Raw genomic sequence first — 115,343 nt, forward strand, 5'->3', positions numbered from 1 at the left:
TAGCTAAAGATTCCATCCTGTTTTGAATAATGTTTTTGGCTCTTGATCGCTACATCATACATAAATTCAGCAACGCCCAATAACTCTGCTGCAAGACATAATATTAATTATATTTACATTGAAATTAGGAAAAAATTGTGAGCCAACAAACAGGAATTATCAGAAACTCGATGTCAGGCAGCTTGCTGCTGGCTAAACAGTTAGGTTTTGAACCAAAAACTGTGATTGATGTCGGTGCAGCATTGGGAACTTTTAATCTTTACGAAACTTTCCCCGATGCGCGACATTTGCTAATTGAGCCCATCGCCGAAAATGAACCTTATCTCGCAAAAATTTGCCGCAAGCTCAAAAGTGCAGAATACATTATTGCAGCCGCGAGCAAAGAATCGGGAGTTTTCACCCTCAACGTCAGTCCCGGTATGGTGCATTCTTCACTTTCTGAAAATCGCGTTCCTGAGAGCAGCTATCCTTATTTGAGAAAAATACCAGCAATTACCCTGGATGGGATATGCAGGGAAAGAAATTTGCCAGGTCCGTATTTAATTAAAGTTGATGTAGACGGAAAGGAATTAGATGTTTTAGCAGGAGCAACTGAGATTTTGCAGCAGACTGAATATGTAATTGTAGAAGTTACTTTGTTCGGTCAGATGTATGATGTAATGAGTTTTATGAAGTCCCAAGGATTCGCAGCTTACGATATTGTTGATTTGTCATATCGCCCGATTGATAAGGCTTTGTGGCAAGTTGACATGGCTTTTGTGAAGGAATCCGGTCACTTCAGAAGAGAGAAATGTTTCGCGACAGGAGAGCAGGATCTCGAAGCACTTAACTCGCATCTCAAAGCTTATAGGGAAAGTTTCATCCAACACATTGAGACTCATTACAGCGACCCAGTAGAGCCGGAACCACAGGTCACTCAAGCTGTTTTGGGCGAAGATTATGTCATTATTTAACTCAAGTTTATTCCATCTGATAAGTAGGTAAGCAGGAGTAAACAGAGCTATTTAACAGTATGTAAACCGCTATGAATTAGACAAATATATCGTCTTTTGATACTTGATAATCGTTTAATAATTGTGTTTTACATCGCCTCCACACTTACTAAATTCTGGTCGCACTTCGCACTTAATTTAATTAATACTCAACCTCTTAAAAATTGGTTTTCTAAATGCTGATATTGCTGTCTATAAGCTTGCAATATGCTGTAAATTGGCTTTCATTAGATATCAAAAAGTGGGAATGCCCTCATGTCTGCCTCACCAGGATAGAAACATCAATGCAGCTAAAAACATTAGAGATAAAGGTTTACGAATTTGAGACGTAGGGCATACCTCCGTAGCTTCTGGAGCTAGAGTAAGACTAAGTAAAGGCACTGCTTTTACTTGGCATCAAGCTGTGAAGGAAGAATTCCCTGTCAAGCTACGCTGTGACGGGGGAGCGTCAACTACCACAATTAATCCCAAGGCGCTTTTGTTGTGAATCGTTGAGTTGCTGGCGGTCGAAGCTGTCAGCCCTCAACCTATGGACGCTTTCAATGGTAGTTCTTGATTGCAAGGTATTGCTGCCAAAATATAGTAGATGTCATATTCTTTGAAGCACTTTTATATTCTCTACTTACGGATGACTATTCACTACTACTTTCAGCAGCAAACTTAAACCATCGAGTCAAAAGGTTAATACCAGCTAATCTGTCTTATATATCATTTTAATTATTATATTTTTTAGTAAAGTTTAAACTGTTTAATTCCCCGACTTAGAGGTGATAGTTTTTAAGAAAATTTTAGTTTTTTATCTAGGATTACAAAGTTTTGGCAACCCTTTATACCTGATGAGAATTAAATTTTAATAAAGACTCAATTATTACTTTTATAAAATGCTGATCAGATATTTTTAAGTCGTGGATAAAGGGATTGATATCGCATCCAAGCCTCTTCTAGGGTTGGATCAACTGATTGCGGACTTGCAGCAAGCGTTGGTGTGGCTACCATTTTGATGGTGTCATTAGCATCTGCGTATACACCAATTCCGATACCCGCCAGTAGAGCAGCACCACGCGCGGAAGCAGCAGCAACTGTAGTTGCATAGAGGGGTATTCTCAATACATCAGTCAGTAATTGTTGCCAAGGCATTTCTGCCGTTCCACCGCCTGCTAAACGCAGTTCTGTCGCTTTAAAACCTGTTGCCTCAAGTGCCTCAAAACCTTGTCGCAAGGCAAAAGCAACTCCCTCTAAAGCTGCCCGCATCAGGTGCGCCTGTGTGTGATGAAGTCCCAGCCCCACCCATGCCCCGCGTACATAAGGGTCAAGGTGTGGAGTTCGCTCACCCGTGAGGTATGGCAAAAATGTCAATCCTTCACATCCTGGGGGAACAGAAAACGCTTTAGTATAAACTTGCTGCCAGCTCAAGCCGAGGATACCTCGCACCCACTCAAGCGCTAACCCCGCATTTTGCATGGCTGCAAGGCTGTACCACTGGTTCGGTACGGCGGCTCGATAGAGATGTGTACGACCATGACGATCGATAATTGGTTGCGATCGAGGTGTAATAATTTGAGCGCCTGTGCCGATCGTTAGTTGAACCAAACCAGGCTCTAGTAGTCCGTTACCAAGTGCCGCCGCTGCGGTATCCGCAGCACCAGCGATAATCGGTAAGCCAACAGGTAAGCCGAGATGCTCTGAAGCAATAGTTGTTAGGTAGCCGGAGATCGCACTTGAGGGGATAATTTTTGGTAACCAATCACCACGTAGATTCAGCGCCCCGATTGCTTCCCCAGCCCAGTTGTCCGACACAACATCGTAAAGCAAAGTACCGCTAGCATCAGATGGTTCGGTTGCAACTTCTCCAGTCATCCGTAACCGCAGCCAATCTTTTGGCTGAAGTGCCCAACGCGCTTCGGTGTAGACAGTAGCCTCGTGTTCTCGTAGCCACAACAAAGTTGGACCCGCCATTCCAGCCGTAATCGGGTTGCCCAATCGCTCTAGAATAGTGGCATCGAGCGAATGATAAGCGCTAAGCGCGGCACTAGAGCGAGTATCTGCCCAGAGGATAGCAGGACGCAGGGGCTGACCAGACTGCGAAGCTAGGACAACACCGTGCATTTGTCCTGAAAGTGCGATCGCCTGTACCCGATCAGCGCGATCTCCCACTGCCTTCCTAACAGCCGAGGCAACAGCTAACCACCAATCCCCTGGTTCCGACTCAGCCCATCCAGGTTGGGGTGCATGAACAGGATAAGAGCTTGATGCTTCACCTATAGTGGTTCCGTCTCTCGCTAGGAGCAATGCCTTAGCAGAGCCTGTTCCTAAATCTATACCAAGCAGCATTAGGCTAATCCTCAAATCATTCAGTGTCTTAGCAAACGGGCGATCGCTTTTACCAATTCCTCATGTTCAAAAGGCTTCGAGATATGCACCTGAAATCCGGCAGCTAGGGCTTGCTGCTGATTGATTTCTCCAGCATAGGCAGTAAGTGCGATCGCAGGAACCGTGCCTCCCTGTTGGGGCGACCACTTTCTAATTTGTCGAATCAGGGCATAACCATCCATCTCTGGCATTCCAATGTCACATAAGAGCAGATCGGGGACAGATTGATTCAGGAGGGTCAACGCCTGTACCCCCGAAGCGGCTGTCGTAACTTGTGCGCCAGATTGCATCAGGGTGAATGCTGCCAACTCCCGCATATCGGCATCGTCGTCCACAACCAAGACCCGAACACCTGCTAAGTCGTCTGCCGCACTTTCTGCGTGCCTGTCATCAGAAGAGGGTTCCGGCTCTACGATGTTTAACGGTAGCCGGATGGTAAATGTAGCCCCTAAGTTCTGTCCTAAGCTGTCTGCTTGAACGGTTCCTCCATGCAGTTCGGTAAAATGACGGACGATCGCTAGTCCCAATCCCAATCCGCCGAATTGTCGGGTTGTTGTACCATCTTCTTGACGGAAGTAGTCAAACACATGGGGTAAAAAGTCTCGTCTGATGCCTTTTCCAGTATCTTTGACTTGAATCTGAGCATACATACCAACCTGTTCTAGTTGCACCTCGACTCGTCCTCCGGTTGGGGTGAACTTCACAGCATTGGAGAGCAGGTTCCAGACTACTTGTTGGAGGCGATTGGTATCGCCTGAAACCGTTCCTGAAATAGGATTAAATGTGGTCTGGATTTGAATGTGTTTGGCTTCGGCTGCCAGTCGTACCGTTTCCCGTGCAGCCTCAATCATTGCCGCTAGATTCACAGGAGCGACGTTAAACGTCATTTTTCCTTGCAGAATGCGCGAGACATCCAATAAGTCCTCAATTAATTGAGCTTGCAGCTTGGCATTGCGTTCGATCGTTTCCAGGGCTTGCTGGGTTTTTGTGGTATCTAGTCGCCCAGTTCGCAGCAATTTTGTCCAGCCCAGAATTGGATTGAGAGGCGATCGCAACTCGTGGGACAATACCGCTAAGAATTCGTCTTTAATCCGGTTAGCGGCTTCTGCTTTTGTGCGATCGCGTTGAGCTACCCGGTACAACTGAGCATTGTCGATCGCCAAAGAAGCACGACGAGCCAATTCCTCTGCCAGTTGCAAATCTGCTGAGGTATACCGTCGTCCAGATTCGGCTGAGATAAAGGAAATGACCCCTAGAATTCGTGCCTGAGTTCGTAATGGCACCGTCATTACCGATTGGAATCCAACCTGCCGCAGAATTTCTAAATGCTCTGAGTCACGCGCTGCGTGTACTAACAGTTCATCCGGAATCTCCGGCACAAAATCCGGTTGTCCAGTTCGCAATGTGTATGCAGCACCGCGAGGGTCATCCGGGTTCAGAGGATACTTGTCTCTAATCTGATATGCCCATGAAAGCTTGGCAGGGTCGATGTGAGCAACCGCAATCTGCTCGATCGCACCATCCTCTTCTATGATGTGAACCGTACACCAGTCGGCTAATTCCGGTACTGTAAGCTGCGCGACTCGCTCTAGAGTCGTTTGATAATCGAGTGAGGATGCAAGCACTGCACTCGCCTCAGAGAGAAAGCCTTGGGCACGTTCTAAATGCACCCGTTCCGTCACATCTACCACATAAACTAGAACGCCTTCTACCTGGCTAGTTGAGTTAACCGTTGGGAGATAGTAAACATTGTAGTAACCGGGACGGCGATCGCTGCGTGCGGGAACATTCACCGCAAAGTTCGGTGAGATGAAAGGATTCCCTGTTGTGTAAATCCGATCGAAGACTTCGACTAATTTGGGATCGAACTGACTAAAAAGTTCTCGAATTGAAGAGCCTAAGTGCTGCTCGCGGGTTAATCCATTAATTTCTGCTAATGCTTCGTTGATGGCAATAAATCGCTGCTTTTCATCTAACAGAGCAAGTCCAATGGGTGATGTTTCAAAGATGGTTTCCAGTTGGCGCTGTGCGGCTTCTGCTTCGGAGCGTGCAAGGCGCTCGCGTTCTAACAGTTGTTCCCGTTCTTGTTCTGCTTGCTTGCGCTCCGTCACATCCAGCACCAGCGATAATACCGAAATCATCCGTCCCGACTCGTCCCTGAGACTGGAGTTATACCACTCGCAATGCACAATGTTGCGATCTTCGGTGTAATTGCGATTGTATGAAAAAATATGGGGTTCTTCGCCATAGACCAGCCGTTGGCAGACTTGAGCAACTGCTTCCATGTCTTCCTCAAAGACAAAAGGTATCTCTGTTAAATATCTGCCCAGCATTTCTTCGGCTTTCCAGCCCAAAATGCGCTCTGCACCAGCAGACCACCGAATGAGTCGAAAGTCTCGATCCCATTCAACCACTGCCATTGGAGAGTTTTCAACATGGAAGTTGAGCTTTTGTAGGGCTTGACGCAACGCCTCTTCTGCTTGCTTGCGTTGTGTGATATCGATGACGACGCCGATCGAGTGCTTGGGATTTCCCTGAACATCATAAGTAAACTTTCCTCTCGCTTCCACCCAGTGAACCGAGCCATCTGACCAACAGAGGCGATATTCATGGTGATACTCTTTCTTTTCAGCTATGGCTTGCTGAAATTTCGCCTCAGCTTGTGCTAGGTCATCGGGATGAACCCGACTTGCCCAAACCTTATAGCCCGGTTCGCACTCATTCGGTTTTAGCCCTAGTATCGTGAAGTGAGCTTCTGACCAAAGCAAGGCATTGGTCTGTATGTCCCAGTCCCAGGTTCCCATGCGTCCAACCTTCAGAGCGAGTTGCAGGTGAGCTTCACTTTCTCGCAATTCCGCTTCTGCCCGCGATCGCTCCACGGCTAGCCAGGTTTTTTCGGCAATGCGTTCCATCAGCACCACATCTTCCTCGGTCCAGTGGCGAACAGAGACATGGTGCAACACCAACAATGCAACAAATCGCCCTTCTTTCACCAATGGAACACATAGGAGAGATTGGGTTTGGATTGCGTCAAAGGTCGCAGCCCCCGATCCGGCAGTCCTAGGATCGCGAGCGACATCATCTACGACAATAGTTTTGCCCTGCTTTAATTCAGCAATAAGTTCAGGGCCAAACGAATCCATGTGATGTCTACCCACCACGCTGATGACACCATTGCAATAGTCGCGATCGACGATGACATATTCCTGAGTAGAATCAATTTCGCCGTAGGTACAGCGAGTGACATTGAGGTGCTCTCCTGCGGAGCTAACCACCCGCCACATAATTTCCTTCGAGTCTTGAATGACACGAATCGCGTCATTCAGTTCAATCAAAAACTGCTGCTGCCGTTCTTTTTCCTGTAGCTCTGCCAGCAGTGACTCAATCTGTCGCCGAGCCTGAACTTCGGCTGTCACGTCAATGTTATAAATCAACACACCCTGAATGGTTCCTTCAGCATCCCGCCAAGGCGCAAAGATGTAGTTGAAGAATCCCTCTTGCAACACACCATCACTGTTTCGATCCCAGTAAGCAGGCGACTCATTTCCAATGAACGGTTCTCCCGTCCGGTAAACGCGATCGAGCGCTTCAAAGTAAATTTGTCCCTCTAGCTCGGGGAAAACGTCCCGCATTGATTTCCCGATAATGTCTGAAGTGTGCCCAGCCACTTGCAGATAGCTTGGATTGGCAAATTCATACACGAGATCGGAACCTTTAACAATGCCAATCATGGCGGGGAACTGCATCAGGATGTCATACAACCGCTTGCGTTCGCTTTCTGCTTCGAGTCGGGCAGTTTGTTCTCGTTTTAAAAGGCGATCGCGCTCCGCTTCCATTTGTTTGCGCTCTGTGATATCAACCGAAACGCCAATCATGCGAACTCCCCGTCCGGTTTCATCCAGATAAACTTGTCCCTGACTATTGATCCAGCGCACAACGCCGTCCGGACAAATTACCCGATACTCCTGCATGTAGGAATGTTCTCCAGCACTTGCCCGTTGGGTCGCTTGGATCACCCGTTGTCGATCATCTGGATGAATGAGCGCAAAAAAGTCTTCTCCTGTGCCTTCGTGAAGACCCCAAACCTCTAGAGCATTACCAGAACACACCACCTCATTGGTCTGCAAATCCATATCCCAGACAAATATCTGAGCTGCCGTCAGTGCCAATTGCAGGCGTTCTTCGCTCTCTCGTAATGCCTGTTCAACCTGTTTGTAATCCGTCACATCACGAGCAATACTCAGCACTGATACAACAGAATCATCACTGGCAAATTCGGGGACAATACGTGCCTGATACCATCGAATACTATTTAGAGTCGGAAACTTAAATTCAATCGTCTGTTCCTGCCCTGTTGCAAAGACTTGCCGTAAACCATCATGCCATAAACGATTGAGGTCTTCTGGCATTCCTAGCTCAACATTGGTCTTGCCAACAAATTCCCCTGATGGAATACCTGTTACCAATTCTACAGAAGGGCTGACATAAATATGGCGAAATTCTGCATCAAAACGGGTAATAATGTCTGGGGCATTTTCAGCCACCATCTTGAACTGTTGCTCTCGCTGCCGCAGTTCTGATTCCAAGCGTTTGCGCTCTGTCACATCCCGAAAATAAACTGCGACACCTTCGGCAGATGGGTAGGCATTTGCCTCTATCCAAGACTCGACAGATTCCCCAAATTCTTCCCAGGAAACAGGGACTTGTTCCGTCACTGCCCGATGTAGTTCTCGATAGGGAATTGCACCGACTAGCTCAGGAAAAACATCATTCCAAACGTGCTTTCCCAATAGCTCTTGTGGCGTTTTGTGCAGGATTTTAGCCGCCGCCCGATTCACATAGGTGTAGCGCCAATCGCGATCGAAGGCGACAAAAGCATCCGTAATGCTTTCAAGAATCGTTGCCACCTTGCGCTCAGTTTCTTGGGCAGGGAACAACTGTTGGCATTCAAGAGTGCGGGCAAAGTTTTCAATGACTTCAGAGCGAGAAATTCCTCGCCTGTGAGCCTCTTTATCTAGCGATCGCCATGCTGTATTAGTCAGAGATACGCTCACTCGTTGTTTCGTCTCCGATTTCCAATTGCTAACAAACTTGCCTCTGGCGTCGCGCTTCATGAATATCCATCCGTATGCATACACGGTCTTCTCTATTCAACCTGAGTTACTTCCTCTGGAGAATCCGCCTTAAGATAGATGCTTTGGCAAGAGAGAAGATCGGAAAGAATGACCTCAATAAATATTGCGCTGTATGGGCTGCTGAATTGGTCTTTGCACTCGTAGACATAGAGCTGGGCTAGGCGGGAGAATCCCACGGGTTTAACGTAGTGCAGCCGTGGCAGTGTCAAATAAGTTTCCTCACGGAGGCGGATGGTGCCTAGGACAATCGGGCTAGCGTTGCTTTAGCACCGAACTCATGAAAACTAGGAAACAGGTCAGCAACAGTCTCGACGAAGCGTGGTGAGTGTACTAAATCTCCAAAAATTTCCGGTAGCTTGAGTAATAGTCTGGGATCTAATTCGCTCAAACTGGCCCGTTGAGTGAGGATGTCTGCTAATGGGTCATCAAGGGGAAGAGGTTGCCATTGTCGATCGTGACTATTGATGTATCTACCCCAAGCAGCAATCGTCTAACTTAAGTAATCGATCGCACCTTCAAGTTGTAATTTATCGCGGAGCGAGCCCAAAACAAACTTAGGAATTTTACCCGATCCATTCAGTCTAAAGCGCGGAAGCCGATCGCGAATTTTCGGACGGGAAAACCGTTCAATTAAATTTTTTTATAATCGTCTAAAAATCTGCACTATTCCTACAGCAAAGATTATTCCTACTCGCAGGCAAATTGTAATTAAGCGGGATGTAAACTTTTTCACTGAAAAACTCTTTTTTTTCTGTGACGAGTGTAATGCAGAATTATTGCTGTTGTTTGTTTGGGAATCTATATAAAGATAGGATTCGTGTCAATTTATTACGTTTAAATTCACCTAAATCAACCTCAACAAAAAAGTTTTGGGCGCTGCGGCGCCAACAGGAGATCGAGCGCAATCAGGAACTCAAGAAAGGTAGATTTACTACTTCCCCTGATACCGCTCCGACTTGCACTTTCAGTCCTTCGCCGCCGGCTTTTGTGCGGATGTAAGCAAGACCAAAAAAGCCGGATTCAGTTTCCGTAAAACTGGTGAGTTTGCCGACTTTTTCCTCTCCGATTGTGACTGTTGTTCCTGGTTCAACCGCACCGCTCAACTGCACGCCCCAAAGCTGCTGTTTGACTCCTTTGTAGGTATTCAACCGGGCAATTGTTTCTTGACCGATGTAGCAGCCTTTGTCATAGGTAATAGTGTGTAAAAGGCGGGCTTCTAAGGGGTTGTAATCATCTGTGAGTTCAAAATCGGGTGCGGGGCGTCCTTGTTCGATTCGCAGTTGTTCCCAAACTCGATCGCCCATCGGTACGGCCCCAGCTTGGACTAATTCCTTCCACAAGCTTGCTGCATCGCTTGCTGGCGCAATTAACGTGTATCCGGGAGTTGCTAAACCGCTACCAACCGCAACTCTGACTTCCATACCTGCAAAATTTATCAATTTGTGAGTAGCGTAAGGTTGATTTTCTAGTTCGGTAACTCCGATTTTTTCTAGCATTTGAGTGCTTTCGGGCCCGATGAAACTGAAAGCAACAGTTGTATCAGTTAAATCTGTTAACTCAACGCGATCCATTGGGAAAATATACCGATCGAGCAATTCCAGCAGTTGGCGGCGGCGGTTGGCTGAGACTAACAGCAGTACGGCATCTTCTGTCGCGTAAGCGGTGGCGAGGTCGATCGTCCGGGCGGTGGATGTGACGAAAACGGTATCGCAACCTTGACCGGGTTTGAGTATATTGAAGTTATTGGTACTTTGATTGTGCAAGAACCGCAGTCGATCGCTATCTGCGATTTGAATGCGTCCCCAGTGAGTGCGATCGTACAAAGCCGCACCTTGTTTAGTTGCTGCGATCGCTTCTGCGTCGTTACCAAAACTCACTGGCACAATTTCTTTGGTTGTTAACTCTGCAAAAGTAGCACCAGCCGCTGCTTGAATGTCGTGCAATTCTTGAATCAGCATAAAATTTTGTTGAGTGTTGACTGTTGACTATTGACTAATGACCGTTGACTGTTAACTGTTAACTACTGCTTCCCTGTCAACTGACAACTGACAACTGACTATTTGCCCAAATTGGCAAATATTTCTTGTATTAATTGACTGGCTTTGGCATCAAGACGATTCCAATCTACATCGCCAGTGTCATCGTCAATCAAGCTAGTGTCAATTACGACTTCCTGGCTTTGCAGTTGAGAGTGGGCGGGCTGGTAGTTGACAAAGCAGACTCGATAGCAAAGTTCCCAAATATCGACGCATCTTTGCTCGCCTTGAAGCTCTAAAATTAGTTGATAGCCCGGAATTGGAATCTGGACTTCTTGATAAGTGCCCGTCCAGACAGACTCCTCTAATTGTTTGCGGATGTTGTCGAGCACTCGGATCATGGCTGGCTGCATGAGCAGTTCAGCTTGCTGCCACGCGATCGGGCTGGTTATTTTAGGCTTCATATACACGGTTCTAAAAAAGAAAATCAATAAATTAATTTTCTAGCATTGGGTGCCAACTTTTGAGACATCCGCCACAGAATGTTAAATTTAGTCGTCACCAAATTCAAAAGTCAGCCGTCAACAGCAAAAGTTAAAGCCGTTCTCGGCTTGACGGCTAAAAACGGCTGAAACTGTTGATATTGAGTTATCGGATGGGTAATGTAGGATTTGAACCTACGGCATCCTGCGTGTAAAGCAGGCGCTCTACCACTGAGCTAATCACCCAATTGCACTCACCGGGATTTATCATATCACAGTAACTCAGAAAGATCAAGTAAAAAAAATCCTAAACTTTAAATGCCCTCTGGCCGCACCCACGATCAAATAACCATGTGGAGTTTGCCCTTGGTGGCAGCCCTCACCTTTGGCCAGACTCAGAGCAGCAACCTGACTTTGCTCGTTTCCGGCAGCTTCTTATTCGGCGGGCTGATGTTTGGCCCCGACTTGGATATCTACTCTTGCCAGTATCAGCGCTGGGGATGGTTCAAACCGATTTGGCTCCCGTACCAAAAAAGCCTGCGCCACCGCTCTTTTTTGTCCCACGGCCCTCTGATCGGCACTGCTTTGCGAATCTTGTACCTCGCTATCTGGATTGCGGTTCTCGGAATGTTGGGATTGGCAATTGCCGAAAAAGTCGGGAATTTAGGCGGGAATTGGCAGGATGTGGTTTTGAGCTACGGGCGATCGATCTGGGAACACCACATCGAAATTTTAGCCGTTTACATCGGTCTAGAATTGGGCGCTATGAGCCACTATCTGAGCGATTGGGGCGGCTCGGCTTACAAAAGATTCAAAAAGAAAGGATTGAGCGGGTTGCGCCATCCTAAGACAATTAAGAGGCCCAAAATCAAAGCTCCCACTCGCACATCTAGCAAATCCATAGCAGAAGGAAGGAGGAAGAAGGAAGAAGGAAGAAGGAAGAAGTAAGAAGGAAGAAGGAAGAAGTAAGAAGGAAGAAGTAATAAAATTAATGGTTGGAACCCTTAACAACGTTATAACCGTCTTGGCGGTTGATATAAAAGGTAAATTATTATGTCTAATTCTGAAAGTCGATCGCTCACAGCACTCAAAGAGCTTATAGAAGTTGTGGCTAAATTGCGATCGCCAGACGGCGGATGTCCTTGGGATTTAGCCCAAACTCCCCAAACTCTAGTTCCTCACATCATAGAAGAAGCTTATGAAACCGCCGACGCGATTCGCAAAGGAGATAAAGATGCGATCGTCGAAGAATTGGGTGACTTACTGTTACAGGTAATTCTGCAAGCTCAAATTGCCAGCGAATCCAATCAATTTACTTTCGCAGAAATCGCTGCGGGCATTACAGAAAAACTAATTCGGCGGCATCCCCACGTCTTCGGCGATGTCGAACTCAACAGCGTGGATGAAGTCAACGAAAACTGGGAAAAAATCAAAGCAGCAGAAAAAGGCACAACTTCGGAAAAGCCGCCAACTTTAGCCTCGAAAATGAGCCGTTATGCCAGCACTTTACCGCCGATAACCGCCGGGATGAAAATCTCTCAAAAAGCTGCGGAAGTGAGTTTTGATTGGGACAGTGTAGACGGCGTTTGGGAGAAATTTCACGAAGAAATGGCCGAGTTTGAACACGCTCTCAAACACGAGGATAAGGCAGCGCAGCAGTCGGAATTAGGAGATATTATGTTTGTGTTGATTCAATTAGCTCGCTGGTACGATTTAGATCCGTCGGCTGCTTTGCAAGGAACAAACGATCGCTTTGTGCAGCGGTTTGCAAAGGTAGAGGCTGCGTGCGATCGACCTTTATCAGATTATGCTCCAGAAGAGTTAGAATCTCTGTGGCAGCAAGCTAAAGCTTTAATTGCTAAACAAAAGGGCGATCGGTAATCAATCACCGCAGATCAACACAGATAAAATGACATCAGCGTTCATCAGCTAATATCTGCGGTTCAAAACTCCCCATCTCAAGAATTTAGTTGCATCAGTTCAGATGTCAGCAACCAACTACTCGTAAAGCTTCGCGTCATTGTACGGCGGATGTTCGCAAGCGATATAAAGCGCATTTGTCGGTTCCAGGGCTTCCCCAGTCACCGGATCGATCGGCTTGAGCACAAAGCATAACAGAGAGAGCGATCGCCAATCCAAATTATCGAGCTTCCCACGTTCGTAACGGTTGACTGTTGCCGCACTGATACCCACATCTTTAGGTACGGGTTGATTTGTAGCTGTGAACAGCGCCTCTTCATATCCCTTGGTTTTAAACTCTGTTTCGCTGACAGACCAGCCTGTTGTCTGTCTTGCTGCTTTTAAAATCTTCCCCAAACGCATCCGCCCCGTTTCCGTGAAGCGAACGGGACGCAATTCCTGCTCTTTGTCTACCACAGCTTTGTTAGAGAGTCCTGACATTTTTCCCACTTACGTTAACTCTCAAACTAGCACAGCATCAATGATTGAGGGTTCACGAGCAACATCTGAGCTTAAGAAGTTTAAATTAATCTTTATTGCACAAGTGCAATGAGAGTCTGATATAGTAATATGTAATTGACTCTAAACAGAACTTGTCTCTCAAGCCCTGAGTATACAGCCATGACAGCACTGTTTCGCCGCATCCAACCCTCAAAAAAGCTCCGCATCACCGTCAGGTCGATCGCCCAACTGCTCAAAATCAGCCAAAACCTGATTAAACGAGTCGAATCCTGGGCTTTCGTGGTTTTCGTCCACCATCGGGATAGAGGCGGCCTGTTTGTCAGCTACCGCAGGCTGGAAGAATGGCAAAATGCGATCGCCCATAATATCCAAACCTGCCCCACCCTTGGAGAACTCTCGCAGCTCAAAACATCCATTCTGTACGACAGCAGGAAATTCAAAAAACAATCTCTCCCAAAAACACTTGACTTTTTAATTCAAATGTGCATTGAAAGACAATACGAACTCAACATTTGGGAAAGCTTAAACAGCATTGCTTCCTAGCAGAAATTAGGCAGATTTCCTTTCCCAAAACAGAAGCGAAACATTTGCGAGCAATTGCGAGATAAAATCACCCCAAAAATCACCCGCGAATGCTCCGCCACATTCATCAAAGCAATCACCAAAGCAATTAAGACATTGCCTGAGCGATATAATCAAAATAAGGAGCTGCTTCCTTAGCATCCTCCTGATTCAGCAAAGCCAAAGAAGCTTCCTTCAAACAGCGGATAGCTTCGACCATGCCAGGAACAGGAACGCCGAGAGAATTATACATTTCCCGAACGCCAATCAAACCGATGCTTTCGATCGGCTCCTTGTCACCCGCCAAGATACCGTAGGTAATCAGGCGCAAGTACCAGCCGTAGTCGCGCAGACACAAAGCCCGTTCGCGCTGGCCGTAAGCATTGCCCCCAGGAGAGATAAAGTCAGGGCGTTTTTTCCAGAGTTTTTTGCTAGCTTCTTCAACAATTTTTTTCTCACTGTCAGACAGCGCAGTAGCAATACGCACCCGCTGTTCTCCGGTTTTAAAAAAATCTTTGATGCTTTGAAGTTCGCCGGTACTGGGATAGCGAAGTTCGTCGTCGGCTTGGAGAATTAATTGGCTAACTACGCTCATTGTTATTCAAATTTGAGGATAACATTAATAAACATTCCCATCTGTTGGCGACGGGATTCTTGGTTCGCAGACTCGCCTTGCTCCTAACATTTATCAATCCTAGAAGTAGAGGGTAAATCTCCCCAAGCGTTATGCTTGATATTCAAGCCAGTTTCCTTGTGTTCCAGGGTACTGCGGGAAAAACTCAAAAACTGCGAGTGAGAGTTTGGATGTCGGCAGACACTTTGACTGTTTAACGAGTTTTTGCTACATCGCCCCAACAGCCGATCGCACCGACGGGATCGAGGCAACTCGCGACAAGCTTGACTCCCCGGTTGAAGCTTGGCTTTAGCAGCAAGACGTTCAGCAGCAGGAAGACCGCCTGCAATTGAGCTTGAGTGCGATGGCTTACGCCCCGCTTCGCTACGACTTATCTCAGGAAAGAGAGAGCGATATTGCATTACCATATTAAATCCTACCATGACTACTTGTGACCAAATCTAAATTCCCCACCCCAAACTCGACGAAATTGGCAAACCCTTGCCAGCAAGGTCAACTGATTGAGATAGAGATTACCGACTTGACAGACACCGGCGATGGAGTTGGTCGTTTTGGTGAGTTAGTAGTGTTTGTGCCCGATACAGTGACGGGCGATCGAGTCCTTGTCCGTCTCGTGCAAGTCAAATCCACCTATGCTACAGGCAAGCTGGACACACTTCTGGAAGCCTCCGAACACCGTATTCGAGCTAACTGCATTGTCGCCGACAAGTGCGGCGGCTGTCAGTGGCAGCACGTAGATTATCCATATCAGCTTGCAGCCAAGCAAAATCAAATCATTCAAGCCTTAGAAAGGATTGGCGGATTTAGCAATCTGCAAGTTGATGAAATTTTAACGGGAAAAATCGAGGGATTTCCTCAATTTTTGGGATACCGCAACAAAGCGACTTATCCTGTGGCAATATCTGCAACAAATCAAGTCCAAGCAGGTTACTATCAAAAAAGCACCCACAAATTAGTCAATCTCAATCAGTGTCCGGTGCAAGATCCGCGCCTCAATCCTCTGTTAAAAGAAGTCAAAGAAGACATCCACTGGCGGGATTGGCAAGTCTACGACGAAAAGAAACATACAGGAGAAGTGCGTCACTTGTCCTTGCGGATCGGACGGCGCACGGGCGAGATGCTGCTAACTTTAATAGTTCGCACTGGAGAGTTGCCGGGCCTCGAAGAGCAAGCATCAGAGTGGCTGAATCGCTATCCTCAACTGGCAGGGGTTTGTTTGAATATAAATCCCGCTCAAACTAATGTGATTTTTGGTTCTGAAACTCGCTGCATTGCTGGTCGTTCTTATCTGCGAGAAAGCTTTGCTGGTTTGAAATTTCAGCTAAGAGCAGATACTTTTTTTCAGGTAAATACAGAGGCGGCTGAAGCGTTGTTAGAGGTGATGGTAGGGGAATTGAATTTGCAGGGAAATGAGATTTTGGTTGACGCTTTCTGCGGAATTGGTACTTTTACTTTACCCCTGGCAAAACAAGTAAAAATAGCCATAGGTTTAGAAGTGCAACCGGCGGCAATCGAACAAGCCCAATTAAATGCTGAGTTAAATGACGTGAGAAATGTCGAGTTTCAGGCGGGAACTGTAGAGAGTTTGCTGCCTTCCTTGGGATTGACACCGGATATTGTGTTGCTAGATCCGCCGAGGAAAGGGTGCGATCGCGCGGTTTTGGAAGCTATCAAGGAAATCAAACCAAATCGCATTGTTTATGTTAGCTGCAAGCCTGCTACTTTGGCTCGCGACCTGAAGATTTTATGCGAAAATGGGGATTATAAGTTGGCGCGAGTGCAGCCGGCGGATTTCTTTCCTCAGACTTCTCATGTTGAGTGTGTGGCTTTTTTGGTGCGGTGAATGAAAGGGCGATCGGGCTACTAGACTTATTGCATAAATCTTTGATTGATAGGGAAACCGCAGATGCAATGCAGATAATTTAAAGATTATTTGCGAATGTATGCACTTTAAGCCGAGTGAGTAAGTGAGTACAAATAGATATAAGCTGGGGGCGTGAGTTCGGTAACTGAAGCAGCGTTTGCTATCTGAGAATACGGGTTTCAAACTCTCGAAGTCGATCGCATTGTAGCGGTTTCTAAATCTGAAAATATTGCTTCCCGGTGGGCGATGGCAAAAGTGGGAATGCAGTACAAACAGAAGGTGGGTTGCTGGGGTGCAAACTCGATCCAGTCCGGCCTGAATCGGGGGGAGTCCAGAAGTATAGAATAGAGGTTGCAGAACCGGCACACCGCCCGATCGCTCGTCCCCAGCAATTTGTTACCCTAAAAATAGAATCTTCCCTCCCTCAACTCCCTCCCATGAACAACGCTTCTCCCCTAATTCAAACGATAACTCCAGAACGCTGGGCCGGGTTTAGTATGGACTTTATAGGGGCGGGTTACACGGGTGTGTTGGTCAAAAACGGCCGCGCCGTGCGTACCCTGAAATCCGGGCGACATTTCAGCTTCGCCCTTCCCCTGCTGGAACAGTCTCAAATTGTCCTCGTAGACACCAAACTCCGCAATTTGGAGGTGCAGTCGCACGGAGATTTTTTGTCTAAGGATCGATTTTTAATTGATGCCACTCTGACCGTTATTTATCAAGTTATAGATCCGAAACGGGTAGCTTTGGAATTGTCCGATCCTATAGGTGCTTTAGCAAGTGCAGTTAAGGATTGTATGGGATTAGCGATCGGGCAAATACCCCTACAACAGCTTATCAGTCAAGGACGGCTGTTGCTGCGCCAAAATTTGCTCGATCGCGTCCAAGATTTTTATACCCTAGGTTTTAACTTAGAAGACGTGCGAATTGGCGATGTCAGCTTTCCCGAAACAAACGGAGTTATTCGCCAAGTTGAGGGAATGAGTGCCCGACAAGAAGCAGAAAATGCGGCTGCCCTGCAAATGAGAATTGCCGAAGCAGGCCGTCCGATTGTTCCTCAATCTCCCGTACAGCAGTTAAACTTAATTTCAGGTAATTCTCCTGCGAGTCTTCCAGCTTCAGACACAGCAGCAGGGTTCGATGGAGATTTACAACAACTGACACAACAACTTGCTCAAAACAGCCTCCCTCCTGGGAGAAATCCTCCCCAACTTGCACCAACGGTACTCGCAAGCAGCGAGCGCAAAACAACCGCATATTTAATCTACAAACTTTCTGGAGAAGCGATCGCCCTAACAGCCAATCCCTTTACAATTGGACGCGAACCAACCAACACTTTAGTATTACAAGATCCGCAAAGTTCGCGCTACCACGCTCAAATCCGCCGCGCCACTGACGAACTTGGCAAACAGCGGTATCAGCTTGTCGATAGCGGCAGTTCCAACGGCACTTTTGTGGGTGGGCAGAGGCTGGCGGCTAACGAGCCTTTTTGGCTACCAAATGGCTGCGAAATTGCGATCGGCGACCAAAAATGGATCTTTCAAAATTCGTGAGTGAGAGATATGAATATTATTTAAAACAGCAGATAAACACATATTAATTCTATCGGCTTTCCTCTGTCAGGTTTCTGTAGGGGCGTTGTCAAGAGTCCCCGCCCTTTCAACACAGCTTGACAACTTCTCCCTCCCCCATTCCCTATACTCCCAGGTAGAAGTCTCTTGCCAACCCTAGGGGGGATATCTCCACAAGCATTTTGAGCGACAATTTGTCAAGATTGAAAATATAAGTAGAGGACAACTCCATGAACTTTTCTATACAATCTGTTTACAACTGGTACCGCGACACCCTCCGCAACCCCAAATACCGCTGGTGGATTATTCTGGGAACGCTGGCATATCTGGTAAGCCCGATTGACATTGCCCCAGACTTTCTCCCCGTCATCGGACAAATTGACGATGTGGCAATTGCTGTCTTGCTGATTTCCGAAGTGTCCCAAATGGCGATCGACTACTTTAAATCCCGCCAAACAGAGACAGCCTCAGCATCCGAAGCCACGGGTGCCCATTATTCTGAAGCCCAAGGCAGCACCGTTGACGTAGATGCAGTTTCTGTAAAATAATTGCCAAAAATAATCGAGCGCTACAACCCCTATTTCTTGAAGAAATCGGGGTTTTTGTTTTTTAAATGGCAACTGCTCAGATCGTGCTCGAAAGCTGGTAATTTTAACTATGATCCATCTGTGCTAACAACAAATTTTTATAGATGAAGTTTAGCGAAATAGTACAAAAACTTAACTTAGCCACCAGTCGCACCCTCACAGCGTCGGTTGCTACCGACCCAGAAATTACAGGCGCGGCCCCGGTTGATGAAGCTCCATCGGGCACAATCAGTTATATAGAAGGTGCTAAATTTGCCGTTCATACAGCCACTACAAATGCTTCGGCTTTAATTTTACCCTTAGATGAAAGTCTTCAAGCTCAATGTGACGATCGCAACATTGCTTGGATTGCCGCAGCAGATCCGCGATTGTTATTTGCTGAAACGATCGCCATTTTCTATCAACCGTTTCGCCCAGCATCCGAAATTCATCCCTCAGCCGTCGTTCACCCCTCAGCAGAAATTGGTGAAAATGTCTATATCGGCCCCCACGTCGTTATTCAAGCAAAAGTCAAAATTGGCAGCAACGTTTGCATTCATCCAAATGTCGTAATTTACCCAGATGCAGAAATAGGCGAAGGCACAGTTTTACACGCTAATTGCGTCATTCACGAACGTACTCGCATCGGGGCAAATTGCGTGATTCACAGCGGTGCGGCTATTGGTTCCGAAGGTTTTGGGTTCGTGCCCACAGCCACAGGATGGGTGAAAATGGAGCAGTCTGGCTGCACTGTGTTAGAAGAGGGCGTTGAGGTTGGCTGCAATAGCACGATCGACAGGCCCGCTGTCGGAGAAACCCGCATCGGCCAAAATACAAAAATCGACAATTTAGTACAGGTAGGTCACGGCTGTCAAGTCGGGAAAAATTGTGCGTTTGCCGCTCACGTTGGCATGGCTGGCGGGGTGAAAATTGGCAACAATGTAATTTTGGCAGGTCAAGTGGGAATTGCCAATCAAGCCAAAATCGGAGATGGGGCGATCGCCACTGCTAAAGCCGGAATTCACAGTGACGTGCCCGCAGGTGCGATCGTGACTGGCGTTCCAGCAATTCCCCACAAACTATTTCTCAAAGCCGCAGCCGTATACAACCGCTTGCCGGAAATGTACCAGTCTCTGAGGCAAATTCAGCGGAAGCTCGATCGGTAGTCATTAGTTATTAGTCATTCGTCATTAGTTAACCATTAACAGTCAACAGCCAACAGTCAACAGTATTATAGTTGCAACCCCTTAAATGTGGAATAGCATAAACAACCTGCGACTGCTGTCGCCGTCAATACCAGCAATTGTCAAAATAATCTTGTTTTTCTCGACGTGGGTTGTTTTGTGGCTTCCCGCAGCGATTGTGCTGGCGATCGCCCTCAAATGGCATCCGCCCCAACCCCTGGGAAACAAAAAACTACCTTTACTCGCTTCCCTCTACGTGATTGTCCCCTTCATTTTATGGGCGACAAGTTGGATCGAAAATACATCTTTTGTTAACTGGGGTTGGGGTTGGCAACCCGCAGTTTTGATGTCATTAATGCGGGGATTAGGATTAGGAATAATCAGCTTAGTAATTTTATTCGGTATGCAATTAAGCGCAGGCTGGATCGAGCTACAAATCGGGGAAATATCCAGCGAAACAGGCGAAAAAAAAATTAATCCTTGGGCTTTAATTTTTAACCCTGCTAGTCTGCTGACTCTGTTATTAGGAATGTGGATTAGTGCCACAGAAGAGTTAATCTTTCGCGGCTGCTTGCAAACAATTCTCCAGCAAGATTACTCAGTGCTAATCGCAGCAGCGATCGCCAGTTTCATTTTCGCTATCGCCCACCTAATTTGGGCAGCCAAAGAAACTCTACCGCAACTGCCCGGATTGTGGCTGATGGGAATGGTTTTAACATTAGCCCGCATCGCCGACAATGGCAGTTTAGGATTGGCGATCGGCATTCACGCAGCTTGGATTTGGGGTATAACTATCGTAGATACAGAAGGCGCAATTAAACCTACTTCTAGCGTACCAGAATGGATTACAGGAATTGCCGCCAAGCCGCTAGCAGGTGCAGCCGGAATTCTGCTATTGCTAGCAACAGCAGCCGTACTGTCAATAGTCATTGGTTATCAACCACCAACTTGAACGCGCAACAATCCAGAATTACCCGTTTCTTCTTCATTAAACATATTCCTTACCACCGCGCGCCAATGTTCGCCAGCAGGTGAAGTGTAACCAGTGACTCGCAGCGGAATTCTGAGAGTTTTTTGACCGCAAAAGTCTACTGAAAATCGTTTGACTTCCCCTCCTCCTTCCCAACGAGAAAGTGCAGGCGGCCAACATACTTGCAGTAACAAACCCGGTTGGTAAGATTTCACTTCGGCAATTAGTTCAACAGTATTACCCGGTTGTAGAGAACTATTCGTTTTACTCAATTGAATTTTGACTGGTATATCTGCGGCAAAGGTACTCCAATCTTCGATGATCGTACTTAAATCGCATAGATGTTGGGCAGATATTCTACCCCAATAATTATCTGCTTGAACCGCATCACGCCATTCCCTTTCTGGAGGGTATAAAGCCAATCCTTTTCCCGGCAAATACATCTTTTGTTTTCGCGCCACTCCAGCTATAATTACATCGCGCAACTTCGTCGCATCGCCTCCTGCTGTTAGAGAAGCAACCGCAGCTAGAAGCTTAGCAGCCGTTTGTTGGCAGCAGTGATGTTCGTAATTGGTAGTTGCATGGCACAGCAAGTTAAAAGGCTTTTCTAAACAGGATAAAACTTGCAATTCCAAGACTTGGTGCGATCGCAAATCAAAAGTTTCACCAGCCCGCAATAATTGAAAGCGCTGTGCCACTGCTTGAAACTTACCGAGTTCACCAACAGTGCGAACGCAAACATCATAATCTTGAGTAACTAAATCCTGCACTTAGGCCTGCCACTCACCAGGCTGTACTTTAAAAATTACCTTAGCTTGATTGCCTTGATAAGTATTGAGTGCGATTTGTTCCGCATCCAATAAACTGAATTCAACCGGGACACCGTTACAAAACAACCGCAACCCGAATTTCCCGCTAGCACACTTTACGTATAAAGTTGCGGGACTTTTATCGCCCGGATAAATGAACTTAGGTAGCTTAAATTCAGCTCAAATAGGTAGGTAAACCTCCAAACGCTTTTTGACACTGCACCATTCTTTACCCGACTGAGACAGAGCAAATGCCTCAATATTATAGGAAGTAATAGCATCTGGTAATTTGAAACTAACCTCAGCCTTACCCAATTCATCGGCGCGAACAATACCGCAGTAAGCTACATCAGCAAAGTCAGTCCGTGGCAAAAATTTTTCATTAGCGCGATCGGGCCAATCATGCAAATATACGCAACCATAACTTTCATTAAGAAAACTTGCTTGAATCGCAGCACCGAAAGTCACTACTTCATTTGGGTTAATACTCTGCTGAGGTTCTTTATTCAGCATTTGCCTGACTAATGCTTGAACTGCTGGAATTTGAGTAGAACCGCCAACTAAAACAACTTCATTAATGTGAGATTTGTCAAGTTTGGCCTCGCGCATGGCGTTTTCTAGGGCGTTTTCTACGAGGATGCGGTAGCGATCGATCGAATCCGAGCACACTTCTTCAAACTTGGCCCGCGTCAAAGTCGTGTTCAAGTGTTTTGGCTTGTCTGGAGTCGCGGTAATAAACGGCAAGTAGATTTGGGCTTCGGTAACTCTCGACAGTTCAATCTTGGCTTTTTCTGCTGCTTCTGTCAGACGTTGCAGTGCTTGTTTGTCTTTTCGGAGGTCAATTCCTTCGGATCTTTGGAATTCATTCGCGATGAAATCGACAATTTGATTGTCAAATTCATCACCTCCTACATGAGCCTCCTCGGCAGTGGCTACCACTTCAAACACCCAATCGCCAACTTCTAGAATGGACAAGCCCAACGTGCTACCACCGAGGTCAAACACCAAGATGGTTTCGTTAGACTTTTTGTCCAACCCGTAAGCTAAACACGCCGCTGTAGATTCGTCAATGATTCTCAATACTTCTATTCCAGCAAGTTTGCCAGCCTCTTTAGTAGCTTGACGTTGAGCATCATTGAAATAAGCAGGAACTGTAATTACGGCTTGATTTACTTCTTCATCCAAGTAGTTACTAGCCTCTTGAATCAGTTGTCTGATAATTTGTGCTACTATTTCTTGGGGTTTCAATTGTTTGCCTAAATTCGGACAATTAAGCTCAATATCACCGTTAACATTGGTAACTTGGTAAGGTAGTTGACTGGGTTCGAGGAGGACTTCATCATATTTGCGTCCGAGCCACTTCTTGACAGAATGAAAAGTATTTTCTGGGTTGAGTGCAGCTTGACGTTTAGCTTCCTCACCTACAAGGCAAGCTCCATCTTGAGTATACGCAACCACAGAAGGAATACTAGCGATCGCAGTAATTTGACCGTACTGCTTAATAGCTACCTTTGAACGAGTTGCACCCAAGTCAATGCCGACTACGTTGGTGCTTTTGAAACGACCCCATTCTGGGTGTTGTCTGAGGTTTTGTGTAATATAGCGGGAAGTTGCCCAATTACTTACTTCTTGTAACTTTTCCTGGAGTGAGGCGGCGAGACTTTCTTCAGGACTAGCACCTGTTAAACAGCTATCCCGCACTCGTACGTAAACGGCTGCGGCTTTATCGGCGGTAAGACTCAGTTCTACGGTTGCGCCCGGACTAGCAGTTGCAGGTGCGCTTACAGCTAGCTGTGCTTTTGAAGGAACAAGTAATGTTGACCAACCTTCCCAAGCTTTATCTTCTATCCAAGCGGCAATAGCTATCAAACCTACAGGTGCGGGCACTTCAATATCTATTTCCTGTCCGCAAAAGACATCGCCTAAGTCTTTTTCACAGCAAACATTTCCTTGCAAATCTAATATTAATAACCGCGCTGCTTGTGCTCCAACCATCCACCGCAACTTCGTTTGACGGTTGGCGGGTGTGGGGTCAACAATCATCGCAGGGGTATTTTCCACCTTGCTACTTTCACACCCAGACACGTACCAGCCATCATTCATATCGGGCTCAGGGGTATTTTCCACCCTGCTACTTTCACTGACATACAGTCCCCGCACTAACCTAGTTTGCGGTTGCGGCATCATGCTTACTCGCAGTTGTCGCCCTAAATTTGAAAGGAAAGTTGTACCTCGGTATACCTGTTGGGAACCGGGAATCACAACAGTCGCCACTGCATCGAGGTAACTGATCCGCAATTCTAATCTTTTAGTAGTGAAAAATGGTAAATTGAAATTAGCGTCATAAATGCCAACTGTGACGGGTTCTAGTTGCTGTTCACCGAGTTTGCGTTCTCCAATCCACAATTCAACTTGTATTGGTTGGTTAAGCGGTTGATTAAAACCCTCGACTTGCAGGCGACAATTTAAATTATGTTCCTGCAATTCATGGCTTTTTAGGGTAGCTTGCAAAGGTGAGAGAACATATTCAGCTACACTGAACGACCATTCAAATTTCTTATTTTGATATTCCCAGTCTTCCCTGTGTTTCAAGTAAACTCGATAATTCCCTACAGGAAGCTGAGACAGTTCTACTAAGGTTAGTCCCTCTGCCCCTAACTCGATTTTTTGAGTGCGGTAAACGCTCCTATTTTTTTCGATTGCTAATTCTACAATTTCCTGTGATGTTGCATCCTGACTTTTTTTTATTAACCAGTCGGGGGCTATGATGAGTAAACGTACCGAGTCATGAATTGCTTGATAAATTTCCTTGTCTGGTAGCAATATATGGGATTTTTTAAAATGTGGTATTTGCGGTTTTATCTTAAAACCGGGAAATATCTGACCGTTCGGTACTAAGGGAATTGTGCGCCGTTGCGGTGGACCGTAAAAGTTTTCTAGTGAAATTTGATAATTATCATAATTTTTGGATGGTTGGGAATCGATGAAGGCGAACGCATTTCCGACTAAGATTCGATCGACATAGCAACGAGCCAGTTCTGGGTCGGTAACATGAATATTTAAATTAGACATTGCACTATTTGAGGTGAATAAACTGTGTTTTTATATTGGCTTGGCTTGATCTAAAAACATCAGTGGGAGGTTACTACTTAAGGAGGAGAGTTTTCCCTATAATCCTTATTAAAACGAAATTTAAGTTTTACAATTTTTACGTTATAGTTAAGAATTGCCTTCACACAGTAGGTTAGATGCACGCTGAAATTGTGGATTTGGTATAACCAATTTGTAGCGGTAAGCTACTCTTATTGCACCCTACAAATAGACTATGCCTAAATCCTATTAACGTTAATCTGCGTTAATCTGCGGTTAAAAATCAGACATTAATTCAAGTGTCGATCGATCGTCACAATCGAAACTGGCCGCAACGCATCAAAACGAGTTGAATTCCCCCCAGCCACAGAACGCGACAATTGCACTTGCACGATTCGGTAACTCCAGTGCGGTTCCCGGCGCACCCGATCGCCCATCCAGCTCAAAACAGTAGCAATATCTTCAAAAGCATCCAAAGCCAGGACTATCGAGCCTCCAGGAAGCAGCCGCAGCGCGCAAACGCCCAAAATTTTAGTCAACCCTCCGCCACTGCCGCCGATAAAAATCCGGTGCGGAGGACGCAAGCGGTGCAAAATTTCAGGGGCGGTTCCGTAAATCGAGAACACATTTTGCAGCCCAAAACGGCCGTAGTTGAACTCGATCGCAGAAGTACCAGAAACCGTTTTTTCGATCGCGTACACCTCTGATTGCGGGAATAAACGAGCAATTTCGATCGACACAGAACCGTTACCAGCACCCACATCCCAGACAACTTGTCCCGGTTGCAAAGCCAATTGTCCCAGCACCAACACCCGCACTTCCCGTTCAACCGTCAAACCCGGCTTGTCGCCACAACCGATAAAAGCTGCATCCGGTATTCCCAACAAAGGCAACTTTTCCAGATCCAAAGGTTCTGCCTTCGGCGGGGACTCCCGCAGCATCACAACCACGCTCAGCGGTGCAAAAGACTCTCTCAGCAAATCTTCCAGGGACTTGCGGCTTACCCGTTCCTGGGTCGCCCCCAAATTTTCGCACACCCAAAACTCGTAGCGTGTCGGCAAATCTAGAGCTTTCACCAAACTTGCCAGTACAGCCGGAGTGTGAGCTTCGTCCGCCAGCACCGCAATCTTCTCCACACCGAGCTTCAGCTTCGCCGTCAGCTCCTCAAAATAGCGTCCTTGAGAGCCTACAGAATGAGCATCTTGCCAAGGGATTCTCAAGCGATTAAAAGCCAACTGCACAGAACTGACATGGGGGTGAAAAGTCAATTTTTCTGGCGGCAATTGGGAAATTAACAACTTTCCCCAGCCGTAGAACAGCGGGTCGCCGGCCACTAAAATTACGATCGGTCGATCAGGGGGTTCCACTGTCCCCGCAGAGGATTCTAATTCGGGTTCAGTCGCCCACCAGCGCCGAATTTCCAGAATTGCTTCGGTCAAATCTTCCAACGCCCAGCGCTCTCCGTCGTGCTGGGGAAAATAGCTCAAATGGCGCTCGCTCCCTATTAGCAGAGCGGCCATTTCTACAACCTGCCGCGCCGATTCGCTCAGCCCAGCAGCTCCATCTAAACCTATACCAACAACGTGTACTGTCACTTTTTAAGCAAAAAGTAAAAAACCAGAATTACTGATTTTTCCTGGTTTTTCATAAATTTTTTCCTTGACTTTACTGTCAAACAAAAATAATTAAAGCATTTAATAGGCAATATCCTGACTATTGTCACAGGGGAGAGGGGGAGAGGGGGCGAGAGAGTGGGAGATTGGGAGAGTGGGAGATGGGAAAAAATCTTCCCTCTTCCTTCTTCCTTCTTCCTTCTTCCTTCTTCCCTCTTCCCTCTTCCTTCGTTAAAACTCAAAAACAGGCCAGTCCGGTTGCCGGAGGTAGGTTGTCATGTCGTCAAACTTCCGCAGTTCCACTCGGTGTACGGACAGTTCTTGCGGCGTGTCCAGCCATTGCTCGTTTAACTCTGACAGCAAAGCGCACAAGCGATCGCGGTCAAGGTTCGGCCCAACGTCCCCAAAATAAGCCAGAGTAATGTGTGCCGTAAAATGATATTGCTGTTCAATTCCCAAAGCCATTAAATCGGGATTTTGATAGATCGATCGGCGAAACTCCAGAATTTGCTTGTAAGAGTTTTCGTCCGTCGGTGCTAAACAAACACCCACAGCTCTAGTCATCACCATCAACCCCAGCACTATCCAGCGAATGGGAGGGCCCCCCGCCAAGGGTTTGCAGGCGGCAAAACGATCGGCCATGCGCGAGCGCAGTTGCTCCTCAAATTCGGGATTTTTATCAGAGGCATCTCGAAAAGCGCTGCTCCAAATCAAATCGGCTACGGTTAAATGGAAGCTATCAGGAGGCAGTGCCACGATCGCACCGTCCGCTATTTCATGCAATAGCCGTTGTTGGATCGAGTGCAAATTACTATAAAGTGCAGCATTTTCTGCATCTTCGCCAGCCGGCGGCGTAATCACCGAATAACCCGGAAAAGGTACAGGATCTCTGTGACCAGCTTCGTCCGGCTTAAATTTTGGAGATTCCTGAATGTGTTCCACCTGGGACTTGTAAGAGTCCAGCAGCGTCATTCGCGCCACCCGATTTACGTAAGCTTGATAAGTATCATCCAATCTTGATTTCCTCGCGGTGACATACTCCCACACCAAATTTTATATTATGGCGCGGGCTTCCAACAGCCCAATTCAGGATATGTTGGACAAGCCTCGCGTGCAACTCTGATTTTTTGGGCTAGTGAGCGTTTTTCATGCACATTTACCTGTTTTGGGGGGAAGACGACTTTGCGATGGCGCAGGCTGTGACAAGTTTGCGCCAAACAGTCCTCGACCCCAACTGGGCTAGTTTTAACTATGACAAGATTATTGCCGATCGACCCGACACTGTGGTCGAAGGGCTCGATCGAGCCTTAACGCCTCCCTTCGGTACCGGCAGCCGTTTTGTCTGGCTGGCAAATACGACTGTTACGCAGCAGTGTTCTCCAGAACTGTTAGCGCAATTGGAACGAACACTGCCAGTGATTCCCCCTACCACCGTGCTGCTGCTGACATCCGTCAAAAAACCCGACAGCCGGCTCAAGTCTACCAAGTTACTTGTCCAGTCCGCCCAAGTGCGGGAATTTTCACCGATTCCACCTTGGAATGACAAAGAATTAGTCCAGCGGGTGCGCCAAGTCGCCGGCGAAATGAACGTAAAATTGACCGCCACAGCGATCGAACTTTTGGCCCAATCCATTGGTAGCGATACCCGCCAGCTATACAGCGAACTCGAAAAATTGCTGCTGTTTGCGGGCAACCGCAGCCAACCTCTGAACCCGGAAGAAGTTGCGGCACTGGTGCACTGTCACACCCAAAATACCTTCCAGCTAGCCGATGCGATTCGCGAGGGCAATACCTCCGCGGCTTTAGATTTATTGGCAGGCTTAACTGGCCGCAGCGAGCCTGGTTTGAGGATTGTGGCTGGCTTGACTGGTAAGTTTCGGATTTGGCTCTGGGTAAAGGCAATGATCCAAGCTGGCGATCGCGATGATAAAATTGCTCAAGCTCTAGATCTCGGCAATCCGAAACGAGTATACTATTTTCGGCAAGAAGTCAAGAACGCCAGCTTAGAAAAACTACAAAAAAGTTTGCCTTTGCTGCTAGACTTAGAAGCTTCTTTAAAGAGGGGGCGGGAAGAAAACTCAACCCTGCAAACCAAAGTTATAGAACTTTCTAGCTTGTTTCGCTGATGCGCGACAGGACACAGGATCGGCCCCCTACTGTAAATTTTTATAACAAATTTCGATAGCGGCTATGTGCTTGATGCCGGATCGCGGGCCAAAAGGTCAATAGATACTAGAAATACTCTCAGAATGCCAAATTAGAAGTTAATGTGGTAAATAAATATTGTCCGCCGAACGCCGATCGGTTAATATTATTTGCCGGCTCTCCACCCCCCCAAAAAAAGAGCGCTACCCATGACACAACAGAACCCGCGGGAACTGCTCAAGCAAGGCGATCCAAACGCGATCGCATCTAGCATCAACCGTACACTCAAACCCAAAGGCATCAACGCCGATGTGACGCGGGACAACGGCTGCCTCCACATAATTCTGGAGGCAGACAAAGTACCGGATCAAATGGTATTGGTCGATTTCATCCGCACCGGCATGACGAAGCTGGGACTCGAATCAATTCACACTGTAAAAGTTTACGGGCGTCGAACAGGTGACGGATCGCCTGCGTGGGAAGATGAAATTGATCTGATGCCTGCCGATCCCATGCCTTACCCCTTGGATAGTGGAATGCCTGACGACTCTGTAGGTTTAGATGATGTCGAACCCGAAGGCGGAGACTATTATCAAGAAGGAGAATTCGATCGAGATGACGACGAGGAAGACGAAGACGAAGACGAAGATCAAGCCCCGCCTCCGAAAAAACAATTTCCCAAATGGGTAATACCTGTGGGTATCTTAGTACCGGCGGTGATCGCAGGGCTTTTCTTTACTAAAACTTTCCCCTTCGGCGACTCTAACCCAGAACCCATCGCCCCCGAAGCTGCTTCCCCCTCCCCCCAACCCTCATCTCCCCCTTCTAAAGCCGCTGTATCCTCTCCAGCCGCATCTCCAGGCACCCCACAGGCAGCCTCCCCTGCACCAAAACCCGCTCCCACTGCTGCTGCGCCAGCAAGCCCAGCTCCAGCTTCTCCTGCACCAAAAGCGGCCGCGCCTAAGCCTGACTCTTGGAGAGAAGCCGTTAACACAGCTCAGAAAGCAGCAATTTCGGCCCAGAAGGCTCAGTCTCAAAATGAGTGGATCGCAGTAGCAAGCGAGTGGCAGCAAGCGGTTAAGCTCATGAGAGCCGTACCGTCAACCAGCCCGAACTATCAAAAGGCTCAGCAAAAAGCGGCAGAGTATCAGGCTAATCTGATTGTTGCCAACCGCAGGGCGGCAGCAGCGCCTTAAGAGTTTTGAGTGTTGAGTTTTGAGTTGAATACTCGATGTGCTAAAAGTCAAAAGTCAAAAGCTAAAAGTAAAAAAACTTGTTTTTACTGAAAGCTTTCTTACTTTTGACTTTTTTCAATTTTATTAAAATTTCATTTAAGCTGTCGCGCATTTAAATTGCATATTCTCCGCGGGCGGGACGCCCACCCCAATTATTGTTTGATTGCTTTTTAACAGACAATTTCTGGGGGTTAACAAGGAAGCTGAAACCTTGACACAGAAGGGATGAGAGCTGGGTTCCCCAAAAAAGATGGGTGTACTATAGTGACAAGTCAACCCACAAATCAAAAAAATACTAATGGAATTTAGTCACGAGCATCTAGAAAAAAAATTGGGCCGCCCGCACTTGCTGATGTTGCTGCTTCTGGCTCAACATGATTCAAGCCGAAAAAAAAGTCAAACTAGAAACAATAGCAAGAGTTTTTCCAATCTGGATAACTTGTGAAGGAAGACGCAGAAAGTTAAAAAATTTCTTGGATGTACCTAGCTTAACGATTAGTAGCTTATTGTGACCTATCATCAGTTATTGCCTAGAGAAATCGGTCCCCAAAAAGTCGAAACATAAGTTATACCTAGCGATTGACCGCAGCCAGTGAAAAATCTCAACTTACTAATGGTCCGCGTGATTTTGTCAAGAAGAGCCATTCCCTTAGCCTGGATATTACTGCAGCACATAAGCAATAGTAACCAGGAGGAAAAAGAAAGTGTACTCTCCTCAGTTTTAGCAATATTCAAAGATTATCAAATAGTGGTGCTAGGAGACCGCGAGTTTTGTTCCCTAGATTTAGCCACCTGGCTCCAGACAAGGAATGTCGGATGTTGTTTAAGGTTTAAAAAAGCGACTTTTCTTGAAGCCGAAAATAAAATTTGGCAGCGATTAGATAAGTTACCAACTAAACCGGGAGTCGCCTTATATTGTCAAGGGAAGAGAATCCGTAAAACCCGGCAACTTTTAGGATTTTGTCGTGGCAGCTAAATGGAAAATAAACTACCGCAATCAAAACACCAAATGGCCTTGGTATATCTTGACGAATCAGGGAAGTTTAATCGTCGCCATCCAAGCGTATAAAAGAAGAATGGGGATTGAAGAAATGTTCCGAGACTGTAAAAGTGGGGGCTATAATCTAGAAGGCACTGGATTAAGAGAAAACGATTGAACTAAATGATTTTGGTGATGTCTCTGGCTTATTTAAAGTCAACCCTGCAAGGAGATGAAATCAACAGACATCAGGAAAAAAATATGTCTGTCGTCCCAAAGAAGCCGGAATAATTTACTGAAGATGCAGTACATTTTGTGTGGATTTAAATGGAGAAAAATGCGTTAAAAACTGGGAACAATATCACCAATGGACTGCATAATTAGCCAGTAAATCCCCCCATAAACGCCGCTTTTATCAGAGAGGTATAAGGGCGGAAACCATTATGCGCTTTACCTCGTAGCTCTCTTGTTACCCCTTCAGTGATCGCACACAACCACCACGAACCCTAGGTTTTTTAGTTTGTGACCCCAGGGATGACGATCGTTGGTGAGGAAACTTGACAAGCAGCGGCCACACAACTTTTGTTAAGCTTGCTAGATTGGGGAGTAGTTTAAAAAATTAACCCTATGAATTCACTAACTTTTTTGGAGAACATCAAGCTGACAGCGACAAGACAGGAGACTCCTGCCGAATCGGAATCTCAATAATAAACTCTGTTCCTCTGCCTGGTGCAGAAATACACCCCAAGCTTCCCCGGTGTTTTTCCACTACAATTTGCCAGCTAATCGACAACCCAATCCCTGTGCCCTTACCGGGGGGTTTTGTCGTAAAAAACGGGTTAAATACATGGCGACGAACATCTTCCGATATCCCCGGTCCATTGTCTACAATTCGGACAGCTACACAATTGCTGCTTGTTACTTCTGTACTAATCCGAATCACGCTAGGATTCGCTTTAATTTCTTCTAGCGATCTCTGCGTGTTCCACTCGTCAATAGCATCGATCGCATTTGCAAGTACGTTCATAAATACCTGATTCATTTCTCCCCCATAACACTCCACTTCGGGCAGGTTTGGGCAATAGTCCCGCACCACTTCAATCGAGGGGCGGTCTGACTTAAACTTTAGTCGGCTCTGTAAAATCATCAGCGTGCTGTCCATGCCTTCGTGAAGGTTGACCGATCTCATTTCATATCCTTCTTGCCGTGCGAAGAGGCGTAAAGATAAAACGATTTCGCGGATGCGATCGGCTCCTAAGTACATCGATTTGAACATTTTAGGCAAGTCGTCTTTGAGATAATCTAGCTCGCTTGCTGCGATTTCTGCTTGTATATCTGGAGCCGGATTGGGATAGTGCTTTTGGTAGAGGTCAATGATAGTGACCAAAGCTTTTGAATATTCCAGAGCATAGGAAAGATTTCCATAAATAAAATTAATTGGATTATTGATTTCATGGGCTACACCAGCTACGAGTTGGCCTAGCCCCGACATTTTTTCGCTTTGAATGAGCTGGCTTTGCACCTGCTTGAGTTCGTGCAGGGAATTTTCGAGCTGTAGGGCTTTGTGCCGCTCTCGCGCTTCCGATGCTTGCAAAGCTGCTTGTGCAAGCTTGCGTTCAGCAGCCTCCTGCTTGAGGCGTTCGTTCGTTTGGGAAAGTTCAGCGGTGCGCTGTTCTACTCGCGTCTCTAGTTCTTGTGTCAAAACTTGTAGGTCGGCTTGCGCTCGCTCGCGCTCGACAATTTGCGCCTGAAGCTTTTTAGTTAGATTTCGCAGATTCAGGTGTGTGATAGCCCGAGCTAAAACTTCTTCCTGTTGAAGGGGCTTAGTGATATAATCAACTCCCCCCACATTAAAGCCTTTGACTTTGCTTTCTATATCGTCCAGCGCGGTCATAAAAATGACTGGGATATTTTTAGTTAAGTCATTTGCTTTTAGATGTTGACAGGTTTTAAATCCGTCCATCTCTGGCATCAGAACATCCAACAAAATTAAATCCGGCTGAGAATATTGCACTTTTTTGATAGCGCTAGACCCGCTGCGAGCTACCCAAACAGTGAAGCCAGATGCGCTCAAAAAATCCAATACTGAACCCAGATTAGTGGGCGTATCATCCACAATTAAAATGGTTCCTCTGTCTAAAGATTCGCTAGTCATTTTTAGTCCTCATCTAAACTGTTGAACAAATTCTACTAATTTGTCTTCTTCAAAGTTTTTGGTTAATTCAAGCAACTGATTGACAAAAGGTGCATAACGCATATCTATTGCCTTCAGCTTGCTGGCTCGCTTCTCAATACTGAGGAGTTCACCTTTCATGGCTAAATCGAACAGGACTGCAACTTCTTCCGAAGGGGGAGCAATCAGTTGTTGGTCTTGGATTTGGGAAGAGGCATCGGTGAAGATACCTTCTGAACTGAAAGTTGTTCGCTCCTCATAAACCCATTCTAAACCTAAATGGTTGCCCAAGCATTCTAATAACTTTTCTGCCCGAATAGGTTTGAGGAGAAAAGCGTTGCAACCAGCCTGGAAAATGCTGTGGGGATCGCCGGATAAAATGCTAGCAGAAGTTGCGATCGCGATTACATCCTTCAAGAGAGGAATTTTTCTGATCTGCCTCACCGCTTCAAAGCCGTCCATCACTGGCATTACTAAGTCAATTATAATACAGTCCGGTTGAAATAACAGCGCTTTATTCACGCAGTCTTGACCGTCCGTTGCCTCCATTAATTCAAACCCAATGGGAGCTAAAAGATTAACTAGAACCGAGCGATTTTCCCAGCGATCGTCAACGACTAAAATTTTCCGCCGATCGCCTGAGAAACCCCTGATAATTTTTTCAGGTTCTTTTTGATACCCTTCCCAGGTTTCGGTAATAGGCAACTCTAACTCAAACCAGAAAATACTGCCTTTACCTAAAGAGCTTTGTACTTTCAGTTCGCCGCCCATCATCTCCACTAATTGGCGACTAATTGCCAGCCCTAATCCTGTTCCCTCTATCTGGCGAACTGAACCGCTGGCTTGCTCGAAGGGCAAAAATATTTTTGAAAGTTCGTCCGGCCCGATGCCAATGCCTGTATCTTCTACTTGGAAAATAAATTTCGCTGTTAGGGATTGGGAATTGGCGATTGGTGATGACAAAGATTGCTGAGTCTCCAGTCTGTCTACTTTGAAAGTAACGCCTCCTTTTTCGGTGAATTTTACGGCATTGCCGAGTAAGTTGATGAGAATTTGCCGCAACCTTTTTTCATCGGCTTGGACGCAAGTGGGAAGTTGAGTTAGCGGTTCGTAAATCAAAGAGATTCCCTTCTGTTGGGCGCGAATCTGGCAGATTTCAGTAATGCCTTGGAGAAAGTCTGACAGGTGAAACTCGGTGAGGTAGAGTTCCATTTTTCCGGCTTCGACTTTGGAGAGGTCTAGAACGTCATTGATCAGAGTTAGGAGGTGTTCGCCACACTGATGAATGATGTTAATACCAGAAATTTGCTGACTGGTTAAATCTATGTCTCGTTTGAGGATTTGGGTATAACCTAAAATGCCGTTGAGCGGTGTGCGAAGTTCGTGGCTCATGTTGGCGAGAAATTGGCTCTTGGCGCGGTTTGCGGCTTCTGCTGCTTGCTCGGCTCGCTGTCGCTCTTGAACTTCTACTTCGAGGCGCGTATTTTTGGCTTTTAATTCCTCGGTTCGCTCTTCTACTTTGACTTCTAAAGTGTGATAGAGGTTGGCATTTTCTAAGGCGATCGCCGCTTGTCCCGATAGCATCCGCAACACTTCTACCCGCTTCGGCGTGAAAGCGCCAGCAATTACGTTGTTTTCTAGGTACAGGATGGCACTTAACTTACCTTGAGATAGGATAGGCGCACACAAAATTGATTTTGGTTTGTGTTGGGTAATGTAGGGGTCGGCGTTAAAGATTTCCTCGCGGGCCGAATCATTTAAAACGACATTTTTCTGAGTTCTGGTGACGTAATTAAGTACCGAGATAGGCACTTGTCCAGAAGTTGAGACTGGTAAAGATTCCAGCACTCGGACTCGATCTTTAGTCCCCGCCGCTTCTATAACAAGTTGACCCTCTTTTGAGAGAATAAGCGCTCCAGTTTCAGCGCCTGCGTTTTCTATCAAAATTTTCATTAACTTGGTGAGCAAGTTAGGTAGAACAATTTCGCTAGAAATGGCAATAGATGCTTTCATTACAGTTGCCAAGTCTAGCAACTCTGGTTGACCGCCTGTAATGGTAAAAGGAGCAATTGTCATCATAGGATCGAAAGGGGTTTCCATGACCGCAGGCGATCGCGCTATTAATTTCGGGTATTTTTCTTCTAGATGTTTAACTTTAGCTAAAGCTCCCCAGCGCATATAGGCATAATAAGCATCGGTCATGTAGGTGCGGGCAATCTTTTCTTTACCCCATGAAAAATAAAATTTAGCAGCGAGTTCGTGAGCTAGTGCTTCTTCGTTGATGTATTCGTTTTCTTTAGCAAGAGCGATCGCTTTGTCGTACATCTCGATCGCTTCTACTGTTTCGCCTAAAACACGATTTTTTTCTGCCTCTACTAAATAGAATTTATGTAGATGATTCATTGGAGCATAATGCGCCCATTTTTGCAATTTTTCTTGATTAGCTTGTACTCGGTTAAGAATGTCCTGTTGGTCGGGCTGCGAAGTTTCAGAATACACAGCTAGGCGTACTAGAGAATCGTAGAAATAGAAAATAACCACAGTTAGCTGCCCTGTAGATGAGCCGAAAGAACTTTCTACTTGAGGGATATTTTTTAAAGCTTCCGCATAATTCTCAAACACATAACCAAGCGCAAGTTTGTGCAAATATAAGTAATGAATTGCCAGTTGGTTGTTGGTTTGCTGATATAGCGACATCATTTTCTCTTCGTCGTATAGTTCTCCCTTTAACTGACATATATTTTCGCTTCTTCCCATCATGTTTAAGACAGCTTGCCAACAGATTTTTGTATTATTAAGCGCTGTTTCTTGGCTGATTTTATGAATTGCATCTGTGTAAGTTGCTATCTCTCGTTCGAGTTGCATTAGTTGCTTGCCAACAAAAAACGAGTAATGACTCCACACCATGACGGCATAGCCAGCATATTCTAAATCTCCCGTTTCCAGTCCAGTAGAGAAAGCTGCCAGGAAAGGTTCTAAGGTATTTCGGACGTGTTCTTTCCAATGTTGAACGGCAGCATACACTAAGTGGCAAGTCTTGGCTTCGATTTCTTTGGCATTTAACTTTGACACTAGACGTAAAGCTAATTGGCCGAACTCATAGCCCCGCTCAATATCTCCTACCGCCCCGCAAAGAAGAAGACTATATACCGCATACGCAAAGGGAGACACAGAAGCATTGCCATATTGAACGGATAAATCGACCTGTTTGCACACTGTTAAAGGCACAAGTACGGGCATTCCAGAATAGCAAGCAGAAAATATACTTGACAAAATCCTGATTGCTGCTAATTGATAAGGATCGGTCATTTCAGGGAGCTCGATTAAGTCCTCAACTCGAGTTCCGCTCAAAATTGCCGCAGTTTCCCCCAGCGCCTGCCCAATATCAGATGGGTTTGGCGAGTCAGGGAACTCTACCTCCAACTGCTTTAAGACTTCGAGCCCCGTATTCAATGCTTCCTGCAGCTTGTTCTGCGCCATATAAGCTTGAATCTGGACTTCGTACACTTTTACTTTGTCCAATAGCGTTTTGGCGCAGTTTTGTACTATCTCAACGAATCTCTGCATTCCGTCAAAATCACCACTCAAATATGCTGACTCTGCTGCTTCCTCATGCAGCCTTAATGCCAGTTCATATTGATTGTCCCAACTATCTACCGCTAACAGAGATAAACCCACTTGCAAATATTTGACGGCGGAATCGTGGGCTGTAGCAGCTTTCGCTTTCTGACCTGCAATTAGATTCAATTGGGCTAGTTCATATTTTTGGGATTCATTGGTAAGTAAGTCAGTACCATAATTGAGTTGGTTAACTAAAGCGAAAATATTTTCTTTTCGGTCTTCTGGCGTTGTACTTTGCAGCAGCAGTTGACCGATTTTTAAGTGGGTTTCTTTTTTCTGTTCGTCTGGAATCAAAGAATAGGCAGCTTGCTGCACGCGGTCATGTAAAAACTTGTAGTCAACCTTCACATCAGTTAAGGTAAAACCGCCCGATTCTTCTTGACTAAATACGAGGGGAATTTTGTATTCATTGCTCAAAGGTAAAATCAACCCAGCTTGCAGTGCTGCCCACAATTGTGCTGCCGTGACTAAGGATGATTCCTGATTGACAATCGCCAAAACTTCTAAGTTAAAACTGTTGCCAATACAAGCAGCAAATTTTAATACTTTTTGTGTATCTTCGGGCAATTTGCGTATGTTTCTAGCAATCAGTTCGACAACATTGTAATCGGTGATACCGATAGCTTGAATTTGCTCGATATTCCATTGCCAGACGCCAGAGTATAAATCATAAGTCAACAAATCTTCTTGATAGAGAGTTTTGAGGAGTTGACTTATGAAGAAAGGATTGCCCTGTGTTTTATTAAAAAGTAGAGACGCGAAATTTCGCGTCTTTACAGACAGGGCTTCCGAACCGCCCGATTCATTTAAAGTATCCGCAATTAACTCTTCGACATGAACCAGGTGTAATGGTTGAAGGACAATATTATTCACCGTCGCACCAGTTTGGCGAATCTTGTCAATTGTTTGAATCGTCGGATGAGTTGCAGAAACTTCGTTATCTCGATATGCGCCAATCAGCAATAAATACTTGCTATCAGAATCAGTTATTAGCAATTCAATTAATTTCAAGGAAGCCGAATCCGCCCACTGCAAGTCATCGAGGAAGATAACTAAGGGATGGTCAATAGTCGTAAATACGCCAATGAATTGTTTAAAGACGCGACTGAAACGGTTTTGAGCTTCAGTTGCCCCTAGTTCTGCTACGGGTGGCTGTTTGCCAATAATTAATTCGACTTCAGGGATAACATCAATGATGACTTGTCCGTTATCGCCTAAAGCGGATAACAGTTTTTCTTTCCAAGTTTGGATTTCTACTTCGCCTTCGGTTAGAAGTTGCTGAGTTAAGGATTGGAATGCTTGAATCAGGGAAGCATAAGGAATATTGCGCTTGAACTGGTCAAATTTACCCGCAATAAAATAGCCTCGTTGCCGCACAATGGGTTTGTGAACTTCATTGACCAAAACTGTTTTGCCTATCCCGGAATAACCTGAAACCAGCATTAATTCGGTGGTGCCACTGGCAACGCGATCGAAAGTTTCGAGAATTTTTTCAATTTCTTGGTTGCGACCGTAGAGCTTTTGCGGTATGTTTAATTGCCCTGCTTTATCCGCACTTCCCACAACAAAGTTGGAAATATATCCGCTAGCCTCTAGTTTGAGCAAGCAAGTTTCTAAGTCAAATTTTAGTCCTTCAGTGCTTTGGTAGCGGTCTTCAGCATTTTTAGCTAATAACTTCATCGCAATCGCTGAAATTTGTGGCGGGATTTCAGGATTTAGCTGGTGAGGGGGAATGGGTGTTTTGGCAATATGGCTGTGTACCCATTCCAGCGGGTCTGTGGAATTAAAGGGCAACTGGCCTGTGAGCATTTCATAGAAGGTAACGCCTAGTGAATAAAAATCAGTGCGGTAGTCAATTGACCGATTCATCCGGCCCGTTTGTTCGGGCGACATATAGGCGAGTGTGCCTTCGAGCAAATCTGGATGGCTGAGCGTCGAATTTTCTCGCTCCAAGCGCGAAGCGATGCTAAAATCAATAATTTTAAGTTTTTCAGTGGCTGGGTTGATGATAATATTTTGTGGCTTTACATCTTTATGAATAATGTTATTTTTATGGATTTCGGCTAAGGCAGAGACAAGCTGGAGACCCAAAGAAATAAATTGAATGGTTGTGAGTTTTTTACCCTTCATCCAATCGTTGAGAGACTCGGAGCCTGAATCTTCTAATATCAGTGCTAAACCGTTTTTATAGCTTTCTAAACTAATGGCTTTGACAATCGCTTCTACGTTCAAGCTGTGCAGGATTTGATATTCGTGTCGCAAGCGGGTGATGTCAGAAAGAGTGGGATACTCAGCCTTTAGCCTTTTGACGATCACGCTGGAAAAGTCTGAATTCTTCCGAGCGCGATCGACTGAAGTTCTTATCCCGCTGTGGAGGGTTTCAACGAATTGATAGCCAGCTAAGTTGATAGTCATTGTTATTCTACAGCTCGCAAGGGAATTGAGCGTGAGGTTAAGGCCGATTTTAAAACTAAATTATGATTGGAGCTGATTGTAACATAGTAATTTACTCAACAAAAGTGAGCTCATGTTTCGCTTCTGGCAATCGTGGGCTCATGAGAGCGCCGAGCGTGGATATGTTGAAAGAACGCATCCGCGATCGCATTTTGGAGGAGGCTGTAGCACTATGAGGCGGGAAGCAGAACGGCTGCAAGATATATTAGATGCAATAGCCGCAAGCGTTTTTCCCCAGAGTTTCTGATGACAGTAAAAGCGCCCTGTGGTCTAACATAGCCCAAGTTTCTTTATTCGCCACAGAAGTGGGTGGGACGGCAGACTAAGGGATTTCAAAGCCTGGGATCGCGATTGGGTATTCTGCTCGTCTAGCTCTCTGCTGCATTTACTAGAAGCCTGCCTTGTAAGCGTTACTGAATTCACGGCGGGTGCAGGACAGTTGTAGGTAGTTTTTCGCTCGGCTTTCCCTAATAAAGAATACCGAGAGCAAGTGTAGCTCCCGGTATCAACTTTTCCAGTTCCGTTGTTGTTAAGTAAATCCAATTAGGCTCAATTTGGGAAAATTTGCCTCACTCGATTAAGCACAGCCGATCGTTATTGGTTAGCCTGTTCCAAAGCGGGATTTGCTGGAGTTCCAGCAATTTCGGCCAAATTAATCTTGACGACTTTATTGCGGGCTTCAGTTACTTTGGGCAGGGTTAGCGTTAGAATGCCATCTTTGTATTCAGCTTGCACAGAGTCGTTTTGAATGTGTGCGGGCAAGGGAAGCGTCCGGTGGAATTTGCCGTAGCGGAATTCTGAGCGGACGTAGCCAGATTTTTCTTCTGTGTTTTCGTAGCGGCGTTCGCCAGAAATAGAAATTGCTTCGCGGGTGACTTGAACGTCAACGTCTTTGGGGTCAATTCCAGGCAGTTGCGCTTTTAATACGAAGTTGTCCCCAGCATCAACCAATTCTAGAGCGGGCATCCAAGCGGCTTCTGAGTTATCTCTCGTTGCTGCCAGTTGGTCAAAAGCTTTATCGAGTTGCTCGCGGATGGTTTCAATTTCTGTGAATGGTTGCCAGTAGCGCATCAACATAATCTGTCACCTCAAAGATTGGTAAGACTTTATAAGTTTGTTGGGGTTAAATCTCGTTGCTTACAGTTATCATGATGCCGCTTTCTAAGTAGGAGCAACAGCCAGGAAAACCCCACTGAGTTAGTCGTATTTACCAGAATGAACGTGAAAAAATCAGAATTAATTGGCAGTGAAGAAAACCGTACAAAGCTATTCCTAGAAACCGACAATACTGTAGGATCGCCATGATGAGCCAGCAGAGCGAACTCTGCACGGCGCGAGCGTTCCCGGAAGGATCGCCGGTGTTGCCAACCGTACCAAAAACGCGGTGCGGGTGATGTGTAGCAGGCACGTAAAGACGTGCAGAGCCGGCGTGAGCTGCTTTCTAATAGCGATCGCTCGCTGTAGGAGGGATCTCGCATAATCGCGATCGAGCTTCAATATCTCCCTTATTTCTTAGTCCGCAGAGGCGGAGTTAGTTTATGCAGTTGCGGTTTCAACCGCCGAACAATCGAGGGGGTAGATTGTATTAACCACTCAATCTATCCAAATTTCGTCAAGAATCGGAAAGCATCGAGTACATGACTCGCGCAAACGTAAGGCGAAGTATTGTAAAAAGCTTGCCAAGCCGCCGCTTTGTCTTCGTCGTATTTATCGGCTCTTTCCTGGTGTTTTCCTAGCCAATTCAGCCGCACTGCGTGACCGACTAATACATCTAAAACGATGTATTCTTCTACTTGCAGTTCAGGGTTGCGCTGGGCTATCGCCGCCAACTCCATCAGCGCCTCAATATTCACTTGTCGGTACTCTGGCGCGACAATTTTATTCAGCAAATGCTCGATTTGTAGCGCAAAATTCTTTTCACCTGGGGTCATTTCCGATAAAATGATATGACTATCTAACCGATTGCGCCGCTCTAACTTGTCGCCAATTATCAAGCCTTTGCAGTGTCGCAGCAGTCCCCAAACACTCGGATAAAAATCCTTCGGTACGCGATTGACTGCACCTTCCATTTGCCGCTTCCGCCGCCATCCTCCCGCAGGCATTTGCGGTTCTTCGGAAACTGGCGCTACTACCCATTCAATATCTTTTTCTGGCTGTTTGACGCGCAGGGATTCTTGTTGTTTGAGGATTTGATTCATTTCCTCGTATTCTGTCAACACTTGGCGCAGGCGATTTTTGATCTCAAAGGGACTTAGCTGCATTAAATGTTCGTAAGCTTCATTTTGGGTCACTCCCAATTCGCGGGCTAATTCGCTTGTTAACAGCAGAATAAAGTAGCTAACTCTCAGTGTCAGCAGACCTTTAAATAATTGTGGCTCTGCTTTAATTAGGACGCTGAGGTAAATTAGAATTTCTTGGGTGAGAACTCGATCGCGAATGTCTTCTCCGCAGAATTGGCGAATTTTGTCCATCACTTCCGTGTAAGAACCTGGTCGCGCAATTATCGAATCTTCGCTGTAAGCTTTCCCCACAGCAATCTGTTTTTGTCGCACCAAAATATCTGTCACCGCATCGGACAAGCTGATATCAACTTTGTCCAGCAAACCTGCGGCATGGCGGATGACTGCCCATTGGATTTTTGATTGCGAACTTTCTCCAGCTTTTGTATAAACTTCGTTGAGCAAATCCACAACTTTAACTATTTCTTCTGTACCTCCAAATCCTGTATCAAAATTTAATCCTTTGAGGCGAACCAACGTGTGCAGCAACTCAATTTGTTCGTACAAATTTTCTGAATTGCGCAGGCTGTTTAGTAAGAAGCTAGTATTAGTTTCGCACTCTAATTTAAATTCTTGCGTGTGACCCAAAGGCCAAGTTTTTTCAGAATTATAAGTTAGATATCGGCGCGTTTCTAATGCACCTGTCACCGGAGATTCAGTAAATTCAAAATCGTGCATTAAATCAATTCTTTCAGTGCCAGCAGTCAGCATAAACTGCTTAAGATTTCCGAGTTTAACGGGCGTGTTTTTACAATATCCATCCCGGAATTCTTTCATTAATTCTAACAATGCTTCCCGGCCGGTTTCCAGCATTGTGTGAGTCAACATCAGCGTTACCGTAGGGCGTCCTAACTGATACCAGTGGCGATGAATGTGAGCTATTTCACTCTTGATTTGAGCTACTAAATAATGGTAATCTAAAGTTAAGTAAAACTCTTGTCTGTTCAAAAATGAGGGGAGAAATACAATCGCCTCTTCGCGAATTTTAAACACCCGAGAAGTTGTTAAACTCCGCAGACGGCGCACGGGGCGGCCGGTTAAGCCTAATTGGTCGTTGCGTCCAATTTGCGTGTAAATAGCTGATAATTCTTTAGTCTGGCGGACTTGAATGGGTTCTACCTGTTTTGGGGTTTGGGCGGCAATGCCGTTAGCGGCTAATTCTGCTTGCAAATCTTCGTCTTCAGCTAACAGTGCAATTTGCACTAAAGGTTCTCTGTGTTGGCCCACTGACAGGTGCCTTCCCAGCGGGTCGATGTCGCCAACTGCGATTAATCCTTCGTTCAGCAATTGACCGAGAAAATACAGACTTTGCGCCCAAACGAGGGGAATATTTTCATTAGGTAAGCGCTGCTGGCTGCGGGGATTTAGCTTTTCTGCTTCTATATTTTCGGCGGGGACGTAGTACAATTCGGGTAGCAGCGGCAAACCAGAGCGATCGACTGCCAAAGATTCCAAACGCTGCTGGTACTCTTGCACTTGGGCTTGGTTTCCCTGAAATATGCCGTCCAAAAGCAAATAAGTGAAAAATAGCGGCCACTCGCATTCAATGTGCTCGAACTGCCTTAATTCTGTCGGTTCGTAGTGCAGGCGATCGGCATCTTCCAACACTGTTTGGTGTCCGTCCCGAAGAAACCGCTTGCAGCCGTATTTTCCTTGCAATTTGTCAATAATCTTATTTCGAGTCCGTTCTATTAATTCTCGATCTTCCACAGCAAAAGCGGGAAAACTAATCACGCTCAATAAAGCGGCATCTACTTCTTTTGAACTAGATTCGCGAGGCAAAAGCGATTCCAAAGTTATGCGACTTCTGGCAATTTCGTCGGGCAAAACGTGAATAACTGACGCTTGAGAACCTTGAATACCGAACAAATCCAAGCCATTTATTGCTTCCAGCGCTGCTTTTGCCATGCCAACTGAACTGGCGTTCAATTCTGCATTGCCGCGATTTATTTTATGACCTCTTTCCCAAATTCCGTAATCCGGCGTGCGGTAGGCTCTACCGATGTAGTAAACTAAATTTTGCACGAAATTGACTTCATCTATGGTAAAAATTACGTGCAGCCCGGAAGCGGTCATTTGAGCAAGAATTAATAAGAATATAGATGTAGCGTCTAACTGTAAATGTCCCCACTTGTCATCACCGACAACAATACTTCCAGTTTGAGTATTGTATTTAGCGTGCAGCGCATCTAGCGGCGACTGAGTATTTTTAAAATGTTCTACTTTGCTCGATTGCTGCATCATCGCAAATAGCAAGCCCCGCATCAGTTTGACTGTGCTGTGTTCCAGTTCAAATGTTCTGCCCTGATCGCCATCAATTTTGCGGTAAGCTAAACCCAAACCCCAAACCGCGAGAATGCTGTACACGTTGTCGCGCACCCAGGCATCGGTGTAATCGCCGTGGGCGTTAACAGCGGTACTCGCCGGCAGCAAACCAGTAATTGGATTTTGGCGCTTGAGGATGATGTTTTTGATTTGCTGGTAGTAATAATCCAACCTGGTTTGCCGCTGGGTTTTTGCGATCGCCATTTCGTTTTCCTTCTTTTTCCTGATGCGAGTAGATTTGCGGTGAATAGACTTTTAAATATATCAGATATTAGATCGTTTCTCAAGTTATCCAAACACAAAAAGGTAATTGCCATGTCTACCAAAAACCACAATAACAACAGCGTTCCTTTCGTAAAAGTTGTCTACTCTACAGTGAAAATTAATGGTAAAATTGAGCTAGTACCGATGGAATGGTACGCAGACGGGTCGGTCAAAAAAATCGAACACTAATGCTCGATCGCACTTGGCTGGCCAACTCTAATGAACTTGGGCGACCCGTCGCTTACAAAAAAACCGGTTTCTGGGCCACCGAACGATGACTTAACAGACTCTTGGTGGCACAAACCGGGTTTTTTGCGTCCAAAAGTGGTCTAGCATCGATCGCCAATCTCAGCTAATTTAAATAACTAGGTGTGTAGGAATCTCAAAGAAAAAAATATGGATGGATCGCGCCCGCAATTTTCAGTGCTGGGACTACCAGTTCACATATTAGATGATTATGCAGGTTGGCTGATGCAGCGCCTGCATCAAGGGTTAGGAAGTCACGTCGTGACGCTGAATGCTGAAATGGCGATGCAAGCCGAGCAAAATCCGGCTTTAGCAGATGTAATCCGCAAAGCGGAACTGGTGATTCCCGACGGTTCGGGAGTGGTGCTGTACTTGCGGCTGCGTGGCAAACCGGCACAGCGCTATCCGGGGATTGAATTAGCAGAATCGCTGCTGCAACAAGCGGGAAAATTGCCGGATTCGGAACCACTATTTTTCTTTGGAGGTTCCCCCGGAGTGGCGGCTGCTGCGGCCGAAAATTGGCAGCAAAAAGTTAACGGATTGTCGATTGCTTCTCAACACGGTTATCTTTCCGCAGATGAAGAGAAAGACTTCCGTGCAAGCCTCAAACAAATGCAGCCCAAACTGATTTTTGTCGGCTTGGGAGTGCCTCGCCAAGAGTTTTGGATTGCCGAACACCGACACCTTTGTCCTGATTCAATTTGGGTGGGAGTAGGCGGTAGTTTCGATATTTGGGCGGGAACAAAAGACCGCGCGCCGGCTTGGTTTTGCGACAATCATTTAGAATGGCTGTACCGGCTTTATCAAGAACCTTGGCGGTGGCGACGGATGTTGGCTTTGCCACAGTTTGCATTGAAAGCTTTGGGAGATTTTAGAGCTTAAAATCTGCCACAATAAAATAGGTTCCTCGTGAGAAGTTTAGTCCTCACGAGGAACCTATTGCCCTTAGACAATGTAAGGAGAATCGATCGGCTTTGCCCGATTAATCGCCACCAAAGTCTGGTAAATCAAAGCCGAAATCTCAGCGCGGGTAATATCCCGCTGCGGCGAAAGCCAATCGCGGGAAGGATAATTAACCACAATCTTCAAAGCAGTTGCTGTGGCGATCGCACTCAAAGCAAAATTAGGAATTTGAGAACGATCGATGTAAACTTTCAAAGAATCAGGATTGCCGCCCTTGAGTTCCAAACCGTTAACCAAAGACACGATCGCCTCACTCTTAGTCAAATTCTGATTCGGGCCGAACTTCAACCCCGGAAACCCCGCCAAAAACCCCCCCCGATTTGCCCGTTCGATCGCACTTCTCGCCCAAAAACTAGCAGAAACATCAATAAAATTTGTAGCCGGCACCCTCGGAATCGGACTAAACGCACTCACCAACAGCGCCGCATATTGAGCACGGTTTAAACTGTCATCAGGCCGAAAAGAACCGTCAGGAAAACCGCTAATTATATTCGCCGCCGCCAAAGCTTCAATAAACTTCTGTGCCCAATGTCCAGAAATATCGCTGAACACCGCACCCCCGATATTCGGATTGCCGCCGCCCTTTCTCACCGCAGCTTGCACAGCTTTAAAAGCATTCACTTTCCCGTAACCAAACCAATCGCTGCGGCCGTTGTTAGGATCGTAATTTCCCATGCGATTGCCCAACTGGGGATCGGGATCGGGATCGACAATTTTTTCAGCAGTTTGTTCGAGAATTCCCCGCACTTCCCGCGCCGTCAAACGGGGGTTAGCTGAAAGTATCAACCCTGCAACTCCAGCGACTACTGGAGTGGCGCTGGAAGTACCGCCAAAGGTATTCGTGTAGTCCCCCGAATCGTAGCCGGCAACCCCGACTCGATCGGCAGTAAACACCCCCAAACCGGGCAAATACTGCGTCACCTCCGGCGGCGTGCCGATAAATCCGGTTTCGGGCAACCAAGTTCCCGGCGGCGCGTTGTTGCTGGGGGCACAAACCGAGATGCTGGTGCCCCAATTGCTGTAAGCTGCTTTTTTGTTGAGGGAAGTGGAAGCGCTGACGGCAATTACGTCTGGGTGAACGGCAAATCCGTTTAGCCATCTAGTTTGACCGCCCAGGATGTTGTTGGGCCAGCCTTTTTCGTTAACAGTACCGTTGACGGGGCGGTTGGCATTCCCCGCCGCGAACAGAATAACGCAGCCTCTGCCGCCCCGCCCTTGGGTTGCTGCTTTGGTGATGACGGCACTCTGCCGCAAGGAAAGGGGATAATAAACTGCTGAAGACCCCCAACTGCAAGAAATGACGGCGGCACCTTTTTCGATCGCCCAATTAAATATTTTTTCGACAGAATTGTCATCGAGAAAACCACTGGTACGGATGGGCATCAGGGCGCATCCGGGGGCGACGCCGACAATGCCTTTGCCGTTCTCTTCAGCAACGGCGACGCCGGCACAACTTGTGCCGTGGTTGTCTGAGTCGGCGACTGGCATCGGGGAAGTGTCGCCGTCTTTGAAATCGATGGGTGAGACGATTTTGCCTTGGCCTTGAAAATCTGGGTGGGTGATGTCAACTGAATCGTCGGCGATCGCAATTACGATCGATCTAACTCCGCGAGTCATGTCCCAAGCTGGTTCTGCATAAATTTGAGCACCGCCGACAAGTTGGTTGCCGCCTTTGTTGTTGAGATACCACTGTTTGGGATAAAGCGGATCGCGGGGCGTGTAATGCTGCTGCGTCTCTACTAAAATGTTTGGTTCCGCTACCAGAACTTCTGGATATCTTGTCAGGCGGTTGGCAATTTTGACCGGGTTTTCTGTTGCTTGTTTTGTGACTTCGCAGACGAAGGTGTTGGGAATTCCTTCTACTGGCCGGACTATGTTTAAAGCTGCTGCATTGGCGATCGCCTTTCGCGATTGTTCGTCTACTTGTTCGCCAAATTGAATCGTAATTTGGTCGGTTAAATAAAAGAATGTACTCGGATTGTTCGCGGGGCAATAGACATGGCTGGCAAAAGCTACGGCATCGCTGGCGCGGGCTGCTTGCATTGCTGCTTCTAGGCTAGAGGGCGCAACGAGATATTCATCGAGATTGCTTTGGCCGATGCGGCGGTTGAGTTTTGCCCCAGTTGTTGCAGCCCAATCGTTTGAGGCTGATGCTATTGATGAGGGGCGGACTGTAAAACGATCGTCCGCTTTTGACAGCAGCAATTCATCGCCGCCGCGCTGCAAAATCACTGCCAGACTTTCTTCTGGAACTCCAATTCCTTGATAATTTTGGAGAGTCTCGGAGGTCGGTTTGCTTGGTTGTACCATCAGAAATGTTCCTGTTTGACTTTGATGTCTATTTATCAAACATATTTATAAGCTGTCAGGCAGGTTTTTACCATGAGGGGTTTGAAACTGTAACTAACAGCGGTAGGGTGCGCCATAAGCGCCTTACTAACTCCTTTCGTCTCACGCGAGAGAGACAAAAGTTTGTGTAGGATCGGTTTCAATCGGCGATTTTTATTCGACGGCTGAGTATTTTTTAGATAAACCACCTCACAGAAAACTCGTTTTGAGCTTTTCTCCCGATCGCACCCTTTGACATTTCAACAAATTTGGTTTACACTTAGCCGGTTGCGATCGCCAATGGTAAGATCGGCTCAAGCTAAATATTTTTTTAAAGCGCACAGGCGCAAAGTAATTTCATGGTATACTCTGGAACTGTTTGTTGGCTTCGCTCCACTGCCCGGATTACGATCGGGGCGATCGCAGCTTTTACCCTGTTGCAACCGCTCCCAGTCCAAGCACAACAACCTTCTGGGCCAGAGAACCAACTGCAAGTCGAACCTGCCGACGACCCCACAGACCCCAACAATCTTCGCCCTCTGACGCAAGACAGCAGTCTGCTGAGCGTCCCAGGAGGCCAGCGTTTGATGACAGAAGCCAGCAGTGCTATTTCCAATCAGAATTACGCACTGGCGACTCAAAAACTCCAAGAATCCCGCCAAATTTTCAATCAACTGTCCAACTTCTACCAACAACTGGGTAGCAGTTTTGCCGGAATTGACATCCGCTTGGCAGAAAGCCACCGCACCAAAGCTGTAGAAACAGCCCAAATGCGCGACGAAGCTACCTACCGGCTGGCGTTGGTACACCGGGCGCAAAATAAGCCCGAACTGGCTGTGCCCCTGCTGATTCAGATTATTCGATCGCAGCAGCCAACTCGCGACTTGGGCAAGAAAGCTTACCAGCAGTTACTGGAATTGGGTTTTGTGGATTCGCCCTTTCCCCGGCCTGCCAGCACTCAACCGAGCTCATCGACAAAATAGTTCCATTAAAATCTAAATTACAGCCGTTTATCAGAGAAACCAATGGTTACACCGTCTCAAGTAGCAGAAATGATTAAGGCAGGGTTGCCCGACGCTAAAATACAAGTTGAGGATTTGACTGGTGGCGGTGACCACTACCAGGCGAGAGTCGTCTCTGCAGCCTTTGAAGGAAAAAGCCGAGTACAGCAGCACCAACTGGTCTACGGCGCTCTCAAACAGGCAATGGCTAGTGAAGCCATCCACGCTTTGGGCTTGGAAACCTTAACTCCCGCAGAATGGGAAGCGAAAAGTCAAGTTGCTTAATTGTTGAGTAGCAATTGGGTATCACAAGTTTGTGCTGGTGTCAAGAGTTGCTTGAGAGACAACTGCTGCACTTACGCACGCAAACCAAAGAAACCGGGTTTTTTAACCGGAATCTATGGCTGTAACGAAAGATTTTCGTAAAAAACCCGGTTTCTGCGTCAATCAACGTTTAAAAATTTTCAAACAATATTAGGAGCTACCATGACTACAGCAGCACATGAAAGAATTGACGAGTTGGTTAAGCAAAACAAAATCATGGTATTTATGAAGGGCAATAAGTTAATGCCCCAGTGCGGTTTCTCTAATACTGTGGTGCAAATTCTCAATACTTTGGGAGTGCCTTACGAAACTGTTGATGTTTTAGCAGACCAGGAAATTCGTCAAGGCGTTAAAGAGTATTCCCAATGGCCGACAATTCCCCAAGTTTATATCAACGGCGAGTTTATTGGGGGCTCGGATATTATGATCGAGATGTATCAAAAGGGCGAATTGCAAGAAGTTGTAGAAGTGGCTTTGGCTTCTTAAATTAGACAGAAAAAACATCTCCCCGACCTCTTAAAGAAGTCGGGGAAATAACAGCAATCGCGTTTTACGTTGAATTAGGTTGTTTACTTAATTATTCGTTACCAGGCAGAGCCTGGGAACACAATGCGGTCGGCTCGACAACATCCGATTTTTAGGCTCCGAAAGTGAGGCAGAGCCTCTGGACATCGGTTCCCCAGCACGGCGAGGTAACGAGTTCAGCGCAGTACAAGTTCCCAATTCCCAATTCCCAATTCCCAATTCCCAATTCCCAATTCATCAAGGGTTTATCAAACCGAATTTGCTATTTAATAGTAGTCTGCTTCAGTTTGGGTCTGTGGCATTGCAAAATTGGAGGGGTCGTGAATGTAACGCGCTGCTTCTTCCTCTAGTCTGTGAATCAGATAGGGTTCCAAACCGTTGGAATGCCGCAGGGCTGCTAAATACCCGTCTAAGTAAAGCCGCAGGTCATCGAAGCGATAACCTCTATTCCACATTTCGACGAGGGCGTCGGTGAGTTTCTGGTAGTGCCGGATTGTTTGGGTGTCTTGTAGCATGGTGTGAGGTTGAAATCCTTTGTGGTTTGTATAATGACGGCGGGATTTAGGAATGGCCTCGATTGATGCTGAGTGGCTCAGCTTGAGGCTATTTCTAAATAAAAGTTTTTACCCTGCTCAACAGGCTACCCTCCATAAAAAATTTCACTCGTTGCAATGCAGTTGCTCGACTTTTTGCGCGCACCTAGATAATTCGCTGTGCGTTTAATGGAGTCGGGATGTTGCTGAATTTGGCGGTCAAAGTGGCTGAGTGTTCCGGCTACCGAGCGAACGGTTGGAGGAATTCTAGTTTCACTTGCGCGATTTGTCAACCTCCTGGGAGTGGGGGCTGGGTCGGGGGGATCGCTTTTAGCAGGCGGTTCGGGCATGGGGTCGATCGGCTTTACACTGTCTTATTTTCATTGTAAGCTCATCGCCATAATGATTTAACCTTTCTGCAGGCTGACCCTGCCAAATTAACCCAATCTTTAACATTTGTACCCTGGGTGTGTCCGCTGCTTTAAACGCAGCTCATGCTTGAGTAGCGATGGTTACAAAAGCTTGACAAAAGCTCTGTTAACCTTGTAGCAATTAGTGATATGGGAAGCTCGCCTCTGTGGAATCTGCAAGTATTTCAATTGTTGAAGGGAATCCGCACCTGCGATCGCTCTTGGGCTGGCATCTACAGCAAGTCGGTCACTGGGTGCACCAGTCAGCGGATATCAGTCACGCTAGGGAAATATTTTTCAGCCGCCAGCCAACCCTAGTCATTCTGGATGCCCAATTGCCGGATGGGGACGGTTTGGAATTTTGCCACTGGCTGCAACAGCAGCAGCAGTCGCTGATTTTGATGCTGTCGGCGCGGAATTCGGAATCAGATATTGTTGAAGGTTTGAAGGCGGGGGCAGACGATTACCTGACTAAACCCTTTGGGATGCAAGAATTTATGGCGAGGGTGGAAGCTCTGATGCGCCGTAACCGCACGATGATACCGCCGGCGACGCTGGAGTGCGGGCTGCTGAAAATTGATTTGGTGCAGCGCCGAGTCAGGTTGTACGAGGAACATATTGAGCTGACTCCCCAAGAATTTAGCCTGCTGTACGTGCTAGCCCAAGCTGGAGGAGTGCCGCTGTCGCGCTCGGATTTGCTGCGTCGCGCCTGGCCCGATGCTATTGATAACCCCCGGACGATCGACACTCACGTACTCTCTCTGCGTAAAAAAATCGAAATCGACCCGCGACAGCCGAGCCTGATTCAAACTGTGCGGAATGTCGGCTACCGACTGAATCTGGAGTTGTTGAATGGGAATCAACGGCTTTCTCCGCTGGTACCCGGAGCTGTGAGTTCTTAGACTACGATCGGGCTATAAGTCGGATTTTATTTTGGGAATTGATTGGCGATCGCATCTGTTTTCGCAGCCATAATAAAATCATTGCGGTGCAGTCCAGAAATCGCGTGAGTCCACCAAGTAACGGTAACTTTTCCCCACTCGGTTAACAGTGCGGGGTGATGTCCTTCGGTTTCTGCTGCTTCGCCGACGCTGTTTGTAAAGGCGATCGCACTTTTGAAATCCGGGAATTCGTAGGTGCGTTCTATTTGGGGAATGCCATTTTTTTCGATTAAATTCCAGTCGGGAATTTGAGGTTTTAGCTGGACAATTTCGTAAGCTGTGAGGCGGGGAGAGTTTGGGTGGCAGGCGGCACAGCGTTCTTTTGCTAAAGGTTCCATAAATTGCTTGTTAGCGAGAAGATGCTACAAGATATTATAGACATTTTCTAATCGCAGCAAGTAGCTGGGTGCAATGTAACTAGCAAAAGAGGCAGAGGCGATCGCTGTTTTGCTCAGAAGTTATAACACCCGTTTCATGTTATTATAATATGCTAATCTGATTTTGAGGATAAATTTTACTAGACTAAAAGTTTGTTTGTAAAGTTCAATTCACGATCGGGGGATAGTCCTTTTTTACCTATACTGATTAAAAGAGCGATCGCACTTTCGAGTTAACATCCTGAGTGAATTTTCTTGTGGGGTGTCCCGCCCGCCGATAAGCAACAGGCTTTCCGGCCTGTTCCACAAATAATAAATTTTCTTGTGGTTTAGCAACAGGCTTTCCGGCTTGTTCCACAAATAATAAATTTTCTTGTGGGGTGTCCCGCCCGAACAGTCTTTCCGGCCTGTTCCACATTAGATGCACCACTGTTTACTCACTTTCTTCTTCAACTTTTTCTACATCAATCGCCGTTTTCTTGAAAGGACAATCCTTACAAGAATAGAGTTTCGATACTTCCTCGCTGTTTAAAGTTTGTTCGAGAGGGCAACGCGACACTTCCTCTTGATTTTTGTCAAAGCAGAGGTGGAAACCTACTAACCCAAAAGTCAACACTAGCCCCGCCCAAGAGTTGAAGGCACCGACTACAGTACCGACAATCGCCTCTCCAATCATCCATTGATGCTGTTTTGATAACTTCATAAACCATTTCCAACTCAACTAAATTGAGTGTGGAATTTCGGGATAACCGAAGTCAAAGAATGGCTGCAACTGTGCTACAATCGGCATTAGGGATATTCGGGACGGTCATTCGGTATCGGGAATCCCGAAACTTTCCCGAAACTTTTTTTAGCAACTTACTTTTAAAAGCTATGCCCAATCAGGGAGAAGGCGAGAAGTCTTGGCAGCGAGTCAAGGATTTGGTGGAGGCGCTGCTAGATTATGCGTTAAACAATACAAATCGCATCTCTAATCTCCACGCCGAATGGATAGGTGAGACTACCGACTTGCACGTCACGGCGAAGCTGGAAGCCCTGCGCCACTTGCTGAAAGATAGAGGCAGCTTCAAACCAAATAAGACAACATCTGACGATCAAGTTAAAAAGTATATCGGTGAGGTACTTAATGATGTACTCGAAAAAAAGCTGAAAATTCTGAAGAATCACATCCCGGAGTCGGCAAGGCGGGGCAATCCAAATAAGAATTTTACTCTGAAGCTGTGGAGTAAAGAGGACAAAGCAAAGAATTTAGAAGAGTTGGCAAAAGTGTGGGGCGGTGCACCCGATATCAGTATTCAGATAAATAGCCGGCAAAATAGTGAGGGCAAAACCGAGAGTAATGCTGCGGCAGATGTCCCTCCCGACAAAGTAATTAGGGTGGCTTTTTCTCAGATGCCTGAGTCGGTGCCTGTGTGGAAAGGGCGGGATGAATTGATGGCAAATTTAACCGCAAAATTAGTAGAACTTCTGCCGGATGGAACTTCGCCGCCGAAGGTATTGGCGATTATCGGGCAAGGCGGTATGGGCAAAACGAGTTTGGCGATTAAACTTGTAGAAGGATTGGGGGTAAATTGGCAACAGTCGGTTTCTCAAGCAGGGAAAAGTTTACTGGCTGGCGGTTATGAGTGCGTGATGTATTTCAAGGCACTGGAGGGAACCAGTTTTGATGATGTGGCTGGGTTTCTATTAAATGAAGGTTTGGGGATTCCGGGCGCAGCAGAGTTGAAGAAGCCAGAGGAAAAGATTGCAAAAATTATGGTTGGTTTGCAACAAACTCGCTGTCTTTTGGTACTCGACAACCTGGAATCTATTTTGCATCCTGCTGTTGATGCGGGAAATCCAGACATTTTGGCTGCGGCGCAGGTACATCGAGCAATTTCACCGGATTGGGGTAAGTTGCTGAATGCTTTGGTTTATCAGCAGCACCAATCGCAAACGATTTTAACCAGCCGGGAAGTGCCTGCGGATTTGGCAGATACCCGCTATCCGGGGTTAGCACCGGATTCGGAATTGGTGCATATAGAAGTGTTGCCAGGTGTGGATGTGGCGGCGGGTGTGGAGATTTTGCGGCAGCGACAGTTGACTGATAAATTAGCTGATTTGCAGTGGATATCTCAGCGGGTTGAAGGTCATGTTGTTTTATTCACTCTATTGGCATCTCTTGGCAAGGGAAAACCGGGATATTTGCGGAAGCATCCTGAATTGGTAACGAAAAATGCAGAACCGATGTTGCGAGAACAACTAACAAGGCAAAGTGCAGCGGCAAGAGATTTACTGCGTCGGATGTGTGTTTTGCGAGTGCCGATAGATGTGAGAGGTTTAACTTTTTTGCGGCTGTATGCGGATGAGGTTGAAAAAGATCCCCGCTTTGAAGTAGCAGCAATATTAGAAGAACCTGCGGAATTTACAGACGCAGAAATTAGCGAGACAGCAGCAATTGTAGAGCGATTAGTCGGTGCGAGTTTGGTGCAGAGTCGTTATGACGAGGAGAAATGTGAGCATTTTTATGATTTGCACCGGGTGATTGAGGAGTTTTTGCAAAGGGAATATAGAGATGAACTGCCAAAGCTGCTGGAAAGTGTTTATAAGTTTTACTGCACTGGTAAAAATGTGAACAATCCTCAAAGTTTAGAAGATTTGCAAGCTGTTCTAGAAGCTCAACATTTTGCCTTTAGGTTGGGCAACTATCCCGAAGCTTACTACTTAATCCCAGATAAATACTTAACAATGTGGGGATACTGGAATTTATCAAAAGAATTGTACGAGCAAATATTACCTTATGTTGAAGGCGATCTACGTTCCTATTGTTTGATAGAGATAGGTGGAATGCATTGCCTTTTTGGGAATTTGGGTTTAGCAGAAAAATATGGTAAGGATGCCCTAGCCATCGCAGAAGAAGAAGATAATAAGAACCGCATAGTATCTTCTTGGGCCTTGTTGGGAAATATCGAGCGAAATCGTGGCAATTGGGATGAAGCAGAGAAACTGTATCGGCAATGTTTGGAAGTTGAAACAGAATTAGACAATCGCTCGGGCATAGCATATTCTTGCGGAGTATTGGGAGATATCGAGCGCAATCGCGACAATTGGGATGAAGCTGAGAAACTCTACCGGCAATCTTTGGAATTGAGAACAGAATTGGGCAATCGCCAAGGGATGGCAACTTCGATCGGCTGTCTGGGAGAAAATGAGCTCGCTAGAGGCAATCTAGATACAGCAGAACAACTGCTAACAGAAGCATTAGGAAAAATGCAAAAACTGGGGATGACTTGGAATATTGCCGAAACTAACTACGATTTAGCACGACTTGAGCGAAAGCGCGGCAACACAGAAGTTGCTCAACAACATTACGATACAGCACATCAAATTTTTCAACAATTGGGAGCCGCCAAGGAGTTGGAGAGAATCGATCGAGAATGGCACTGCACCGATTAGAACAGGGATATCGGATTGAAGGAGGCGATATTTGCTAACAACAAACACCTCAAACATTCAGTCCGGCAGGGGTTGAAACCCCTGCCGGACTTCGCGAGAAAGAAACAGCCCTGGGGGGTGAGGGGGAATCTGGTGCTTAGGCAATATCAACCGATAACTTTCTTAATCAAATCCAACTTACCCTTATAGGGAGCATACCGCCATTTCAAGTCAAGCCAAAATGATTTTTGCAGCACGCTTTTGTAATGAGAAAAAGTATCAAAAGTCGCTTTGCCGTGATAACTCCCAATCCCGCTGTCGCCAACTCCCCCAAAAGGCAAACTTGTCACCCCGTAGTGCATTACAGTATCATTTATGGAAACTCCCCCAGAGGAAGTTTCCCGCAAGACTCGCTCTTGTTTTTCTTTATCCTTCGAGAACAAATACAATGCTAAAGGTTTGGGACGGGCGTTGATTTGGGCGATCGCCTCCCCCAAATCATCATACTCTAAAACTGGCAAAATCGGCCCAAAAATCTCATCCTGCATCACAGGCGAATCCCAGGAAACATTATCTATAACTGTCGGTGCAATATATCTATCTTCCGGCTTAACTTTCCCGCCGGCAACAATTTCTCCGTCTTTAATAAACGCACTCAAACGTTCCAATTGCCACTGATTGATAATTCGGGAATAGTCGGGACTTTTCTGCGGATCGTCGCCGTAAAATCCGTGAATTGCTGTTTTAATTGCCTGCATCAAATCGGGTTTAACTTTTTTATCAACTAACAGGTAATCGGGAGCGATACAAGTTTGACCGGCATTGATAAACTTGCCCCAGGCAATGCGTTTAGCAGTGTATTCAACTTGAATATCTGAGTCTACAATGCAAGGACTTTTGCCGCCTAATTCTAATGTGACAGGTGTCAGGTGTTTGGCTGCGGCTTCCATCACTATTTTACCGATTTTTGTGCCGCCTGTAAAGAAGATGTGATCGAATTTTTCCGCTAATAATTGTTTGCTGATTTCGACTCCTCCTTCCACGGCGGCTACGTAGGCGGGATCGAAGGTTTTGCTAATCATGTCGGCGACAACTTCCGACGTGTGCGAGGCGATTTCTGAAGGTTTGAGGATGGCGCAGTTGCCGGCGGCGATCGCCCCGACCAAGGGTGATATCATTAGCTGAAATGGGTAATTCCAAGGCCCGATGATTAAAACTACCCCCAAAGGTTCTGGGTAAATGCGGGCCGATGCTGGGAATTGATCGATCGAAGTAGGCACTTTTTTCGGCTTTGCCCAAGATTTTACATTTTTGATGGCATAATTAACTTCTGCGATCGCAGCAATTTCAAAATAAGCCTCGTACTCCGGCCTGTTCAAATCAGCCTTGACAGCATCCACAATCCGTGATTGATTGGAGGCGATCGCACTTTTGAGATTCTTGAGTTGTTCGATCCGAAAATCCACATCCTTAGTTTTCCCAGTCGCAAAAAATTGTCGCTGCTGCTGGATAATATCGCTGACTCTGATTACCATATTTATTGCTCCATGTCTATCAATAAATGTTACAGCAGGAAAACGCAACTTGCGTAAAGTGCGATCGGTGTTAAAGCGCAGAGTTATTGAAGAAGTCTGCGATATGGGCTTTATGCTATAACTTATAAGGTATTAAGTGTAGATTTTTAAAGTGAGTTAAGTCATGAAAATCTCTAAGAACGATTTTTTTTTCTATTCCTGCTGGCTGCTTTGCTTGCTTGCAGTAGCAGGATGTACCTCTAAGCCCCAAAAGCAAGTTGTCATCTGCTCAAAAGACTTTACCGAACAAGTCATCCTCGCAGAAATTTTAGCACGCCATATCGAAGCTAAAACAGATATCAAAGTAGAACGAGAACTGAATCTCGGAGGTTCGCTTTGCCATCAATCCCTAACAGCAGGTAAAATCGATTTGTACGTCGAATACACGGGTACTGCTTACGCCAACCTGCTCAAACAAAAACCGATTTCTGACCCCAAAAGAGTCCTCGATTACCTCAAACAAGAATATCCCAAACAGTTTAAAGCTGAGTGGACGGAACCGCTGGGCTTTAATAACAGTTTTGCGATTATTGTGCGGGGAGATGATGCCAAAAAACTCAATTTACAAACTCTGTCACAACTTGGGAAAGCTGCACCTAACCTCCGGGCTGGTTTCGGCCCAGAATTTAACGAGAGAGAAGATGGATTTCCCGGATTGGCTAAAACTTACGGGATTAAGTTTCGAGAACAACCGAAGGAGTTGCTGTTAGGATTGCTTTATCAAGCGCTGCAACAAAAAGAAGTAGATGTGATTGCTGGTAATACGACGGACGGTTTGATTCAAAGTTTAGGTTTAGTAGTTCTCAAAGATGACAAGAACTATTTCCCGCCCTACGAAGCAGTTCCGGTTGTGCGATCGCAAATTTTGGAAAAATACCCGGAATTGCGTCCAGTCCTCGCAGAATTGGGCGGCAAAATCTCCGAGGAAGATATGCGACGACTCAATTATCAAGTTGATAAGAAACAGCAAGAAGCTGGAGAAGTAGCCCAGGAGTTTTTGCAGCAAAAGCTGGGCGAGTCAAAGCCAGTAAGTCCGCCCAAATAAAGGCTTTCATTTTTCTGCCTGTTTGCTGAACCCTATTGTGGTTAGCTATACTATTAGTTAGACTCATATAAATAAATGAAGGTAGAAAGCTATGAGAACTGTCAAAACTGCTATCTCATTGCCAGCATCTTTATTTGAACAAGCCGAAGCATTAGCTGGCGAAATGCAAATTTCTCAGAGTTTTTTGATCGAAATAGCCCTTGAAGAATTTATCCGCCGCCGCGAAAATCAACAACTGTTAGAAAAAATTAATGCTGCTTGCGAAGCACCTTTCTCTGAAGAAGAACAAGTTTTGCTTCGCAAGATGAGTCGCTCTCATCGCAGGCTGGTGGAAGGTGAATGGTAATCAATATTTTCCAAGCTGCAAAACAGGAGCTTTTATCGCTTCAATCTGGGACTCGGCAACTTCAACGGTAATTGCTTCGATATTGAAACCCTCTAAGCTATAACCGTCTTCTTCACCTTCCGGCATCTGGTAGTGTTCAACGATAGTTGCTGTATCACCTTTTTTTAGGCCATACTTAGGAATGTCTTCTCGCAATGCTACCTGTGAAAACAGTTCAAATTTCATGGGGCTTAACCTCTTGTCAATCAGGAACTAATGTAACAAATCTGGTTTCGGATGGAGTAACAATCCAAACGGTTTTAACTTGTAAAATCGTACCGTTTGGACCTGTTAAACTGCCTTTAATCATGTACTTTTGACCGTATCTGGTGTTTTCCATTGGCTCCGCTTCCAGGGGAAGTATCTGGCTTCTTAAATCTCGATCGAGCTGTTGCCAGTTTTCTATGCTGTAACCACCTCGATCGAGAAACTGAGATTTGTCGTCTTTAGGAAGCCGGATTAATAAATAGTTGGTCAGCTTTGCTGAAGGAATAACCGAGTTAAGGCTGAGTTTTGCCATAGGAAGACTTTTCTCTTAAGTCCCTTCACTCAGCCTCCGCAAATTCAAAATATCGCTCATCTTTTTAATTTGCATACAAGTGCGCTCGAACTGTTGTTTATCCTGGATATCCATGCACAAGTCAATTAAGGCCGGCAATCCGGGATATGTTTTGACTTGAGCGCTGCGGACGTTTACTTGGTTGTCCTTCAAATGCGATAAAACATCATTGAGAACTCCCACTCGATCGAGGGCTTCAATTTGAATGTTAACCGGATAAGTGTTGGGTCGAGATTCATTGCGGTTGCTGGAATTCCAACTCACAGGAACCAACCGATCCCCAGGTACGCTCTCAACATTTGAACAGCCTTGCCGGTGAATCGAAATTCCGCGAGTGCGAGTCACAACTCCAATAATTGATTCCCCAGGAATCGGACAGCAACAGCCGGATAAATGGTAGAGCAATCCCTCTACACCTGCGATGGGCGATTTGCTAGGAGACGAACTAGGTAAAGGTTTCGGTGCCGTCGATGCAGGTATTAGCTGGGGCACTTCGTGGGTTCCTGCGGGAGCAGCTTCAATTTTTTGCTGCACTTTTACTAAATCTCGCAGTCGATTTACTACGAGATTTAGGGTGACTTCGCCGTAGCCCAAACCGGCAATTAAATCTTCGACGCTGTGGTAGTTGCAGCGCTGAGCCACAGACTGCATGGGTTCAGATTTTAGCAAAGATTCCAAGCCATTTTTACCTAATTCTTTTTCCAGCAATTCCCGGCCGCGAGCGAGATTTTCATCTCGATGCGATCGCTTCAACCACTGGCGAATTCGGTTTTTTGCTCCGTTTGTCTTGACAAAATTCAGCCAGTCGGAACTCGGATGACCATTTTTTTGGGTCAAGATTTCTACAATATCGCCGTTCTTTAAAACCTTGTCTAGTGTTACCATCCGCCCGTTGACTCTCGCACCGGTGCAGCGATTGCCAATTTCTGTGTGAATGCGGTAAGCAAAATCTACGGGAGTTGATCCGCTATTGAGAGCAATCACGTCTCCGTTAGGAGTAAAAACGTAAATATCTTCGTCGAATAAGTTGTCCTTAATACTTTGTAAATATTCGCGATCGTCTTTGAGGTCGCTTTGCCATTCTAGGAGTTGTCGCAGCCAAGTAAATTTTTCGTCGTCGCCGGTAACTGTTGTGTTAGAACCGCCCGTTTCTTTGTATTTCCAGTGGGCGGCAATGCCGTATTCTGCAATGTGGTGCATTGCTACAGTGCGAATTTGCACTTCGATGGGGCGGCCGCTGGTTCCGATTACTCCGGTGTGCAAAGATTGGTAGCGGTTGGCTTTTGGTAAACCGATATAATCTTTAAAGCGGCCGGGAATCGGGCGGAAAGAATCGTGGACGATCGCCAAAGCCCGATAACAGTCATCATTGGTTTCTACGATGATCCGCACCGCCGCAATATCGTACACTTGCTTAAACCCTTTTTGGCGGCGCTGCATCTTCGCGTAAATCCCGTACAAATGTTTGGGACGGCCGCTAACTTCGTAGCATTTAATGCCTAAATTGTCAAGCCTTTCTCGCAAACAATCTGTGACTTCTGCGAGTTGAGTTTCTCGATCGGCCCGCTTCTCGGCCACCAATTCCTGAATTTCGCGGTAAGCTTCGGGTTCCAGGTATTTAAACGCTAAATCTTCCAATTCCCACTTAAAGCGGCCAATACCCAAACGGTTCGCTAGGGGAGCAAAAATATCTCGGGTTTCTAGGGCAATACTGCGCTGCTTTTCTTCGGACAAATGCTCCAAAGTCCTCATGTTGTGCAGCCTGTCTGCGAGTTTGACGACAATGACGCGAATATCTTTAGCCATTGCTAGGAACATTCGGCGGAAATTTTCCGCAAGGCGCTCTGTTTTGCTAGAAAAATTAAACTTAGAAAGCTTGGTGACCCCTTCAACCAACTGTCGCACTTCCGCCCCGAACCGCTGTTCTATTTCTTCGAGAGTAATATCTGTATCTTCAACAATGTCGTGGAGGAAGCCGGCGGCAATCATGACGTTGTTGCCGCCCATATACCGCAGTATTCCAGCCACAGCTACCGGATGGCAAATGTAAGGTTCTCCAGATTTGCGGTACTGTCCTTCGTGCAAGTCGCGGGCAAATTCAAAGGCCCGACAAATTAAGCTGTCGTCAGTCGAACAATTCGGGTTAGGGTCCCCATCAGGCTGCGATCGATTATTCAGGCATTCTTGCAGCCAATCGGGAACTACGGCAGGATCGATCGAAGGAGAGGGAGTCAGAGTGTTCGCGTTCATGGGGTACACCTTTAAAACTTAGAAATACAAATGGTTAAAAGCCGGTTTCCGGTTGAATTGCCGAAATTATGTGTTTAGCTATACTAAACTAATTGAATGCCACAATTTGCAATTCAAAAAAATAGTCGATTTTTCTCAAACTATACCTATGTAATCCGGAGTCGCCCCCCCTCGGAGGTAGGAAAATATAGTGACACCACTGCCGCCGCCGCAGTCTGTCGATCGGGGAAAATCCGGTAAAATCAGCAGATTTGGGCGGTAGCCGTTGAGGTTGCGGGGGATCGGCATTTACCGGCAACGCTAAACAAAAAGCAGCAGCCAGAAGGGTAGAGTTAGGGCAGAAAATCGAAAAAAGTTCTCACAAAACAGGGAATTGCTCCAAAAACGCACGGCTTCCCTCCATATGAGCAAACTTAAGTAAGTATCTACTTTGATTATAAATACAAATTTCTTTACAAAATCATGATATTGTCCGAAGACCGCCGCCAGTGCTACCAAAAATTACAGCAAGCACTAGAACAACTACAAAGAACTGCTGCACAGGATAATCTGGATCGGGCCGCGCTGGCGATCGAATACACAAAAGTGCAACAATTTTTCGGAAACCAAATTATGAGAGCCGAAAGCGATGACTTAGACGCCTCAGAAACACCCCCAGAGCAGTCCTATTTGACGGAAATTCACAAGCAACTGCGGTTATTGGGGACAGATGTCACGTTTTTGCAAGCGTCGCGCCAGCCAGCGACAGCAAAGGCGAGGCAAACTGGGGCGATCGCGCGGCTTAACACGCTAATTGGCTACTGTGGCGCGCTGCTGCAAAAAAATTCTGGTTCTTCAGGGCCCGCCCAGATACAGAATTAATAATTGAATTAACAGGGAATTAATAAGGCAAGGAGAAATAAAGCGGTGGAATGTCCAAAATGTAAACATCCCAATTTAGAAGGCGGTACCTTAGCCGGCCGTATGTCGGTGCAGTGGTGTCCCAACTGTTACGGTATCTGGATTCCAGGCAGAGAATACGAAGCTTGGCAAAAAGAGCAGAGCCAGTGGTACAACAAATCCGAGAAGCCGGATGCGACAGGGACTCTCGGCATAGAATTCACCCCGTCTGTCTACGACAGCAAAGCAGCGCTGTGTCCCGAAGACGGTCACTATCTGTCGCGGGCGAAAGTTCCTTTCAGCAGAGTGCCCTTTTACATAGAGCGCTGTATGTTGTGCGGGGGCATTTGGTGCGATAACGGCGAGTGGGACATTCTCGAAAGTCTGGGATTCCACACCGAGATTGACAAGATGTTTTCTCCGAATTGGCAAGCTAAGGCCCGCGTGCAAGAACTCGCCTCTCGCGAACGTCAAGTGCTGACTGAAAAGCTGGGGCCGGATATCGCCGGATATGTGTTGGAACTCGCGGAAGTTTTAGCAGACCATCCTCACGCAGATTGTGCCGCTACTTACATACTGCGGAGAGCTGAGTTGAAGCGAAAGGAAATTTAGTCTGTTGGCTGTTGACAGTTGACTGTTGATGGTTGACTGTTAACGGTTGACTGTTGTTAGTAAGCGGTTGGTCGGTTAATGATGTAGTGATAAAATCTTTGTTTGTAGCAATTTCTATTGGTATTTACAAACTGTGGACGGTTGACTGTCAACGGTTGACTGTTGACAGTTTTTAGTAAGTGGTTGGTCGGTTAATGATGTAGTGATAAAATCTTTGTTTCTAGCAATTTTTATTGGTATTTACAAACAGCATATCGGTATCTTGCCAATCACTAATAAGCCCTGAAAAATACTAATAACTAACAACTAGCCGCTAGTATATTGATAAATAATAAATAGCAACAGACAACAGTCAACAGACAACAGACAACAGACAACAGTTAACAGACAACAGACAACAGACAACAGACTAAGGACTAAGGACTAATGACTAATGACTCTTCTCTATTTTCAGTTGACAATCTGCGAGTAGCTTATCCTCAGCGGCGAGGCCAATCCGGTTGGGCCGTTGACAGGGTTTCCCTGACGCTGAAACCGGGGGAAAAGCTCGGATTAGTTGGGGAGTCTGGCTGCGGTAAGTCAACTTTGGGAAGGGCGGCGATGCGGTTGCTGCCGGATTCAACGCTCATTGAGGGGCGAGTTAGTTTTGCTGGAGAGTCAGTGTTTGATATGAATGCTTCGCGGCTGAGACGGTTTCGGGGCGAAGCTGTAGCATTGATTTTTCAAGATCCGATGACTCGTCTCGATCCTTTGATGACTGTAGGAGAACATTGCATCGAGACTTTGCAAGCTCACCGACCGAATTTGGATCGCAAGCAAGCTAAGAAACGGGCGATAGAAACTCTGGAAGCTGTGAAAATTCCCGCGTCTCGCTGGTCCCAATTTCCCCACGAATTTAGCGGCGGAATGCGGCAAAGAGTAGCAATTGCTTTGGCTCTTTTGCTCGATCCCAAATTAATTGTGGCGGACGAACCGACTACAAGTTTGGACGTAACTGTAGCTGCTCAGATTTTGCAGGAATTAACCAGACTTTGTGAGGAACGGGGAACGGCTATTTTGTTGATTTCTCACGATTTGGCGATGGTGGCTGAGTATTGCGATCGCATTGCGGTGATGTACGGCGGTAAAGTCGTAGAAACAGGGCCGGTGCAAAACGTGTTTGAAAAGCCGCAGCACGAATATACTCGATCGCTCCTCAAAGCAGCTTTGCACATTCAAGCCGATTCTGAAAAAGGGTTAGCATTCGAGGAAATCAGGACTGAAGTCGTTACTGCAAACTCAACAAATTCGCCTCTTTTGACAGTGACGAATTTGCAGCAACACTACAGTTTAGAAAGCAATTTATTAGATCAGTTGTTTTCCAGGAATCGCCAGGTAATTAAAGCAGTAGACGGCGTTAGTTTAGAGCTACAACGGGGAGAAACCCTAGGGCTGGTAGGGGAGTCTGGCTGCGGCAAAAGTACCTTGTCACGCACGATTTTGCAGCTAATTACCGCGACTGGCGGCAAAGTGGAATTTCAAGGAATAGATATCACTGCCCTGAACCGCGATGCTGTGAGGAAGCACCGCCGCGAAATGCAAATGATCTTTCAAGACCCCCACGCTTGCCTCAATCCGATGATGACTGTCGGGCAAAGTATTGCTGACCCTTTATTTATTCACAAATTAGCTAATGGTAGCGAAGCTAAAAAACAAGTAATCCAAATGTTAGAGCGGGTGGGTTTAACTCCGGGGGAGGATTTCTTTCGCCGCTATCCGGGGGAATTGTCAGGAGGACAACAGCAGCGAGTTTCGATCGCCCGCGCTTTGATTACTCGGCCGCAACTGATAATTTGTGACGAACCCGTGAGTATGCTGGATGCCAGCGTGCAGACTCAAGTATTAGAACTGATGTTGGAGTTGAAGAAGGAATTTAATTTGACTTATCTGTTCATTACGCACGATTTGTGGGTGGCGAGATTTTTTTGCGATCGCATTGCGGTAATGAATGCTGGAAAAATTGTTGAAATCGGTAAGACTAGGGATATTTTTACTAATCCGCAGGACCCTTATACTCAGCAATTATTGCAGGCAGCTCCTTTACTGGCTCGAACTCAATAGAAAGGTATAAAATTGGGGCCATCTAATTTCTGTCACGAGCTTCTAGATGGATTTCGGAAATTTCCGGTTAAATTCGCTAAAGTGAAGGGATACTTTTCAAATCATTCCACCGACACCAAGCACGATATGGCAGAATCTGACCTAGGCAGTTTTGCGGTGGCACCCGAAGCCTCATTCGCGATCGCACAAGATGAAGACACTGAGATCGATCGTCCGACGGTAACTCGGTCGTCAGCATACAACAACTGGTCTGCCGACGATCCAGTGGGAGCTTTGTTCAAGGAAATGGCTCGGTATCCTCTACTGACAGCAGCCGAAGAAGTAGAGTTGGCGCGTCGCGTTCAAGAATTGGTAGCCCTGGATGAACTAGAACAGCGTTTGCAGCAGGAATTAGGCAGAGTACCGACAAAAGCTGAACTCGCAACGGCTTTGGGGATAAGCGAAACTCAACTGCAACAGCTTCGCCACCAGTGTCAGTCGGCGAAACGGAAAATGATCAGCTCGAATTTGCGCTTGGTTGTTTCGATTGCCAAACGCTATCTTAATCGGGGCGTGCCTTTTCTCGATTTAATTCAGGAAGGAGCTTTGGGTTTGAATCGGGCAGCCGAAAAGTTCGATCCGGAGAAGGGTTACAAGTTTTCTACTTATGCCTATTGGTGGATTCGCCAAGGAATTACCCGGACAATTGCCAATCAAGGGCGGACGATTCGCTTGCCTGTTCACATTGTCGAACAGTTAAATAAACTCAAAAAAGTTTATCGAGATTTGAAGCGTTCTCTTCAACGCAATCCAACTGAAACTGAACTTGCTAGAGAAATGCAAGTTTCTTGCGAACAGCTTCGCTACCTCCAGCAAGTACGCAGGCAATCTTTGTCTCTCAACCACCGCATCGGCTCAGAAGAAAGTTCGGAACTTTTGGATGTTCTCGAAGATAACGCGACGCAATCTCCCGAAGCTCAGATGAATGAGATGATGATGCGCCAAGATATTTTGGAGGTGTTGGACAGTATTTTGACGGAGCGGGAAAAAGAGATTGTTGCTATGCGTTACGGTTTGCTGACCGGCGAACCTTACACTTTAGAAGAGGTCAGCAGTTTGTTCAATTTGTCCCGCGAACGAGTCCGTCAAATTCAAAATAAGGCAATGCGAAAGCTGCGTCGCCCTCAAGTGACGGAACGATTGAAGGGCTGGTTGAAATAAGCAAAAAAAATTGAGTGGGCATTTTGAAAAATCTTAAAATTATTGTGGGGGACACTCCGACCCTGCCGTATATATGCTGATTCAATGGGGAAAAACTTAATTAAAAATTACAAATTAAAAATGTCTTGATGTGGTATTTTTAATTCTTGATTGTCGCGTACTACTTACTTATTTATGTCTTCTGAGGTAATTTTGCGTCCAGCTACCCGCGCCGACGTGCCGGTGCTGTTTGATTTGATTAAAGCTTTAGCTGAGTACGAAAAATTATCTCATGCCGTTACTGGCAATGCCGTTGATTTGGAGCATCATTTGTTTGGCGATCGACCTTTTGCTGAAGCGATTTTAGCCGAGTGCGAAAATCGAGTTGTGGGCTGGGCGCTGTTTTTTTACAATTATTCTACTTTTTTGACTCAGCCGGGAATTTATTTGGAGGATTTGTTTGTGATCCCTGAGTTTCGAGGGCGGGGAATTGGCAAGTCTTTGATAGTTTATTTAGCGCAGTTGACGGTTGAAAGGGGCTGCGGGCGTTTGGAATGGAGCGTTTTGGATTGGAATGAATTGGCGATCGGATTTTACAAGGGTATCGGTGCTGATGTGATGCCCGACTGGCGGATCTGCCGGGTTGCGGGCGAGTCTTTGGCAACTTTGGCATCGAAGTAATTCAGGGCCGGCTAGAAGCCCACCCACAAAAAATTCATCTGTTGTGGAACAGGCATCTTGCCTGTGTGTGGAACAGGCATCTTGCCTGTTAAGCTAAAAGGCCGCACTCCGGTTAATTAATACCGACCTACTTAAGTGGCAAAAATATAGGAAAATTTAAGTAACAGTAGATTGTGATTGAGAGAGTAGATCGTGATTATTTGGGTAAACGAGCAAATCGATCCGTCGGGCATTCTTTATTCTTGCATTGCTTGTTGCGATGAAAGCCAAGCGAAGGATTGCCACGAATCTTTTGAGAAGAATTTGACGGCAGAGCAAAAACAGCAGGGCTGGGTTGCTACTTTGCGGACTGTTAGTTCTTGGGATGAGGTGCCTGTTAATGCTTTGAAATTGAATTAATGAGTGCAAGTCATTAGCAGCTTTAGTGTCGCCCTGTTTCGGTTCGAGAGAAATGGCAGGAAAACGTGGGACATCAGTTCGTCCAAGGCAAGATAGCTCGATCGCACATTTTTCAAATTACAAGAGGTTTGGTAAATGTGAAGGTAAAAAGCTGCAATCTTTTGGGACTGCGAGTCTGAAAATAGTGTCCTGCAAGATGCGGGAATGTGGGCAAAAATTTTTGGGTCTGGAGTGCTACCAACACCCTAGGACGAAAAAGCGTGCAAGTGCGATCCTCTTCGAGGGTTCCGCTAACGAAAATTCCCATTTTTCAAATGGATTTTACCATTATTATTAATAGATAAAGGCATTTCAAATTGTCAAGTTAAATTTTTATGATTGAAACCTTATTTCACGCTTATACGCCTCTAGTTATCTGGACTGGCTTGGGACTGCTGCTGTTTCGGTACATCCCAGTTGATTTTCCCAAGCTGCTGAGCCACTTTCTTTTCTGGATTGGGATACCGCTGCAAATTCTAGTTTTAGCCCGTCAAAGCGATTTTTCGGGTGCTGTGGGATTCACGCCGGCGATCGCCATATTCGTGTTATTTCTGAGTACGAGTTGTGCTTGGCTGACTTGGGTATTATTGCGTAGGCTGAGTGCGGCCCATATCAAAAAGCCCTATTTTCAGGGCAAAAATTCTCTGGTTAACTTATTTTTATTAAATTTTAATTCCCTGAAGAGATCGAGCCAAGGCAGTTTTCTCCTAGCTGCGATGTTAGGGAATACGGGATTTGTTGGATTAGCAATTACCCCGTCTATCATCAGCACCGATAACAACAACTGGGCTGTCTTGTACAGCGTCACTAATAACGTTATTGGAACTTATTGTTTTGGTGTATTTATTGCTAGCTATTTCGGGAACTCCGAGCAAAAAAATCACTGGTGGACTCAGATCCGGGACGTGCTGACAGTTCCCGCCCTGTGGGCATTTTTAATTGGTTTTTATACTAGAAACATCCCCCTGCCCGAAACAGTGGAATCGGGATTGCAGACTGCTGTTTGGGTGGTAATTGCCAGTGCTTTGCTGCTGGTTGGCATCCGGCTGAGGTCTATTAAGAAATGGGAAAGTTTTGAACTGGCTTTAATCCCCTCGCTGTTAAAAGTAGTAATTGTACCGGTGCTGATCGGATTGGGTGCTAGTTATTTCGGATTGAGTGGCGATCCGAGGTTCGTGTTGGTGTTGATGTCGGGAACGCCCACAGCTCTTTCAGTGCTGATTTTAGCAGAAGTCTACGAGCTCGATCGCGATTTGTTAGCTAGCAGCATCGCCATCACTTCTGTCGGGTTGCTGTTGATGCTTCCGCTGTGGTTAGCTGGGTTTAGTTAATATTAGCTAAAATTTCAAATCAGATTGCTCTAAAATTTCGCAGTACAATCAACAATAGCTGCACGGAAAAGACTATGAATGAGATAATAACCGCTACAGGTTTGCCTCCTGCATTCCCCGACCATACCCAACTGCCAGACGAAGACGGTACATTTGTGAAAAATTTTCAGGAGCATCCCCAGAGCATCATTCTGACAGATTCGATCGGGCCGGTTGTAGAGCGACTGCATCCAGATGGACAATATGCGATCGGGCAAGATTGCGGCATTTACTGGCGAGAAACTGACCCGCCAGAGCGAGGTGCAGAAGCACCGGATTGGTTTTACGTGCCGAATGTACCGGCAACACTTGACGGTTTTCGCCGTTCTTATGTACTTTGGCGGGAACACATGGCTCCGTTCATTGCTTTAGAATTTGCTAGCGGTAATGGAGAGGAAGAGCGCGATCGTACTCCCTTGAGTGTGGCCGCTGACGGTACCACCACTAAACCGGGTAAGTTTTGGGTGTACGAGAGAATTATCCGCATTCCTTACTACGGCATTTATGAAATGAGAACGGGCAATTTAGAGGTCTATCACCTAATAGATTTTGTGTATCGAAGGATGGAGCCAAACGAACGCGGTCACTATCCCATTCCTGTATTAGATGTAGAATTGGGACTTTGGCAGGGAAGCTATCAAAATCAAGAACTTCTTTGGTTGCGGTGGTGGGATTCCCAGGGGAATTTGCTGTTAACGGGCTCCGAACAAGTTGAAATTGAGCGTGGCCGGGTCGAACAAGAACGGGAAAGAGCCGAACAAGAACGGGAAAGAGCCGAACAAGAACGGGAAAGAGCCGAACAAGCAGAACGAAAACTCGCCCAGTTAGCGGAGCGGCTGCGATCGATGGGACTCGATCCCGATGCTGAGGATTGATATCAAATCCGATCGTAGTAGATACCGAACCGGTGCGTCGCGATCGACAATCTACAACTAAACTCGATTTTCTGCCAGCGACGCACCATACAAACTACAAATCAACTCGAATGCTCGAGCGGAATGTGGGTTAATACTGCTAGTCCTAGACGCACGGGGGCTCAGAAACCGGGTTTTTTTTACGAAAATACTCCGTTTTTACCCGCAGAGTCGGTAAAAAACCGGTTTCTCTGTCGGAGTTCGTCCAGGACTGTTCTATGCAATTTTATAAATGCTAAAGCAGTAATAATGCTATTAGATTAGTCTTAAAATTATTTTTGTAGTAAATGTAACTTACACATCTGACATTACAAGCAATCATTTTAATAGGATTGAGCAAACCTCCAAAACCAAACAAATTTTCACATGGCAATTAATCAAAATTTATCTGTATCTGAAAACTCAATTAAAGCGTTTCGCGGTGCTTTTCTAGATTTTGTGGAAGATCCTTTTTATGTTGCCCAAAATCAAAGCGTTCGCTATGTTCCAGATGGTCTGCTGGTTGTAGAAAACGGAATTGTTAAAGCTTTTGGATCTTACGATCGCCTGAAAGAGCAGTTCTCAGACATCACTGTGTCTGAATACCCAGGAATGCTGTTGATGCCTGGATTTATTGATATTCACGTGCATTTCTCCCAAACTGGAATGATTGCTGCTTACGGAAAACAGCTTTTGGATTGGTTGAATCAATATACGTTTCCAACCGAACTGAAGTTTAAAGACCGAGAATACGCCGAACAGGTTGCAGCTATTTTTATTGATGAACTATTACGCAACGGCACCACGACGGCAGTTGTTTTAGCAGCGGTTTTTTCAGGATCAGTCGATGCTTTTTTTGAGGCAGCGAGCCGTCGAAATCTGCGGATGATTGCGGGCAAAGTGATGATGGATCGCAATGCACCGAAATATCTGACCGATACGGCCCAAGAGTCGTATCAAGATAGCAAAAAGCTGATTGAAAAATGGCATCACAATCAACGATTGTTATACGCGGTGTCGCCTCGGTTTGCACCGACTTCAACCCCGGAACAACTGAAGCTAGCAGGGAAACTGTTGCAAGAGTATCCTGATGTTTATCTGCACACGCATCTATCAGAGAACGTTAATGAAGTTGCTTGGGTAAAAGAACTTTTTCCCGAGTGCAAAGGCTATCTCGATGTGTACGATCGAGCTGGATTGGTGGGAGAGCGATCGATCTTTGCACACGGCGTACAACTGACGAATGCAGAATTTCAACGGCTCTCTGAAGCAAAATCCACGATCGCATTCTGTCCTACGTCAAATTTGTTCTTAGGCAGTGGGTTGTTCGATCTTGAAAAAGCGAAGTCGATCGACGTTCCGGTTAAAGTAGGGCTTGCCACAGATGTTGGTGCAGGAACGAGTCTTTCGATGCTGCAAACGGCAAATGAAGCGTACAAAGTCGCGCAACTGAGACAATACTCTCTGTCTGCATTTCAAGCATTGTTTCTCGCTACGCTCGGCAGCGCTAGAGCGTTATGTCTGGACGATCGCATTGGCAATTTCGAGGTGGGTAAAGAAGCAGATTTTGTGGTGCTTGACTTGCGATCGACGCCGATCATGGCATTTCGCAATTCTGCAGCACCCGCAACAACGCTGGAAGAACTTGCCGAGCGTGCCTTTAGTTTAATCATCATGGGCGACGATCGAGCCGTTAAGGCAACCTACATCCTGGGGGAACTCGCCTACAGCAAAGCAGATTAAACTATCGGCGTCGCCTAAACAACTGGTAAGTCATTCAAACCTAGCTGTTGGCTCTCGCCATGCCGGCTCAGGCTGCTGAATGATGAAACCGCAGTGACATAAAGATGAACCGAATCACGAAGATGCCCGCAATGATCCAAGTTCCCCCAGACACTTCCTTGGCTCTACCTTGGCAGGTTTTCACAATCGGATAGGCAATGAATCCGATCGACAACCCTTCCGCGATCGAATAAGTCAATGGAATCAGGAATATCGTTAGAAACGCTGGAATCACTTCCGAAATATCATCCCAGGGAATTTCTTTAACCTCAGCCAACATCATCGCGCCAACAATGACCAGCGTCGGCGTCGTTGCAAAAGCCGGAATCGCTTTAAACACCGGAATGAAAAACAGCGACACCGCAAATAATCCTGCCACAACTAAAGCGGTAAATCCAGTTCGACCGCCTTCGGCAACGCCTGCCACGGATTCAACATAAGCCGTCACGCTCGACGTACCGAAGATCGGACCGATTGTGGTGCCAATGGCATCTGCCATCAGTGCTTTATTTGCACGCGGCAACTCGCCATCCGGGCCGATATAGCCTGCCCGCATTCCCACACCCGTTAGCGTCCCGATGGTGTCAAAAATATCAACAAATAGAAATACAAACAGCACTGCAATCCAGTCAATAAAATTCTCGGAGTTCAGATTAGCAATTCCCAGAAATGCTTGACCAAAAATGTCTTTTGGCAATTCTGGCAGCGCAAAAAATCCTTGAGGTGGAGGTGAAACCTTGAACAGCCAAGCCCAAATTGCGGTGCCTAAAATTCCAAATAGTAACGCACCTCTGACGCCCCGAACCACCAATCCGGCTGTCATCGCTAAACCCGCCACAGCGAGTAGCGTGTTCGGTTCTGCTAAACTGCCAAACGCCGTTTTTGTCGCTGGATTTGCCACAATCAATCCGGCTCCCCCATTGGCAACATCTCCTGACATCCCGATGTAGGCAATAAACAAGCCAATCCCACCTGCGGTTGCGTGCTTGAGCGACCTGGGAATTGCCACGATCAATAACCGACGTACATCCGTGAACGTCAGAGCGATAAAAATTAACCCCTGAACAAACACGCACGACAGCGCCAATCGCCAATCGATTTTCAGTCCGATTACAACTGAGAAAGCAAAAAAGGCATTCGTTCCCATTCCAGGCGCCAGCCCGAACGGGTAGTTTGCTAAAATTGCCATACAGAAGGTTCCAACAGCAGCCGCAACAGCGGTTGCCACAGCCAATTGGGAAAACAAATCTCCAGGCTGTTGTAGAAAAATCGCGTTTGACAGAATAATCGGATTGACGACTAAGATGTATCCCATCGTCATGAACGTGGTGATACCCGCGAGCGTCTCTGTTTTGAAATTGGTTCTGTAGAAATCAAACTGGAAGAACTCTGCCAGTGCAGCTTGCCAACCTGTGTAGGATTGCTTTGGCGGAATCGGTTTTTGAAATTCTAAATCAGCGCTCATGGTTTGGATCTCCGAAATTCAATTGAGATAGGAGTTAGGCGGTAAACGATCGTCCTAGACCCAATGCCGCCAATCCTTTGCGATACGCGATCGAGCTTTTATCCCCGGCAATGTGGACTTCATCTTGCAGCGCGATCGGTAAATCTTCGGGATACTGTTCCTCAACAATGTCCTTATCTTCGCCAAACACTTGATGGTTAAAGTCCAGCGTGTCTTGCAGCGGTGCATCTTTGTCAAAATTGCGGCAAATCGGCACAAACAAGCGCGTCTTGCGGGCTGAAACCGGACAGGCAGCATTCAGGATGTGTAACTGCCCGTTCGGAAAGGTAACGGTTAACTTCGCTGTGAACGGCAGCCACACTTCAAACAATCGACGCCACTTAAACCCAGGCGGACTCAGATGCTTTAGACCGTGCGGATAGTTGCTCACAGTGCTGACATAATCAGCGCGAAACCCGTGCGGTAGTCGCTCAACGGGATAATCTGGCACTTCTGGATTTTCGCGCTCGCCAAAGGATTCGGTGTGAACAAACGCAAAATGACTCACATCCAGAAAGCCTTCGACTTGACGACCTGCGGCAGCTTCGATCGCCACGCTGCCTGGCAGAACCTGAATATAGTCTGGATCGTTCCATTCCTTAAAGGAGGGAAAATGGACTGAACCGTTATCCACGAGCCTTACCCACACTAAACCATAGCGTTCGGTGACAGCGTAGGTCGTCAATTTCAGCCGAGCGGGAATTGCGGCATCCGGTTGAGCGGGAATACACGTGCATTGACCGCTTTTGTCGTAGCGGATGCCGTGATATTTGCATTGGAGTTCATCGTTCTCAACCCATCCCAAACTCAGAGGAGCACCGCGATGCAAACACAAATCCCGTGCTGCAACGATCGAGCTATCGGAAAGTCGAAATAGCACGAGCCGTTCATCGAGCAGCTTTGCTGCAAACGGTCGATCAGTGACTTCCTGCGAGAACGCGATCGGATACCAAAACGGCGCAAGGGCTTTCCAATCAGTTTCAGTAAAGGTGCAGTTTCGAGGCAATATAAACGCAGAATTGCACGATCGTTCTTGTGTAGTGTGCATAATGCTGTATGCGAAATACCGCTGAAGCTTAAAACATTAGAAAGCTTACTTCTGTACGATTTACTACATATAGCCTGTCTCAGTAACATGAGTTAGTTGTAGGTTGGGCCCTTGGAACTAAACCCAAATCTCTGGGGCTAACTGGTGGCTCGCTGCTCTTTTACCTATGTCAAATGCTAGTTGTAGTCCGATCACGAGTTGCGATCGAACGCCGAATCTGTTTCATCCTTGCCTTTGGGAATCACTTTTTCCAATCCCTTAGCAATTAATGGTAGAAATCCGATCGCCAACATTACGCCCAATACGTTAAATATTAATTGAGCATTGGCGATTTCTCGGGCAACATCTTCGCCTGCCCCAAATAAGCTGGAGAGCCATTGGGAGATCGCCGCTAATTGACTAGCAAATAAAATCCCCAAAGTGGCGGTCGTCAGATTAAATAATAAATGAAAAATGCCCGTTCGTACAGCAGGTCTTTCTCGTCCAATTGTGGCGACTAATGTATCGGCGCAAGTGCCAACTTCCGCTCCTAACATTAAGGCAATCCCAGCAGGAAGTGAAATTAAACCTTGACTAGCTAGGGTAACGATAATAGCAACCGTAGCGGAGGAAGATTGAACTAAAATGGTAAACAAGGCACCAATTCCAGCTCCTAGTAAGGGTTTTTCTCCCAAAGTTTCCATTAACTTAAGAAATGGTTGGTAGCTCTCAAACGGCTCCATTGCGCTTTCAATTTGGTCTAGTCCGAAAAACAGCAAGCCAAAACCAAGCAAAACTAAACCAATATTTTTGAGTCGGTCTGTTTTACCCATAAAAGTTAATAAAAAGCCAACAAACATAAGAATTGGCGCGTATTCGTTAATTTTAAAAGCAACGATTTGAGCGCCGATAGTCGTGCCAATATTGGAACCTAAAACTACTCCTAGAGACTGAACAAATGTTAGCAATCCGGCACTCACCATCGCAATTGTAATAATAATTGTGACGGATGAAGAATCTAATAAAGTTGTGGCTGCTGCGCCTGTGGCGAGTCCGGCATAGCGATTTGTAGTAAAATGTCCGATAATTTCTTTCATGCGATCGCCCGCAATTGCTTCGAGTCCTTCCGCCATCCGAGTAACACCATATAAAAATAGCACCAATCCCCCGATCGCGCCCATTGTCATTTTAAAAGGCTCTAGTTTTTCCTCTTTTTTATCTTCCCCTTCGCTGGCATTCTTAGCTGGTTGATTTTTCTGCTGTTGCTGTCCTTCAGTAGCAGCAGGCGTTGGTTCTACTTCGCTTGAATTGGGCATTTGAGCTTGGACGCTAACTTCTAAAGATGGGTAAAATAAATTATAACGAGCGCCGATTAAGGGAGGAACAACAATCAAGATTGTTGCTAAAAAGCTGAGTACCAATAGGTTAAAAATTTTATTCCTTGACTTAATTAAAGACCGCATGATATTTCCTCAATTTTTTATTTACTTTAAATTTTTACTAAATGCCAAACATCTACCTAAATAAATAGTTTAAAAGTCGAAAAAAAGATTATAATTGGTTTATAAAAAGGTTAACAAAACTTGCGCAAATCATAAACTAACGGGTGGCTTTTTCCCAAAAAGAACGCATGGCGCCATCAGTAACTAGAGCAAGATTTCGATAATTTAGAGCAAGAATCGAGGTTGAACGAACTGTTTACACTCTTTAAGCTTTAAGTAACCGCTATCAATTAACCGCAGCGGAAGGAGGAACTTATTATGTCAGAAAATCACACGCCGCCAAATATTGACAGTCGGCGCACCAGGAATCGCAGGGCTGATATCAAATCCGGTGGGAGCGGAATTATAAGCGTGCGAGCGTCCCCGCTCGCGATCGTGTTAGCGAGCGGGGACGCTCGCACTGACATTATCCAAATATATTACTCCGATGCCACCGGAAACGATATGACAGGAGCGATCGAAAGATTTTCACGTCTGTGCGATCGACGACCTGAAATCTGCTGTATGTAGAGGGACGGGAGGGGAAAATATCTAATCTAATAAAGCCCGTCCTCGACGCACACACGCTATCTCTAGGGCTCCATGCACACCGCACTTACCCTTTATAATCACAGAAAACAAAGCTGATGGAAACTAAACCACCTCTACCGCCCTTTACGTTGGAAACGGCTAAAGCCAAAGTTCAAGCTGCTGAAGATGCCTGGAATACCCGCGATCCTGAACGAGTAGCCTTAGCTTATACGGAAGATTCTCAGTGGCGAAACCGTGCCGAATTTTTCAGCGGACGGGAAGAAATAAAGGCTTTTTTAAGACGAAAATGGGCAAAGGAATTAGATTACCGTTTAAAGAAAGAACTGTGGAGTTTTACAGATAATCGGATTTCTGTTCGATTTGAGTATGAGTGGCACGATGATTCTGGCTATTGGTATCGCGCCTATGGTAACGAACAGTGGGAATTTGCAGAAAATGGGTTAATGCGAAGACGTGAAGCTAGCATTAATGATGTTCCCATTCAAGAGTCAGAACGGAAGTTTCGATAGGAGTTATCTGTGAGTTGCTTAATGAAACTTAGACCTTTTCTCACCTTTTTAGGGGCTGAAAACCTCTCCCTAGCAAAAGAAAGAGGTCTATGGCCTAAAAATGCCTGAAACCATTGTAAATATTAGATTTATGCCCTTTCGAGGTAAAAGTCTTTCTCTATATAGGTTTTAAGCCATTTTGGCTTCATTTTTTGTCTCAGCCCGTTAGCGTAACTTTCGGAATTACTGCTGATTTCTCCCCTGCAAATGAAAACCCCTATATGATGAATTGGGCCCAATCAGTTTGCTAGACCATAGATACCGCGAAATTGGTTGCTTTACAGATAGTCGGCATCTCAATAATAAACTCCGTTCCCTGCTCTGGCGTAGAAAAACACTGTAGTTGAGCGCAGTGTTTTTCTAGCAGAATTTTTCGGCTGATTGACAATCCCATGCCTGTACCTTTTCCGATTGGCTTAGTAGTAAAAAAGGGAGTGAAAAGTTTTGAACGAACTTTCTCACTCATGCCAATGCCATTATCAGCAATTGTTACCCGAATGCCTGATCCCGTGCTAATGTTGTCATAGGAATTGCCCGCTACGACTTCAGTACGAATCAAAATTTGGGGGTGAAAAACTTTACCCTCTTCTCTACTTCCCCGCTCTTCCAAAGCATCTATAGCATTCGCTAAAAGGTTCATAAACACCTGATTAAGCTGACCTGCATAACAGGTCACAAGTGGCAATGGACTATACTCTTTAATCACGTTAATAGCAGGACGATCTGACTTAGCCTTGAGGCGATGCTGCAATATCATCAAGGTGCTATTAATACCTTCGTGAATATCTACTGATTTGATTTCGGTTTCATCTAAGCGCGAAAAATTTCGTAGAGACTCCACAATCATACGAATGCGTTCGATGCCTAACTGCAAGGAAGAAAGCAACTTTGGCAAATCGTCCATGATAAATGACAACTCTCCATCTTCTATTGCATTGAGAATTTCTGCTTCTGGTTGTGGGTAATGCTGTTGGTAGAGATTCAACACATAGATGAGTTCTTTAATATAATCTTTCGCATAGGAGATATTGCCGTAAATAAAGTTAACCGGATTATTAATTTCATGAGCGACACCTGCAACTAATTGACCGAGACTCGACATTTTTTCACTTTGAACTAGCTGGAGTTGTGTGTCTTGCAGTTCTCGGACAAAATGCTCTAAGGCAAGAGCTTTTTGGTGTTCTTTTTCTTCACTGATACGCAGTGCTTTCTCTGCTTGTTCGCGCTGCTCTATTTCAGACTGCAATTTATGACCTAGACAAAAACTTCTCAAAGCTGTTAGCACTGTAGTGTATAGCTTTGATGTCGTTAATTCAGTTTTAGTTTTATAGTCATTTATATCGTAATTGATAATAACGCTTTTTTCGGGTACTTGGCCGGGTTGACCCGTGCGTAAAATAATTCGCACTAACTGATTGCCTAACACTTGGCGGACATATTTCACAAATTCTAAGCCAGCATCATCCGTTTCCATGATTACATCAAGCAGGATGATAGCCACATCCGGATGTTCTTGAATTAACTGTTTAGCTTCCTTAGCGGAATAAGCACTAATAAATTTTAAAGATTTATTTTCGTAAACAAACTTTCTTAAGGCTATATCGGTAGCTGTGTGAACTTGAGATTCATCATCTACAATCAAAATTTTCCAGCTTTCTGTCGGAGTAGCTTCTGATACTTCATCGGCAAAAAATAAGTCTTCATCTGAGTTAACTTCATCCGCAAATAACACTTCTTCAGATGATATTTCATTTGAAAAGCCGTAAATATTCTTATCCATTGCTGCTCACCTTTCTGTGTTACTGATGTTGGGATTTAGGAAACTACGGTTCTGAATCGATTGGGACGGGTAGCTTAATAATAAATTTGGTGCCTGCTCCGACCTCACTTTTACATTCTATTTCACCCAGAAGTTTTTGGGTTACTAAATTGTAGACAATATGCAATCCCAACCCGCTACCACCCTGACCGCGTTTGGTAGTAAAGAAGGGCTCGAAAATTTTACTTAAATTTTCTGGGGGAATGCCTTGACCATCATCGGAATATTCAAAGCTAAGTCGAGATCCCTCTTGCTGCCAATCAAAAGCCAGCTTTCCACTAGCGCCCGGTTCGTAAGCGTGAATCAGAGAGTTCATCAGCAAATTTGTGATAACTTGGGATAATGCACCTGGATAAGAATCTAGGGCTATTTTGGTGTCTCCCTTAATTTCGATCGAATGTTTGGTATTTCTCAATTTGGGTTTTAATTGGATTAAAATTTCATCGAGATAATCTCTTACCAAGAAGGTTCGCCGTTCTTCGCTCGATCGATCGACTGCTACTTCTTTAAAGCTCCGAACTAATGCTGCTGCTTGATTGAGATTGGTTAGAAGAGAGTTGCTGCTAGTGGTGGCTATATCCAAAAATTCTTCGAGTTCCGAGCGTTTCATTTTGCCACTTTTATAAGTAGAAGCAAATTCTGTAGTATGTTCTGCTAAAGCTGACGCAACGGTGACACCAACGCCGATGGGAGTATTAATTTCATGGGCGACGCCTGCAACTAATCCTCCAAGCGATGCCATCTTTTCAGATTCCACTAGCTTACTTTGAGTCGCTTTTAAAGCATCCAGCGTGTTGGATAATTCGTGGGTGCGATCGCACACTAATTGCTCTAAGTTTTGATTGAACTCCTGCAAGTTATTGTAGAGTTGGGCATTTTCTATGGAAATTGCTATTTGGGCCGATAACAATTTTAACAGTTCTAGCCTATCTGTAGTGAAAGCTCCTTCTGTGAGGTTATTTTCTAGGTAAAGAATTCCTGTCAGTTTTCCTTGGTGCAGCAGAGGAGTGCAGAGAATCGATTTCGGTTGAGTGGCTGCAATGTAAGGATCGCGGGTAAATTGTCCCTCTTGGGTGGCGTTATTTAAAACTACGTTTTCCTGGGTGCGGATGACGTAGTGGGCGATCGCACTTGCGAGTTTTGGCGTTTCCCCAGAAGCAGCTTCTGCATTGAGGGGAAGCGATCGCAGCACGCTAACTTCATTCTCCTTCACCGAACCTTCAGCCTCAATTGCCCAGTTTCCTGCTTTTTCTAAAATTAAAAATCCTTTTTCAGCGCCTGCATTTTCGATGGCGATTTTCATCAACCTTTCTAGTAGCTTACTCAAAACTATTTCACCTGAAATTGCTTGGGCAGCTTTCATTACTGTGCCCAAATCGAGCGTTTCTCCCAAATTGGTGCTAGTGCTATTAGGCGCATTGGTTGTTGTGTTAACGTTCGTTTGAGTTGTTGTCTTGGCTGAGGTTCTAGCTAGGAATTGGGCGTATTTTTCTTCTAAATGCTTAACTTTAGCTACAGCGCCCCAAGCTTGGTAGCTATAATGAGCGTTTTGCATATAAGCTTGGGCGATCGTGTCTTTGCCCCATGCCAAGTAAAATTTGGCGGCGAGTTCGTGAGCGAGTGCTTCTTCGTTGGTGTATTCGTTTTCTTTAGCAAGGGAAATAGCCTTGTCGTACATTTCGATTGCCTCTACTTTTTCCCCTAAAACCCGATGCCGTTCTGCCTCTACTAGATAGAATTTATGCAAATAATTCATTGGCCCATGATGCGCCCATTTTTGCATTTTCTCTTGATTAGCTTGTACTCTGTCAAGAATGCCCTGTTGCTCTGACTGTGGAGTATCAGAATACACGGCCAACCGCACCAAAGAATCGTAAAAATGGAATATAGGAATAACGGGCAATCCTACCATTGCATCTAAACACTTCTCTGCTAGAGCAGTATTTTCAATGCCTTCTGAGTAATTTTCAAACAAATAACAAAGGTAAATTTTGTTCAAATATATGTATGCAACTGCCGATTTGTCCTTTGCCTGCTGGTATAATGGCAACTTCAGCTCCTCATCACAGGCTTCACCCTTCAGAATGCAAGGTTTTTCGCTTTTTCCCAACAAATTTAATATAGCTTGCCAATTTATTTCTATATAATTAAGTGCTATTTCTTGCTTGACATTATAAATAGCATCTCTGTTAATTGCTATCCCTCTGTCCAGCACAGTCAGTTCTTGGCCACTATAGTAAGCTGCACAGGAGGAATGTATTAGACTAAAGCCTGCATATTCTAAATCTCCTGTCTCTATTCCGCTAGAGTAAGCAGACACTAAAGGCTCGCAGGTTTCTCTCAGATGCTCTTTCCAATGTCGGGTAAATATATTTACATGGACAACTGTCTTTGCTTTAATTTCTTGAGCATTTAACTTTGACAATAGACTTAAAGCTAATTGACCGAACTGATAACCCGAATCAATATCCTCCACAATTCCACAAAGAAGAAAACCATAATTGGCATAAGCAAAGGGAGAAACGGAAGCATTACCATATTGGACGGATAAATCTACTTGTTTGCACACCGTCAAGAGCAACAGTTGTGGAGCAGCAATGTATGCAGGAGCAAAGATACTTGATATAAGTCTCATAGCTGCTAGTTTATAGGGATCTGTCATTTGAGGCAGGTCACTTAAATCCTCAATTCGCTTCCCCTTCAAAATTGCCGCCGTTTCCCCCAGTGCTTGCCCAATATCTGACGGGTTTGGCTGAGAGGGAAACTCCACCCCTAAGAGCTTTAAAACTTCTAACGCTGTATTAACGGCTTCTAGTAGCTTTTTCTGCGACACGGAAGCTTGAATCTGGACTTCATAGATTTTTATTTTTTCCAATAGGTTTTTGGAACAGTTTTGCACGACCTCAGCTAATTTCTGCATCCGGTCAAAGTCACCACTCAGAAATGCTGCTTCTGCTGCTTCGGTATGTAGTGCTAATGTCAGTTCGTAATGATGAGTCCAGCTAGAATTTGCTAGCAGTCCCAAACCTGCTTGCAAATATTGGGTAGCCGCAGCATGAGCCGTTGCTGCTTTAGCTTTTTGACCTGCGGTTAAATTAAGTTTGGCAATTTCAGTTCGTTCGGATTCATCACTAATGAGTTCAATTCCCAGATTCAAATGATCGACGATCGCAAATATCTCTTCCGCTCGTTTCTCTGGTGAGGTATTTTGCCACAGCAGGCGACCGATTTGTAAGTGAACTGTTTTTTTAGAAGTTTCCTCAATCAGAGCATAAGCTGCTTGTTGCACGCGATCGTGCAAAAACTTATAAGTAGTAATAACGAGATGAGACTGAACGATTTCTTCTTCTGTTACGCCGAGTTCAGAAGTGGCTAAAATTAGTCCATCTTGAATGGCTGGCCATAGCTTTTGAAAGGTTTCAGCGGGAGATTTTTCATGAACAACAGACAGAGTATTTAAGTCAAAACTATTGCCAACGCAAGCGGCTAATTGTAAAATTTGTTGAGTTGAATCGGGCATTTTTCTCAATTTACAGACCATCAACTCAACAACGTTATCGGTAATGCCTACTGCTTCGATTTCTGAAATATTCCAATCCCAGCTTCTTTGCACTAAATTGAAATTCAGGAGGGTTTCTTCATAGAGAGTTCTGAGAAACTGATTGACAAAAAAAGGATTGCCTTGAGTTTTACCCACGACTAACTCAGCTAGGGGCATGACTGCGCCTCTATCCCTACGCACAGTATCAGCTATCAAGTTAGCGATATGTCCGATATCTAAGGGAGTTAAGGTAATTTGGTTAATAGTAGCCTCTTGCTTTTGCAGCCCCTCCAAAGTCATTATCAGGGGATGTGTGGGGCTCACTTCGTTATCTCGATAAGCACCCATTAGAAATAAATATTTTGTTTCCTCATCTGCCATCATTACTTGCAGCAGTTTCAGAGTAGCGGAGTCAGCCCATTGCAAATCGTCCAGAAAGATGACTAAGGGATGCTCCACAGAGCCAAAGATCCGGATGAATTTTTGAAAGACTAAATTAAAACGGTTTTGCGCTTCCGTAGCCCCTAATTCTTGGACGGGTGGCTGTTTGCCAACGATGAGTTCTATGTCGGGAATGACATCTATAATTATTTGACCGTTATCACCAAAAGCCACTAAAAGTTGTTCTTTCCAGCTATTGAGTTGGATTTCGCTTTCAGTTAACAGTTGCTTGACTAAGGACTGAAAAGCTTTAACGATCGCTGAGTAAGGAATATTGCGTTGAAATTGATCGAATTTTCCGGCAATAAAATAACCCCTTGCCTTAGTTATCGGCTTATAAACTTCTTGCACTAAGGCGGATTTACCAATCCCAGAATAACCCGACACTAACATAATTTCTTTCGTGCCATTGCTGACGCGATTAAACGCGGCTAGCAAGGTTTCTAGTTCTCGTTCTCTCCCATATAGTTTTTGGGGAATTTGAAATTTATCCGTAATATCTTTTTGGGCGATCGCAAAATCAGCAATCGTTCCTTTAGCCTGTATTTGTTCTCGGCATTTTTCTAAATCGGCGAGCAGTCCCCAAGCACTTTGGTATCTTTTTTCAGCAGTTTTTTCTAACAGCTTCATTACTATATCTGAAACCGTTTTAGGAATTCCTATTCCTGGATTGATTTCATGGGGCGGTACTGCTTGTTTAGCAATATGACAGTGTACTAATTCCATTGCATCGTTGTAATCCCATGGCAGTTGCCCCGTTAGAAGTTCGTAAAAAGTAACTCCTAATGAGTAAAAATCAGTGCGGTAGTCGATCGCTCGGTTCATTCTGCCTGTTTGTTCCGGCGATATATAGCTCAGAGTGCCTTCTAAAACATTAGAATTTTTTAGGGTAGGATTCTCACGAGTTAAAACAGTAGAGATGCCAAAATCTATGATTTGGACTAGCCCGGTTGTCGAGTCAATAATAATATTGCTGGGGTTGATATCTTTATGAATAATGTTATGTTGATGAATTTGACCTAAAGCTCTGGTTATTTTAATAGCGGTTGACAAAAACTCTTCTAAGGTAAGTTTTTGAGCGGCCAACCACAGCTTTAATGATTCTCCACCACTATCCTCGAAAACGATCGCCAAACTGTTCTGGTATTTTTCTAAGCTGTAGGTTTTAGGTACACTTTCTAGGTTAAGATTGCGTGTAATTTCGTATTCCTGCTTGTATCTGACTAACGAAGCTGGCATCGGATAATCTTGCTTGAGAAATTTGAGAATGACTGGTTGGTTGTCTTGCTTTCTCAATCCTCGGTAAACTAAAGAATTGTTACTTTCATGTATTTGGTTGGTAATCTCGTAGCCAGCTAAGTTAATCATTTTTGCAGCCTATTTAAATAAGAAATACACATTTTTTTAGCAATTATCAATTTGTAAGTAGATTTACCCTCTAATATAAAGACTAGCTTGCACTTTAAGCAAAATTTAAATTTCCAATAAAAAAATATTAATTTTTACATTTCTTAAAAAATACAAATAAAGATTTATGTTAGGAGGGATCTCGGTCTACAGTTTCCTCCAAAAGCAGCCAGAACAGAGTGAAGGGCGAGATCCCTTGGTCTTCAGAGGAGATTTGTACGGCTTGTGATAGTTACTAGATCTATAGCCAGATATGGGGGGACTGGCGGGGGGTAAATTTGACTTTTGCAAGAACTCTAAAGAAGTTTATAGAGCACCTGCGATCGTGTAGAATCTGAAAAAATAATTTTAATGGAGTTTTGTTGCAAATGAAATTTTTGTGGCTCGAAACACTAATTGTTAGTTCTATCCTTCTGTCAATCTCATCATTGTCCTCTGCTCAAAGTAATCAACAGAGATCTACAATTCTCCCCACAGGAGCTTACTACGCTCAAGGAACAATGTTCAATAACTCCCGTAGAGAGATTGCACATCAAAACAATAGAATCTGCATCAAGATCGTCGATGGTCCTGCAAATCCCTACAAAGGAGTCGAATCTATCACAATTAGCAGCGTGTCTTTAGAAAATGGGAAATTCTATATTGATGCAACTGGCACAGAGCTAGTATTAAAAAACAATGGAAAAGCATTCTCTGGCGACATTCGCGGTACATGGGAGTATAGAGGTATCTCGCCCGATCCAAGGAGTCAACCCATACAAGCTAAAAAAATGGCAGAATGTGTCGCTGCTCAAGGACGATATGTGCAGAAGATGGAAGGAATATCCATTTCAGGAATCGATTTTCCCAAGCATTAACCACGATCGAGATGGGTGGGGGCGAAACCAAAAGGTGCTCTGTGAGATGCAGTAATCGGTAATCGAAGTAAGGTGCGGAGTACGCACCCTACTTCAGCACCCTACTTCATTAGGTTATGCGTCCAAGACTGTATCCTCAATCGCAAAGCAAACTCGGAGAAGTCAGCACAAAGACATCCCTGGTTCCCACCCCTTCAGATTCCGGTTTAATCGGCGTAGTAAAGTGGAAAAACTCGTGGTCGTTAACTAACAGCAATTCCCCTGGCTGCAGAACTTTATTAAAAACAGGCTTCTCTTTTTTAGCCAAGTACAAATGCGTTTCCCCGCCTACAATATTAGTTCTGTCAACCGAGAAAATCCCGATAAAATCAGTACCGTCTTGGTGAATGCCTTCCGGTGCGGGGTTGCCGAAATTGTGCGGCGAACAAGTAGTCCTGATTTGATGGATGCCGATTTCAGCTTCCGGGTGAATTTTGCAGGAATCGAAAAAAGCAAAAATCATCTGTTTGAAATTATCGAGGGCAATTAGCCGATCGTCCAATTCGGCAAATTCCCGCTTGATATCACCCACTAGCGGATTGTATGTTTTGCTTTGATACAAATAGCCGTGAGGTAACTTAACTAACTCATCTCCGTTCACTGTAAACCGCGATAATCTTCTAGAACGATACTTACCTTTCACATACGGATCGACAGGCATATCGTCAAAAAATTCCTTGAAACCTTCTAGCTTAATAGAGTTTACTTTTTTGAAAGTAAACATGAAGGCATAATCCAAATGAATGGATTCTAATACGGTTTTCATAGATTTTACTTCCTGAAGCCTTGCTCCCCTCCCTGATTTTGCCTTGAGGAGGTGTATGCTTCTACTCTAGCGCAGGTTTTTTGTATGTGTCGTAAAAGACATTACAAAAATTGCAAAGATATCGTAAAGCTTGCAAGATGAATCCGGGGGCTGGTTCTTCTTTTAATTCAAAATCCAAAATCTAAAATCTAAAATCGATTGACCGCTTTCACCAGCGACTGACAGGCGCGCAGGAAAACGGCAACATCGACCCCAAGTGTGACGTACTGAACGCCAGCATCAATCCACTGCTGGGCGATTTCGGGGTTGTCAGCAAAAGTACCGGCCGCTTTGCCTGCTTTGCGGATGGTTTGCACTGCCTCCTGCATCATGTCGATGACTCGGGGATCGCGGACTTGGCCGGGAATGCCGATCGACTGTGACAGATCGTAAGGCCCTAGAAAAATCACGTCCACCTCTGGGACAGTCACTATTTCTGCCAGGTTGTCGATGCCAGCTTTGCCTTCGACATGAATCACAACCAACGATTCTTTGTTGAGTTGATCGGTGATATTTGTACCTGCAGCGGTGTAAAGTCCTGCCCGCGTAGCGAAGGAAAGGCCTCGCGTACCCAGAGGACTGTATTTAGCGCTTTTGACAGCGGTTTCGGCATCGATTTTGCTTTCAATTTGAGGTACTTGAACGCCTGCACTGCCGATGTCAAGAGCTCGTTGAATTTGCGGCCCGTCGTTTTTGCGGACGCGAATAATCGGTGCAATTCCAGTGCAGTCGGCGGCGCGACACAAATCTTCAGCAGCAAGCGGGTTCAGAGGGCCGTGTTCCATATCGATAACTGCGAAATCGAATCCAGCGTGACCGCATATTTCCATGAATGCGGGATAAGCGCAGTTTATAAATAAACCGAGGACGGTTTCGCCTTGTTTAATTTTTTGTTTGAGTTGGTTTTGACGCATAAATTTGGAGTTTTTTTACCGCTGCTGACGATCGGTGAACCTAAATTATTTTTAATATTACAGCTAAAATATTGCCGTTACAAATTACTTTAGGTTAAGAGAATAGACAAAAATTTTGTAGCTGCTTTTGCTTCTATTTTAAAGGGAATCAAGCATAAAAGCCAACCAAAAATAAACATTCCTAAAATTGGTAAAAATATTGCTCCCACGGAGGGTTCGACTAACCAAGCAAATAATGAAAACATTCCAATACTGCCAGTTGTCCACAGCCAAAGAATCAGAAGTCCTATAACTATTTTATGTAAAGTCATCCTAATTTTGATGGAACAACCGAACTGTTGAGTATGTATATCTCCTTCTATAATTGGGAACAATAAATTTCTACCGATGATGATGCGATTAATTTTGAATGTTTTGCCAGAAATTGTTCCTTCATAAGGTTTTGGAGGTGGCGGACCAAAGGGTATAATTATTCTAAAAACTTTGGGAGGAGTAACAACTTCGTCCAACCTGCGTAAAACTTCCGAAAAAGTTAAACTGGTGGTAATTGTTAAACTCTCAAAAGGAATCAATGATCTAAAAAATTTGACGATTTTGAGCATAAGGTAGAGCCGGCTGTTCAATAGTTGTTACTGGTATTAATGCCTCTTATCTAAAAAAGTTTTCCCTGACAACACCACGAAATACCAGTATACTGCAAAATAAACATTTAGATGGCATGAGTGTTTTTCGCGCTATGTCAAAATTAATTCCACAATCTCTGATGAAACTTAGACACTATCTATTTTTGCTCAAAAGTCGATCGATCCTTAGCCTCACCCTCGGCATCATTTCCGCGATTGGGAGCATTTCGCCAGTATTTGCCGCACCTCCGCGCAATCCAGACAATGCAGAAACTTGCGACATTCTAGTAGCAGGCGGCGGGCTCGCAGGCGCTGCTACCGCTTACGAAGGTTTGCTGGCGGGGCGCACAGTTTGCCTTACTGAAATTACTGACTGGGTAGGCGGTCAAATTTCCTCGCAAGGAACTTCCGCACTCGATGAAAGAGAGACTCAGCGATCGCTCTTATTTTACCCCCGTGGCTACCTCGAATTGCGGGGGCGGATCGAGGAACATTACGGCCGGCTAAATCCCGGAGGCTGTTGGGTTAGCTATTCGTGTTTCATGCCCTACGACGGTCACAAAATTCTATTTAACATCTTGCAGGATGCAGCTAGAAAAGGCAAAGGCACGCTGAAATGGTTTCCCAATACGGTTATTAAAGAACTAGCAATTACTCCTGCTGTGGTGGGGAATGCGGTTGGGGGCCAACAAATTAAAAGTGCGATCGCCATTCAACACAAACCTGCCGCCAACACGCCACCACTCAATACCGAAACTCTTTCTCAGACGATCGAAGATGCCTATCGCTACGAAAATTCTCCGCGATTTAACAAAACTATTATTAGGTTTATTCCTAAACCACCTAACCAGTCCAATTCTCAACCTAAAGGTGCTGATTGGTACGTTGTAGATGCCACAGAAACAGGCGAATTGATCGGACTTACCGATGTTCCCTACCGCCTCGGAATTGACCCGCGTTCCCCACTCGAACCTTCCTCCGCTAGCCCAAGCGGCGATGCTTACTGCACTCAAGGTTTTACCTACACCTTTGCGATGCAGGCAACGAAGGAACCGCAGCAGCATCAAGTGCCGTCTTTTTATCAACAATATGCTCCTTACTACAGCTACGAATTGCAGAGATTGGCGAGCTTTCCCTTAGTTTTTACCTACCGCCAAATCAGGAGCATGAGACCGGATCAAAAGCGACCTTCAGACCCGAAGCAATTCCCGATTTATCCGGGGGATATTTCGATGCAAAACTGGACTTGGGGCAATGACTATCGTCCCGGTTCTGCTGAGGATAATTTAATTTATTCTCGCGCACAGTTGGAAGCAGCAGGTCAACTGCAACCGGGGGGATGGATGGGCGGTTTGCGAACGGAAACTTTGCGTAAGGGAGAGGAAAATGCCAAAGGATTTTTCTACTGGCTGGTGACAGGAACTACTGACTCGCAGCTAGGAGAGGGAGTCAAAAAGCCTAATCCAAACAATCGTTTTTTGAGTGGGTTCGATTCGCCGATGGGGACGGTGCACGGACTTTCTAAATATCCTTATATGCGGGAGGGCCGACGTATTATTGGGCGGCCGAGTTTCAATCAGCCTCAAGGTTTTACGGTGTGGGAAGTTGATATGTCTCGCACTGACTTTACGGCTGATTTTTACCGCCAGAATTTGTCGGAGGAAGAGTATCGCAATTTGTGGTTGGCTGTGGGTGGTTTGAATGCGCCGGCTTTGGCTGTGGGAAGTCAATCTGTTGAGGATACAAAATCGCGATCGCGCGCTACGATTTATCCTGATTCTGTGGGTATCGGTCATTATGCGATCGACTTTCACCCCTGCATGACCAACAGTCCGCCGGAAGCACCGGGAAATACCGAACGCGAAGGCACTCGCAAAGGTCAAGGGCAAGCTTATCCCTTCCAAATTCCGCTGCGGGCAATGATTCCCCAGAAAATTGACAATATGTTAGTGGCAGGTAAAAGTATTGCTGTTAGCCACACAGCGGCGGCTGCTTATCGAGTGCATTCTTTTGAATGGTCTGCAGGTGCGGCGGCGGGAGTTACGGCTGCTTTTTCCCTAGAAAAGGGGATTCTACCTTATGAATTAGTGGACGAATTGCCCTCCCGCGAGCCAAACTTGGAAGTGTTACAGTTGCGGTTGCAACAAAATGCCAATCCGATCGCCTTTCCGGGTACTTCTATTTTCAATAGTTCGTGGCAAAATTGGAAATAATCGCAGTTGGTAATCTGTAGGGCGGGCATCCTGCCCGCCCTACAATAAAATTCACTCTTTGTAGAACAGGGTGGAACCGGCTTTCGGGCTTGTTCCTGACACCCGACAATTAACTGGTTACCAAGAAGAGCCTGCGAACCAGTATAAAATAACGAATAACAAAATAGCTGATAAACAGCAATTTGTCATCCATCTTTCGACAGAAGCAATCAGACACTGCTTTAGTCGGATAATATCAATAATCTCAAAAATATTCCCCCCTTCCCCTTCAAACTCGTCAAAGGTAACGGTCATGTCAACTGCACAGATAACAAGCCCCAATTCCAATAATGCCTATGCCAAACAGTTACTTAGAACCTTAGTGGCAGTCAAAAAAGGGGACTTTTCAGTTCGGATGCCCATAGACCAGACGGGTCTAGCCGGGAAAATTGCTGACGAACTTAACGACATTATCGATCTCAATGAGAGAATGGCAGCCGAACTCGAGCGGATCGGCACAGTTGTCGGTAAAGAAGGCAAAATCGCCCAGCGGGCCACCATTGGCAGCGCCGAGGGGTCATGGGCAGCTAGCGTCAACTCTGTCAATACCCTAATTACAGATTTAGTGCAACCAACCTCTGAAACCGCCAGAGTAATTCGGGCCGTAGCAAAAGGAGATTTATCGCAAACTATCGCCTTAGAAATAGAAGACAGACCCCTCAAAGGAGAATTCCTCCAAACAGCGCAAATTGTTAACACAATGGTAGACCAGTTGAGTTCCTTTGCGTCGGAAGTAACGCGGGTGGCTAGGGAAGTAGGAACCGAAGGGAAATTAGGCGTGCAAGCTGAAGTTAAAGGAGTTGCCGGAACCTGGAAAGATTTAACGGATTCAGTTAACTCGATGGCGGGGAATTTAACAGCACAAGTGCGTAACATTGCCGAAGTGACAACGGCGGTGGCAAATGGCGATTTATCCAAAAAAATTACAGTAGATGTAAAAGGTGAAATTCTCGAACTGAAAAACACGATTAACATCATGGTGGATCAGTTGAGTTCCTTCGCATCTGAAGTAACCAGAGTTGCTAGGGAAGTGGGAACCGAAGGCAAATTAGGCGTGCAAGCTGAAGTGCGGGGAGTTGCAGGAACCTGGAAAGATTTAACGGATTCAGTTAACTCGATGGCCGGCAATCTTACCGCACAAGTACGGAACATTGCCGACGTGACGACTGCTGTGGCAAATGGGGACTTATCTAAAAAAATTACTGTAGATGTTAAAGGTGAAATTCTCGAACTGAAAAACACGATTAACATCATGGTGGATCAGTTAAATTCCTTCGCTTCTGAAGTAACGCGGGTGGCGAGAGAAGTAGGTTCCGAAGGCAAACTTGGCGGTCAAGCAGAAGTTAAAGGAGTTGCCGGAACTTGGAAGGATTTAACGGATAGCGTTAACTTCATGGCAGGCAGTTTGACAGCACAAGTGCGGAACATCGCTGAAGTGACAACCGCTGTGGCAAAGGGCGATTTATCTAAGAAAATTACCGTAGATGTTAAAGGGGAAATTCTCGAACTAAAAAACACCGTCAACACGATGGTTGACCAGTTAAATTCCTTCGCATCTGAAGTAACCAGGGTTGCTAGGGAAGTGGGAACCGAAGGGAAATTAGGCGTGCAAGCTGAAGTGCAGGAAGTAGCAGGAACCTGGAAAGATTTAACGGATTCAGTTAACTCAATGGCCGGGAATTTAACAGCACAAGTCCGCAACATTGCTGAGGTGACGACGGCTGTTGCTAACGGCGACTTATCTAAAAAAATTACGGTACAGGTTAAAGGCGAAATTTTAGAACTGAAAAACACCATTAACGTGATGGTGGATCAGCTTAATTCCTTTGCATCTGAAGTAACCAGGGTTGCTAGGGAAGTGGGTTCCGAAGGTAAACTCGGCGGTCAAGCGGATGTCCGAGGCGTAGCAGGAACTTGGAAGGATTTAACGGATAGCGTTAACTTCATGGCGGGTAGTTTAACCGAACAAGTACGGAATATTGCGGCTGTTACTACTGCGGTGGCAAATGGCGACTTGTCGAAGAAAATTACTGTAGATGTTAAAGGTGAAATTCTTGAACTGAAGAACACCGTAAACACGATGGTGGATCAGTTAAATTCCTTTGCTTCAGAAGTAACCAGGGTTGCTAGGGAAGTGGGAACCGAAGGGAAATTAGGCGTGCAAGCTGAAGTTAAAGGAGTTGCTGGAACTTGGAAAGATTTAACGGATTCAGTTAACTCGATGGCGGGGAATTTAACAGCACAAGTGCGTAACATTGCTGAAGTGACAACGGCGGTGGCAAATGGCGACTTGTCGAAGAAAATTACAGTAGATGTAAAAGGTGAAATTCTCGAACTGAAAAACACGATTAACATCATGGTGGATCAGTTGAGTTCCTTCGCATCAGAAGTAACCCGGGTGGCGAGAGAAGTGGGAACGGAAGGTAAATTAGGCGTGCAAGCTTACGTGCGGGGTGTAGGGGGAACTTGGAAAGATTTAACCGACAACGTAAACTTGATGGCGGGGAATTTGACCGCGCAGGTGCGGAATATTGCGGAAGTGACGAAAGCGGTGGCAAATGGCGATTTGTCTAAGAAAATCACCGTGGATGTTAAAGGTGAAATTCTGGAGTTGAAAGACACTATTAACGTGATGGTGGATCAGCTTAATTCCTTCGCTTCTGAGGTAACGCGGGTGGCGCGGGAGGTGGGAACTGAGGGTAAATTGGGCGGTCAAGCTGAGGTGAAAGGAGTTGCGGGAACTTGGAAAGATTTAACCGACAATGTAAACTCGATGGCGGGGAATTTGACAGCGCAAGTGCGGGGTATTGCTAAGGTTGTGACGGCGGTGGCGAATGGCGATTTGAAGCGCAAATTAATGCTGGAAGCTAAGGGAGAAATTGCGACTCTGGCAGATACGATTAACGAGATGATTGATACGCTGGCGACGTTTGCCGATCAAGTTACTACCGTGGCGCGGGAGGTGGGAATTGAAGGGAAATTGGGCGGCCAGGCGAAGGTTCCGGGCGCGGCGGGGACGTGGCGAGATTTGACGGATAATGTGAATGAATTGGCGGCGAATTTGACTACTCAGTTGCGGGCGATCGCCGAAGTGGCAATTGCTGTTACCAGAGGCGATTTAACGAGGTCAATTTCCGTCGCCACGGAAGGAGAAGTTGCGATCGTTAAGGACAACATTAACCAGATGATCGCCAATCTCCGGGAGACTACGCAGAAAAATACTGAGCAAGATTGGCTGAAAACCAACCTTGCTAAGTTTACTCGAATGCTACAAGGTCAGCGGGACTTAGAAACAGTTTCTAAACTAATTCTCTCAGAATTGACGCCGCTAGTGTCTGCTCAACATGGCGTCTTCTTTATGATGGAATCTGTGGAACACGATCCGTTCCTCAAACTGTTAAGTACCTACGCATACCGCGAACGCAAACAGTTAGGAAATAGATTCCATTTAGGCGAAGGTTTGGTAGGACAGTGCGCCCTGGAAAAAGAACGGATACTGTTGACCGAAGTGCCGGAAAACTACGTTAAAATTGGATCGGGACTGGGAGAATCTACGCCGCTGAATGTGGTGGTTTTACCCGTATTATTTGAGGGACAAGTGACGGCAGTAATCGAGTTAGCTTCGTTCCGCAGATTCAGCGAAATACACTTGACATTCCTCGACCAACTTACAGAAAGTATCGCCATTGTTTTAAATACAATTGCGGCGAGTATGCGGACGGAAGAGTTGCTGAAACAGTCACAGTCTTTGGCAGAAGAGTTACAAACTCAGCAAAAAGAACTAACGGAAACTAACAAGCGTCTCGAACAACAAGCGCAGTCACTCCGTGCATCTGAGGAACTGTTAAAGAGTCAGCAGGAAGAGTTGCAACAAACGAATGAAGAACTAGAAGAACAAGCGGAATTGCTAGCGCTGCAAAATAAGGAAGTGGAGCGGAAAAACCGAGATATCGAACAGGCGAGGGGGTTGTTGGAAGAAAGAGCAGAACAGTTGGCTCTAACTTCTAAGTATAAGTCGGAGTTTCTGGCAAATATGTCTCACGAGTTGCGAACTCCGCTAAATTCGCTGTTGATTCTGGCTCGATTGCTTTCTGACAATACTGAAGGCAATTTGACTCTGAAGCAAGTTGAATACACGCGCACAATTTACTCGGCGGGAAATGATTTGCTGGGGCTGATTAATGACATCTTGGATCTCGCTAAGATTGAATCCGGCACGATGTCGGTGGAAATTGAGCAAGTGTTGTTTACGGACTTGCGAGATCATTTGGATCGGACTTTCCGCCAAATCGCCCAGGATAAGAAGTTGAGTTTTAAAATAGATCTTGAGGCTGGGTTGCCAAAAGGTCTCTATACTGATGCTAAACGGCTGCAACAAGTTTTGAAGAATCTCCTCTCTAATGCGTTTAAGTTTACAGAGCGAGGTGAGGTGAAATTGCGTGTCGAAGTAGTGCGGGAAGGGTGGAGTTTAGAGATAGAAAGTTTAAGGAGTTCCCCTACTGTTTTGGCTTTCTCAGTTAGCGATACCGGGATAGGGATTTCTGCTGAAAAACACAGGGTTATTTTTGAGGCTTTCCAACAAGCAGATGGTAGCACTAGCCGCAAATACGGGGGCACGGGTTTGGGTTTGTCAATTAGTAGAGAAATCGCTAATTTGTTAGGTGGAGAAATTAAATTGACAAGTCGCCCTGGTGAGGGTAGTAAGTTCACGCTTTATCTGCCACAAACTTACCAAGAATCGCGAATAATGAATGAAACGGGTTCGGGAACGGGCAAGCAAACGCCTCAATTACCCACTGCTAATCCTCTCGCACTTCCTTTGCCGAATTTCCACTTGCCGATCGCGCCTTACCCCTCACCTTTAATCTCTGATGATCGAGAAAATATTGAGAGTGACGATCGCGTGCTTTTGATTATTGAAGATGATGTAAACTTCGCTCGGATTCTGTTGGATATGGCGCAGGAACAGGGTTTTAAAGGTTTGGTGGCTTTGCGGAGCGATATCGGTTTGGCGATGGCGCGAGAGTTCAAGCCAACTGCGATTATGCTGGATCTAAATTTGCCTGTGATGGATGGCTGGACAGTGCTCGATCGGTTGAAGCACGACCCAAGTACGCGCCACATTCCGGTTCACATTGTATCAGTTGAAGAAGGGCGGCAGCGCAGTTTGCAGTTAGGGGCGATCGCCTACTTACAAAAGCCTGTCAGTCGCGAAGCATTGAGCAAAGCTTTGACTGATATTAAGGGGTTTGTCGAGCGACCAGTGAAGAATTTGCTAGTCGTGGAAGACGACGAAACACAGCGTCTAGGTATTGTGGATTTAATCGGCAATCACGATGTTTCTACCACGGCTGTGGGGAGTGGTGCAGAGGCGCTAGAAATTTTGAGATCGGGGCATTTTGACTGCGTTGTACTCGATTTGGGACTACCAGATATGACTGGTTTTGAACTGATAGAGCAGATCAAGCAAGAGGCTAATTTGAAAAGTCTGCCGCTTATTATTTATACGGGCAAAGAGTTGACAAGATCCGAAGAAACTCAACTCAAGCGCATGGCGGAAACAATCATTGTTAAAGATGTGCGATCGCCTGAGCGCCTGTTAGATGAAACCGCTTTGTTTTTGCACCGAGTGCAAGCAAATCTGCCCGAACCAAAGCGCCAAATGCTAGAGCAATTGTATCAGACAGATTCGACGCTGGCGGGCAAAACAGTCTTGATTGTTGACGACGATATGCGGAATATTTTCGCCCTCACAAGTATGCTGGAGCGCCATAAAATGGAAGTTGTGTATGCTGAAAATGGCAGAGAGGGCATTGCTAAATTGCAAAATACGCCTGAGATAAATATTGTGTTGATGGACGTGATGATGCCAGAGATGGACGGTTACGAAACCATGCAAGCAATTCGTAATATGCCTCAATTTGCTTCGTTGCCAATGATTGCTCTGACTGCGAAAGCTATGAAGGGCGATCGGGAAAAATGTATCGAAGCTGGTGCGTCTGACTACATTACCAAACCTGTTGATACGGAACAGTTGCTCTCGCTGCTGCGTGTCTGGCTTTATCGATAATGGAGTCAGTTGGAAGTTGACTGTTGACTGTTGGCAATTGTCAGTTGTCATTAGTGAGCAGTCAACAGTCAACAGTCAGCAGTCAACAGTCAACAGTCAACATTCAATATTCAACATTCAACTGTCAAAAATGCCCAATAACCAATTAGTCATTAAAAATGCCCGAAAGCCATGAACTTGAAACAATCGAAATTCAACTCCTACTAGAGGGAATGTTTCGCTATTACGGATTTGATTTTCGCAATTATGCTTTTGCCTCTCTCAAGCGCCGTATTTGGAACACTATTCGCTCGGAACGGCTCACCACTGTCTCTGCACTTCAGGAAAAGGTACTTCACAATCCTGCTTACTTAGATCGTTTACTGCTAGACATTTCTGTCAATGTAACGGCGATGTTTCGCGATCCCAGTTTTTACATTAGTTTCAGAAGTAAAGTGGTGCCGCTGTTGCGTACTTATCCTTTTATTCGGATTTGGCACGCTGGATGCTCAACGGGAGAAGAAGTCTATTCTATGGCAATCTTGCTGCAAGAAGAAGGACTGTATGACCGTTGTCGGATTTACGCTACGGACATGAATGAATTAGTTTTGAAAACAGCTAAAACAGGGATATTTCCGCTGAAACAAATGCAAGAATATACGCAACTATACCACCAAGCGGGGGGCAAGAAAGCGTTTTCTGAGTATTACACTGCTGCCTATGAAAATGCGATTTTTCGCTCTTCACTTAAAGATAATATTGTCTTTGCTCACCACAACCTAGCAACGGATAATTCTTTTAATGAATTTAATGTTATTTTATGCCGTAATGTGATGATTTATTTCAATTCACACCTCCAAGAGCGGGTACACAAGCTTTTTTATGAGAGCTTGGGAATGTTTGGAGTTTTAGGACTAGGACATCAGGAGTCTCTGACTTTTACACCTTATGAAAAATACTATGAACCCATTGAAAATAGTGATAAACTCTACCGGAGAATTAAATAAAAAAAATTTTGAAATAGTGGTTGTGGGCACGTCTTTGGGAGGGCTAGAGGCTCTGACTGTTCTGCTGGCAGATTTGCCACAAAGCTTTCCTTTGCCTGTAGTTATTGTCCAACACCGCCATAAGAGTTCTCAGAATAGGCTTACTTATTTTTTACAAAAGCAAAGCTCTCTCCAAGTCACAGAGGCCCAAGACAAAGAGGAGATCGTACCTGGACGGGTTTACTTGGCTCCTGCTGACTATCACTTGCTAATAGAATCGCCCTCTGACGAGGAGTTGATCCTGTATGAAAACGACTTTACAGAATGGGGGAGCGTGGCAGTGGAGTCAATCCATAATTCCAACTCCCCAATCCGCAATCGCGGAACTCCTAAATTTGCACTATCAACTGAGGCTCCTGTCTGCTACGCGCGGCCCTCAATCGATGTGCTGTTTGAGTCTGCTGCGGATGCCTTTGGGGAGAAAGTTATTGGCATAATTTTAACGGGAGCTAATTCGGATGGCAGTAAAGGGCTGGCAAAAATTAAAGCTGAGGGAGGATTGACATTCGTGGAGGAACCGGCTTCAGCTCTATGCCCGACCATGCCAGCGTCGGCGATCGCAAATGTTGAAGTAGACTGGATTTTACCCCTCTCCAAAATCGCTCCCTGTTTAGTCAATTTGCTAAGAATGAAAGATTAAAAAAATTATGAATCTGCAGTCCCCCCATCGAGTAAATGTCCTTTTAGTTGACGATCGCCCAGAAAATTTGGTAGCTCTAGAAGCTATCCTCAACAGCCCCTCTTATCATCTAGTACAAGCTAGTTCGGGCGCGGAGGCTCTGAGATGTCTGCTTAATGAAGATTTTGCAGTAATTTTGCTTGATGTGCAGATGCCGGGAATGGATGGATTTGAGACAGCAACATTGATTCGCTCTAGAGACCGATCGCGAGCGACTCCGATTATTTTTATCACAGCATTCAGCAGTAATGACACCCACGTGTTTAAAGGTTATTCTCTGGGTGCGGTGGATTACCTGTTCAAACCCTTAGAACCGGAAATATTGACCTCGAAGGTGCAGGTATTTGTGGAATTGTTCCAAAAAACAGTCGAGGTGAAGCAGCAAGCAACACAGTTAGCTGCTGTTAATAGTGAACTAAGTAAAAGTGAAGAGCGGTTTCGCACTTTGTGTGCTTGTTCGCCGCTAGGAATTTACTTGGCTGACGTTGAAGGTCGCTGTACTTACATCAATCCCCGTTGTCAAGCGATTTGTGGGTTAACATTGGAGGAAAGTTTGGCAGAGGTTTGGCAGCGGGAAGTTCATCCAGAAGATCGCGATCGCGTAGTAGCAGATTGGTTAGCTTGGATTAAAGAAAGCCAGGAATATTCTAACGAGTTTCGATTAGCTGGTAGCGAAACCGTGAGGTGGATTCACGTGCAGTCGTCGCCAATGTTTTCAGATTTGGGAAAACTGATCGGTCACGTGGGCACGGTTAGAGATGTCACAGACCGCAAGCAAGCAGAGGAAGAACGCGGCAGACTAATCCGCGAACAAGTGGCGCGGCAAGAAGCTGAGAGAGCTAATCAGATGAAGGATGAATTTCTAGCTATTCTCTCTCACGAACTCCGCACTCCTTTAAATGCAATTCTCGGCTGGTCTAGGCTGCTTCGTACCAAAACATTTGACCAAGACACTATTGACAAAGCCCTAGAAACAATTGAGCGCAATGCTAAATCTCAAGCGCAACTCATTGAAGATATTTTAGATGTTTCGCGGATTCTGCGGGGGAAACTAAATTTAAATATGCATCCGATTCGGTTGGAATCTGTGATCAACCTAGCAATAGATTCTTTGCAGCCCCTGGCTGAGGAAAAATCAATAGTCCTAGAATTAACGTGCAGTCCAAATGTAGGTGAAGTGATCGGCGATTTCGATCGCTTGCAGCAAATTGTGTGGAATTTGCTGTCAAATGCAATTAAGTTTAGTCCCCAAGAGGGTAAAGTAGAGGTGCGGTTAGAGTCAGTTGGAGATGAGGCTCACATTCAGATAATTGATAGCGGCATTGGTATCGCTCCTGATTTTTTGCCTTATGTTTTCGATCGCTTCCGCCAAGCTGATAGCAGCACAACTAGGTCTTACGGGGGTTTGGGACTGGGATTGGCGATCGTCCGTCACTTGGTGGAACAGCACGGCGGTAAGGTGTATGCAGAGAATAATCCGGGCGAAGGTGCGAAATTTACGGTGGCTCTACCTATTGCTCAGAGGAAGACCCAATGTGCAGAGGATGATTGGTCGGAACTCAATGAGGCGACAGAGACTCTCCCCACTCTGGCTAATTTGCAATTGCTGGTGGTGGATGATGACGATGACACGCGGGAGTTTTTGATTGCTTTTCTCGAGGACCAAGGAGCTATGGTGCGATCGGCGGCATCGGTGGCCGGGGCTCTAGCTGCACTGGAGAGTTATTGGCCGGATGTGCTGCTGAGCGACATTGGAATGCCGGAAGCAGACGGCTACGAGTTGATCGCGCGGGTGAGAGAAATGGAAGTGCTTAGGGGTGGAAAGATGCCTGCGATCGCCCTGACGGCTTACGCGAGAGAGCAAGAACGCCAGCAAGCGCTGGAAGCTGGTTTCCAGATGCACTTATCTAAACCAGTTGACATAACTAAGTTAATTGCCGCAATTGCTAACCTCACAGGAATGCTCGGAAATCCTGAACCGACAGACTCGGCGGTTAAAACCGCTTTGTTGACCCCCCAATCCCGTGCCGATTAGTGAGAAAAATATTAAGCTAGCTAAAAGGACAAGCGATCGACAGTTCGGAACAAGACACTCGTTTTTCCACAAAAAACTGGATTTTTGCCGTTTTTTGCTTCAACCTGCCGTCAAAGTACAAAATTACCCGCCATCAATACATGAATATTTTTAGCAGTCTGCTTTCTGGTCCAACTCAAGCACCACAAGTCAAAAAACAGCGTCGAGGCATTGAAATTAAGTCGGAACGCGAAATCGAAATTATGCGACAGGCAGGGAAAATCGTTGCAACGGTACTCAAAGAAATTTCCCTAATGGTAAAACCGGGAATGACTACTGCTGATTTGGATGCTTATGCCGAAAGACGCATCCGCGAAATGGGTGCAACTCCCAGCTTTAAAGGCTATCACGGTTTCACGGGATCGATTTGCTCTAGCATTAATAACGAAGTTGTTCACGGCATCCCCAGCGCCAAAAAAGTAATTCGGGCAGGAGATGTTCTCAAGGTAGATACTGGGGCATATTATCAAGGTTTTCACGGCGATTCTTGCATTACGATCGCAGTTGTGGAAGTGACTCCCGAATCGGCAAAATTAATCCGAGTCGCAGAAGAAGCTCTCTACAAAGGCATCGAACAAGTGAAGGCTGGAGCCTATTTGCTCGATCTGGCTGGTGCGATCGAAGATCATGTCAAAAGCAACGGTTTTAGCGTCGTTGAGGAGTTTACCGGCCACGGTGTCGGGCGAAATTTGCACGAGGAACCGTCGGTTTTCAATTTTCGCACGCGGGAAATGCCGAACGTGAAATTGCGAGCGGGCATGACATTGGCGATCGAACCAATTCTGAATGCCGGTTCTAAGTACACTCGGACGCTTTCTGACAAGTGGACTGCTGTAACGGTTGACAATGCTATGTCTGCTCAGTTTGAGCATACTGTGTTGGTGACGGAAACTGGTTATGAAATTTTGACAGATCGTTCAAAAGTTTAAGTGGAAGGGTTCAACAATAATTTTGAGTTTTGAGTTTCGAGTTTTGAATTAAAGATTTAAACACTTTTTAATCCTTAGATCAAAACTTAACTCAAAGCTCTTGAGTTGGGCAACAAGTTTTTAACTTCCTTCGAGGGATGGAGTGACAATAAGACTTAAATGCGGCTAAATTAAAAAATAGTGGTAAAGCGTAAAGGTAACAACTATGTCAGCACGATTATTATTGGTAGATGATGAACCGGGCTTGCGGGAAGCAGTACAAGCTTATTTGGAAGATAGCGATTTTGCGGTTGAGGTGGCCAGTAATGCTCGCGATGGGTGGGAACTCTTGCAGCAGTACAATCCCGATTTGGTGATTTCAGACATTATGATGCCCCAGGTGGACGGTTATCAATTTCTCAAGCAAGTGCGGGAAGATCCTCGCTATAAGGCTTTGCCGGTGGTGTTTTTGACGGCTAAGGGGATGACGAGCGATCGTATTCAAGGCTATCAAGCAGGCTGCGATGCTTATCTTTCTAAGCCCTTCGATCCCGACGAATTAGTAGCAATAGTAACCAATTTGCTTGCCCGCCGCGCGGCTGCTAAGGAGACGAGCGAAAATGCTGAAAGTCCAGATATTGCTGCTTTGACAAGCCAAATGGCTAGAATTGAGTCTTTGCTGAGTGGGCGGAGTTCGATCGCCCAAAGTCCTTCGCCGATTAAAATTGATTTGACTCCGCGAGAACAAAGTGTCTTGGATTTGGTTGCTCAAGGTTTGATGAATAAGGAAATTGCCCGCCGGTTGGAAACTAGCGTGCGTAATGTAGAAAAGTACGTCAGCCGTTTGTTTAGCAAGACGGGTACTAACAGCCGTACTGAGTTGGTTCGCTTCGCTCTCGAACACGGCTTGACGAAATAGGACCCTTTTCGACTTGGCTGGAGGCTCTGCCTCGTCGAGCTGCGTTACCAGGAAGAGCCTGGTAACGAAAATCATCCAAAAACGTAGAAATGTTAAGATATAAGTATTGACAGATATCCGGCGGCTGTGGTATGACCCATCAGCTTGCTGGTGGCAGCGCGGGAGTGCGAAAACTGGTGTGCGATCGAACTTCTCACCCACTTTGCTTTGAGTCTGAGATGAACACTCGCAAAGGCTGGAGAATTACTTAACGGGAAAACCTGACTGTTTAAGAGTTTTCACGTAGTAAATAGAAAGGCAAACAGTTGACCGGATATGCTCAGTTAAGCAAACCTGCCGCGAAGAGTCACAGATAAGGTTAGAGTCTGTGGAAAAACAAGCCACTATTAATTAATGACTCTGCTCAAAAACGGATACTTGTGAACTGCCATAGAGGTAAGTACCCCACAATTTTAGACCATAGTTCAAGCTCTCTGATTCATCTATGGAATAAATCTAAAATCTAAAATCTAAAATCGACTGACAGCGCTCTAAAGTAGCCGCAGATGTTGAATGTATAGCAGCACCAAAGTTGAGTTTATACCAGGAGAATACCATGAGGAAAATCACGGCGCGACAAACAATAAGTGCCCTAGTAGCACTGCCGCTCGTACTAATAGCCAATACAACTGAAGCTTTTGCCACTGAGCCCGGTCAGAAAATAGATCCAATTAAGAAAGTTGCGGATTTTGGCGATGAGCTAGATGTTGATATTGGGTTCCCAACAACCATCAGCATTGAAGAAAGCGAGGATTGGGATGAACCTGATTTTGCAGCTACTTTAGATATGGAGATTAGTAAATTTATGACAAAAAATCTTCAAGCTGTAATTGATGAGCCACCGCCGATAGTTTATCTCAGTGCTGCAAGGGGTCAGTCAAGCAAGGAATGCCGGATTTCAGCGATATGCGAATAACTGAATCGGATTTGCGCGATTTGGGCGATGGCTGGGAGCCATGCCAAGAAAGACTCTTTTACTGGGTAGAATTTAAGCAATTATCAAGATTGAAGTAAAATCCGGTTGATTTTGCTGGGAATATGCGAATAACAGAGTATGTATTTTTTTGGGTATGCTTTAATGCGATCGGCTAACATAATAAGTATGCAGGCTGAAAGAAACTTAACTAATTGATATTTCCCAGTGATTGGAAATCGCCCAAAAGGGCAGAAATAAAATTAATCATGTGATTCTTCGCTGTGATTGGCAAACGTAAAAACGGGTAAAAGTAAACTTAAAGCAACCGCCAAAACGGTTAGGATGTTCTTAATTACACTTTCCCCTGCCGTCGATTCCTGACATCCGTTACATCCGTTACATCCGTTAAATAATCCGTTGCCGAACTGCCATCCGTTACATCCGTTAAATAATCCGTTGCCGAACTGCCATCCGTTACATCCGTTAAATAATCCGTTGCCGAACTTCCTTTTTTCGACAGTTTACAGCACCTATCCTGAGAAAAATTTTCAAATATTAATTATGATTAATTCGCACTGCCAGCAAGACACCGCAGCACAGCAAAACAAAAGTTCGCTGCAAACTCTCACCCGGACTCTCTCGATGTCTCAGGGGCAATTTTCGCTGATTTTGGTGCGGTGCAATTACAGTGCGATGAGAGAGGAAATTGTAAGGCAATTGCGGGAGCAGTCTGATATCGAGATTCAAGAAATTGTCCTCCCGCCATCTGTTAAAACTCTTTACACGACAATAGAAACCAAACTTTCCTGCAGCCATCCGGCAGCTTTAATGGTGTTTGGATTGGAATCGGTAAGTGCGATCGATCGACTGCTGACTTCTACCAACTACGTGAGGGAAGAATTTCGGAATAATTTTCCCTTCCCGGTGGTGCTGTGGGTGACAGACAAAATCTTAAAAAAACTGATTCGGTTAGTAACAGATATCGAAACTTGGACGACAAGTGTGGAATTTGTGATTGGGCCCGACGACTTGGTGGATTTTCTGGGCAAAAGTGCCGATCGCATTTTTTCCAACATTTTGGAAAGTGGCAATTGGCGTTTAACTAATTCTGCCATTCTCGGAGCCAATTCTTTGAGTGAACTAGAGTCGGCTAGCCAAGACTTGCAAACTTGCAACATCAGGTTAGAACCAGCTATTGAAGCGAGTTTGCAATTTATTCGCGGTAGGCACGAATATGCTTGTCACCGCATCCCTGCGGCTATTGAATTTTATCAAAAAAGTCTCAGTTTTTGGAAGCATCAAGTAGCGTTTATTGGACAAAAAACCGAATTTAGCAATTTGTTATTTACCGTTCATCCTGCCCCCGTGTTAGAGGGAATTCTGCTATTCCACATCGGTCTTTGCTACCGCTTCCAAGCAGAACAACACCGCAGCGGCAACCGTCCTTACTGGACGGAAGCTAAGAATTATTTTCAGGAATGTATTGATGTTTTAGAACGGGCGGGACGGCCGGATGCCGTTGGTATATTCATCAATCAACTTGGCGAAGTATTGCAATATTTAGAAGATTGGGATGCACTCTGGAATTTAGCTATCAAAGCTCGGAGGTTACATGAAAATATGGAAAATTCAGCAGTTAATTTGGCTCAAGATTACGGCTTTTTGGCTAGAGTAGCCTTAGAGCAAAAGAACTGGCAAGGGGCGAAAGAATGGGCTTTAATCGCTCTAGACGTTCTCAACTCAAATTTAGAAGCGACGGGACAGGGTACCCCTATAAAGTCGCAGCATCTAGGCTTATATCTGTTAATTTTAGCAGAGGCCCAGAGTCAGTTGGGGGAAATGGAGGAGGCGATCGCACATTTAGAGCTTGCTCGCTTGGAAACCGAACCTTGCTACAACCCGCAACTGTATTTGAGGGTTTTAGAAATGCTGCGATCTCTATATTTTCAGCGGGGAGAATATCTCGAAGCATTTCAAATTAAGCAAGATTATCGAGCGGTGGAACACACGTATCGGTTCCGAGCTTTTATTGGAGCCGGAAAGTTGCAGCCGCACAGAGAAGCGGTTAATTCCGTCGCCGAAACTATTGCAAACGCGGCTACTATTGCTGACGAAATTACAGCTTCCGGCAGAGAGCAAGACCTCAACCGCTTGATATATAGGATGAACAATACCCCAGACAAACTGACAGTAATTTACGGTCAGTCTGGAGTTGGCAAAAGTTCAATAGTCACGGGAGGATTAGTACCAGCTCTCAAACAAAAAAAAATAGAAATGCGGACTGTTTTGCCCGTAGTGCTGCAAGTTTATAACAACTGGCCGCGGGAATTGACCAGACAGTTATCTGCTGGGAAAGCTGAAATATTCGATCCGGAAATTACCGAAGCAGTACCAGAAATTTCTCCGGTAGATTTTCCAGTAGAAGCAGGTGCAGTCAAGGGAAATGTTATTTCGGGATTTCACAGTGGCTCGACTGGGAATAATGAGGAGCAAAGGGAGCAGTCACAGCCAGTAGAATTAATCATACAACAACAGGCGATCGAATACGAAAATATTCTCAAGGAGCTGCAAATAAATTCCGAACATTTAGTGACTGTTCTGATATTTGACCAATTTGAAGAATTTTTTTTCGTGTGGAAAGAGCCAGCGGAAAGACAAATATTTTTTGATTTTTTGCGGGAATGCTTGAAAATCAAATATTTAAAAGTCGTCCTGTGCTTGCGGGAAGATTACCTGCACTATTTGCTGGAATTCTCCCGACCCAAAAACCAGACAGGATTCGTTAACAATGATATTTTGGAGGACATTCTCAGCAAAAACATTCTGTTTTATTTGGGAAATTTTTCGCTGGTCGATGCGCGATCGGTAATTCGCACTTTAACTGAACGAGCGCAGTTTTACTTAGAACCGGATCTGATCGAAGAATTAGTCAAAGATCTAGCTGGAGAATTGGGAGAAGTCCGCCCGATCGAACTACAACTTGTCGGCGCTCAACTGCAACAAGAGAACATTAGAACTTTAAGTCAATATCAGGAACTCGGCAACAATCCGCAACAAAAATTAGTAGAAAGGTTTCTCGAAGAAGTCATCAAAGATTGCGGCCCGGAAAATGAAGTAGCGGCGCGCCGAGTTTTGTATTTGCTGACAGATGAAGAGGAGATCCGTCCCCTAAAAACCCGCGCCGAATTAGCCTCAAATTTAGCGACGTTTGCCGAAGCTGATAAATTAGATTTAGTCTTAGAACTGTTAGTAAACTCAGGTTTAGTTTTTCGATGGACGGAACTACCGGCAGAGCTTTATCAGCTCGTTCACGATTATTTAGTTAGCTTCATTCGCCAGCAGCAAGAATTAGATCAAAAGGCAGAATTTGAGGAACTGCGAAAGCAAAACCAAATTAACCGAGATGAAATTGAACAAATTCGCAAAGACAGAGAGCAAGATGCTTTGCTGTCGGAAGCTAGAGACAAACAGTACCAAGCGGAAGCTCAACTTTACCAAACTCGGAGATGGCAATTGCGGGCGGCGGTTTTAGGAGTGCTTGTACTCGCAGGTGTTTCAGGGATGGCATTCGAGCAAGCAAAATTAGCAGAAAGCGCACGGCAAGAAGCAGAAAAAAGTCGGACTGATGCCCTAAATTCTGCGTCGGAAGCTTTGGTGCTTTCTAATGAAAAAAATCAATTAGGAGTGTTGGAAAATAGTATCAAAATTGCTCGTGATTCTCAGAAAAGTACAGCGCTGCCTGTGGAGACTAAAAATCAAATTGCTGAAAGACTCAGACAAGCAGTTTCCGGGGTGCAAGAACGCAACCGTTTCGAGCAGCACAGCAAGTTTGTTTTGGATGTGAGTCTCAGTCCCGACGGCAATTCAGTTGCTTCGGCAAGTGCTGACAAAACTGTTAAATTGTGGACCAAAGAAGGTAAGTTATTAAAAACTTTCAATCACCCAGATAGCGTGACGAGTGTTAGTTTTAGTCCTGATGGGAAAACGATCGCTACTGGTTGTGCCGATCGCACAATTAGAATTTGGCAAGTAGATAACGACAAAAGTGCGAGTGGCATTTTATCCGGCCACCGCGATATCGTCACCAGCGTCAGTTTCAGTCCTGACGGCAAAACCCTAGCTTCTGCCAGTCACGACAACACCGTCAAAATCTGGAACCTGGCGAACAAAAAATTGCTGCAAACCTTAACCGGACACAAAGACTGGGTGCTGGGCGTCAGTTTCAGCCCCGACGGCCAAACAATTGCCTCAGCAAGTGTTGACAAAACTGTCAAACTTTGGAACCGAGAAACTAAAACCCAGAAATTTACAATTAATCCCAAAACATTAACCAAACATTCTGACATTGTGTACAGCATTAAGTTCAGTCCAAACGGCCGAGAACTCGTTTCAGCAAGTGCCGACACGACAGCTAAAATTTGGAATCGAAACGGTGAGGAAATCAGAACTCTCAAAGGACACAACGATGAAGTTGTCAGCGCGAGTTTCAGTCGCGACGGCAAAAAAATTGTCACCGGCAGTGCAGACGATACGGTGAAAGTTTGGAGTCGCAGCGGCACTTTGCTCAACACTTTTCGAGGACATCAAGACGACGTAAGAGCCGTAAGTTTCAGCGGGGACGGCACTATTGCTTCCGCAAGTAAGGACAAAATAGTGAAAATTTGGAAACCGGACAGCACTCCGCTGAATAAGATTTTATCGGGACACGGAGACTGGGTTTACAAAGTCAGTTTTAGCGCTGATAGCAAAACAATTGCTTCTGCTAGCGGGGACAAAACCGTGAGACTTTGGCGGGATGACGGCAGTTTATTCAAAATCTTAGAAGGTCACAAGGATTCTGTTACCTGGGTGAGCATTTCGCCTGATGATAAAACTGTTGCTTCGGCGAGCGATGACAAAACAGTGAAAGTCTGGAGTTTAAACGGCAAACTGTTAGATACTCTCAGCCACAGTGGCATTGTCAGAAGCGTGAGTTTTAGTCCAGACGGAAAGATAATTGCCGCCGCCAATGCAGATCGCAAATTGTACCTCTGGCGCTGGAACGGTTCTAAAGCAACTTTGCTTGCAAAACTCGATCACAGCAATCCAGTAATTAGCGTTAGCTTCAGTCCCGACGGCAAAACTATTGCTACTGCTACCGCTGCTGAGGACAAGGCAAGCGGGAAGAAAAAGGCTTTTGAAATTACCGGAGAAAAGAGAGTTTACCTGTGGCAATTTAACGGTTCGTCGGCGAAAATTCTGAAAACTCTCGACCACCGGGACAGCGTTAAAAATGTTAGTTTCAGTCCCGACGGTAAGACTATTGCTGCTGCTTGCGCTGACAAAAAAGTTTACTTGTGGGGGTTTGATGGCGAGGCAGTTAATTTAACTGAAAAACTCGACCACAGCGATACTGTAGAAAGCGTGAGTTTTAGTCCAGATGGCAAATTGATTGCGGCGGCGAGTGGGGGAAATACTGTTAAACTTTGGGATTTTGACGGCAAGAAGGCGCTGCTATCTAAGACTTTGGAATCGAGCGATCGGGTGTTGAGCGTTACTTTTAGTTCTGACAGCAAAACTCTGGCTTTTGCTAGTAGGGATAGGAATGTAATTCTGTTGCCTGTGGAGAATTTGGAACTGAATAATATCATTGCTCGCAGTTGCGAGTGGTTGGGAGATTATTTGCAGAATGACCCGAATGTTGCTGAGGGCGATCGGCTGCTGTGTCTGGGGTTTGGGAAGCAGGCGTTAAATAAGAGGAAGTAAACCTTGTTTGTAGTGAGGAATTCATTTCTCTCTCTGCCGATGAAGAAAGAATTCTCTTCATGACTGCTAACCTAGAGTTTAATTTAGATTAAAGTATCTATCTGTTGACTGGTGTTTTTGGCTTTAACTTTGCGCTAAAATTTCCGTAATAAACTTAACTCCTTTGGCGGTTCGCCCGCCGCATTAATCCGCAATTCCAACAAAAGGTAAACCGCATGGATGTCAACTCCCAAAATGTCCAACCAATCCCGCCATTCAACGAGACAAACGAGGAAACACCAGAGATAGGTGGCGGTTTGCCCGTAATAGAATATTGGGCAAAACATACATTGTCCCCGGAAGGGCCGAAACTTTGGAAAACTTTGCTGCACAAAAGTGCTTGTTTGTCATGTTCTTGGGGCACTGGCGGGCAGAAAGGAGGTTTTACAAATGAAGAGGGCGAAAAACTTCAGCGCTGCATGAAAAGCGTCGAAGCAATCTCCGCTGAAATCAAGCCGGCTATCTCAACTGAATTTTTTGAAAAGAAGAGTATTGCAGAACTTCAGCAATTAACTTCAATGGAAGCCGACAGGTTGGGAAGGCTGAGTTTTCCGATGATTTTGCGGGCTGGTTCATCTCATTACGATCGCATTTCTTGGGAAGAAGTTTATCAAATTGCCGAAGCTGCTTTTCGCAAAACCCCGGAACGAGTAGCATCTTACAGTTCCGGCCGCTCTTCCAACGAAGCGGCTTTTCTGCTGCAATTGATGATGAGAGCGATGGGTTCCAATAACTTAGCAGATTGTTCCGATCTCTGCCACGCTCCCTCGACAACTGGCTTAAGCGAAATGTTTGCCACTCGCACCTCGATAGTGAGTCTAGAAAACTTAAAGCAAGCAGATTGCGTCGTGCTCGCGGGTGCGAATTCTGCCTACAACCATCCCCGCTTCATGAACGAATTAATTAAAATTCGCGACAAAGGCGGTAAAATCATTGTAATCAATCCGGTGATGGAAATCGGATTAGTCAAGTTTGGTTCTCCGGCATTTCCCGTCAAGTCGCTCATCCCCGGTTCCGATATTTCCTCGCTATACTTGCAACCAATTCCTGGCAGCGATACGGCACTATTTGTGGGCATTCAAAAGTCTATAATCGAACAAGGATTGCTGGATGAAAAATACTTGCAAGCCTATACAGAAGGCTGGGAAGCAGTAGTCCAGCACGCCCGCGAAACCGATTGGGAAACTATTACTAAAACCTGCGGAGTTTCCCAAGCAGAAATTGAGGTGGCAGCCAAAATCATCGGCACTTCAAAGCGAGTTGTATTCGGTTGGGCGATGGGAATTACCCAACACGATAACGGCGTAGATAATGTTTTTAGCATTGCTAACACTGCCTTGATGACGGGAAATGTCGGCAAAGAAGGGGCGGGATTAATGCCCGTCAGAGGACACTCAAACGTCCAAGGATTCGGCTCTATGGGCGTCACTGTGAAGCTGAAAAAAGAAATCCAGGCCGCTCTCGAAAAGTTGTTAGGGCGTCCCCTCAGCCGCGTTAAGGGTTACGAAACTCGATCGCTCATTGAAGCAGCAGATGCAGGCAAAGTCGATACGCTGATTTGTCTGGGCGGTAATTTGTACGGGGCGAATCCAGATTCAACGCAGGCAAAATGCGCTTTAAGCAATGTTGAAACCGTTATTTACCTCGCAACCAAACCGAATTTAGGGCATTTTCACGGATTGGCAAAGCACAATACAATTGTGATTCCTGTACTGAATCGCTTTGAAAATCCCCACAAAACAACGGTGGAATCGGGGAATAACTTTGTGCGTTTAAATGATGAGGGTGAAACTCATCTCACTAATTCGGATTTGATTCCTGAAGTGTATTTCTTGACGGAATTAGCCAGCAGAATTCACGGTACTTATCCTGTTGATTGGCGCAGACTTCAAGACACAAAATACGTTCGGCAATTGATTGCTAAAACCATTCCTGGGTTTGAAAAAATGGCAACAATCGATGAAACAAAAGAGGAATTCACCATCGGCGGTCGCATTTTTACGGAACCTAAATTCCCTACTGATTCTGGGAAAGCTAAGATGTTTGTCGCGCCTTTACCTAAGCTGAAGTTACCCGAAGCGAAAGAGTTTGGAGGATCGGAATCAACACAGGGTATTGTTGTGGCATTGATGACGGGACGCAGCTATTCTCAGCACAATACTGTGGTTTACAAAATTGATGACAAGTACCGGGGAATGCCGCACCGCAACTGCATTTTGATGAATCGTGCGGATGCAGAAAGCACGGGTTTTCAAGAACATCAGCGGGTTACGGTGCAGGGAAATGTCGGGAAAATGGAAAATGTCGAGGTGATTTACGGGGCGGTTCGTGAGGGTGCTGCTTTGATGTTTTATCCTGAAGTGAATGTGATTTTTCACCCGGAGATTGAAAAGCGATCGGGCACGCCTGCTTACAAGCGCGTACCTGCTTTTGTATACGCGGAAGTTCGGCAACGGATTCTGTAACGGATGTAACGGATGTTATGATTAGCTCTGCCTTATGTCTTCTATAAATCACATTTTAGATGCTTTTTAAGAACAGGCAATATGCCTGTTCCACAAGGAGTTAATTTTTTGTGGGGTGGGCATCTTGCCTGCCCCTATGCAAGTCTTAATTAACTCTTAATTTGCAAAGTTCTACCGCGCCAAGTCCATCCCCAACCGGTTTCAGTTTTAATCGCAGAACCGATCGCCATCGCAGCCACTAGCACACCTCCGAAACCTCCCAACTACCAGTATCTCGTCGGACATTCAGAAATCTCGGCACCCAAGCGGCGCAAATTGTAATGCTGCCAAATTACGATTATTACTAAGAAGGAAGAAGGAAGAAGGAAGAAGTAAGAGAGAAGACGGAAGAAGAAAGAGGGAAGACGGAAATTATTTGTTTCAGAATAATGAATAATCCTATCCACGGCATAGGATAAATAAAGAACATAATTGCAGCCATGTAAACCATCAACCCCCAACTGCGGTTAGCGCCGAGATACAAATTCTTTGTCCAGCCTTCCCACAATGCGCTCCAAGACCGATACATCCGCACGGATACCAAATTTGACCCGGAATAAAGTCCGAGCTTTAAACCCGCACGTTTGATGCGTCTAGCTAATTCCACATTTTCCACAATTTCCCCGGCAACTGCTTCGTGACCGCCAATTTTTTCGTAAGCCGATCGCCTAAATAACATGAACTGCCCGCCCGCAAAAGCACTGTCTGTTGCCGGATGGTTGACGGCGGTGAAGTCGTAGCAAACTGCTAGGTGATTGAAGATTATCGGCTGCACTAACCACTCGGCAAAACACTCACTTTCCCAGCGCTGGCATACAGGTGAATAAGTCTATTTTCTCGGTTTATGCTGTTGCAATAGCGGTTTCGATCGCCCCTGGTTTGAGTCGCACGTCGGCATCGATAAATAATAAGAAGTCTCCGGTTGCTATTTGAATAGCTTGGGCGCAGGCCTAGTTTTGGCCCGCTCAATATTGGTTGCTTGGTCGCGGCTGACCTGCTAATATTTTAAGCTGGGGGTCGTTGAGACGCTGTTGCAGGGTTTGCCCGATCGCCTTGGTGTCGTCTGTCGATCGATAGTCTACAATTAAAACTTCTAAGTTGTCCACAGACAGCGGTGTACTCTCCCTCATGGCGATCGCGCAATCCCGAATATTCTCTGCCTCGTTGTATGCTGGTACGATTACCGAAACTTTAGGAAACTACGCGGCCGATTCCGGTGAGGGCCTCGCGGAATTTCTGTCGGTTCGAGGCGCATTTTTGACCGAGCGGCGCAAATTCTTAGTGTAAGCTCTACTTACAATCAGAGAAAAAATTAGCAGGGTTAACAATATCAAAGCGAACAGACCTCAAATTTTCGGTACACGATTTGTCTCCGTAAATATTAAAAAATATTAAAACAAAAAGCTAGTCGATTGCCCGAAAAGTTATTTTGACCGCCTCTTTTGCTATAATTTGTGAGCATCTTTCGGCTCGCCCGCAGCGAGGGGCAAGACCCCTCACCCAGACAGCGACCGAAAAGCCGAGGATAGATATCAGTTGTCAGAGGAGATTGCAATGGGCGAATTTTTTACAGTCGATGTGTTTGCGAACACGATAGCGGTACTCGGCGCTTTGGGTTTTTTCTTTTTGGGATATCAAGCTTTGCAGATGTTGAAAAAATAAAGTATGTCAGAACTGAGATATTGCACCATTGTCAAGAACGGGCAAGATGCCCGTTCCACAAAGAATGATTTTTCTTGTGGAACAGGCATCTTGCCTGTTCCTAAACAAGTAATTGAGAATGGTGCAATATCTCAGTCAGAAGTCACAAGTCAGAAGTCAGAAGGAAAGAAGGAAGAGGGAAGAAGTCCGATGGAAGTCGGAAGAAGGAAAGAAAGAAGAAGGAAAGAAAGAAGAAGGAAAGAAAAAACTATTCCGAATACCAAATGCCCTGTTTTGCCAATGCCCAATGCCCTGTTTTGCCAATGCCCAGGAACACCTAATTTACCTGAAAAAGGCTATACAACTGACTCAACAGTGCAACTGTTTCTGGCGAAAATCAACCAAAAAAAGGCTGCGTTATTATCATGGTGAGCCAACTTTTAGATGGACGCTATCAAATCATTGAAGTCATAGAAACAGGAGAATTTGGACAAACATATCTTGCCAAAGATATTCGCCGTCCGGGAGAACCGCAGTGCTTTGTCAAGCACCTGCGTCCCGGTACCACCGAACCGAAATTAATTAATACTACGCGCCGTCTTTTTCAAAAAGAAGCAGAAGTTTTAGAAAAGCTCGGTCAACACGACCAAATTCCTCAGCTATTCGCTTATTTTGAAGAAAATGAAGAATTTTTCTTAGTTGAATCCTTTGTTGCCGGCCACTCGCTATCAACCGAGATTGTACCGGGCAAGCCTCTAACTGAAGAAAAAATGATTCCTTTGCTGAAGGAACTGTTAGAAATTTTAGTGTTTGTACACGGCCAGGGAGTAATTCACCGAGATATTAAACCGGCAAATTTAATCCGCCGCTATTCAGACAACAAGTTAGTTTTAATTGACTTTGGCTCGGTGAAAGAAATTCACATCGCTCAAAGACAAGCGCCGGTAACTGTGCGGATTGGCACTCTGGAATATATGCCGATCGAACAATTTCAATACAACCCGCAACTCAACAGCGATATCTACGCTTTGGGAATGATTGGCATCCAAGCAATGACGGGTTTGCCGGCTTACGATTTGCCGAAACTGCGGGATTTGAAAAATTCTAATAAAGGCGAAATTGTTTGGCGGCATTTAGCCACGTGTTCCCAAGCGCTGGCCGATGTTTTGGATAATATGGTGCGCTACGATTTTCGGGAGAGATACCAGTCGGCGGCGGAAGCTTTAGCCGATTTGAGGAAAATTGGCGATCGCTCGCGGGCGCGGATTCCCAAGCTAACAATATATCGCGAAGAAGTCGATCGGCGCAGCAGCAGCCGGGGTGATATTACAGTCGTCGGTCGGAGAATATTAGATGAACTGCGCGTCAGTTTGGAATTGCTGCCAGAAGAAGCAGAGGCGATCGAAGATGAGGTATTGAACCCTTACCGAAAATACAGGCAAAAAGGCGAACGCTACGAACAATCACTGCAAGAAGCAATGCAGCAAGAATATCCCTTTTCTCAGGAAACTCGCGAGGAGTTAAAACGCTTGCAGCAAGTTTTAGGGCTTACCGACGAAGATGCCGCAAAAATCGAAGAATTAGTCATTCCTAAATCTTTATTTGCTAAATTGTACAAGGCGATATCCACAGTTTTGGAGGGACACCGCAACCCCAATCTGCCACCAGCCAGTAGCGCCCCTCACCTTGAATTGCAGGCAAGTCCGGCGGTATCCTCGCAGGTAAATCTGAACGGAAAAACCGATTTCTCGTTAGCGCAGCCCGCCCCTACGGGGGCTGCGCCAACGGAGAGGATCGCCAGCCCAGCAGCACTTGTCCCCAAAGAAACTCGCAAATTCAATCCTTATCTTGCCGGGGCAACAATTGCGGCTCTCTTAGCTGCGATCGGCGGAGTTTACGGATATCTCAAGTGGCAAGAAGGGCAGCAGCGAGTCCAGAAAGAATCCCAACAGCTCAATCAAATTGAAGCTCTTTATAAAGGCAGTAATTATGAAGACTGCATCAGCCAAATACCAACAATTGCCGATACTTCCAGCCGCTATGCGTCCGCTCAGGAGTTACAGGAACAGTGCCAAGCAGGTCTGCGGTGGAAGAACGCCAAAGTCAAAAATTTCGCTCAGCATTCAGATGCCGTTGGGTCTGTTGCTTTCAGTCCAGACGGCTTAATGTTAGCCAGCGGTTCTAAAGACAAAACCATCCAAATTTGGGATTTAGCTACAGGCAAGTCGATCCGCACTTTTCCAGGAGATTCTTCCACTATTTGGTCGGTTGCTTTTGACTCAAGCGGTACGAAACTGGCGACTGGAACCGGTTTTTGGCGAGTCATGCTGTGGGATTTGAAAACAGGGCAAGTGATTCGCAGTCTCGACCACACTGCTTCTGTTTGGTCTGTCGCTCTCAGCCCTAACGGACAGCTTGTCGCTAGCGGTAGCGGAGACAAAACCACAAAGATTTCGGATGCAGCAACTGGTCGTTTGATTCAGAGTTTTCCAGACCATACAGATTTTGTTTATTCTGTTGCTTTCACTCCAGATGGAAAAAGTTTGGTTAGCGCTTCTAAGGATAAAAAAATTACAGTTGTTGATGTCGCAACAGGGGCGTTGCTCAAAACCATTGAGGGACACGGCGACCCCGTGAGGTCGATTGCTGTTAGCCCAGACGGCAAGACAATTGTTAGCGGTTCCTACGATGAAAGTATTAAAATCTGGAATATCGAAACTGGAGATTTAATTCGCTCTATCCAGGGACATTCTGACGATATTGTCTCGGTTGCTATCAGCCCGGACGGGAAGTTTATTGCAAGCGGAAGCAAGGATAAAACTATTAAAGTTTGGGATTTTGCTACCGGAGAATTGCTGAATACTTTGACGGGACATTCCGATGAGGTTTATGTGGTGACTTTTAGTCCCGATGGCAAAACTATTGCTAGCGGTTCTAAAGACAATACTATTAAGTTGTGGCTGAGGTAATTGTCACCTGTCATTTAATTGCTAAGATTAAGCTCGTTTTTTAAGGTTTTGGGAAAGTGCCAATAAGGCGTTTCTAATTCGTCCTCAGTTGGATAATTTTCAGGGGATTCCTCTCGGATTTGAAAAAAGTGGTAGAGGTTAGCCACAGTTAAATCGGATATTTCTTGCCAATTCGAGGCCGCTAAAGCTGGATAGCCAGTAGCGATCGCCTGCTGGCTGATATAAACTTCGTATCCCCGGCGGATTTCCGGCGACAAAGCGAAGGTTAGCTGGTCGCGCAAAGAGAGAAAGTGAGACTTTTGCTTTAAAGTTTCATAAAGGGAAGCTTCCGCAGCTAATACCGCGAATGTAGTGTACACGCTGCTTTTTAAACTATCGCCGGTAAGTTTATCTAAACTAGCTAACTGGTGCTGCTCTTTTGGAGACAAAGTTTGCATCCAATTAACCTCATTTTGCCAAAATTCTATTACACTTAAATCATGACCGAGAATCCTAGTAACTTCAGGAAATAAAAAATCTAGTTCTGGTTCGGATTGACATCCTTTAACAACAGTTAGAAGATTTTGACGAATTTTTGATTGGAGTTCCAGCAGGCGATCGCTCACCATATCGTAGGCGCGCTGCAAGTGAAACGTAACGCCGATCGCCTGCTCGATCGCCCAAACACATTCCATTTGCCTGAGCTGTCCGGCAGAACACAGCCCCTCCAACAAACTAGGATTATCATAAATTTTTAAAGCCTCAAACAGCATATCCCGCCCGCTATTAATTTCGTAATTCCGAAGTTTAATATCTGGCACTGTTAGGGCTGACTGACAGCGTTTAATAGCTTTAGAAAAAATCTCGTAACCGTTAACCAGTTTCTGGCGGTGCATTTCAAAACTAGAGTCGTGAGCCACCTTAAAAATCTGCTGGATTACCTCTACTCCCCTATCTTTGAGGATGTGTCTGAGATCGATAAATCCGTCTTTAATTTTTAGCTTCTGGTGCTTTGCCTCTTCTCGAATTTTTAATACTTGGTTGAGGTTTACTGCGGACAAAACTGTGTTCGATACAGTGCCAATACCAATGACAGCAGCAGTCGCTTGCATAACTGCCAAATTAATTTTCAGACAGTTAAGCATTCTGTATATTTTTTGAAACCCCTGGTGAGTGTGAGCCACCTGCAACGGCGCCAGTGTCACGTACACGGCAGCTACCAGCGGCTGTATGGGGCCACCTCCGGCTAACTGTGCGAGCAATCCTATAACTCCGCGATCGGATAGAGTTCCACTTGTTGATTGATAAAAGATTTTTGCGATCTCCACAAACTCCCCTGTCACCGGATCTCTAGCAGCAGGGAGCAATTTTCCTGTTTTGACAGCAGGCTGTACGAGGTTGCCACTATTGAGTCGAGCCTGAGTTGCAGGGGTGAATAGATAATCCATGTTGTGACTCAGCGTGCATTCAAAAAGGCAGATGTTCTGTATTGTATGCTGTTTAG

81 protein-coding genes, 1 tRNA gene and 3 pseudogenes are annotated in these 115,343 nt (G+C 45.6%); 45 read left to right on the top strand and 40 right to left on the bottom strand.

Translation table 11 applies throughout. From position 1 onward, the window contains the following. The first annotated feature begins 137 nt into the window (after positions 1 to 137). Positions 138 to 953 carry an FkbM family methyltransferase gene (locus QUA23_RS09515; RefSeq protein ID WP_333075603.1) on the top strand — a complete coding sequence of 272 codons (816 nt, stop codon included), beginning with the start codon at positions 138 to 140 and terminating at the stop codon, positions 951 to 953. 927 nt (positions 954 to 1,880) lie between these two features. Here the strand turns inward: QUA23_RS09515 and xylB are convergent. The 6 genes and pseudogenes from xylB to QUA23_RS09540 all read right to left on the bottom strand — a co-directional run bounded on the left by xylB (position 1,881) and on the right by QUA23_RS09540 (position 11,201). Further along, on the bottom strand, positions 1,881 to 3,323 hold the full coding sequence (gene xylB, locus QUA23_RS09520; protein ID WP_333075601.1) for a xylulokinase: 1,443 nt from the start codon (positions 3,321 to 3,323) through the stop codon (positions 1,881 to 1,883). A gap of 20 nt (positions 3,324 to 3,343) precedes the next feature. Further along, positions 3,344 to 8,476, bottom strand: a complete 5,133-nt coding sequence (locus tag QUA23_RS09525; protein WP_445243485.1) for a PAS domain S-box protein — start codon at positions 8,474 to 8,476, stop codon at positions 3,344 to 3,346. Between the two features lie 259 nt (positions 8,477 to 8,735). Then, positions 8,736 to 9,128: pseudogene (locus QUA23_RS31030) on the bottom strand (hypothetical protein). Positions 9,129 to 9,402: 274 nt separating this feature from the next. Further along, positions 9,403 to 10,452, bottom strand: coding sequence for a CAF17-like 4Fe-4S cluster assembly/insertion protein YgfZ (ygfZ, locus tag QUA23_RS09530; protein ID WP_333075606.1), 1,050 nt, complete (start codon positions 10,450 to 10,452; stop codon positions 9,403 to 9,405). A gap of 101 nt (positions 10,453 to 10,553) precedes the next feature. Next, on the bottom strand, positions 10,554 to 10,937 hold the full coding sequence (locus QUA23_RS09535) for a hypothetical protein (RefSeq protein WP_333036076.1): 384 nt from the start codon (positions 10,935 to 10,937) through the stop codon (positions 10,554 to 10,556). 192 nt (positions 10,938 to 11,129) lie between these two features. Beyond that, positions 11,130 to 11,201: transfer RNA gene (locus QUA23_RS09540), tRNA-Val, on the bottom strand. A gap of 72 nt (positions 11,202 to 11,273) precedes the next feature. On the opposite strand from QUA23_RS09540, the gene QUA23_RS09545 reads away from it, so the two are divergent. Together QUA23_RS09545 and mazG are read left to right on the top strand one after the other, a co-directional pair. Continuing rightward, a complete protein-coding gene (locus QUA23_RS09545) occupies positions 11,274 to 11,903 on the top strand; it encodes a metal-binding protein (protein WP_333075599.1) in 630 nt (209 codons plus the stop codon). 105 nt (positions 11,904 to 12,008) lie between these two features. Next, on the top strand, positions 12,009 to 12,836 hold the full coding sequence (gene mazG, locus QUA23_RS09550; protein ID WP_333075597.1) for a nucleoside triphosphate pyrophosphohydrolase: 828 nt from the start codon (positions 12,009 to 12,011) through the stop codon (positions 12,834 to 12,836). 117 nt (positions 12,837 to 12,953) lie between these two features. Here the strand turns inward: mazG and QUA23_RS09555 are convergent, their stop codons facing one another. Beyond that, the gene (locus tag QUA23_RS09555) at positions 12,954 to 13,355 is read right to left on the bottom strand and encodes a helix-turn-helix domain-containing protein (RefSeq protein WP_172192721.1); all 402 of its coding nucleotides are present in this window, start codon (positions 13,353 to 13,355) and stop codon (positions 12,954 to 12,956) included. A gap of 180 nt (positions 13,356 to 13,535) precedes the next feature. On the opposite strand from QUA23_RS09555, the gene QUA23_RS09560 reads away from it, so the two are divergent. Beyond that, entirely contained in the window at positions 13,536 to 13,919 is a 384-nt protein-coding gene (locus QUA23_RS09560) for a hypothetical protein (RefSeq protein ID WP_333075595.1), read from the top strand. A 127-nt stretch (positions 13,920 to 14,046) separates the two neighbouring features. Here QUA23_RS09560 and QUA23_RS09565 read toward each other — a convergent pair whose 3' ends face one another. Together QUA23_RS09565 and QUA23_RS09570 are read right to left on the bottom strand one after the other, a co-directional pair. Beyond that, positions 14,047 to 14,532 (bottom strand): allophycocyanin subunit alpha-B, encoded by a 486-nt coding sequence (locus QUA23_RS09565; RefSeq protein WP_333063958.1) that lies wholly within the window; start codon positions 14,530 to 14,532, stop codon positions 14,047 to 14,049. 83 nt (positions 14,533 to 14,615) lie between these two features. After that, positions 14,616 to 14,993, bottom strand: a complete 378-nt coding sequence (locus QUA23_RS09570) for a hypothetical protein (protein WP_333075593.1) — start codon at positions 14,991 to 14,993, stop codon at positions 14,616 to 14,618. 8 nt (positions 14,994 to 15,001) lie between these two features. Between QUA23_RS09570 and rlmD the strand changes: the two genes are divergently transcribed. The 5 genes from rlmD (at position 15,002) to QUA23_RS09595 (ending at position 20,708) form a co-directional block, all read left to right on the top strand. After that, positions 15,002 to 16,414: a 23S rRNA (uracil(1939)-C(5))-methyltransferase RlmD gene (rlmD, locus tag QUA23_RS09575; RefSeq protein WP_333075592.1), complete on the top strand. Its 1,413-nt coding sequence runs from the start codon at positions 15,002 to 15,004 to the stop codon at positions 16,412 to 16,414. A 260-nt stretch (positions 16,415 to 16,674) separates the two neighbouring features. Beyond that, positions 16,675 to 17,988: an SPFH domain-containing protein gene (locus QUA23_RS09580; protein ID WP_333075590.1), complete on the top strand. Its 1,314-nt coding sequence runs from the start codon at positions 16,675 to 16,677 to the stop codon at positions 17,986 to 17,988. Positions 17,989 to 18,236: 248 nt separating this feature from the next. Continuing rightward, positions 18,237 to 18,554, top strand: coding sequence for a YkvA family protein (locus QUA23_RS09585; RefSeq protein ID WP_333063952.1), 318 nt, complete (start codon positions 18,237 to 18,239; stop codon positions 18,552 to 18,554). 143 nt (positions 18,555 to 18,697) lie between these two features. Continuing rightward, on the top strand, positions 18,698 to 19,738 hold the full coding sequence (gene lpxD / locus QUA23_RS09590) for a UDP-3-O-(3-hydroxymyristoyl)glucosamine N-acyltransferase (protein WP_333075588.1): 1,041 nt from the start codon (positions 18,698 to 18,700) through the stop codon (positions 19,736 to 19,738). Positions 19,739 to 19,823: 85 nt separating this feature from the next. Further along, a complete protein-coding gene (locus QUA23_RS09595) occupies positions 19,824 to 20,708 on the top strand; it encodes a CPBP family glutamic-type intramembrane protease (RefSeq protein WP_333075586.1) in 885 nt (294 codons plus the stop codon). Here QUA23_RS09595 and QUA23_RS09600 read toward each other — a convergent pair. From QUA23_RS09600 to QUA23_RS09620, 5 genes and pseudogenes are all read right to left on the bottom strand, one after another. After that, the gene (locus tag QUA23_RS09600) at positions 20,693 to 21,496 is read right to left on the bottom strand and encodes a hypothetical protein (protein WP_333075584.1); all 804 of its coding nucleotides are present in this window, start codon (positions 21,494 to 21,496) and stop codon (positions 20,693 to 20,695) included. The two genes, QUA23_RS09595 and QUA23_RS09600, sit on opposite strands and share 16 nt — an antisense overlap. A gap of 219 nt (positions 21,497 to 21,715) precedes the next feature. Beyond that, on the bottom strand, positions 21,716 to 21,943 hold the full coding sequence (locus QUA23_RS09605; RefSeq protein ID WP_445243486.1) for an alpha-2-macroglobulin family protein: 228 nt from the start codon (positions 21,941 to 21,943) through the stop codon (positions 21,716 to 21,718). 24 nt (positions 21,944 to 21,967) lie between these two features. Then, positions 21,968 to 23,134 (bottom strand): annotated as a pseudogene (locus QUA23_RS09610) (Hsp70 family protein); the annotation flags it as partial. Positions 23,135 to 24,915: 1,781 nt separating this feature from the next. Then, complete coding sequence (gene cbiE, locus QUA23_RS09615) at positions 24,916 to 26,220, bottom strand: precorrin-6y C5,15-methyltransferase (decarboxylating) subunit CbiE (RefSeq protein ID WP_333075583.1); 1,305 nt, start codon at positions 26,218 to 26,220, stop codon at positions 24,916 to 24,918. Between the two features lie 249 nt (positions 26,221 to 26,469). Continuing rightward, positions 26,470 to 27,210: a DUF1868 domain-containing protein gene (locus QUA23_RS09620; RefSeq protein ID WP_333071611.1), complete on the bottom strand. Its 741-nt coding sequence runs from the start codon at positions 27,208 to 27,210 to the stop codon at positions 26,470 to 26,472. Positions 27,211 to 27,386: 176 nt separating this feature from the next. On the opposite strand from QUA23_RS09620, the gene holA reads away from it, so the two are divergent. The 3 genes from holA to QUA23_RS09635 all read left to right on the top strand — a co-directional run bounded on the left by holA (position 27,387) and on the right by QUA23_RS09635 (position 30,775). Next, positions 27,387 to 28,364, top strand: a complete 978-nt coding sequence (gene holA / locus QUA23_RS09625; RefSeq protein ID WP_333075581.1) for a DNA polymerase III subunit delta — start codon at positions 27,387 to 27,389, stop codon at positions 28,362 to 28,364. Between the two features lie 228 nt (positions 28,365 to 28,592). Then, complete coding sequence (locus QUA23_RS09630) at positions 28,593 to 29,579, top strand: hypothetical protein (protein WP_333075580.1); 987 nt, start codon at positions 28,593 to 28,595, stop codon at positions 29,577 to 29,579. Positions 29,580 to 30,583: 1,004 nt separating this feature from the next. Then, entirely contained in the window at positions 30,584 to 30,775 is a 192-nt protein-coding gene (locus QUA23_RS09635) for a hypothetical protein (RefSeq protein ID WP_333093859.1), read from the top strand. Between the two features lie 477 nt (positions 30,776 to 31,252). Here QUA23_RS09635 and QUA23_RS09640 read toward each other — a convergent pair whose 3' ends face one another. From QUA23_RS09640 to QUA23_RS09655, 4 genes are all read right to left on the bottom strand, one after another. Continuing rightward, a complete protein-coding gene (locus QUA23_RS09640) occupies positions 31,253 to 32,752 on the bottom strand; it encodes a response regulator (RefSeq protein WP_333075578.1) in 1,500 nt (499 codons plus the stop codon). 9 nt (positions 32,753 to 32,761) lie between these two features. Beyond that, a complete protein-coding gene (locus tag QUA23_RS09645; protein WP_333075577.1) occupies positions 32,762 to 38,806 on the bottom strand; it encodes an AAA family ATPase in 6,045 nt (2,014 codons plus the stop codon). A 633-nt stretch (positions 38,807 to 39,439) separates the two neighbouring features. Next, the gene (locus QUA23_RS09650; protein ID WP_333075576.1) at positions 39,440 to 39,922 is read right to left on the bottom strand and encodes an Hsp20/alpha crystallin family protein; all 483 of its coding nucleotides are present in this window, start codon (positions 39,920 to 39,922) and stop codon (positions 39,440 to 39,442) included. Positions 39,923 to 40,443: 521 nt separating this feature from the next. Then, positions 40,444 to 43,653 carry a glycoside hydrolase family 15 protein gene (locus tag QUA23_RS09655; protein ID WP_333075574.1) on the bottom strand — a complete coding sequence of 1,070 codons (3,210 nt, stop codon included), beginning with the start codon at positions 43,651 to 43,653 and terminating at the stop codon, positions 40,444 to 40,446. A 111-nt stretch (positions 43,654 to 43,764) separates the two neighbouring features. On the opposite strand from QUA23_RS09655, the gene QUA23_RS09660 reads away from it, so the two are divergent. Next, the gene (locus tag QUA23_RS09660; protein WP_190657693.1) at positions 43,765 to 43,902 is read left to right on the top strand and encodes a hypothetical protein; all 138 of its coding nucleotides are present in this window, start codon (positions 43,765 to 43,767) and stop codon (positions 43,900 to 43,902) included. Positions 43,903 to 44,109: 207 nt separating this feature from the next. Further along, positions 44,110 to 44,841 (top strand): WecB/TagA/CpsF family glycosyltransferase, encoded by a 732-nt coding sequence (locus QUA23_RS09665; RefSeq protein ID WP_333075573.1) that lies wholly within the window; start codon positions 44,110 to 44,112, stop codon positions 44,839 to 44,841. Positions 44,842 to 44,904: 63 nt separating this feature from the next. Here QUA23_RS09665 and QUA23_RS09670 read toward each other — a convergent pair whose 3' ends face one another. Then, positions 44,905 to 47,232 carry a S8 family serine peptidase gene (locus QUA23_RS09670; RefSeq protein ID WP_333075571.1) on the bottom strand — a complete coding sequence of 776 codons (2,328 nt, stop codon included), beginning with the start codon at positions 47,230 to 47,232 and terminating at the stop codon, positions 44,905 to 44,907. A 377-nt stretch (positions 47,233 to 47,609) separates the two neighbouring features. Between QUA23_RS09670 and QUA23_RS09675 the strand changes: the two genes are divergently transcribed. The 3 genes from QUA23_RS09675 to grxD all read left to right on the top strand — a co-directional run bounded on the left by QUA23_RS09675 (position 47,610) and on the right by grxD (position 49,061). Continuing rightward, on the top strand, positions 47,610 to 48,233 hold the full coding sequence (locus QUA23_RS09675) for a hypothetical protein (RefSeq protein WP_333075570.1): 624 nt from the start codon (positions 47,610 to 47,612) through the stop codon (positions 48,231 to 48,233). A gap of 42 nt (positions 48,234 to 48,275) precedes the next feature. Beyond that, positions 48,276 to 48,536, top strand: a complete 261-nt coding sequence (locus tag QUA23_RS09680; protein WP_333068825.1) for a BolA family transcriptional regulator — start codon at positions 48,276 to 48,278, stop codon at positions 48,534 to 48,536. A 201-nt stretch (positions 48,537 to 48,737) separates the two neighbouring features. Beyond that, positions 48,738 to 49,061, top strand: a complete 324-nt coding sequence (grxD, locus tag QUA23_RS09685; protein ID WP_172192602.1) for a Grx4 family monothiol glutaredoxin — start codon at positions 48,738 to 48,740, stop codon at positions 49,059 to 49,061. A 305-nt stretch (positions 49,062 to 49,366) separates the two neighbouring features. On the opposite strand, the gene QUA23_RS09690 is transcribed toward grxD, so the two are convergent. Together QUA23_RS09690 and QUA23_RS09695 are read right to left on the bottom strand one after the other, a co-directional pair. Continuing rightward, the gene (locus tag QUA23_RS09690) at positions 49,367 to 49,615 is read right to left on the bottom strand and encodes a DUF6761 family protein (protein WP_006634037.1); all 249 of its coding nucleotides are present in this window, start codon (positions 49,613 to 49,615) and stop codon (positions 49,367 to 49,369) included. Positions 49,616 to 49,740: 125 nt separating this feature from the next. Beyond that, entirely contained in the window at positions 49,741 to 49,983 is a 243-nt protein-coding gene (locus tag QUA23_RS09695; protein WP_333075569.1) for a hypothetical protein, read from the bottom strand. 227 nt (positions 49,984 to 50,210) lie between these two features. Between QUA23_RS09695 and QUA23_RS09700 the strand changes: the two genes are divergently transcribed. Continuing rightward, entirely contained in the window at positions 50,211 to 50,945 is a 735-nt protein-coding gene (locus tag QUA23_RS09700; protein WP_333063182.1) for a response regulator transcription factor, read from the top strand. A gap of 26 nt (positions 50,946 to 50,971) precedes the next feature. Here QUA23_RS09700 and QUA23_RS09705 read toward each other — a convergent pair whose 3' ends face one another. From QUA23_RS09705 to QUA23_RS09715, 3 genes are all read right to left on the bottom strand, one after another. Continuing rightward, positions 50,972 to 51,322, bottom strand: a complete 351-nt coding sequence (locus QUA23_RS09705; RefSeq protein ID WP_333075568.1) for a 4a-hydroxytetrahydrobiopterin dehydratase — start codon at positions 51,320 to 51,322, stop codon at positions 50,972 to 50,974. Positions 51,323 to 51,569: 247 nt separating this feature from the next. Further along, positions 51,570 to 51,779: a hypothetical protein gene (locus tag QUA23_RS09710; RefSeq protein ID WP_333075565.1), complete on the bottom strand. Its 210-nt coding sequence runs from the start codon at positions 51,777 to 51,779 to the stop codon at positions 51,570 to 51,572. 15 nt (positions 51,780 to 51,794) lie between these two features. Then, positions 51,795 to 52,064, bottom strand: a complete 270-nt coding sequence (locus QUA23_RS09715; RefSeq protein WP_333075563.1) for a hypothetical protein — start codon at positions 52,062 to 52,064, stop codon at positions 51,795 to 51,797. A 59-nt stretch (positions 52,065 to 52,123) separates the two neighbouring features. On the opposite strand from QUA23_RS09715, the gene QUA23_RS09720 reads away from it, so the two are divergent. After that, on the top strand, positions 52,124 to 54,796 hold the full coding sequence (locus tag QUA23_RS09720; RefSeq protein ID WP_333075561.1) for a tetratricopeptide repeat protein: 2,673 nt from the start codon (positions 52,124 to 52,126) through the stop codon (positions 54,794 to 54,796). A gap of 146 nt (positions 54,797 to 54,942) precedes the next feature. On the opposite strand, the gene QUA23_RS09725 is transcribed toward QUA23_RS09720, so the two are convergent. After that, a complete protein-coding gene (locus tag QUA23_RS09725) occupies positions 54,943 to 56,310 on the bottom strand; it encodes an aldehyde dehydrogenase (RefSeq protein WP_333075560.1) in 1,368 nt (455 codons plus the stop codon). Between the two features lie 163 nt (positions 56,311 to 56,473). Here QUA23_RS09725 and QUA23_RS09730 point away from each other — a divergent pair, with 163 nt between their 5' ends. Beyond that, entirely contained in the window at positions 56,474 to 57,394 is a 921-nt protein-coding gene (locus QUA23_RS09730) for a glycine betaine ABC transporter substrate-binding protein (protein WP_333075558.1), read from the top strand. A 91-nt stretch (positions 57,395 to 57,485) separates the two neighbouring features. Then, entirely contained in the window at positions 57,486 to 57,740 is a 255-nt protein-coding gene (locus QUA23_RS09735; RefSeq protein WP_333075557.1) for a hypothetical protein, read from the top strand. On the opposite strand, the gene QUA23_RS09740 is transcribed toward QUA23_RS09735, so the two are convergent. The 4 genes from QUA23_RS09740 to QUA23_RS09755 form a co-directional block, all read right to left on the bottom strand. Continuing rightward, positions 57,741 to 57,965 carry a DUF4926 domain-containing protein gene (locus tag QUA23_RS09740; protein WP_242719868.1) on the bottom strand — a complete coding sequence of 75 codons (225 nt, stop codon included), beginning with the start codon at positions 57,963 to 57,965 and terminating at the stop codon, positions 57,741 to 57,743. 16 nt (positions 57,966 to 57,981) lie between these two features. Next, on the bottom strand, positions 57,982 to 58,299 hold the full coding sequence (locus QUA23_RS09745) for a DUF6883 domain-containing protein (protein ID WP_242719867.1): 318 nt from the start codon (positions 58,297 to 58,299) through the stop codon (positions 57,982 to 57,984). A gap of 15 nt (positions 58,300 to 58,314) precedes the next feature. Then, positions 58,315 to 60,588 carry a bifunctional (p)ppGpp synthetase/guanosine-3',5'-bis(diphosphate) 3'-pyrophosphohydrolase gene (locus QUA23_RS09750; protein ID WP_333075554.1) on the bottom strand — a complete coding sequence of 758 codons (2,274 nt, stop codon included), beginning with the start codon at positions 60,586 to 60,588 and terminating at the stop codon, positions 58,315 to 58,317. A 135-nt stretch (positions 60,589 to 60,723) separates the two neighbouring features. Beyond that, positions 60,724 to 60,876: a hypothetical protein gene (locus QUA23_RS09755; RefSeq protein WP_333075552.1), complete on the bottom strand. Its 153-nt coding sequence runs from the start codon at positions 60,874 to 60,876 to the stop codon at positions 60,724 to 60,726. Positions 60,877 to 61,050: 174 nt separating this feature from the next. Between QUA23_RS09755 and patD the strand changes: the two genes are divergently transcribed. The 9 genes from patD (at position 61,051) to guaD (ending at position 70,483) form a co-directional block, all read left to right on the top strand. Next, positions 61,051 to 61,449 (top strand): heterocyst frequency control protein PatD, encoded by a 399-nt coding sequence (gene patD, locus QUA23_RS09760; RefSeq protein ID WP_333075550.1) that lies wholly within the window; start codon positions 61,051 to 61,053, stop codon positions 61,447 to 61,449. Between the two features lie 45 nt (positions 61,450 to 61,494). After that, positions 61,495 to 62,079 (top strand): zf-TFIIB domain-containing protein, encoded by a 585-nt coding sequence (locus QUA23_RS09765; RefSeq protein ID WP_333038070.1) that lies wholly within the window; start codon positions 61,495 to 61,497, stop codon positions 62,077 to 62,079. Between the two features lie 426 nt (positions 62,080 to 62,505). Continuing rightward, positions 62,506 to 64,179: an ABC transporter ATP-binding protein gene (locus QUA23_RS09770; protein WP_333075549.1), complete on the top strand. Its 1,674-nt coding sequence runs from the start codon at positions 62,506 to 62,508 to the stop codon at positions 64,177 to 64,179. 126 nt (positions 64,180 to 64,305) lie between these two features. After that, positions 64,306 to 65,379 carry an RNA polymerase sigma factor, RpoD/SigA family gene (locus QUA23_RS09775; RefSeq protein WP_333075547.1) on the top strand — a complete coding sequence of 358 codons (1,074 nt, stop codon included), beginning with the start codon at positions 64,306 to 64,308 and terminating at the stop codon, positions 65,377 to 65,379. Positions 65,380 to 65,553: 174 nt separating this feature from the next. After that, positions 65,554 to 66,039 carry a GNAT family N-acetyltransferase gene (locus QUA23_RS09780; RefSeq protein WP_333075546.1) on the top strand — a complete coding sequence of 162 codons (486 nt, stop codon included), beginning with the start codon at positions 65,554 to 65,556 and terminating at the stop codon, positions 66,037 to 66,039. A gap of 192 nt (positions 66,040 to 66,231) precedes the next feature. Continuing rightward, positions 66,232 to 66,438 (top strand): glycogen debranching protein, encoded by a 207-nt coding sequence (locus QUA23_RS09785; protein WP_333075545.1) that lies wholly within the window; start codon positions 66,232 to 66,234, stop codon positions 66,436 to 66,438. A gap of 374 nt (positions 66,439 to 66,812) precedes the next feature. Beyond that, positions 66,813 to 67,808 carry an AEC family transporter gene (locus QUA23_RS09790; protein WP_333075544.1) on the top strand — a complete coding sequence of 332 codons (996 nt, stop codon included), beginning with the start codon at positions 66,813 to 66,815 and terminating at the stop codon, positions 67,806 to 67,808. 74 nt (positions 67,809 to 67,882) lie between these two features. Beyond that, positions 67,883 to 68,722, top strand: coding sequence for a Uma2 family endonuclease (locus QUA23_RS09795; protein WP_333075543.1), 840 nt, complete (start codon positions 67,883 to 67,885; stop codon positions 68,720 to 68,722). Positions 68,723 to 69,127: 405 nt separating this feature from the next. Next, positions 69,128 to 70,483: a guanine deaminase gene (guaD, locus tag QUA23_RS09800; protein ID WP_333075542.1), complete on the top strand. Its 1,356-nt coding sequence runs from the start codon at positions 69,128 to 69,130 to the stop codon at positions 70,481 to 70,483. Positions 70,484 to 70,550: 67 nt separating this feature from the next. Here guaD and QUA23_RS09805 read toward each other — a convergent pair whose 3' ends face one another. The 3 genes from QUA23_RS09805 to QUA23_RS09815 all read right to left on the bottom strand — a co-directional run bounded on the left by QUA23_RS09805 (position 70,551) and on the right by QUA23_RS09815 (position 74,516). Next, positions 70,551 to 71,987, bottom strand: coding sequence for an NCS2 family permease (locus QUA23_RS09805; protein ID WP_333075541.1), 1,437 nt, complete (start codon positions 71,985 to 71,987; stop codon positions 70,551 to 70,553). A gap of 34 nt (positions 71,988 to 72,021) precedes the next feature. Beyond that, complete coding sequence (locus QUA23_RS09810) at positions 72,022 to 73,074, bottom strand: aromatic ring-hydroxylating dioxygenase subunit alpha (protein ID WP_333075540.1); 1,053 nt, start codon at positions 73,072 to 73,074, stop codon at positions 72,022 to 72,024. Between the two features lie 191 nt (positions 73,075 to 73,265). Continuing rightward, a complete protein-coding gene (locus QUA23_RS09815) occupies positions 73,266 to 74,516 on the bottom strand; it encodes a Na/Pi symporter (protein ID WP_333075539.1) in 1,251 nt (416 codons plus the stop codon). A gap of 297 nt (positions 74,517 to 74,813) precedes the next feature. Between QUA23_RS09815 and QUA23_RS09820 the strand changes: the two genes are divergently transcribed. After that, entirely contained in the window at positions 74,814 to 75,065 is a 252-nt protein-coding gene (locus QUA23_RS09820) for a hypothetical protein (protein WP_333075537.1), read from the top strand. A gap of 116 nt (positions 75,066 to 75,181) precedes the next feature. Continuing rightward, positions 75,182 to 75,595, top strand: a complete 414-nt coding sequence (locus tag QUA23_RS09825) for a nuclear transport factor 2 family protein (protein WP_190657739.1) — start codon at positions 75,182 to 75,184, stop codon at positions 75,593 to 75,595. A 286-nt stretch (positions 75,596 to 75,881) separates the two neighbouring features. Here the strand turns inward: QUA23_RS09825 and QUA23_RS09830 are convergent, their stop codons facing one another. Further along, complete coding sequence (locus QUA23_RS09830; protein ID WP_333075536.1) at positions 75,882 to 77,414, bottom strand: ATP-binding protein; 1,533 nt, start codon at positions 77,412 to 77,414, stop codon at positions 75,882 to 75,884. Between the two features lie 43 nt (positions 77,415 to 77,457). Continuing rightward, positions 77,458 to 82,803 (bottom strand): ATP-binding sensor histidine kinase, encoded by a 5,346-nt coding sequence (locus QUA23_RS09835; protein WP_333075534.1) that lies wholly within the window; start codon positions 82,801 to 82,803, stop codon positions 77,458 to 77,460. A gap of 407 nt (positions 82,804 to 83,210) precedes the next feature. On the opposite strand from QUA23_RS09835, the gene QUA23_RS09840 reads away from it, so the two are divergent. Then, positions 83,211 to 83,699 carry a hypothetical protein gene (locus tag QUA23_RS09840; RefSeq protein WP_333075533.1) on the top strand — a complete coding sequence of 163 codons (489 nt, stop codon included), beginning with the start codon at positions 83,211 to 83,213 and terminating at the stop codon, positions 83,697 to 83,699. A 136-nt stretch (positions 83,700 to 83,835) separates the two neighbouring features. Here QUA23_RS09840 and QUA23_RS09845 read toward each other — a convergent pair whose 3' ends face one another. From QUA23_RS09845 to QUA23_RS09855, 3 genes are all read right to left on the bottom strand, one after another. Beyond that, positions 83,836 to 84,504 (bottom strand): 2OG-Fe dioxygenase family protein, encoded by a 669-nt coding sequence (locus tag QUA23_RS09845; RefSeq protein ID WP_333075532.1) that lies wholly within the window; start codon positions 84,502 to 84,504, stop codon positions 83,836 to 83,838. A gap of 188 nt (positions 84,505 to 84,692) precedes the next feature. Next, on the bottom strand, positions 84,693 to 85,457 hold the full coding sequence (locus tag QUA23_RS09850; RefSeq protein ID WP_333075531.1) for an aldolase/citrate lyase family protein: 765 nt from the start codon (positions 85,455 to 85,457) through the stop codon (positions 84,693 to 84,695). A gap of 89 nt (positions 85,458 to 85,546) precedes the next feature. Next, entirely contained in the window at positions 85,547 to 86,059 is a 513-nt protein-coding gene (locus QUA23_RS09855) for a hypothetical protein (protein WP_333075530.1), read from the bottom strand. Positions 86,060 to 86,220: 161 nt separating this feature from the next. On the opposite strand from QUA23_RS09855, the gene QUA23_RS09860 reads away from it, so the two are divergent. From QUA23_RS09860 to QUA23_RS09905, 10 genes are all read left to right on the top strand, one after another. Then, positions 86,221 to 88,293, top strand: a complete 2,073-nt coding sequence (locus QUA23_RS09860; protein ID WP_333075528.1) for an FAD-dependent oxidoreductase — start codon at positions 86,221 to 86,223, stop codon at positions 88,291 to 88,293. A gap of 292 nt (positions 88,294 to 88,585) precedes the next feature. Beyond that, positions 88,586 to 94,402 (top strand): HAMP domain-containing protein, encoded by a 5,817-nt coding sequence (locus QUA23_RS09865; protein ID WP_333075527.1) that lies wholly within the window; start codon positions 88,586 to 88,588, stop codon positions 94,400 to 94,402. A 158-nt stretch (positions 94,403 to 94,560) separates the two neighbouring features. Continuing rightward, on the top strand, positions 94,561 to 95,388 hold the full coding sequence (locus QUA23_RS09870; RefSeq protein ID WP_333075525.1) for a protein-glutamate O-methyltransferase CheR: 828 nt from the start codon (positions 94,561 to 94,563) through the stop codon (positions 95,386 to 95,388). Continuing rightward, positions 95,360 to 96,067, top strand: coding sequence for a chemotaxis protein CheB (locus tag QUA23_RS09875; protein WP_333075523.1), 708 nt, complete (start codon positions 95,360 to 95,362; stop codon positions 96,065 to 96,067). Before QUA23_RS09870 ends, QUA23_RS09875 begins: the two co-directional genes overlap by 29 nt. 7 nt (positions 96,068 to 96,074) lie before the next feature. After that, entirely contained in the window at positions 96,075 to 98,141 is a 2,067-nt protein-coding gene (locus QUA23_RS09880; protein ID WP_333075522.1) for a response regulator, read from the top strand. A 140-nt stretch (positions 98,142 to 98,281) separates the two neighbouring features. Beyond that, positions 98,282 to 99,109, top strand: coding sequence for a type I methionyl aminopeptidase (map, locus tag QUA23_RS09885; RefSeq protein ID WP_333075521.1), 828 nt, complete (start codon positions 98,282 to 98,284; stop codon positions 99,107 to 99,109). A 205-nt stretch (positions 99,110 to 99,314) separates the two neighbouring features. Further along, on the top strand, positions 99,315 to 100,007 hold the full coding sequence (locus QUA23_RS09890; protein ID WP_333038110.1) for a response regulator transcription factor: 693 nt from the start codon (positions 99,315 to 99,317) through the stop codon (positions 100,005 to 100,007). 595 nt (positions 100,008 to 100,602) lie between these two features. Next, positions 100,603 to 100,962, top strand: coding sequence for a hypothetical protein (locus tag QUA23_RS09895; protein ID WP_333075520.1), 360 nt, complete (start codon positions 100,603 to 100,605; stop codon positions 100,960 to 100,962). A gap of 561 nt (positions 100,963 to 101,523) precedes the next feature. Beyond that, complete coding sequence (locus tag QUA23_RS09900; RefSeq protein WP_333075519.1) at positions 101,524 to 106,707, top strand: WD40 domain-containing protein; 5,184 nt, start codon at positions 101,524 to 101,526, stop codon at positions 106,705 to 106,707. A 215-nt stretch (positions 106,708 to 106,922) separates the two neighbouring features. Further along, entirely contained in the window at positions 106,923 to 109,211 is a 2,289-nt protein-coding gene (locus tag QUA23_RS09905; RefSeq protein WP_333075517.1) for an FdhF/YdeP family oxidoreductase, read from the top strand. Positions 109,212 to 109,554: 343 nt separating this feature from the next. Here the strand turns inward: QUA23_RS09905 and QUA23_RS09910 are convergent, their stop codons facing one another. Together QUA23_RS09910 and QUA23_RS09915 are read right to left on the bottom strand one after the other, a co-directional pair. After that, positions 109,555 to 110,025 (bottom strand): glycosyltransferase, encoded by a 471-nt coding sequence (locus tag QUA23_RS09910; protein WP_333075516.1) that lies wholly within the window; start codon positions 110,023 to 110,025, stop codon positions 109,555 to 109,557. 67 nt (positions 110,026 to 110,092) lie between these two features. Beyond that, positions 110,093 to 110,380: pseudogene (locus tag QUA23_RS09915) on the bottom strand (glycosyltransferase). A 535-nt stretch (positions 110,381 to 110,915) separates the two neighbouring features. On the opposite strand from QUA23_RS09915, the gene QUA23_RS09920 reads away from it, so the two are divergent. Both QUA23_RS09920 and QUA23_RS09925 read left to right on the top strand, forming a co-directional pair. Further along, the gene (locus QUA23_RS09920; protein WP_333075515.1) at positions 110,916 to 111,323 is read left to right on the top strand and encodes a hypothetical protein; all 408 of its coding nucleotides are present in this window, start codon (positions 110,916 to 110,918) and stop codon (positions 111,321 to 111,323) included. Then, complete coding sequence (locus QUA23_RS09925; protein ID WP_333075514.1) at positions 111,317 to 113,860, top strand: protein kinase domain-containing protein; 2,544 nt, start codon at positions 111,317 to 111,319, stop codon at positions 113,858 to 113,860. The genes QUA23_RS09920 and QUA23_RS09925 overlap by 7 nt, the downstream gene beginning before the upstream one ends. Positions 113,861 to 113,874: 14 nt before the next feature. Here QUA23_RS09925 and QUA23_RS09930 read toward each other — a convergent pair whose 3' ends face one another. Then, the gene (locus QUA23_RS09930) at positions 113,875 to 115,287 is read right to left on the bottom strand and encodes a hypothetical protein (RefSeq protein ID WP_333075512.1); all 1,413 of its coding nucleotides are present in this window, start codon (positions 115,285 to 115,287) and stop codon (positions 113,875 to 113,877) included. Between the last annotated feature and the right edge of the window lie 56 nt (positions 115,288 to 115,343).

The organism is Microcoleus sp. Pol1C5, from assembly GCF_036701115.1.
GTDB lineage: Bacteria > Cyanobacteriota > Cyanobacteriia > Cyanobacteriales > Microcoleaceae > Microcoleus.

Excerpts from the sequence above, each read along its gene's own strand:
- QUA23_RS09570 (WP_333075593.1), bottom strand. The coding sequence starts at position 14,993 with ATGGTAGGATTTAATATGGTAATGCAATATCGCTCTCTCTTTCCTGAG.
- patD (WP_333075550.1), top strand. The coding sequence starts at position 61,051 with ATGATATTGTCCGAAGACCGCCGCCAGTGCTACCAAAAATTACAGCAA.
- QUA23_RS09665 (WP_333075573.1), top strand. The coding sequence starts at position 44,110 with ATGGATGGATCGCGCCCGCAATTTTCAGTGCTGGGACTACCAGTTCAC.
- QUA23_RS09775 (WP_333075547.1), top strand. The coding sequence starts at position 64,306 with ATGGCAGAATCTGACCTAGGCAGTTTTGCGGTGGCACCCGAAGCCTCA.
- QUA23_RS09810 (WP_333075540.1), bottom strand. The coding sequence starts at position 73,074 with ATGCACACTACACAAGAACGATCGTGCAATTCTGCGTTTATATTGCCT.
- QUA23_RS09715 (WP_333075563.1), bottom strand. The coding sequence starts at position 52,064 with ATGAAGTTATCAAAACAGCATCAATGGATGATTGGAGAGGCGATTGTC.
- QUA23_RS09770 (WP_333075549.1), top strand. The coding sequence starts at position 62,506 with ATGACTAATGACTCTTCTCTATTTTCAGTTGACAATCTGCGAGTAGCT.
- QUA23_RS09745 (WP_242719867.1), bottom strand. The coding sequence starts at position 58,299 with ATGGCAAAACTCAGCCTTAACTCGGTTATTCCTTCAGCAAAGCTGACC.
- QUA23_RS09725 (WP_333075560.1), bottom strand. The coding sequence starts at position 56,310 with ATGGTAATCAGAGTCAGCGATATTATCCAGCAGCAGCGACAATTTTTT.
- QUA23_RS09595 (WP_333075586.1), top strand. The coding sequence starts at position 19,824 with ATGTGGAATAGCATAAACAACCTGCGACTGCTGTCGCCGTCAATACCA.
- grxD (WP_172192602.1), top strand. The coding sequence starts at position 48,738 with ATGACTACAGCAGCACATGAAAGAATTGACGAGTTGGTTAAGCAAAAC.
- QUA23_RS09855 (WP_333075530.1), bottom strand. The coding sequence starts at position 86,059 with ATGCTCAAAATCGTCAAATTTTTTAGATCATTGATTCCTTTTGAGAGT.
- QUA23_RS09805 (WP_333075541.1), bottom strand. The coding sequence starts at position 71,987 with ATGAGCGCTGATTTAGAATTTCAAAAACCGATTCCGCCAAAGCAATCC.
- mazG (WP_333075597.1), top strand. The coding sequence starts at position 12,009 with ATGTCTAATTCTGAAAGTCGATCGCTCACAGCACTCAAAGAGCTTATA.
- guaD (WP_333075542.1), top strand. The coding sequence starts at position 69,128 with ATGGCAATTAATCAAAATTTATCTGTATCTGAAAACTCAATTAAAGCG.
- QUA23_RS09710 (WP_333075565.1), bottom strand. The coding sequence starts at position 51,779 with ATGTGGAACAGGCCGGAAAGACTGTTCGGGCGGGACACCCCACAAGAA.
- QUA23_RS09525 (WP_445243485.1), bottom strand. The coding sequence starts at position 8,476 with ATGAAGCGCGACGCCAGAGGCAAGTTTGTTAGCAATTGGAAATCGGAG.
- QUA23_RS09790 (WP_333075544.1), top strand. The coding sequence starts at position 66,813 with ATGATTGAAACCTTATTTCACGCTTATACGCCTCTAGTTATCTGGACT.
- QUA23_RS09900 (WP_333075519.1), top strand. The coding sequence starts at position 101,524 with ATGATTAATTCGCACTGCCAGCAAGACACCGCAGCACAGCAAAACAAA.
- QUA23_RS09825 (WP_190657739.1), top strand. The coding sequence starts at position 75,182 with ATGGAAACTAAACCACCTCTACCGCCCTTTACGTTGGAAACGGCTAAA.
- QUA23_RS09675 (WP_333075570.1), top strand. The coding sequence starts at position 47,610 with ATGGTATACTCTGGAACTGTTTGTTGGCTTCGCTCCACTGCCCGGATT.
- xylB (WP_333075601.1), bottom strand. The coding sequence starts at position 3,323 with ATGCTGCTTGGTATAGATTTAGGAACAGGCTCTGCTAAGGCATTGCTC.
- QUA23_RS09920 (WP_333075515.1), top strand. The coding sequence starts at position 110,916 with ATGTCAGAACTGAGATATTGCACCATTGTCAAGAACGGGCAAGATGCC.
- QUA23_RS09860 (WP_333075528.1), top strand. The coding sequence starts at position 86,221 with ATGAAACTTAGACACTATCTATTTTTGCTCAAAAGTCGATCGATCCTT.
- QUA23_RS09840 (WP_333075533.1), top strand. The coding sequence starts at position 83,211 with ATGAAATTTTTGTGGCTCGAAACACTAATTGTTAGTTCTATCCTTCTG.
- holA (WP_333075581.1), top strand. The coding sequence starts at position 27,387 with ATGCACATTTACCTGTTTTGGGGGGAAGACGACTTTGCGATGGCGCAG.
- QUA23_RS09870 (WP_333075525.1), top strand. The coding sequence starts at position 94,561 with ATGCCCGAAAGCCATGAACTTGAAACAATCGAAATTCAACTCCTACTA.
- QUA23_RS09645 (WP_333075577.1), bottom strand. The coding sequence starts at position 38,806 with ATGACTATCAACTTAGCTGGCTATCAATTCGTTGAAACCCTCCACAGC.
- QUA23_RS09670 (WP_333075571.1), bottom strand. The coding sequence starts at position 47,232 with ATGGTACAACCAAGCAAACCGACCTCCGAGACTCTCCAAAATTATCAA.
- QUA23_RS09895 (WP_333075520.1), top strand. The coding sequence starts at position 100,603 with ATGAGGAAAATCACGGCGCGACAAACAATAAGTGCCCTAGTAGCACTG.
- QUA23_RS09565 (WP_333063958.1), bottom strand. The coding sequence starts at position 14,532 with ATGAGCGTAGTTAGCCAATTAATTCTCCAAGCCGACGACGAACTTCGC.
- lpxD (WP_333075588.1), top strand. The coding sequence starts at position 18,698 with ATGAAGTTTAGCGAAATAGTACAAAAACTTAACTTAGCCACCAGTCGC.
- QUA23_RS09720 (WP_333075561.1), top strand. The coding sequence starts at position 52,124 with ATGGCTGCAACTGTGCTACAATCGGCATTAGGGATATTCGGGACGGTC.
- QUA23_RS09925 (WP_333075514.1), top strand. The coding sequence starts at position 111,317 with ATGGTGAGCCAACTTTTAGATGGACGCTATCAAATCATTGAAGTCATA.
- QUA23_RS09880 (WP_333075522.1), top strand. The coding sequence starts at position 96,075 with ATGAATCTGCAGTCCCCCCATCGAGTAAATGTCCTTTTAGTTGACGAT.
- QUA23_RS09820 (WP_333075537.1), top strand. The coding sequence starts at position 74,814 with ATGTCAGAAAATCACACGCCGCCAAATATTGACAGTCGGCGCACCAGG.
- QUA23_RS09815 (WP_333075539.1), bottom strand. The coding sequence starts at position 74,516 with ATGCGGTCTTTAATTAAGTCAAGGAATAAAATTTTTAACCTATTGGTA.
- QUA23_RS09705 (WP_333075568.1), bottom strand. The coding sequence starts at position 51,322 with ATGGAACCTTTAGCAAAAGAACGCTGTGCCGCCTGCCACCCAAACTCT.
- QUA23_RS09680 (WP_333068825.1), top strand. The coding sequence starts at position 48,276 with ATGGTTACACCGTCTCAAGTAGCAGAAATGATTAAGGCAGGGTTGCCC.
- QUA23_RS09555 (WP_172192721.1), bottom strand. The coding sequence starts at position 13,355 with ATGTCAGGACTCTCTAACAAAGCTGTGGTAGACAAAGAGCAGGAATTG.
- QUA23_RS09845 (WP_333075532.1), bottom strand. The coding sequence starts at position 84,504 with ATGAAAACCGTATTAGAATCCATTCATTTGGATTATGCCTTCATGTTT.
- map (WP_333075521.1), top strand. The coding sequence starts at position 98,282 with ATGAATATTTTTAGCAGTCTGCTTTCTGGTCCAACTCAAGCACCACAA.
- QUA23_RS09850 (WP_333075531.1), bottom strand. The coding sequence starts at position 85,457 with ATGCGTCAAAACCAACTCAAACAAAAAATTAAACAAGGCGAAACCGTC.
- QUA23_RS09630 (WP_333075580.1), top strand. The coding sequence starts at position 28,593 with ATGACACAACAGAACCCGCGGGAACTGCTCAAGCAAGGCGATCCAAAC.
- QUA23_RS09755 (WP_333075552.1), bottom strand. The coding sequence starts at position 60,876 with ATGCCGATCCCCCGCAACCTCAACGGCTACCGCCCAAATCTGCTGATT.
- QUA23_RS09905 (WP_333075517.1), top strand. The coding sequence starts at position 106,923 with ATGGATGTCAACTCCCAAAATGTCCAACCAATCCCGCCATTCAACGAG.
- QUA23_RS09695 (WP_333075569.1), bottom strand. The coding sequence starts at position 49,983 with ATGCCCGAACCGCCTGCTAAAAGCGATCCCCCCGACCCAGCCCCCACT.
- QUA23_RS09690 (WP_006634037.1), bottom strand. The coding sequence starts at position 49,615 with ATGCTACAAGACACCCAAACAATCCGGCACTACCAGAAACTCACCGAC.
- QUA23_RS09735 (WP_333075557.1), top strand. The coding sequence starts at position 57,486 with ATGAGAACTGTCAAAACTGCTATCTCATTGCCAGCATCTTTATTTGAA.
- QUA23_RS09650 (WP_333075576.1), bottom strand. The coding sequence starts at position 39,922 with ATGTTGATGCGCTACTGGCAACCATTCACAGAAATTGAAACCATCCGC.
- QUA23_RS09890 (WP_333038110.1), top strand. The coding sequence starts at position 99,315 with ATGTCAGCACGATTATTATTGGTAGATGATGAACCGGGCTTGCGGGAA.
- QUA23_RS09740 (WP_242719868.1), bottom strand. The coding sequence starts at position 57,965 with ATGAAATTTGAACTGTTTTCACAGGTAGCATTGCGAGAAGACATTCCT.
- QUA23_RS09545 (WP_333075599.1), top strand. The coding sequence starts at position 11,274 with ATGCCCTCTGGCCGCACCCACGATCAAATAACCATGTGGAGTTTGCCC.
- QUA23_RS09560 (WP_333075595.1), top strand. The coding sequence starts at position 13,536 with ATGACAGCACTGTTTCGCCGCATCCAACCCTCAAAAAAGCTCCGCATC.
- QUA23_RS09930 (WP_333075512.1), bottom strand. The coding sequence starts at position 115,287 with ATGGATTATCTATTCACCCCTGCAACTCAGGCTCGACTCAATAGTGGC.
- QUA23_RS09730 (WP_333075558.1), top strand. The coding sequence starts at position 56,474 with ATGAAAATCTCTAAGAACGATTTTTTTTTCTATTCCTGCTGGCTGCTT.
- QUA23_RS09795 (WP_333075543.1), top strand. The coding sequence starts at position 67,883 with ATGAATGAGATAATAACCGCTACAGGTTTGCCTCCTGCATTCCCCGAC.
- QUA23_RS09660 (WP_190657693.1), top strand. The coding sequence starts at position 43,765 with ATGTCTACCAAAAACCACAATAACAACAGCGTTCCTTTCGTAAAAGTT.
- QUA23_RS09750 (WP_333075554.1), bottom strand. The coding sequence starts at position 60,588 with ATGAACGCGAACACTCTGACTCCCTCTCCTTCGATCGATCCTGCCGTA.
- QUA23_RS09830 (WP_333075536.1), bottom strand. The coding sequence starts at position 77,414 with ATGGATAAGAATATTTACGGCTTTTCAAATGAAATATCATCTGAAGAA.
- QUA23_RS09865 (WP_333075527.1), top strand. The coding sequence starts at position 88,586 with ATGTCAACTGCACAGATAACAAGCCCCAATTCCAATAATGCCTATGCC.
- QUA23_RS09780 (WP_333075546.1), top strand. The coding sequence starts at position 65,554 with ATGTCTTCTGAGGTAATTTTGCGTCCAGCTACCCGCGCCGACGTGCCG.
- QUA23_RS09835 (WP_333075534.1), bottom strand. The coding sequence starts at position 82,803 with ATGATTAACTTAGCTGGCTACGAGATTACCAACCAAATACATGAAAGT.
- QUA23_RS09585 (WP_333063952.1), top strand. The coding sequence starts at position 18,237 with ATGAACTTTTCTATACAATCTGTTTACAACTGGTACCGCGACACCCTC.
- QUA23_RS09535 (WP_333036076.1), bottom strand. The coding sequence starts at position 10,937 with ATGAAGCCTAAAATAACCAGCCCGATCGCGTGGCAGCAAGCTGAACTG.
- QUA23_RS09655 (WP_333075574.1), bottom strand. The coding sequence starts at position 43,653 with ATGGCGATCGCAAAAACCCAGCGGCAAACCAGGTTGGATTATTACTAC.
- QUA23_RS09640 (WP_333075578.1), bottom strand. The coding sequence starts at position 32,752 with ATGACTAGCGAATCTTTAGACAGAGGAACCATTTTAATTGTGGATGAT.
- QUA23_RS09620 (WP_333071611.1), bottom strand. The coding sequence starts at position 27,210 with ATGACGCTGCTGGACTCTTACAAGTCCCAGGTGGAACACATTCAGGAA.